Source organism: Arthrobacter zhangbolii, from assembly GCF_022869865.1.
In the GTDB taxonomy this organism is placed as follows: Bacteria; Actinomycetota; Actinomycetes; order Actinomycetales; family Micrococcaceae; genus Arthrobacter_B; species Arthrobacter_B zhangbolii.
On sequence record NZ_CP094984.1, the window covers coordinates 1 to 112956 of the forward strand.

Consider the following 112956-nt stretch of genomic DNA (forward strand, 5'->3'; position numbering starts at 1 on the left):
GCATGTGTGAGTACAGATAGCAGACACAAAGGACTACTCAACGTTAGGTGACACCCGGGCACCAGTCAAACCGGCGGTCCACCGGCTGTGCACGCGTATTTTTCAACACCTGTGGACAACTGCTGTGGGTATCCTGCCGCACAGTCGCCTGTGAGAGAGCCGACAGCCCCTTGATCCGGCGGATTTCCAGCTACCACGACGGTAAATCATCCTTTAGGCTTGGCGACGGGTACTTTATCCACCAACTGTGTATAACTCTGTGGATGAAGTGCCATGGGTCCCCGCCGGGATCCCTGGTTTTCTTAGACAGCCGCGAGGCGTCATGAGAGGTTTTTGTGGGTACGGACGAAATCAACGATGTTGGCAGCTCCTGGCGCAAGGTCATTCGGACCCTGGAGACGGATGACCGGGTCACCCCGCGACAGCGTGGATTCGTTGTGCTTGCCCAGGCCCAGGGCCTGATTGGGACCACCCTGCTGGTAGCTGTTCCCAATGAGCTCACCCGGGAAGTACTGCAGACCCAGCTGAAGAACATCCTTGACGAAGTACTGCGCGGGGTCTTCCAGGCGGACATCCAGTGTGCCTTCGTTATTGACGCCGATCTCACACCGGTCGCGGAACCGGAGCCCGAACCGGAAGAACAGCCCGCCGCTCCGAGCCCCGTGCCGTCCGGGGAAAGCGCGCCGTCGCCCACTCCGCCCAGCACGAGCCAGGAATTCGGCCGGCTGAACCCCAAGTACATCTTTGAGACGTTCGTCATCGGTTCCTCCAACCGCTTCGCCCACGCCGCGGCCGTAGCCGTGGCCGAAGCTCCGGCCAAGGCCTACAACCCGCTGTTTATCTACGGTGACTCAGGGCTGGGCAAGACCCACCTGCTACATGCCATCGGCCACTATGCCCGGCACCTCTACACCGGTATCCGGGTCCGGTACGTCAATTCGGAGGAGTTCACCAACGACTTCATCAACTCCATCCGGTATGACGAAGGCGCCAGTTTCAAGCAGCTCTACCGCAACGTGGACATCCTGCTCATTGATGACATCCAGTTCCTGGCCAACAAAGATGCCACCCAGGAAGAGTTCTTCCACACCTTCAACGCACTGCACAACCACAACAAGCAGGTGGTTATCACCTCCGACCTTCCGCCCAAGCAGCTCTCCGGGTTTGAGGAACGGATGCGGTCCCGGTTCGAATGGGGCCTGCTGACCGATGTGCAGCCGCCGGAACTGGAAACGCGCATCGCCATCCTGCGGAAAAAGGCCATTGGGGACAGCCTCAGCGCGCCGGACGACGTACTTGAGTACATAGCCTCGAAAATTTCCACCAACATCCGCGAACTCGAGGGTGCCCTGATCCGCGTGACGGCGTTCGCCAGCCTGAACCGCCAGCAGGTGGACGTCGGACTTGCCGAGATTGTGCTTAAGGACCTGATTACCGACGACGGCGCGCAGGAGATCACTGCCGCGTCGATCCTGGGACAGACGGCTGCCTACTTCCAGATCAGCCTGGAAGAGCTTTGCAGCAAGTCGCGGACGCGCACCCTGGTGACCGCACGCCAGATCGCCATGTACCTGTGCCGGGAGCTGACGGATATGTCGCTTCCGAAAATCGGCCAGGAGCTGGGCGGGCGCGACCACACCACGGTTATCCACGCCGACCGGAAGATCCGCGAACTGATGGCTGAGCGCCGCGCCATCTACAACCAGGTCACGGAGCTGACCAACCGCATCAAGCAGCAGCAGCGCGAGGCCTGAACCACGGGGAAGGAGAGCCCCGCAGGGGCTCAAAATTAACATTTGTGGACAAGGGTGTGGATAACTCGGTGGACAACCCGTGGTTACCCACACTTCCCTGTGGATACGCGGAATCCCAAAAAAGTTTCCAACAGCCCCGCGGACAGCCCGTGCGGCGGATCCACAGGTTATCAACAGGCATAAACAGCCGGGACGCGGCGCTGAGGCAGGTTATCCACAGTATCCACAGGAGTTATTAACACTACGGATCTTAAGAAATTCGGTTCCACCAAATAACAACTAAGCTCAAGCACCCCTCGGACCAACCGACACGCACACCAAAAAACGCCTGGACGGGACAGACCCCTTTGTTCCGCAGGTCCACCTGCTGCAGGTAGAGGAACTCCGGTGCGGTCCGGCACCGGACCGGGCTAAGCTGTCACAGAGTATGGTTGTCATTCGCATGCACCTCGGTACGGCTCTTACCCGCCGCACCGCATCGCGGATGCTGCCCCAAGTACCACCCACCACAGCTCAAGATGAGCTGGAGACACATTCAGTTGTACTGAGAAGTACGTTGCGAAAGGCGGCACCCTTCAGTGAAGTTCAGAGTTGAGCGGGATGTCCTGGCTGAGGCCGTTACGTGGACAGCACGTTCCCTGTCCCCGCGTCCGCCGGTTCCGGTCCTTTCGGGGCTGCTGATCAAGGCTGAAAACGGTTCACTGAGCCTTGCAAGCTTCGACTACGAAATCTCAGCGCGTCTGCAGATCCCTGCGGATGTGGCCGAAGAAGGCACCATCCTGGTGTCCGGGCGCCTGCTCGCCGAAATCTGCCGCAGCCTTCCCTCCGCTCCCGTTGAGGTGGAAACCGACGGTGCAAAGGTGACGCTGACCTGCCGCAACAGCCGGTTCAATTTGGCTACCATGCCTGAGGCCGAGTACCCCGAACTGCCGGCGCTGCCTGATGTCAGCGGCGTAGTCGACGGCGATGCGTTCGCACAGGCTGTCTCCCAGGTGATCATCGCTGCCAGCCGCGATGACACCCTGCCGATCCTCACCGGCGTCCGGATGGAAATCGAAGACGATCTGATTACCTTCCTGGCCACTGACCGATACCGGCTGGCACTTCGCGAACTGGCCTGGAAACCCACCACACCGGGCATTTCCACCAGTGCCTTGGTCAAGGCAAAAACCCTGAACGAGGTAGCCAAGACCCTTGGCGGTGCAGGCGACCTGAACATTGCCCTCTCCGAAGACAGCGAGCTGATCGGCTTCGAAAGCGGGGGCCGGCGGACAACGTCTCTGCTGGTGGACGGTGACTACCCGAAGATCCGTTCCCTTTTCCCGGAGAACACACCCATCCACGCAACGGTGGAAACCCATGCCCTGGTGGAAGCTGTCCGCCGTGTTTCCCTCGTAGCCGAACGCAATACGCCGGTACGGCTGGCCTTTACCGACGGTCAGCTCACTCTTGATGCGGGTACCGGTGAAGACGCCCAGGCTTCGGAAGCCCTGGAAGCAGCACTGGTGGGCGACGACATCACCGTGGCCTTCAACCCGCACTACCTGAGCGAGGGTCTGGGTGCGTTCCCGAGCAAATACGTTCGTTTTTCCTTCACGACACCTCCCAAGCCGGCGGTCATTTCGGCGCAGGAAGAACTCACTGGTGATGACCAGGCTGACTACCGTTACCTGCTGATGCCGGTGCGCCTGCCAAACCAGTAGTCCGCCGCGGCGCATAACCGCAGTCCCGGGAGCCAAACAGAGAGAAGCTGACATGCATATCGGCCTCATTGGACTCGGGAAAATGGGCTTCGGCATGCGCGAGAGATTGCGACGTAACAATGTCGACGTAACAGGATTTGACAGGGACCCGGTCCATAGTGACGTTTCCTCGCTGACGGAACTGGTGGATGAGCTCCCTGTCCCGCGGATTGTCTGGGTGATGGTTCCGGCCGGGGATTCGACCGCCGGCACCATCACCGCGTTATCCGAGGTCCTGAGCCCGGGGGACCTGGTGATTGACGGGGGCAACTCCAGATTCACCGACGACAGCGAGAGCGCCCGGATACTTGGAAACCGGGGCATACGCTTCCTTGACTGCGGCGTCTCCGGAGGCATTCGGGGCCGGGACGAGGGCTATGCGCTGATGGTGGGCGGTGCTGCCGATGATGTACAGCGGGCAATGCCGCTCTTTGACGCGCTGCGGCCGGACGGCGAACGCGGGGACAGCTTTGTCCACGCCGGGAAAACCGGTGCCGGGCACTACGCCAAAATGGTTCATAACGGGATCGAATACGGTCTGATGCAGTCCTACGCCGAGGGATACGAACTCCTGGCAGGACAGGATGTGGTTGATGATGTTCCCGGGATCCTGGCCGCCTGGCAGCACGGCACCGTAGTGAGGTCCTGGCTGCTGGAACTTGCCGTCCAGGCCCTGCAGGAGGATCCGGATCTGGCCGGCGTCGGCGGACACATTGAGGATTCGGGGGAGGGCCGCTGGGCCGTGGAGGAAGCCGTTGCCCGCGGCATTCCCGCACCGGCCATAACGGCCGCCCTCTATGCACGGTTTGCCTCCCGCCAGCAGGACGCGCCGGCCCTTCGCATGGTCGCCGCGCTGCGCCGCCAGTTCGGCGGACATGAGGTGCGCCGCCCGGAGCACGGCGGGCCGGACGCGGGATAAGCAGTCCGCGTACAGTGGAAAGGGAGCCTGCACAGGCCACGGGGACGGGAAAGGACGAAAGAAGCACAGATGTATGTTGACCACCTGTCCCTGACCGGATACCGGAGTTATCCCCAGCTGGACGTCCGGCTTGAGCCCGGAGTGACCGTGTTCGTCGGGCCCAACGGCACCGGCAAAACGAACATTGTTGAAGCGATCGGCTATTTGGCCGGGCTTTCCTCGCACCGTGTCAGCAGTGACGCGCCGCTGGTCAATTTCGATGCAGCGCAGGCACTGATCCGGGCGCGGCTGGTCCGCGGATCCCAGGCCACCGGCGTCGAACTGGAAATCAACCCCGGACGCAGCAACCGCGCCCGCATCAACCGGGCCAATCCCGTTCGTGCCCGGGACATTCTGGGTCTGTGCAAAACGGTGCTGTTTGCCCCGGAGGACCTTGCCCTGGTCAAGGGCGATCCAGGGAGCCGACGGCGGTTCCTTGATGAGCTGATCGTTTCCCTGGTCCCCCGCCACGCCGCAACCCGTTCGGACTATGAACGGGTCCTTAAACAGCGCAACGCCCTGCTGAAATCGGCACGGGCCGCCGGCCGTTTCACCTCTGCCCATGAGGCAACGCTCGAAGTCTGGGATCAGCACATGGCAGTTGCCGGCGCCCAGCTGGTGGCGGCACGGCTGGAGGCACTGCAGCGTCTGCAGCCGCACCTGTCAGACGCGTACCGGGATCTGACGGACGGCTCGAAAACTGCCCGGGCGGTCTACCGGTCCACGCTGCAGGGTTCGGTCAATGACGACGGCGCCGTGGAAGGCGAACAGGATCCGGACGAGCTGTACGGCCTGGACGTGCCCGCCCTGACCGAGCGGTTCCTGGCTGCCTTCACCGCAAACCGGCGGCGCGAACTTGACCGGGGCATCTCCCTGGTGGGTCCCCACCGTGACGAGCTGGAACTGATCCTGGGCCAGGCGCCGGCGAAGGGCTATGCCTCGCACGGGGAAACCTGGTCCTTCGCCCTCGCTCTGCGGCTGGGCTCGTATTACCTGCTCACCAGTGACGATCCCACTCCGGGCGCAGGCCCCATCCTGATCCTGGACGATGTTTTCGCCGAGCTGGACGTGCAGAGACGGCGCAGGCTTGCCGGAATCGTCGCCGGCGCCGAACAGGTCCTGGTCACTGCTGCCGTGGGAGATGACATCCCCGAAGCACTGGCCGGCCGGATCATCACTGTGGTTCCCGGAGGCATCAGTGTGCCCGTTGCCTGAGGCTGATCCGCCGCTGCCCCCGTCAGGGGCGGGCGGTTCCCGGTTTGAGGACGCCGATGACCGGCCGGACGCCGCGCGGGAACAGCTGAACCGGATGCGCCAGGCCGCCCAGGCGCGCGGAAACCAGCGCACCCCGGCGACGCGGCGCAAGACCGGCCGCCGCCAGCAGATGCCTTTTGTCCCCGGCGAATACGTTGGACGGGACCCGCAGGGCCTGGGCAAGGTCTTCACGCGTTTTGTCAGCGAACGCGGCTGGAACTCCCCCGTGGCGGTGGGATCGGTCATCTCCCGCTGGGAGGAACTCGTGGGCAGCGAGGTCAGTGCCCACTGCACGCCTGAATCGTTCTCCGACACCACCGTGCAGGTCCGCTGCGATTCCACCGCCTGGGCCACCCAGCTGCGGCTGTTGCGGGACACCCTGATTGCCCGGTTCGATGCGGAACTCGGTCCCGGCGTCGTCACGAAAATAGACGTGATTGGCCCGGCCGCGCCAAACTGGCGCAAGGGCCTGCGCAGCGTCAAGGGCCGCGGTCCACGGGACACCTACGGATAAACCTGCGGATAAGCAGGAACAGCTTCCGTGCACCTGGCGCAGTCCGGCGGGCCGAAATCAGTGCCCGGACAGGAGCCGCCTGGGGGCCGGGAAACCCCCTGGAGCGTATCCGGCCCTATCCAGGGCGCTCCAATTCGCTGCAAAGCGTCATTATTGGCTTGTCAGAGGGTGTTTTGGACATGTTTGCTGCCTCTGGCGCGGTAGAATTGAGAGTGGAGATGCCTGTCCGCTGGGGAGGCTCAATTCTGACGAACACAAGAGGAGTCGACAGCACCTGTGGCTAACGACAATGAGATGGACAACTCAGAGGTAATACCAGAGGACCATAGCGCCCCGGAAAAGGCCACCCCCGTGGAATACGGCGCTAATGAAATTACGGTCCTTGAAGGCCTTGAAGCCGTCCGTAAGCGCCCCGGCATGTACATCGGTTCCACCGGCCCGCGCGGCCTGCACCACCTGGTCTATGAAGTGGTGGACAACTCGGTGGACGAGGCGCTGGCGGGCTACTGCGACCACATCGAGGTTGTTCTGCAGGCCGACGGCGGCGTGCGCGTCACGGACAACGGCCGCGGCATTCCCGTAGATATGCACCCCACCGAGGGAATTCCCACGGTGCAGGTGGTCATGACCATCCTGCACGCGGGCGGCAAGTTCGGCGGCGGCGGCTACGCTGTGTCCGGCGGCCTGCACGGCGTTGGCATCTCCGTGGTCAACGCCCTCTCCGCCCGGGTGGAGACTGAAGTGCGCCGGCAGGGCTTCGTCTGGCGCCAGAGCTTCGCCAACGGCGGGCATCCCGTGGGCGAGCTGCGCAAGGGCGAGCAGACCGAGGAAACCGGCACCACCCAGACGTTCTACCCGGACCCGGAGATCTTCGAGACCACCGAGTTCGACTTTGAAACCCTGCGCGCGCGTTTCCAGCAGATGGCCTTCCTGAACAAGGGCCTGCGGATCCGGCTGACCGATGAGCGCACGCTGGAAGAGGAAGCCGAAGAGATCACGGATGCTTCCGAGACGGCCGAAGATGCTGCGCCGAAGCACCGCAGCGTGGATTACCTCTACGCCGACGGTCTGCTGGACTACGTCAAGCACCTGAACTCCTCCAAGAAGGTCGAGGTTGTACACAACGACGTCATTGCCTTCGAAACCGAGGATTCGGATAAGAAGATGGCCGTGGAAATGGCCATGCAGTGGACCACCGCGTACTCCGAGAGCGTCCACACCTACGCGAACACGATCAACACCCATGAAGGCGGAACCCACGAAGAGGGTTTCCGCGCCGCCATGACGTCCCTGATCAACCGGTATGCGCGCGAGAAAAACATCATCAAGGAAAAGGATGACAACCTCACCGGTGACGACATCCGTGAGGGCCTGACCGCCGTTATCTCGGTCAAGCTTGCCGAACCGCAGTTCGAGGGCCAGACCAAGACCAAGCTGGGCAACTCCGAGGTCAAGGGCTTTGTGCAGCGCGTGGTCACCGACCAGCTCGGTGACTGGCTGGAGCGCAACCCGGGTCCGGCCCGCGACGTCATCCGCAAGTCCATCCAGGCCTCCCAGGCCCGGCTCGCGGCCCGCAAGGCGCGCGAATCCACCCGCCGCAAGGGGCTGCTGGAATCCGGCGGCATGCCGGGCAAGCTCAAGGACTGCTCCTCAAAGGACCCCTCGAAGTCCGAAATCTACATTGTGGAGGGTGACTCGGCCGGCGGTTCCGCCGTTCGCGGCCGCAACCCCGAAACCCAGGCCATCCTGCCGCTGCGCGGCAAGATCCTGAACGTGGAACGCGCCCGTCTGGACCGCGCGCTCAGCAACGCCGAAGTCCAGGCCATGATCACCGCCTTCGGCGCGGGAATCGGCGAGGACTTTGACGTGGAGAAGGCCCGCTACCACAAGATCGTGCTGATGGCCGATGCCGACGTTGACGGCCAGCACATCACCACGCTGCTGCTCACGCTGCTGTTCCGCTACATGCGCCCGTTGATTGAAAACGGTTACGTGTACCTGGCCCAGCCGCCGCTGTACCGCATCAAGTGGTCCAACCACGCCCACGACTACGTCTACAGCGACCGGGAGCGGGACGAGGTTATTGCCCGCGGCCTGGCCAACAACCAGCGCCTGCCCAAGGACAACGGCATCCAGCGTTACAAGGGCCTGGGCGAGATGGACTACACCGAGCTCTGGGACACCACCATGGACCCGGATCACCGCACGCTGCTGCAGGTCACCATGGATGACGCGGCCGCCGTCGACCAGGTCTTCTCGGTCCTGATGGGCGAAGACGTGGAGTCCCGCCGCAGCTTTATCCAGCAGAACGCCAAGGACGTGCGCTTCCTGGACATCTAGCAGTACCGGGAACCGGCCCCGCAGCCGGTGGGCAAGGACTTAGCGAACTTAGAACGGAAGCAGAACCAATGAGTGATGAGACTCCCGAGGTAACCGGGGACGAGACTCCCCTGGCCGGGACCGCACTGACTGACCGGGTCGAGCAGATTGACCTGCAGACCGAGATGCAGCGCTCCTACCTTGACTACGCCATGGCGGTCATCGTCGGCCGCGCCCTGCCGGACGTAAGGGACGGCCTGAAGCCCGTGCACCGCCGCGTGCTCTACGCGATGTTCGACGGCGGCTACCGCCCGGACCGCTCCTTCAACAAGTGCGCCCGCGTGGTCGGCGAAGTCATGGGCCAGTACCACCCGCACGGCGACTCGGCGATTTACGATGCCCTGGTCCGCCTGATCCAGGACTGGACCATGCGCTACCCGCTGGCGCTGGGCCAGGGAAACTTCGGTTCCCCCGGTAACGACGGCGCAGCCGCCCCGCGGTACACGGAAACCAAGATGGCCCCGCTGGCCATGGAAATGGTCCGGGACATCGACGAGGAAACCGTCGACTTCCAGGACAACTACGACGGCCGCAACCAGGAACCGACCATCCTGCCCTCCAGGTTCCCGAACCTGCTGGTCAACGGTTCTTCCGGTATTGCCGTGGGCATGGCCACCAACATTCCCCCGCACAACCTGCGGGAGGTGGCCGACGGCGTGCAGTGGTACCTGCAGAACCCGGACGCCCCGAATGACGTCCTGCTTGAGGAACTGATCCGCCGCGTCAAGGGTCCCGACTTCCCCACCGGCGCCACGATCCTGGGCCACAAGGGCATTGAAGACGCCTACCGCACCGGCCGCGGCTCCATCACCATGCGCGCCGTGGTCAACGTGGAGGAACTCCAGGGCCGTACCTGCCTGGTGGTCACCGAGCTCCCCTACCAGGCCAACCCGGACAACCTTGCAGTCAAGATTGCCGAACTGGTCAAGGACGGCAAGATCACCGGCATCGCCGACATGCGCGATGAAACCTCCGGCCGCACCGGCCAGCGCCTGGTAATTGTGCTCAAGCGCGACGCCGTGGCCAAGGTGGTGCTGAACAACCTCTACAAGCACACCCAGCTGCAGGAAAACTTCGGCGCCAACATGCTGGCCATTGTGGACGGCGTGCCCCGCACCCTGTCCCTGGACGCCTTCATCCGCCACTGGGTCACCCACCAGCTCGAGGTCATTGTCCGGCGCACCCGCTACCGGCTGCGCAAGGCCGAGGAAGCAGCACACATCCTGCGCGGCCTGCTCAAGGCCCTGGACGCCCTGGACGAGGTCATCGCCCTGATCCGCCGCTCCTCCACCGTGGAGGATGCCCGCACCGGCCTGATGGGCCTGCTGGAGATCGACGAGATCCAGTCCCAGGCCATCCTGGACATGCAGCTGCGCCGCCTGGCCGCACTGGAACGCCAGAAGATCCAGGACCAGCACGCCAAGCTCGAAGCCGAAATCGCCGAATACAACGTCATCCTGGCCTCCGAGGAGCGCCAGCGGGCGATTGTCAGCGAGGAACTGCAGGAAATCTCCGACAAGTACGGCGATGACCGGCGCACCAAGATCCTCATGGGCTACGACGGCGACATGAGCATGGAAGACCTCATTCCCGAAGAGGAAATGGTGGTCACCATTACCCGCGGCGGTTACGTAAAGCGGACCCGCAGCGACAATTACCGCCAGCAGGCCCGCGGCGGCAAGGGCATCCGCGGAGCCCAGCTGCGCGGCGACGACGTCGTTGAGCACTTCTTCGTCACCACCACCCACCACTGGCTGCTGTTCTTCACCAACCTGGGCCGCGTTTACCGGGCCAAGGCCTACGAACTGGCCGAGGGCGGCCGCGACGCCAAGGGGCAGCACGTAGCCAACCTGCTGGCCTTCCAGCCGGATGAGCACATTGCCCAGGTCCTCGCCCTGCCGGACTATGACACCGCCCCGTACCTGGTGCTGGCCACCAAGCGCGGCCTGGTGAAGAAGACCCGCCTGGCGGACTATGACACCAACCGCTCCGCCGGCGTCATCGCCATCAACCTGCGTGACGGCGACGAACTGGTCTCCGCCCAGCTGGTCTCCGAAACCGATGACCTCATGCTCGTTTCAAAAATGGGCCAGTCACTGCGCTTCACCGCCACCGATGAGGCGCTGCGGCCGATGGGCCGGGCAACCTCCGGCGTCACCGGCATGAAGTTCCGCGAGGATGACGAACTCCTGGCGGCCGACGTCGTCACCGAGGACTCCTTCGTCTTCACCGTGACCGAAGGCGGCTACGCCAAGCGCACCAGTGCGGATGAATACCGGGTCCAGGGCCGTGGCGGTCTCGGCATCAAGGTCGGCAAGCTGGCCGAGGACCGCGGACACCTGGTCGGTGCCATGGTGGTACAGGAAGAGGACGAAGTCCTGGTGGTGATGCAGGGCGGCAAGGTGGTCCGCTCCTCCGTGACCGGTGTGCCTGCCAAGGGCCGCGACACCATGGGAGTTATCTTCGCCAAGCCGGATAAGAATGACCGCATTATCGCAGTTGCCCGGAACTCCGAGCGGGACCTGGCGGTAGTGGAGGACGAGGACGGCGAGGGCGTAACTTCCGAGCCGGCTCCGACATCCGAGGGTGTGGAACCTGTAGCCCCCTCGGGCGATGAAGTACCGTTGTCTACAGACAAAACGGCTGAGCCAGATGCACAGCCGGAACAAGATGGAGGTAACGAGTGAGCTCGACCAACTCAAGCCCTAGGTCGTCCTCGGGCGGCGGACCGCGGGTGAAAACCCCCGCCCGTCCCGCCCAGCGTCCTGGAGGCGGTCAGAGCGCCTCGGCCAACCGCCAGCCGCTGGTAAAGCCCGTTCCGAAGGCCAAGGCCCGCAAGGCGCGCCTGCTGGTCAGCAAGATCGATCCCTGGTCTGTCCTGAAGATGGCGTTCCTGCTGTCCGTGGCCCTCGGCGTCGTTACCGTGGTGGCAGCCATTGTCCTGTGGACCGTCCTGGACCTGACCGGGATCTTTGACCGCGTCAATACCCTGTTGGGTGAGATTGCCGGCAGCGAATCCGGCGGATTCGACCTGCGTGACTTCGCTTCCCTGGGTCAGGTGGTCTCCTTTGCAACCATCATTGCGGTGGTCAACGTTCTGCTGCTGACGGCCCTGTCCATGCTCGCTGCAGTGCTGTACAACATCGCCTCCACTCTCGTGGGCGGCATTGGCGTCACCCTGACGGACGACTGATTGTGCCGGTTCCGGACGGGCTGTGACAGCCCGTCCGGAACCGAAAAACACCTCGATTTGGCGCCGCGCGGAAGGTGCGGTAAAGTCATATCTCGGCCCGAAGAGGTTCGGGGCGTATAGCTCAGGCGGTTAGAGCGCTTCGCTGATAACGAAGAGGTCCCAGGTTCAAGTCCTGGTACGCCCACGGAACACCTTGAAAAAGGTGGACCACAACGGTAAGGAGAATTCCGTGAAAAAGTTGCTCGCACTAGCGGCGGCAGCGGCCGCGGGAATCTTCGCTTTCAAGAAGTGGCAGGAAACTGCCGCAGAGAAGACCGTATGGAAGGAATCGACCGACAAGGTCGAATAACTTCGAAGAATTATCTGGCACACAGACCGGAAACGGTAGGTTATACTGGATAAGTTCTCATTTCGGGGGCATGGCGCAATTGGTAGCGCACCTGCTTTGCAAGCAGGGGGTTCGGGGTTCGAGTCCCCGTGCCTCCACCGAAACAGAAGGTCCCTGCTCTCCGGAGCGGGGACCTTCTGCGTTAACCGGCAGACCCGGAATCCCGGCCCCGGCAACGCGCTGCACTGCACTACTGTTGGCCTGTGAATATTTTCCTCGCCCTGGTGGGCGTGCTGGGTGTCTCAGCATCCGGGCCCATCATGGCGGCTACCGCCGCACCGGCCCTGGCCATCGCTTTCTGGCGCAACGCCATCGGCGCCGTATTGATGGGTGCCCCTGCGGCAGTTGTCCACCGGCGGGCCTTCCGGGCGCTTACCGGGCGGGACTACAAATGGACGGCCGTGGCAGCCATTGCCCTGGCCCTGCACTTCGCCTGCTTTATCACTGCCCTGCAGATGACCTCTGTGGCTGCGGCAACGGCACTGGTGTGCCTGCAGGCAGGGTGGATCGCCCTGTTCAACGTGCTGCGCGGCATCCGGGTGGCGCCCGTGGTGCTGCTGGGGCTGGCAGCGGCCTTCGCCGGCGTCGTCGTCATTTCCGGATTCGACCTGGGACTATCCCGTGAAGCGCTGATCGGTGACCTGCTCGCCGTTGCCGGCGGCGCCCTGGCCGGTGTCTACACGATCGCCGGGGGCAAAGCCCGCGAAACGATGGCTACGGGGACGTACACCACGCTTTGCTACGGAGCCTGCGCCGTACTCCTGCTGGGCCTCTGTGCGGCCTTCAGGCAGCCGATAATCGGTTTTCCGCCGGCAGCATGGCTGGGGATCCTGGCCGTCACGCTGGTAGCCCAGATTCTGGGGCACACCGTGTTCAACCACCTGCTGGCGGTGATCAGCCCGCTGGTGGTGTCAATGATCATCCTGCTGGAAATCCCGGGGGCTGCCATCCTGGCGGCAGTGTTCCTCCACGAGCAGCTGCCGGCAGGCACCTATGCGGGGCTGGCCCTGATTCTGGCCGGTCTTGCCGTGGTGGTGGCCGGACAGGGTCGCAACCGCAGGCGCGCCGCCGCTGCTGCCCCCGCGGTTCCCCCGGCGCCGCCGGCCCTGGGCGGAGAGCTCTAGGGCGGGGGCTGCAGACGCAGAAGGAGGGCCCCGCAGGCGGGACCCTCCTTCTCTGTGTCTGCAGTTACCGTGTCTGCAGTTACCGGCGAACCGGCAAGCTGCGGACTACTTCTTGCCGGTGTTGTTCTCCGAGTGCGCACCGGAAGGCTTTACAGCTTCCTTGGCTTCGCTGGCAGCTTCCTTGGTGTGCTTGCCGGCTTCGGAGACCTTGTCGCCGGAGCGGGAAGCAGCGCGCTCGGCTGCTTCCTTGATGCTCGCAACGGTTTCCTTGGTCTCGGAACCTGCGGTCTTGAGGTTCTCTGAAGCCTTGTCGGCTGCCTTGTCAGCGGGCGCGGAGGCGGGCTTCGGCTTGGGTACCTCAACGGGGGCCGGAGCAACCGGCTCGGCGGGCTTGGGCGCGGTAGCCGCCGGGCTGGAGGCGGGGGAAGTGCGGGCCGGCTGGGGAGCCGGAGTCTTCCACGGGTCCTCGACCGGACGGGAGGCACGCCAGGCGGCAACGCCGGCTGTGAGGGCTGCGGCGATGATGCCGAAGATCAGCCAGCCCTTTCCACCCTTCTGGTTCTTCCGTGCCTTCTTGGCAGCCTCGGCGGCGGCCTTCTGTGCGCGCTTCACGGCCTTCTTGTTACCGGTCACCTTGGCGACGGCGGTCTGTACCGGCACGTTTGCGGCCGTGAGGCTGCGCGAGACGTTGTCGGCAGTTTCACCGATGCGGGTGGACAGGGTCGGAAGGAAATCATCCACCACACGGTCCTTGGCGGTGTTCAGCGCCGGAGTTGCCCGGTCCAGAGTGCTCTGGATCCGAGGGGTGGCTTCGTCCACGGCATGGCTGATGCGCGGGCCTACCTTCTCCAGTCCGCCCTGAATACGGGGTGTGACGGTGGCAACGCCGTGGGCAATCTCGTCAGCGGCGCGCTTGATGCCGTCCTGGATTTTGGGAGAAGCAGTCTCTATCCCCTTCTCGATGCGCGGAACGGCCCAGCCTTTGGCTGCCTCGACCTTGGGCGTTGCCCAGTCCCGTGCGGTGCCAAGGCCTGCGGCGACGTTGGCTTCCAGATCATGCGTGATGCGGTCCTTCTTCAAAACTACCTCCCGGGATAGTGTCGTTTCAGCCTTAGCCTACGTGTTCCCGCGACTCTCTGCTATTGACAGCCCCAGCGAGGCCCGGTTTTCACTGTGCGCTGAACAATGCCGTTTCCGCCCATGTAAACAGGCGTCGTGGAAGAATGTCCTTATGACTGCTATTCCTACAGCAAAAGCAACCATCCACACGTCCATGGGTGACATCCGTGTCAACCTGTTCGGCAACCACGCGCCCAAGACGGTCAAGAACTTCGTCGGCCTGGCCACCGGTGAAATCGAGTGGACCGATCCGGCGACGGGCGAGAAGACCAGCCGTCCGCTCTACGACGGAACGATCTTCCACCGGATCATCAAGGACTTTATGATCCAGGGCGGCGATCCCCTCGGCCGCGGCACCGGCGGTCCCGGTTACCAGTTCGACGACGAAATCAATCCTGATCTGGACTTCTCCGCGCCGTACAAGCTGGCCATGGCCAACGCCGGAGTACAGATGGGCCGGGGCACCAACGGTTCCCAGTTCTTCATCACCTCCGTGCCCACCACCTGGCTGCAGGGCAAGCACACCATCTTCGGTGAAGTGGCCGACGACGAGTCCCGCGCCCTGGTGGACCAGCTCAACGCAGTAGCCACCGACGGCCGCGACAAGCCGACCGAAGACGTGGTCATCAACAGCATCACCGTCGAGCAGCTCTAGCCTGTCCGGCGCTGCCCCGGCCGGATTCTCCGGCCGGGGCATTTCCTCTATCCGGGAGTTCTGAGCAATGTCATATGGTGTGCCGGCCGAGGTGCCGGCGTCGAAGGTACCTGTATGCCCCCGCCATCCGGATCGGGTCAGCTATATCCGCTGCCAGCGCTGCGGGCGTCCGGCCTGCCCGGAATGCCAGCACAATGCCGCAGTAGGCGTCCAGTGTGTGGACTGCTTCAATGCGCAGAAAAAAGACCAGCCGGTCTACCGCACCCCGTATGGAGGACAGGTAGCCCGGAACGGAAAACCCGTTGTCACCATCACCATCATGGCGGTCTGTGCAGCCGTATTCCTGCTGCAGCAGGTGGTGCCGTCCTTTACCTCCGCCTTCCAGTACGTTCCCTGGGCGACTGATGCCGAGCCGTGGCGGATGCTTACATCCGCGTTCCTGCACTCCCAGACCGGGATAGTCCACATCGCGTTCAACCTGTATGCGCTCTGGTTCCTGGGCCGCAGCCTGGAACCGCTCTTCGGCCGGACCAGGTTCGCGCTGCTGTACCTGATCTCGGCCTTCGGCGGTTCCGTGGGCGTGATGTACCTGGCCGCGGCAAACGTGGCCGTGGTGGGAGCTTCCGGGGCTGTCTTCGGGCTCTTCGGCGCGCTCTTTGTGGTAATCCGCCAGCGCCGCGGTGAACTTCGCTCTCTGCTGATCCTGCTGGGACTGAACCTGGTCATAGGTTTTGTTTTCCCCGGAATTGCCTGGCAGGCCCACGTGGGCGGCCTCCTTACCGGCGCAGCCTGTGCCGCCGTGCTGGCCTACGCACCCAAAGGCAAACACCGGACCGCGATCCAGTTTGCCGGGCTGGCAGCCCTTGCGCTGGTGCTGGTGGCCGCTGCCGTGCTGTGGGCACCGCCGCTCTGGATTTCACCGGTCTGAACCGCCGTACGGTCCCCGCTGTGCCCGCCGGTCAATCCGGCGGGCACAGCTGTTTAAGCCGAGGGAAGCCCGCAAAAGTTATCCACAGGGATACCCACAGTGTTAATAACTAACAGTGGTGTAGTTCTGGTTCGGTGGAGACCATCCACAGGGTTATCCATAGCCTGTGAAGACTTACACACATGTAATTCCACAGGTGTGGATAACCTCGATCCCTTTATTTGCAAGGAAGTTGGCAAAGTAACCCACAGAGTTTCCCACACCTGTGGATAACTCCGTGCACAAGCTGTGAACAACGTGGTTTAAGGGGATAGTGCGTGCCTGAGGCACAAAAAAACTCCCCGACGCCCGTTAGGGCACCGGGGAGCAGGGGTCCGCGAAGGGCTATCGCCAGCGGGTTGTCATAAGGAACCCGACGATGGCGATGCCGAATCCGACCAGAATGTTGCTGGCGCCCAGCGCCGGGATCGGGAACTGTCCCTGGGTGATGTAGTAGGTGATGATCCACAGCAGGCCGACGATCATCAGGCCGAACATGACGGGTTTGTACCAGACAGGGTTCGGCTTGGGCGCTGACGGTGCAGCAGCGGGGGCAGCAGCGGCCTTGGCGGACTTCTTGCGGGATTTGGACTCAGGCACGGATCCTCCTGGGGAACCGGCTTACACAAATGCCGGTGGTTTTGTAGTCGCGGACTGGGACGGGGCCGGTGCGCAGCGAGGCATTGTTGGTCAACACTGTCTGCGATGCGGCCTGCTCGGATGCTCCCCTTCCTGCCATCCTAGCGAATTCCCGGCGCAGAGTATCCTTGGTTCGTCGGACGGTGCCAGCTGTCCGAAACTAAGGAGAGTCCTTGGCCGAGTCCCCAGCCACCGAACAGGCCCGTCGCGGTGCCCGCAGCACACCTCCCCGGTACCGCAGGCAGTCCGGGGGCAAAGTGCGCATGGCCGTTCAGGTGGCCGGCGAACTGCTGATTACGGCAGGACTTATCCTTGTCCTCTTTGTGGCCTGGCAGCTGTGGTGGACGAACATTGAGTCCGGCCGTGCCCAGCAGGACGCCATCCGGGACCTGGTGCAGGATTTCGAGCTGCCAGCGGACGATCCGGCACCGGCCGGCCAGGACTACGGTGATCCGGTGGTTCTTGCTCCGGTGGATACCGAGGGCGACACTTTTGCCATTGTTTACGTTCCCCGGTTCGGTTCTGACTATGCCGTGCCGGTCAGCAGCGGGGTGGGCACAGCGGTCCTGGACCGGCTGGGACTGGGACACTACCCCTCCACGGCCATGCCCGGAGGCATAGGCAACTTTGCGGTGGCCGGCCACCGGCAGACCCACGGTAAATCCCTTGACGCCATCCACACCCTGGTGCCCGGCGACCGGGTTTATGTTCAGACCCGGGACGGGTATTACACCTACGTCTACCGCAATACCCAGGTGGTGCTGCCCAACCGGGTGGATGTGATCGCGCCCGTCCCCACGGATCCTGCCGCCGTACCCACCGAACGGTTCCTTACCCTGACCAGCTGCAACCCGCGCTTCGGTTCCCAGGAACGCATCATCGCCTATGCGGCGATGGACTCCTGGCTGCCGCTCTCCGCCGGTCCCCCGGCCGAGATAGCCGACACGGTTGCCGCCAACACCACCGGAGGTCGCTAAAATGTATGGATGGATCTTCCGGCACCTTCCGGGTCCGCTGTGGGTCCGGATTCTCCTGTCCGCGGTGCTGATAGCAGCGGCCGTGCTGGCGCTCATGGAATATGTCTTTCCATGGCTCGCGGAGAACAGCTTCTTTCCCTCCTCTGAGGACTCAACGATTGGCGGTTCCTAGCACTATGAGCACCCGTATCCTGGTGATCGATAATTACGACAGTTTTGTCTATACCCTGGTGGGCTACCTTCAGGAGCTGGGCGCCGACACCACTGTTGTCCGCAACGATGACCTCAGCATCGGGGACGCGGTGAAGCTCGCTGCCGAACACGACGGTGTGTTGGTCTCCCCCGGGCCGGGTACACCTGCGGAGGCCGGCGTCAGCGTGGAGCTGATCCGCTGGTGCGGGGACACGGGAACACCCATGCTGGGGATTTGTCTGGGGCACCAGGCACTGGCAGAGGCCTACGGCGGGACGGTCACCCATGCCCCGGAACTGATGCACGGGAAAACCTCCCGGGTGGAACACGGCGGCCGGGATGTGTTTGCCGGACTGCCCAGTCCCCTGACCGCCACCCGGTACCACTCACTGGCTGCCGTGGCGGACAGTATTCCCGCTGATTTGGAAGTAACCGCACGCACCGCCAGCGGAATCATCATGGGCCTGCGGCACGCGGCGGCCCCCCTGTCCGGCGTGCAGTTCCACCCCGAATCAGTCCTGACCGAAGGCGGGTACCAGATGCTGGGCAACTGGCTCGAATCCGCCGGCCTCAGCGGGGCAGCGGCCCATGCCGCCACCCTCAGCCCGCTCATTTCAACCACCGCAGCGTCGGCGTAGGAGAAATCCCTGCGGCCGCCGCCGTCGGTTGGCGGCGGCCCCGCCAGCTTCAATTAGCGGCGGCGACCCTGGGATGCGCTGGTGGACGCCGGCGTGCTGGAAGCTGACGGCGACGGGCTGGGGCTTTCCTCCGGAGCAGGTGCCTTCGCCACTGACAGGAAGACCGTGCTGCTGGGCGCTATCTTGGTGCCCGGCGCAACGCTCTGTTCTATGACCGTGCCGGGTTCAGCATCTGCGGACTCAACCTCGGTGAGCTTGGGGGTAAGCAGGAAATCCGGGCCCAGCAGGGTTTCTTCCGCCTGCTCCGCCGGCATTCCGAGCACATCGGGAACGCTGACCAGACCGTTGGAAAGCACAATATCCACTTCCGATCCAACCGGTACCGAGGTGCCGGCCGCCGGCTCGGTTCCCAGGACCCGTCCGTCCGGCACGGTGGAGCTGTCAGCTTCGGTGGTTGTTCCGCCCTTGAGGTTGAGGCTGCGCAGGGCATCCCGCGCCGCTGATTCGGTCATGCCGGCAAGGTTTTCCGGGATCACGGCGCTGGAGGGCCCCTTGGACACGAAGAGAGTGACGCTCTCCTCCAATGGAACCTTGGCACCTGCTGCCGGGGACGTGCGGATGGCCAGTCCCGAGGCCACGTCGCCGCTGTATTCCTCAGTGATGGTGGGCGGGCCGAAACCGGCTTCAATGATGGCGTTCATCGCGTCGGTCTGGGATTTCTCCTCCACAGCCGGCATCACCGCGGTGGGCGGTGCCGGAGGCTCGGCATTCAAGGTGTTCCAGCCGACGAATCCGACGACGCCGAGAACCAGCACCAGCAGGACAACAAAGACCGTGGTCCACGCCGTGCGCCGGGCTTTCTGCTGCGGATCACGGTCGCCGGTGGAACCGATGGCGAGGGCGGGGTGGTCCTCCCCGTCGGAATCGTCGTGGTTGCCGTCTGCGGTCAGCGAACCACCGGCAAGGACCTTCGCCATGGCCCGGGTGCGGGGTTCCTCCACCGGTTCGGAGGAAACGGCTTCGGTAACCGGCCCGGTGCTGCCGGCCTGCCCTTCACCGCCCGAGCGGTCCCCCGCCGGAACACTGATGGCCTGTGTGGCCGCTGTGGCGGGCCCGCCGTCACGGACGGCCAGCAGGGCCTCACGGAATTCACGGGCCGTCTGGTAGCGGTGGTTACGGTCCTTTGCCAGACCGCGCTCCAGGATGCTGTCCAGGGCGGCGGGAACCTCCGGATTCAGGCTGCTGGCGGCAACCGGCTGTTCGCGCACGTGCTGGTAGGCAACCGAGACGGGACTCTCGCCCACAAAGGGCGGCCGTCCGGTCAGCAGCTCAAAAAAGAGACACGCAGCAGAATACAGGTCACTGCGGGCATCAACGGTTTCACCGCGAGCCTGCTCGGGAGAAAGGTACTGGGCGGTGCCGATGACGGCCTGCGTCTGGGTCATGGTGGCAGCCGAATCTGCCATGGCACGGGCGATGCCGAAATCCATGACCTTGACCCCGCCGTCGGTCGTAACCATCACATTGGCGGGCTTGATATCGCGGTGCACAATCCCCGAGCGGTGGCTGTAATCCAGGGCTGCAAGCACACCCAGGACGTACTCTACCGAGCGGTCGATGGTTAGCTCGCCGCCCTTGATCAGGTCCCGCAGGGTCCGGCCCGGCACGTACTCCATCACGATGTACGGCAGCCGGACATCGTCCCGGGTGGCCGGTGACTCCTGATCGCCGGTGTCATATACCGAAACCACTGAGGGATGGTTTAGGCCCGCTACGGCCTGGGCCTCGCGGCGGAACCGGGACTGGAACAGCGGGTCCCTGGCCAGATCCGGACGCAGCACTTTGATGGCAACCGTCCGACCCAGCCGGATGTCCCGGCCGAGGTAGACGTCCGCCATGCCTCCGCGCCCAATCAATTCACCAACCTCGTAACGTCCGTTCAGGACGTTGTCGGTGTTGAGGGTGGGCTGCCCTCGAAGGAAGTCTGCGCTCATATTCGTTAGTTGCCGATGGTCGAGTTGACGGAAGGCAGGGACTGCGTGGAGAAGTTTGAACTTCCAATGCTGGCACCGCCGTTGCTATCCGGGGTTTCCGCCGTCGTCGGCGAGGGCTGAGGCGTCTGGGTAGGCGCCGGAGCCGCTTCCGCAGCAATGTAGTACGTGACGTTGGAACCCTGCGGAACGGCGGTCCCCTCAGTGGGATTCACGGCAACAACCGTGCCGGGCCGCTCATCGGAGGGCTGGGTACCCCCGTTGACCGGGACCAGCCCGGCGTCCACAATCCGCTGCCGGGCCGCGGCCTCGGTCTGGCCCTGCAGCGAGGGCACGGAAACCATTTCCGGTCCGGAGGAGTACACCACCGTCACGGCATCCCCTCGGCTAAGCAGGCCGGAGGGGTTGACCTCAATGACGAGTCCCTCGGGAATGTTCGCGTCGGAGACGGGGAGGCGGTTCACCTGCAGGCCCAGGTTGCTGAGCTCGTTTGCCACCTCGTTTACGGGACGCCCCTCGTAGGAGGCTGAATCGATGCTGATTTCCTCGTCACTGGGACTCGGCGTCTCGGACGGGGTCTGTGACGGCGAGGCGGTTCGCGACGGACTGGGGGCAGAGGAGGAAGTAGCCGGGGCAGGGTCCTCCGCCTCGTCATCGGACCCGCTAAGCACAAAGAACGTCACGACGCCGGCCAGGATCAGCACCAGCAGGGCGATCAGCGGGATGGTCCACGGACTGCGGCCCCGCTTCTCCTCAACGTCATCCGGAGTGTCGCCGTCGTAGTCAACGTCGTCCTCATCAGACCAGTCACGGGAGGCCTCGAGCTGGCCCGTCCGGGCGTCGTCAGCTGCCACTGAGGCGCCGGCGACGGTCGGCAGGGCGGAGGTGGACGGAGAAGTGTCCACTACCCGGGTGGCAGCGGTTCCGGCAGTAGGCACCGCTTCGGTGGCCGCCGAAGCGGACGTGCCGAAGAGCAGCATGCCAGGCACTGCCTGCTGCGCCGCTTTGATGTCTCCGCGGCGGATGGCAGCCACGGCCACGGCCAGGGCTTCGGCATCAGCCGGACGGTCAGCCGGATCCTTAGCCAGCATGGACATGATGAGCGCGCGGACCGGTTCCGGAATGGATTCCGGCAGCGGCGGCGGCGTGTCATTGACCTGTGCCAGGGCAATCGCGATCTGGGATTCGCCCGAGAACGGACGGCGCCCGGCCAGCAGTTCGTACCCGATGACGCCGAGCGCGTAGATATCGCTGGACCCCGTGGCCTGCTGCCCGGTGGCCTGCTCCGGCGCCAGGTACTGCGCGGTTCCCATCACCTGGCCGGTGGCGGTCAGGGGAACCTGGTCCGCCAGGCGGGCAATGCCGAAGTCGGTGATCTTAACCTTGCCGTCGGGCAGCATCAGCAGGTTGCCGGGTTTGACGTCCCGGTGGACCAGGCCCTGGTTGTGAGCAACGGCCAGGGCGGTGGCAGTCTGGCCGATGATGGACAGGGTCCGGTCCGGGGAGAGCACCTTGTCACGTTCAATGATGGTGGACAGCGGCTGGCCGGGGACCAGCTCCATCACCAGGTAGGCGGAGCCCTCTTCCTCGCCGTAGTCAAAGACATTGGCAATCCCCGGGTGGTTCAGCAGTGCCGTGTGCCGTGCTTCGGCCCGGAACCGGTTCAGGAACCCCGGATCGCCGGTGTACTCCTCCTTGAGGATTTTAATGGCGACAATGCGGCCCAGGACCAGGTCCCGTGCCTTCCAGACTTCACCCATACCGCCAATGGCAATACGATCGGTGAGCTGGAACCTGCCGCCTAAGGTGATACCCGATGTAGGCCTCACTTATTCAACACCGCCTCTAGGAGTTTCTGCGCGCTTGGAGTGGTTAATTGGGCACCGGTGGTCAGGTCCACGTCTTCCATGACGACGGAAATGACAACCTGGGGATCGTCGGCCGGTGCGAAGCCGGTGAACCAGGCATTGTCGCCCCGGCCCTCGACTTCCGCGGTTCCGGTCTTGCCGGCCACTTCGACGCCCGGAATCCGGGCGGCACTTGCCGTGCCGTTCTCGACGACGCCGACCATCCATTCAGTGAGCTGACGCGCAGTCTCGGGGCTGACGGACTTGTTTAGTTCGGTGGGCTTCGGCTCGTCGATCACGGACAGATCCGGGGCGCGGACGCTGCGGATCAGATTGGGGGTCATCTGCACGCCGTTGTTGGCGATGGCAGCGGAAATCATGGCCACTTCCAGAGGAGTGGCGGTCACGCTTCCCTGGCCGATGGATGCCAGGGCCAGCTGTGCCTGGTCCTCGTTCTCGGGGAAGTGGCTGGCAACCACCTCGGTGGGGATGGACAGCGGTGTATCAAACCCGAACTTTTCCGCCTGTTCGGCCAGCGCGTCCTGGCCCAGGTCCAGGGCCACCTGCGCGAACACCGTGTTGCACGACTGGGCGAGGGCGAAGGCGAAGTCAGCCTCGGACCGGGCCGAGCAGGCACCCGTGGTGAAGTTCGGGAGCGAAATGTTCGTCCCGGGCAGCGGGAACGCTGCCGGGTTGGGAATTACGGAATCGGCGTTGTACTTGCCGGTTTCCAGTGCAGCGGCGGTGTCCACGAGCTTGAAGACGGATCCGGGGGCCAGCAGGGACTGGGTGGCCGGATTGGTGTAGGGGGACAGGCCGGGAACCGACGTGAGTTCTTCCATGGTGGCACCCAGCACCGCGGTGTCATGGACGGCCAGGGCATTGGTGTCATAGGTCGGCTTGGAAACCATGGCCAGGATGTCGCCGGTTTTGGGATCCATCATGACGATTGAACCCTTTTGGCCGTCCGGAATCAGGTCATAGGCCAGTTGCTGCAGTTCCGGGTCAATGGTGAGTTCCACCGAGGCGCCCTGGCTCTGGGCACCCGAGAAGACCTGGACCAGCCGGTCGTAGAACTGGCGGTCGCTGTTGCCCGAAAGCTCCTCGTTCATGGCCATTTCCAGCTGGCTGGTTCCGTTCAGGTTGAAGAACCCGGTCAGGTGGGAATACAGCTGGGGGTTGTTGTAGACCCGCTGGAAGTTGAACTGGTCATCCGAGGGAACGGACTCGGCAATCGCCTTCCCGTCTACCAGGATGGAGCCGCGGGGCTCGCCGAAATCCCGGTAGAGTGCCCGGCTGTTGTTCGGGTTTTCATTGAGTTCTTCGGCGGCGAAGAACTGGACATACGTGAGCGAGCCAAGGATGAGCACGAACATTGCCAGGGCTACCACCCAGCTGTTACGGATTGCCTGGTTCATTCGACTCCTTCCTTCACGTTACGGCGGTTGCGGGCCGGGGCCCCGATGGGGGATTCCGACATGGCAGGAACCATGTCGGTTGAGACCGGCCCGGAGGCAATGGGACGCCGGGAGGCGTCCGAAATCAGCAGCAGCAGCGCAACGATGATCCAGTTGGCCAGCAGCGAGGAACCGCCGGCGGACATAAACGGGGTGGTAAGGCCGGTAAGCGGGATCAGCCGCGTAACACCGCCGATCACCACAAAACACTGCAGGGCAATGGTGAAGGACAGTCCGCATGCCAGCAGCTTGCCGAAACCGTCCTTGGTGCCGAGCGCCGCGCGGAAACCGCGGGACACCAGGAGCACGTACATCAGCACAATGGCGAAGATGCCGATCAGGCCCAGTTCCTCACCCAGGGCGGCAATAATCATGTCGCTGTTGGCAAAGGTCACCAGATCAGGCCGGCCCTGGCCCAGGCCGGTTCCCACCAGCCCTCCGCTCGCCAGGCCGAAGAGTCCCTGGACCACCTGGTAACTGCCGCCGAGCCCGTTGTAGACCTCCGGATCGAAGGCGTTGAGCCAGCCATAAATACGCTGCTCCACGTGGCTGAACAGCTGGAGGGCAACAAACCCGCCGGCGGCAAGCAGCCCGACGCCGATGAGCACCCAGCTCACGCGGCTGGTGGCCACGTAGATCATGGCCATGAACAGCCCGAAGAAGAGGATGGACGAGCCAAGATCGCGCTGGAACACCAGGACCCCGATGCTGACCAGCCATGCCACGATCATGGGACCCATGTCCTGCATCCGGGGGAACTGGAGCGGACCGACCTTCCGGCCGGCCAGGAGGATCAGGTCCCGGTTAGTTGATAGATACCCGGCGAAGAATATGGCCAGGGTAATCTTGGCGACCTCGCCGGGCTGGAAGGTGCCAACCCCGACGTTGATCCAGATCCGTGCACCGTTGATGGTGGTACCCAGAGGAGTCAGGGGCAGCAGCAGGAGGATTGCACTGACGATCAGCGAGATATAGGTGTAGCGGCGCAGGATCCGGTGGTCCTTGATGAGGAACAGCACACCGATGCCCGCGGCCACCGCTACGGTGCTCCACAGCAGCTGCCGGTCGGCAGCAGTTTCCCCGGTGGTGATATCCAGCCGGTGGATCATGGCCAGGCCAATACCGTTCAGCGCGGTCACAATGGGAAGTATTACCGGATCGGCATATTTAGCCCGGAAGCGCAGGACAATGTGGAAAAGCACCACGAGGCCCATCAGCGTGCCGGCCTGGACCCAGAAGTCGGAGTCAAAGGCGCGGTCCTCGTCGAGGCCCACGATCATATTGGCGCCGACTCCAACAAGAAGGGCCACCAGCAGCAGCAGGGCTTCAATGTTCCGGCGGGGTTTGGCAACCGTGGGGACGTCCGACATTACTGCTCACCTCCACAGGCGTTGTTCCCCGGCGGCTGGGCCGAGGCAGTGGCTGAGCCTGCATCCGGTGCCGGGTCCGCCGGCGGGCAGAGGACGGCCTTGGCGGTATCCCGGAGCTCGTTCACAATCTCGCCCGCATGTTCCAGGTCCCGTGCCGGAAGGGTCTCCTCCACCCGGTTGCGGTGGTATTCGGAGAGGCTGTCCACCGGAATGTCCGAAATGTCCGTGACATGGGACAGCTGGATGGGTCCCACGGTCTGCGAAACGCCGTTGTAGATGGCCACACGGTTGTCATAGGAACCCACGTAGTAGCGGGTCTGCGTCCAGGTGTAACCCAGCCACACGACGGCGGCCAGCAGCAGGGCGAGCACGGTGAGGAAGGTTGGCAGCAGCCAGCGCCGCCAGCGGGGCTGCGCGTCCTGGTCCGGCTGCGGATCCTGTGGGTCCTCGTTCTCCGCTTTGTGCGTGAGCATGCGTGCGGCACGGCGTTCGGCGGAGCGCTGGGTCACGATCGGAATCTGGCCGGTTTCGGTGGCCAGGGAGGCGGCTCCCACCAGGACGTGGGGACGGGAGGACAGATCCTGCCGGATCAGTGCCGCGCGTTCCCGCTCATCCGCATCCGGGTCGGTGTCGGTGCTTTCCTGGTCAGCGGAACCCGCGGTGGAGGAATCCGGAGCGGTGGCCGATGCCGCGGCGGTTGTCCGGGGCAGGGCGGCTACGGAGGTGGTGCGCGGTGGTTCCCCGGCTGCGGACGGTTCGGTGTCGAGGTCGGCATCCTCGTCGATCTGGATGACCGCCACGGTGACGTTATCCGGCGACCCGCCGGCAAGCGTCAGTTCCACAAGGGTGTCAACGCACTCCTGCAGGTCGGGGGTACCCCGGAGAATGCCTTCAATGTCTGAATCCCGCAGCACGGCGGTGAGGCCGTCGGAGCACAGCAGCCAGCGTTCCCCCGGTTCCACTTCGAAAGTGGCCAGATCCAGTTCCGGGCTGGCGTCAACGTCGCCCAGGACGCGCATCAGTACGTTTTTGTGCGGGTGGACCTCGGCTTCTTCAGGCCGGAGGCGGCCTTCATCAATCAGCCGCTGCACAAAGGTGTGGTCAATGCTGATCTGTTCGAATCGGTCATTCTTCAGCCGGTAGGCACGCGAATCACCGATATGGGCCAGTGCGAGGCGCCGGTCATGGAGCAGCAGGGCAGTGACCGTGGTGCCCATGCCGGAGAGCTGCGGGCTGGTGGTGACAAGTTCGGACAGCAGGGAGTTGGCTGCCTGGATCTCGTCCGCCAGGACGGTCAGGGGCTCATCGTCATGGACCTGGCTGTCCAGATGGACGAGGTCGAGCACGGTGGAAGCGGAGGCAACGTTGCCACCGGCGTGGCCGCCCATGCCGTCTGCAACGACGGCGAGGTAGCGTCCAACGTAGGCGGAATCGTCGTTTTTGAAACGAACCATTCCAACGTCAGAGCGTGCTGCGTAGCGGAGGACCAAAGCCACGGTCAGGGCCTCAATTCGATGACCGTCTTACCGATGCGGATGGGTACACCGGGTTCGACGGGCAACGCCCGGGTGAGCTGGCTTCCGCCAAGGTAGGTTCCGTTGGTGGAGCCGAGGTCTTCGATGAACCACCGGCTGCCCTGCGGAAAGAGACGTGCGTGGCGCCCGGAGGCATAGTCGTCTTCCAGGACCAGGGTGGCTTCCTGGGCGCGGCCCAGCAGGATGGGGCTGGCGGCCAGATCCAGAGTGGTTCCGCGCAGCGGCCCTTCGGTGACCACGAGTTCCTTCGGGGTGACCTTGGCGGGTGCCGGTGCGCGCTTTTCCAGCTCCGGATTTTTCCGGATCTGGCGCGCAGTAGGGGTGCCGGTCCGGTTGCGGGTTCCGACGGCGAGATCGCGGCGGATGGCTCCGACCACACTGACCACCATGATCCACAGGAGGACCAGGAAACCGTATCGCAGGAGTGTTTCGCTTAGAACGCTGAGCACTAACGTCCTCCGGTCCGGACGGGGAGTAACCGGAACACAATCCTGGTGCGTCCCATGGCAATGGTGGATCCATCGGTTAGCACTGCTTCACCCTGAACTTTCTGGCCGTTGACGAAGCTGCCGTTGGTGGAACCCAGGTCAACGGCACGGCTTGTTCCGTTCTCCGTACGTATTTCCAGGTGCCTGCGGGAGACACCCGTGTCGTCGACGAGGATATCCGCCTCGGAGGACCTCCCCAGTACGACTGACGGTGCGTTGAGTGAATACCGCTGACCGTCAATGTCCAAAACGGGCTGCATACGGGCCGAAGGTCCCTGCCGGGGTGCCGGCGGAGAGGGCATACGCGGCGTGGACCGGGGAGCGGGTGACTTCTCGGTGGAGGAGTCCACCTCCAGCACGCCTGCCTTCAGGGAAGCGTCGCGGGTAAAGGAAACCCGGACTGCGCCCTGCAGGGTGTAGGACTGGCTGCGCGCGTGCTTGATCACCACGTCGCAGAGTTCCTCCGCCAGCGGAGCGCCCCACTGCTGGGCCTGGGCGAAGTCCGACGTGGAGAGGCGCACCGTAAAGACATTGGGTGCGAGGGTTCGTCCCTGGCCGAGGACCATTGAACGCTCATCCAGTTCCCGGCGGAGGGCAATGGCGAGTTCCAGAGGTTCAACGCGGCCGGATGAACCGGACGCGAAAGCACCGCGGACCATCTTTTCGATGCCGCGTTCGACATTGTCGAGCAAGCCCATGTCCGTCTCCTCCCGCGTCCTGTCCAGTGAATTCCTATGGCTGCATTGCCTGCCCTCCTGCACATCGGTGCGGGCGGAATGGTGCACCGGGACTGGGCTTGGGACCGGTTCCGGTGGTTCACAGGTACATACGTCCACTTCGATACTACTGGCGCACGCTGAAAAATGTCTTACCGCAGCCCCGGCAGCGGCGGCCCGTCAAGCCCCGGGGGTGGTTTTCGTACCCCGCACCGCCAATGTGTTCCCCCGCCTTCACCGGCAGGCCGAACGTGCTCTTTTCGCGGAACGACGGGGTTTTTGGCGGCTTCACCAGGCCGTTTAGGTGTTTCGGCAAATTGCCGGTATGCTTGATTCTGCTGTTCCCGAGGAAACGCGACGGGGATGTCTTAGATCATCTGAGATTGTCCGCACACCGTTGCCTTGGGAAACCATTTATGCGCGAGTGGCGGAACGGCAGACGCGCTGGCTTCAGGTGCCAGTGTCCGAAAGGGCGTGGGGGTTCAAATCCCCCCTCGCGCACAAGTACTAAAGAATGACCCCGGCTTAGCGGCCGGGGTCATTTTTTATGTCCTGACACGACCGGCCGCAGCCGGCCGCAGACGCGCATCCCGACCGCAGGCACAGGATCCGGCCACAGCCCGGCAATAGACATTGGACCCCGGCGGGATCACCCCGGCGGGATCACCCCGGAGGGCCCGCGGTTCAGGCGGGCCCTCCTCGATCCGGGGCGCGAAACGGGCCGGGACGGCGGCCGCAGGAGTCCTGCGGAGCCGGCGGACGACTAGGCTTCGTCGGCCTGGGCAGTGCGGGGGGCTTTCTTTGCCTGGGCTTCCTTGACCCGCTGTGCCTCGGCGCGGACGGCGGCGAAACTCGCGCGCTCCTCCACCAGCCAGGCCGGGGGCTCAGCCAGCAGTGCCTTGATTTCCTCGGTGGTCAGCGGCTCGGTAATCCCGGAGCGGGTCAGGCCGCCGATGGAGATGTTCAGCTTCTGGGCAACCACCGGGCGCGGGTGCGGGCCGGTACGGCGGAGTTCAGTGAGCCATTCGGGCGGATTGGACTGCAGTTCATCAAACCGGGCCCGTGAAATAGGCCCGTCCTGGAAGTCCTGCGGCGCTGCGGGCAGGTAGATGCCCAGTTTCTTGGCTGCCGTGGCAGGTTTCATGGATTGGGAGGATTTCTCGGAGGTCATATTCCAAGGGTATCCGCCGCCGGAGGCAGGGCCGGTGGGCTAAGGTGTTCTGATGCCCACAGACACTTCAGCTCCCCATGACGGGCCGGCCCCGCGGCCGCTGACCGTGGCCTACGTTCCGGGTGTCACGCCGGGCAAATGGATTACCCGCTGGCGTGAACGCCACGAGACCGAACTGCGGACCTTCCAATGCGAGGAGGGAGCCGCTCTCGAGGAACTGGCGTCCGGGCGTGCTGATCTGGCATTTGTCCGGCTCGCCCCGGAGGGGTTCGTCCGTCCGGACGGAATGAACCTGATTCCCCTATATGAGGAGCAGCCGGTGGCTGCGGCGTCGAAGGATCACCCGATCGCGGCGTTTGATGAGATTGACCTCGCGGACCTGGACGGCGAAGCCCTCCTGGACGCGGATGAAATGGGCGGCGCCGCCGTCGCACTGGAAGTAGCGGGATCCGGCGCCGGCGTGGTTCTGCTGCCCATGTCCGTGGCCAGGCTGTATTCACGCAAGGATGTAGTGGCCCGGCCGGTAAGCGGCGTGCCGGCAACCCGAATCGGTATCGCCTGGCTTCAGGACCGGGACGGCGCCGACGTCGAAGAGTTCATTGGAGTGGTCCGCGGCCGCACCGCCAACAGCTCCCGCCAGCCCTCGGTCCTCGCGGAGCAGAAGTCCACCGCCCGGCAGCGGACCAAGGCCCGCCAGTCCCGCAGCGAGGCAAAGCCGGCGGCCCGGTCCGGCGGCGCGGGCAAAGCGAAGGGGTCCGGCAAGGCAGCCGGCAAGGGCAGCGGCAGGAACGGCAAGCCCCGCCGCAGCCGGTGAGTTGCGGCGGCGATTCCCGCTGTGCTGACGGCTCCGGGTTTCAGGGGTAGTCTTTCGCGATGCGTATCAAGATGAGCAGTATCCATGTGCTGGACCCGGAGCGGGCCTATGAGTTCTATACCGGGACGCTGGGCTTGGAACCGCTGATGGCCATGCCGGAGTACAACCTGTTCATTGTGTGCTCGGCGGAGGAGCCCGGCGGACCGGGTCTCCTGCTTGAACCCAGCGACAACCCCGTGGCCGAGGCATACCGGTCCGGGCTTTATGCCCAGCAACTCCCGGTCCTTGTGCTCGGCGTTCCCGATGTACGGGCGGAATATGACCGGTTGAAGGCGCTGGGGGTCGAATTCCTGGGCGAGCCCACCATCGATGCGATGGGATCCCAGGCTGTTTTCGACGACGGCTGCGGCAACTATATCCAGCTGCACCAGGACTGAACGGCCCGGTCCTGCCGGAAACCGGCGCCTAGGCGTAGGGGGACCACCCTGTGAGCGCGGTGAGCGCTGCGACAGTTACGCCGAAAATGGCATACACGGTGACCGGCACCATCAGTGCCCATTCCCGCCAGGAGCCGGCCGCACCGATCAGCGGAATCGAAAAGCAGCCGCTGCTGCGCCAGAGCTTGTTGACCACGGGGAAGCGTGCCAGGGACCGCGGACGCTTGATGTGGATGGGCCACAACACCATCACGCCCTGATGTGTCAGGAGGTCCCCCAGGATATGGACGCCGACGCCGAGGCCCACCGCCACGGGCAGCCAATCATTGTTCTCGGGTGCGTAAATGGCGATAAACGCCGAAAACACCAGGGCCAGGAACCAGCTTCGACCCGGCCCGCCGGCAATCTTCAGGGCCTTGAAAGCGAATCCCATCAGGAGTACTGACAGAATTCCGGCACCCACGGCGACGGAACCGAAGACGGGTACCTCGGCAGTGAAGGTTCCCAGGGCAGTGGCCAGCACCACGAAGACGGCCAGTCCGAGGAGAGAATGTGTGCCCCGGCGGTGCCCGCCGCTGACCGTCTCCGTGATGCGCGCCAGGATCCTGGTCACCGGCGGAAGGGAATGGGCGATGGTGCCGCTGTGATGGTCCAGATCCGGCAGCAGTGCTGCTCCGGCAGTCAGCAGGGCACCGGTAACAACGCCCAGCGGTGTGACCGGGTACCAGCCCAGGGCGTGCGGTGCGGTGGAGGCTACAGCAACCCAGGCCGCGGCGCCGCTAGCGGCGTGGTGACCACCCATCATGGTGTGAGAATTCCTTCCAAAGGGCGGCGCCGGCGCCGAATATCTTTTAAGCAGCTATCCATTTTTCCATGGAAAGCGGCGCAGTCCGTCCAACGGTGAGGGGCTGGGCGGGTAGCCTTCAGGCGGGCTGGAATCCCAGGTGCTGCAGCACGGCGTTCACAATTTCCCCGGGGGCGGAGCTGATATCCAGGCGAAGACCGTCTTCATCCGATGAAAGGGGTTCCAGGGTGCTTAACTGCGAGGGCAGGAGGGAGGGCGGCATGAAGTGACCGCTGCGGGTTTTCATCCGCTCTGCCAGCAGATCACCGGAGCCGTCGAGGTGGACGAAGGTGACCCGGCCCGGGGCCTGCGCCAAGATGTTGCGGTAACTGCGCTTGAGCGCCGAACAGGTGACAATGGTGCAGCGTCCGTTACCGGCCTGGGTGCCCATCCAGTCACGGATCGCGTAGAGCCACGGCCAGCGGTCATCATCATCCAGGGGCGTGCCCGAGGACATTTTTGCAATGTTGACGGCGGGGTGAAACTCGTCAGCTTCCGCGGCAATCCAGCCCAGCCGTTTGGAGAGCATATTGGCAATGGTGGTTTTGCCGGAACCGGAAACACCCATAATGACGAGATGCTGATCAATGGAGGACATTTCCATCTCCTTGAAGGACGCCGTTGTCACAGGTCCGGCGTAATGGCCGAAAAATAATTAGACACAAAGGTATCACCAAAGGCATCATGAATTGCGCGCCATAAGTACGGGAAAAGAGGGACATGGTCGAGGTCGATGCCGCGGATATCGGTCCGCCCGCCGCTGTCCTGAATGAACGGATTACCGAGACGCTGGGACAGGACATTGCCTCCGGCCTGCTTCGGCCGGGGGACCGGCTGACCTTGGATGGACTGCAGCAGGAATTCGGTGTTTCCCGCACCGTGGTGCGGGACTGCATGCGGACCCTCGAATCGATGAACCTCGTATATTCCAAACGGCGTATAGGAATTGTGGTGCAGGAACCGGAGCGGTGGAATGTTTTCGACCCGCGCATCATCCGGTGGCGCCTTGCCGGTCCGGGCAGAAACACGCAGTTCCGTACGCTGACCGAATTGAGGGTGGGCGTGGAGCCCGTGGCCGCGGCGGGTGCGGCGCGCCATGCGGGCACAGCTGAGCGGGCCCGCATCGTAGAGCTGGCCGGTCGGATGCGGAGACAGGGTGAAGCAGGGGAGCTGGAAGCATTCCTGCAGACGGATATAGAATTCCACAACCTGCTGCTTCGGGTCTGCGGAAACGATATGTTCGCCTCACTGCAGGATGTGGTGGCGGCGGTGCTGACCGGTCGCACCAGGCAGGGGCTGATGCCAACATGTCCCCGGAAGGAAGCCCTGGAGGGACACGAGCTGGTGGCAGCCGCAGTGGCTGCCGGGGACAGCGGTGCCGCACTGGCGCATATGAGCGCCCTGCTGGAAGAAGTCCGTCGGGCCGTCACCAACTGAGCGCCGCACGGCCGGCGTGCTTCGGAAAGCGGACGCCGGCCGTGAACGGAAGCTGCTGCTAGCGGGTGGCTTCCTGATTGCTGTCTTCGGGGTTGACCACGTCCGCGGTGGCGGAAATGTTTTCTGCATCCACCATCCACGCGTACTGCTCAAGCTTGGCAATAAAGCCGTGCAGGATGTCAGCGGTGGTGGGATCTTCCTCATCCACCTGGTCATGGACCTTGCGCATGGTCCCGACTACGCCTTCCAGCATGGCCACCACATGGGTGACGGTGTCGCGGGTGTCCACCAGTCCGGCAGGGAAGGGCGGAAGGCTGGTGCCTTCGGCAACGGCCACGCTGCGGCCGTCAGGAACAGCCCGCAGCGCACGCATCCGCTCGGCCAGTTCATCAGCGAAAAGCCGTGCATCGTCAATAATCTCGTCAAGCTGCAGATGCAGGTCGCGGAAATTCTTGCCTACCACGTTCCAGTGCGCCTGCTTGCCCTGCAGATGCAGTTCAATCATGTCCACAAGCACAGCCTGCAGGTTGGTGGCCAGTTCTTCTGATGCCTTCATGTTTTCCTCCAAGGTTGACGAAAAATGAGAACCCGATAAACCGTCCGAAAGCAGGGTGTCAGGCGTTCCCTTCACCCGCCGACGGGCGGCTTTCCTCCTTCAGCGTATCCCCGGTCCGATGTCCGGACCACACAGAAACGGTTCCGGCCGGTATCACTGTAAGCAACCTTACTTCCGGTTGATCCGGGTTGTCCTCCTGTGTACGGTGAGGACATCAGGGCCGGTGGTAAACGGCCCGTCCAGATGCAGGATTCGCACTATCGGAGGGACAGTATGACCACCGTAGAAGAGTCAATTGATGTAGCAGTTCCGGTGACAACGGCTTATAACCAGTGGACGCAGTTCGAATCATTTCCGCATTTTATGAGCGGCGTCGTCTCGATTGCCCAGCTCACGGATACCACCAACCACTGGGTGACGAAGGTCGGTGGAGTCGAGCGGGAGTTCGACACCGAAATCACTGAGCAGCATCCGGATGAGCGGGTGGCCTGGAAGAGCACCGATGGCACCACCCACGCCGGCGTCGTGACCTTCCACCGGCTGTCCGAAACGGACACTCGGGTGACGGTGCAGCTGGACTGGGCCCCGGAGACCTTCGTGGAGAAAATCGGTTCCGTTGTAGGTGCCGATGACCGACAGGTGAAGGCGGACCTGAAGCGGTTCAAGGAGTTTATGGAAAGCCGCGGCTCCGAGACCGGTTCCTGGCGCGGGGATGTCGACGCGCCGGGCAACGCCGCCACCGGCGCGGGCGGCAGCACACCCACGTCCACAAGCACCGCAGGGCTGGCAGCAGCCCCGGCAGCGGACCCGGCAATGGATGATCCGGAATCCGGCGGACCGCGGGCCGGTTTGTAGCCTGGACCGCTTGTAGCGCGGACTGCCGCAAAAGTACCTGCGCAAACGGAACTGCGGATGCCTTCGGGCATCCGCAGTTCCGTTTTAACCGGCGCAGCGCCGACTGCGGACCGGGCGCAGCCTAGGCCCGGTCAAGGTCCTTGACGGCCGGCCCTTCCAGCAGCGAGCCGGTGGCGGAGAAGCGCGAGCCGTGGAGCGGACAGTCCCAGGACTGCTCGGCATCGTTCCAGTTCAGGACACCCTTCAGGTGCGGGCAGATGGCAGATACCCGGCTGGTGGTGCCGTTGACTGTGCACGTGCCCACCGGTTTGCCGTTTTCCCTGGATACCACGCCCTGCCCTTCCGGCGGGGCTTCCTCAGTGCTCCGGGCCAGGCCTGACGCCCAGCCGGTGAGCATCTCCAGGCCCACCTCCGCGTTATCCCGCAGCGTCGAGGCAGCATCGAGGGGAGCCACCCGAGGCTTGTACAGTTCGCGGGCCCAGGGGTTCTCGCCGCCGAGGATTTCGGCGCTCAGCGCCAGGGCGGCGGCGACACCGTTGGTCATGCCCCACTTGTTGTAGCCGGTGGCAGCGTAGATGTTGGTTCCCAACAGGGGCAGCTGCCCCACATAGGGAAGGCTGCCGGCCGGTGCATAATCCTGGGCGGACCAGGCAAAACTGGCGGCAGTGCCCACCTCAAAGTTGTCCACGGTCCAGCCGACCAGGTCATCCACCAGTTCCTGCGTGTGTTTTTTCCGTCCCACGGTGTGCCCGTTGCCGCCGGCCAGCAGGTATGAAATGCCGTCCGCCTCGGCGGTGCGCAGGGACCGGGTCGGTGAATCCACGGACAGGTACATGCCCTGCGGCACGTCACCGGTCACGGGCAGGGCCGCAGCATAGGACCTTTCAGGCTTCAGTACCGAAAAGTACCCGCCGCGGTCCAGGATGGGGATGCCGGTGGCCAGTACCAGGTTTCGTGCGGATACCTCCCCGTCACCGGTCAGGACCTTGATGCCCAAGCCGTCCTCGTGGCGGGCTCCGGTCACGCGCACTCCTTCGGCCAGGATGCCGCCATGGTCCCGGAAGTCCTTCGCCAGTCCGGCCAGCACCGTCAGGGGGTGGAGCTGTGCCTGATCACGCAGTCTCAGGGCGCCCGTGACGGGGAACGGCAGTTCTGTTTCCGTGCTGAATTCGACGTCCAGCCCGGCAGCGGTGGCCGCCTCCTGCTCCTTGCGCAGGCTCCTGAGTCCCTGGGCGGTGGTGGCATAGCTGTAGGCGTCGCGGACCTCGTAGCTGATCCCGTTTTCGTCGCAGAAGCGAAGCAGCCAGCTTTGGCCCTGCCGGTTGGCCTCGACGTACTGCCGCGCAATCCCGGCATTGTGGTGGGAGGTAATGCTGGAAAGCTGCGTCCCCTGCAGCAGTGAAAGCTTGGCGGTGGTATTGCCCGTGGTGACGGCCCCCACGGACCGTGCTTCCAGCACGGCCACCCGTTGTCCGCTGCGGGCCAGCAGCGCAGCGGTGGTGAGTCCGGTCAGGCCGGCACCCACGACCACTGAGTCATAGGATGCGCCGGGTTCGAAGGAGTCGCTGGGGATATGGGGTGCACTACTGAGCCAAAGAGACAACACGTCAGCCTTCCCGCCGGATGGATGCGGCGATACGGGCGCCGGAACGGACAAAGATCCTGTCGCTGATGAACCTGCTCCGGCCGGAATCGGAACCGGCACCTGCGGCCGGTATCGGGCTAAAACTCATTCGTTCCCCCTCAGGGTCCTTGGAAAGTCAGTATGCTTCCCACCTTGCCCCAATTGTGCAAGAGTTTAAAGTCCCTGATCACCTAATCCTCCCGGCCCGGCCTCCGGTTCCGCGGAGCAGAGGAGTCATCATGGCCTACCCCAGTTACAGTTCTTCAGGCGGCCTTTCCGCCCGTCGGACCAGCGCCCAGATAGCCGCAATGGTTTTCGGAATTGTTTTCCTGCTCATTGGCGTCCTGGGGTTCATCCCCGGGATCACAGCGAATTACAACGCACTATATTTCTCCGGCTATGAATCCGAAGCGGTTCTGCTGGGCGTCTTCCAGGTCTCAGTGCTGCACAACGTGGTCCACATGCTGCTGGGCTTTGCCGGCCTGGCCATGGCCAGGACCAATTCCTCCGCCCGCCTTTACCTGGTTGGTGCGGGCATCCTGTACGCCGTCCTCTTCATTTACGGTCTGCTGATTCCGCTGGATTCAAGTGCGAACTTCGTCCCGTTCAACACGGCCGATAACTGGCTCCACGTGGTTCTGGCCGTCGTAATGATCCTGCTCGGGCTCATTCTTGGGCGGGACACCGAACGGCGTCCCTCGGCTGGCGGGGGACCCTCACGCAGCAGCGGAAACCCCGGGGAGGGATCCATCCCGAACTAGGGCCGGCTGCACCTTGTATTTGACCGCCGGTGCCTCAGTGCTGGCACACTGGGTTCCCTAACTCTGTCCAGCCCGGACAGTCCGTGAAGGAAGGAACCCGGTTGTGTCAGCCGCACTGATGGTCATTGACATGCAGAACGCCTATTTCGAAAGCCCCGCTCTGCAACAGCATCAGGAACGCCTGGTGGAGAAGACCAACGAGCTGATCCGCGAGGCCAAAGCCGCCGGAGTTCCGGTGCTGATGGTGTGCACCGAACATGAACGGGACAAGTCCACCTGGACGCTCAGCATGCTCGACGACGATCAGGGATTCATCTTCAGCGGCAGTAAGCAGGCGGACTTCGTTCCCGGCCTGGAGTGGAATGACCTGCCCCGGCTGGTGAAGACCAGGGACAGCGCATTCATCGGTACCGATGTACTGCTGCGGCTGAGGAACTGGAACGTTGAAACCCTGATCCTGGCCGGCGTTGCGACGCACAACTGTGTTGCCCAGACAGCCGCAGACGCGTTCGCGAACAACTTCCGCGTCCGGTTTGCGCGCGAGGCGCTGGCCTCGACCGACAGCGAGTACGAGGAGACCATTCTCAGAATGCTTTCGGATGAATACCGCCAGCCGGTGCAGAGCTCGGCCGAACTCAAGGACTTTCTGCACAGCTGCAGCTCGCAGGGATGACCTTCCGCCGTGCCGGGTGCTGGTAACCCCGGTCCGGCACGGTTAACGTTGGGGGCATGGACGCACAGGACATTCAGCACCGGATCCAGGAACTCGTTACGCAGGAGCAATCCCTGCGGGATACGGACCCGGCAGCTGCACCGGAAAAACATGCGGAAGAGCTGCGCCGGGTTGAGGAACAGCTGGACCAGTGCTGGGATCTGCTGAGGCAGCGCCGGGCCAAGCTGGATGCCGGGCAGAATCCTGATGAGGCACAGCCCCGGCCGATCAGCGAAGTCGAAGGCTACCGCCAGTAGCCGGCCGGGCTAAGCACTCGCCGCCCTCCCCTGGGCTGACTTCACTCCGTTCTCCGGCCTGGCCGTGATTTGGCTCAGCAGCGTTGCTGCACCGATGCTGCGCCGGAATCCGCTTTCACCGCGGAAGGTTTCGCCCAGGGCCCACAGCAGCAGGCAGGCCTTGCTGAGCGTCTTCAGCTGGTCCGCACGCCGCGGTGTCAACGCCATCATGGACGCGAGGCCGAAGACACCCCAGCCGATGATGGGCGCATTGGGCACCTCGATAACCGTCTGCCTGCCGAACTGATCCGTGAAGAAGTTGCGTGATGCCATAGGGCTCAGGCGCCTTTCCTGGTTTTGGCGGTGCTCTTGGAACTGGCTGTTTTGGACTTGGCCGGAGCCTTTTTGGTGCTCCCGCCCTTGGAACCGGCCGACTTTGAGTCCGCACCGCTCTTTTTGTCCCGGTTTTTCTCCACACTGCGCCGCAGTGCTTCCATCAGGTCCAGGACCTTCCCGCCCTCGTCTTCGGATTCCGCACCGAATGTCTCTTCGGTATCCAGAGATTCGCCCTGTTCAAGCTTGGCGTCGATGAGCGTCTTGAGCTGTTCCTGATAGTTGTCAGTGAACTCAGAGGGATCAAAGTCCGAGCTGAAGGAATCCACGAGTGCCGAGGACATCTCCAGTTCCTTGGCGGAAATCCGTACTTTTTCATCCAGCGACGGGAAGGACGCTTCCCGCACTTCGTCCTCCCAGAGCAGGGTCTGCAGGGTCAGGACGTCCCCGCGCACGCGCAGGGCGCCCAGCCGGCTCTTCTGCCGCAGCGAGAACTGCACAATGGCGGTGCGGTCGGTGTCCTCCAGGGTCCGGCGCAGCAGCACATAGGACTTGGTGGATTTCGAATCAGGTTCCAGATAATACGTACGGTCGAACAGGATCGGGTCCACCTGGTCGCTGGGAACGAATTCCACGACGTCGATCTCCCGGCTTCGTTCAACCGGCAGGGAAGCCAGGTCCTCATCCGTGAGGACCACCGTCTGCTCGCCGTCGTCGTACGCCTTGGCTATGTCCTTGTACTCAACGACTTCGCCGCAGATCTCGCACCGGCGCTGATAGCGGATGCGCCCGCCGTCCTTGCCGTGCACCTGGTGAAGGCTGACGTCGTGGTCCTCGGTGGCGGAATAAACCTTGACCGGTACGTTAACCAGCCCAAAGGCAATAGCGCCTTTCCAGATCGCTCTCATGTAGACCAGTGAACACTAAACTCCGGTGCCGTTGCCAGAGCCCGGTTTCCCTGATTCCGTCTCCTGCAGGTGTTCCCAGAGGAGCCGGTAAACCCTCGGGTCGGAAAAATATGCCTGGTGCGACTCGGGAAACGGCTTACCCGACTGCACCTCGCTGTCGGTGATCCTGCCCATCCGCCCGGCGAAAACACGTTCGGCGCAGAAAGCGAACAGGTCACGCTCGTCCCAGAAGTTCAGCCAGGGTGCTGCGGGAGCGTTGCCCCCGCGTCCCGGCCCAAGGTATGCGAGGGCATCAAGCTGGTAGAACCATGGTGCAGGTGAACCGAGCGTGACCAGCAGGTCCACCCGGCTGCCGGTGAAGTCCGGCGAACTCAGCAGATCAACGGCCGCCACGGACCCCAGACTGTGCGCGAACAGGACCACCGGGGCATCCTGGTCGGTACTGCCCAGGGCATCCGCCAGGACGGTGCGGGCGCCCTCTCCCTGCCGCAGGTAATAGGCGACCTTGCTGAAGAAGTCTCCGGCTGCGTCGGTCAGGCGGATCCGATGCCGGACGGCGGCGTCTGTCACCACACCCAGGACCAGATCCTGCAGCGTCTCGCCCAGCCGCGCGGCCTCCGGCACGGACGGGACGGCCCCGGCCACGGAGGCCTGGCGAACCGGGTCCGCGGTGCTGACATCGGCCCCGAACAGGGCCAGGGCCAAAGATGCGTCCGAAAGGGCAGGCGGGTCCTCCGCCGAGTACCGTTCCGGCAGGGCGGGAACACCGCTCACGTTCTCGGCCGCGGCAGCGGCCCACTCAATGGTTTGGACCGACCAGCCGGAGAGCCCGGGAACTGTGTTCACCTGTTCCCGGACCTGGTCTGAGAGCGCCGGGTTGGGCCGGCCGGTACCCGGCAGGAAGAGTAGTGTTCCGGGTTTCTCCTGCGGGCCGAGCGGTACACCTTCCATCGGGGCCTCCTCTGCGCTCCGGCGCGGCCGGGGAAAATCACTACGGACACTTTCACACGCCCGCACGCTGACCGCCAGTACCTACGACGACGGCGGTTTACGCCCGGGCGTCCGGGGGCCGGGGCGCCCGCGGAATGCGCCCGCGGGATAATGGGGTGCAGCGAGGGAAGGGGCAGGTGTGGATACCAGAGCAGCAGGGACACCGTCCGGCGGCCCGGAGCCTAGGGGAACGTCGCCTGAGCAGAGGGATCACGGCGACCACGGCGAGGCGGCGACTGATGAGCTGACGGCCGGGCGCTCGGAGCTGTCAGTGGGGCAGGTAGCGCAGCGCAGCGGTGTCAGCGTCTCCGCGCTGCATTTCTATGAGCGTCAGGGCCTGCTTTCCAGCCGCCGGACCCAGGGAAACCAGCGCCGGTTTGACCGCTCCGTGCTGCGGCGGGTCGCTGTGATCCGCGCAGCGCAACAGGCAGGCATCCCGCTGGCCGTCATCAGCCGCGCCTTTGGCGAACTGCCGCCGGACGGAGTGCCGGACCAGGCCGACTGGCAGCGCCTCTCCGCAGCATGGCGGCAGGAACTGGATTCCCGTATCCGGCACCTGCAGGCGCTGCGTGACCGTCTGGGCGGCTGTATCGGGTGCGGCTGCCTGTCACTGGCCGAATGCCGGTTTGTGAATCCCGATGACGCCTCGGCGGATTCCGGCACCGGTGCACGTGCCTTTGACGTCTAATCGCGGATTTGACCTCAACAATGGTTGAGGTTTTACCGTTGGAACATACCCTCAACGGGCTGGTCTGCGGAAGGACTCATTAATGGCGCACAATACTGCTCTGTGCGAGCGGGATGTAACGGAAGCATTCAAGGACGCCTTCCGGGCACATCCTGCGGGGGTGGCAATCATCACGGCCAACGGCAGCAGTGGACCGGTGGGCCTGACGGCGTCCTCGGTCTCCTCGGTATCGGCTGAACCGCCCATTCTTTCCTTCTCCCTGGCCTCCATGCACGGAACGGCAGGTGCCATCGCCGGCGCCGGAACCGTAGTAGTGCACCTGCTGGGTGCGGACAATGCCGAGCTGGCCGGGATCTTCGCCCGGCAGGGCGCTGACCGGTTCGGTTCCGCGAGGATCCGGACGCTTCCCGGCGGAGAACCCCTGCTCGAAGACGCGCCCGTGGCGCTGCTCTGCCGGATCGACGGCCGGGTGCCCGTGGGCGGATCCATTCTGATTGCCGCATCCGTCCTGTCGATTCTCCCGGGCAGCACGGGACAGGACCCGCTGGTTTACCACAACCGCACCTTCCACCGGCTGGGCGAGCACTCGGCACTGGGCTAAGGTTCTCCAGCCCGGACCCGCGCCGCCCTCCGGCTGCGAAAACAGGGGATAATCGGGGGAGAACCGGTGGCAGGAAGCCGTCCGGCGACGGACCCGAAAGAGGACGCAGCAATGGCCAAAAAGAAGTTCAAGGACCTGAGCACGGGACAAAAGAGGGGACTCGGAGTCCTGACAGGCCTGCAGTTCCTGCTTGCCGGCGCTGCCCTCCGGGATATCCGGCGGCGGCCCGCCACCCTGATCCGCGGCAGCCGCACGCTGTGGATGCTGGCCTGCGGCATCAACTTTGCCGGTCCCATTGCCTATTTCCTCTTCGGCCGGCGCACGGCCTAGGCATGGCGCGCAGACCCTCAGGAGCCGGAACCAAAACGCCGGTGCTGGATCCGGTACGCCTGCCTGAACTCGCGAGCGGCACCGGTGTTCCTGTGAGCGGCCATCAGGAGGCCGTGGCGTATGCCGATGAATCATTTGCCGGCCTGGAACTGCGCGGTGCGGTTTTTTCCGAATGCAGCCTCACCGGGGTTTCACTGGATGGTGCGGACCTCGCGGCTGCCCGTTTCCTGGAATCCCGGCTGGAAAACCTTTACGCTCCGGTATTCCATGCCTCCCGGACCACCTACCGTGATGTGGAAATCATCAATCCCCGGCTTGGATCTGCCGAGCTTTATGGCGGGACCTGGAACTCCGTCCGGGTGGACGGCGGCAAAATCGACTTCCTGAATCTGCGCGGATGCACGCTTAACAACGTGCTTTTCACCAACACCATCATCGGTGAACTGGACCTGGACGGGGCACGGCTGAACCGGGTGGCCTTCCGCGACTGCCGGATCGATTCCCTGCTGCTGGGCGCAGGAGGCTCGGCGGTGGACGCTGACCTGCGCGGAACTGAATTCCGCAGCATTACCGGCCTTCCCGCGCTCAAGGGCTTCACCATCGACGAGGAGCAGTTGCTGCTCCTTGCCCCCTTATTGGCTGCCCAGCTGGGACTGCGGGTGCAGTCCTAGGGCTGTCCGGCGTACTGGTCCCACGGGACGTTCCAGTCACCGAAGCCGTCATCCACGGAAACCGGTCCGGCTTCGGTGTTCAGCACCTGCACCACGTCGCCCGGCTCGAAGGTGTCATAGAAGTACTTGGCGCCCTCAGCAGACATACCAACGCAACCATGGGACACATTGATCCGGCCCAGGGCGCCCACTGCACCGTCGAGGGCCTGATGGACAAACACGCCGCTGTTGGTCAGCCGGCTGGCCCAGGAAGCATCGAAGGGCTCGTAGTAATCCGGATCACCGGGCTTCAACCCGATGCTTTCGGCCCGGAAAGGCAGCTTCTCATGCTGGCTCACCACTACCTGGTATCCGGAAGGGGAAGGCCAGGTGGGTTCGCCGAGCGTCACGGGGAACGTCCGCACCAGCTGCCCGTCAATGAAAACCTGCATGGTCTTGGTGGCATTATCAACCACGGCCAGACGGGTGTTGTGGGTATTGAACGTCCGGGTCTCGTTGAAGTTGCCGATCATTCCGTTGCCAAAGTCCACCCCGAAAAGCTGCATATCCACCGTGATGGCACTATTCGGTGCCCAGAAGGCCTCCGGACGGTACCGGACCTTGTTGTCGGTGATCCAGTGGAAGGCTCCGGTCTGTCCGGAGGTGCTGGTGATCTTGATAGCCTGCTCCACCGCGTCCTTGTTGGTGACCGGCTCGCTGAAATTGATTTCGATCGGCTGGCCAACGCCTACTACTGAGGCGTTCTGCGGGTACATAAACGCGTTGGCTTCATTGGCAGGTTTCACCGTTTCGAAGGTCTGTGACCGGGTGCTTTCCTTGCCGGCCTGGTCGATCAGCACCACGTCCATGGCGTATTTGGCGTTGAAAACCAGCGGTTCATCGGCGGTCCAGGTGGCCGCATCAGCGGAGAGGACACCGTCCACGGTTTCTCCGCCGGTCTCGGGCTTCAGACTGACCTTCTTGATGGTGGCGTTGGTTGCCGTCACGGTGGGCATGGACGCCGGGTTCACTTCCACGGCTCCGTCTGCGGGCGTGGTGGTGATGGATACCGGGGCCGCGGAAACGGACGGAGTGGCCGAGGCCGTGGCCGTGGCGGGCTGATCGCCGGCTGAGGGCCCGACCATCCCGGTGGCGAACGCCGCACCTATGCCGCCGCCCACCACGAGTACACCCGCAACAACGGCGGCGATGATCCACTTACGGCTCTTTTTGTCCTGGCCTGCGTTGTCCTGCACTGCGACGGTCCCCTCAAAGTACAAGCCGTCAGCACCTTCGAAATCCCTCTTCGAAAACCGGCGGCGTCATCCAGGCTGTACCAGCTGTACCGGCGCCCTCTGTCCTACCCGATGATATTCGATCCCCGGGCAGCGGTGTGCGGCGTTACCGAACTGCGGCCCGGGCCGCAGGCCTTTGTTTACGCGGGCTCCGTCATACGGGCTGCCTGGCGGGTGATGTTCCTCGCCATGGACGGAAAGATGAGGCCGTGGAACGGGGCAATCAGCCACCAGTACAGGCGTCCGGCCAGTCCCTTGGGGAAGTAAATGGCCCGCTGCCGGTACAGGCTGCCGCCCTCACCGTCCGGCTCCACGCGCATTTCCAGCCAGGCTTTGCCCGGCACCCGCATCTCGGCCCGCAGCCGCAGCAGTGTTCCGCGCTCCAGCAGTTCCACCCGCCACCAGTCGACCACATCGCCGGTGAACAGCGTGGTGGGATTGCGCCGGCCGCGGGTCAGCCCGGCACCGCCCACTGTTTTGTCCAGTACCCCGCGGATGGCCCAGGCCATGGGCAGGGAGTACCAGCCGTTGCGGCCGCCCACGCCTTCAATAACCTTCCAGACGGCGGCCGGGTCCACGGCGGAGCGGCGCTGCCGGGAATCCACATATACGGTCTGGCCGGCCCAATCGGGGTCGCTGGGCAACGGGTCCGATGCCAGGTCCGAGGACGCCGAGGCATTTGCCCAGGTGGTTTCCACCTCGCCTCGCTTTTCCTTGCCCAGGGCTCGCCGGACGGCGTCGTGATAATCCGTGAGGCCGCCTTCCGGAAGCGGCACATACCGGTCAATGTCGTGTTCCTTGGCAACGGCGTCGTGCTGCAGGGATTCCACCAGCGGCAGGGACATGGAGCGTGGAATCGGCGTCACCAGGGCCACCCAGTGCCCGGCCAGCCGCGGCGCCGGGAGCGGCAGCGCATAGATCCGCCGCCGGGGCAGCCCGGCCTCCTCGGCATATCCGTTCATCAGCTCGGCGTAGGTAAGCACTTCCCGGGACCCGAGGTCGAAGGTGCGGTTGACCTCGGCGGGGATATCCACGGCACGGACCAGATAGTGCAGCACATCGCGGACGGCAATCGGCTCGATGCGGCGGCGCACCCAGCTCGGTGCCGGCATCACCGGCAGTGTTTCCGTCAGGTGACGGATCATCTCAAAGGACGCGGATCCGGAACCGATGACGACGCCGGCCTGGTAAACCACCGCGGGCACCTCGCCTTCGAGCAGGATCCGCCCCACCTCGGTGCGGGACTTCATATGCGGGGACAGCTCGCCCTCTTCCGGATGCAGTCCGCCGAGATAGACAATCCTTTTCACACCGGCCTGGGCCGCGGCGTCGGCCACAATATGCGCGATGGCGGATTCCTGGTCGCTGAACCCCTTGCCGGAGGCCATGGAATGCACCAGGAAATAGAGGGTGTCGATCCCGGAGAAGGCCTCCACTGCGGATTCCTTCTCGGAAAGATCGCCCTTGACCACCTCCACGTCCGAGGCCCAGGGCACGTCGGAGAGCTTTTCCGGAGAGCGGGCGAGGACGCGCACATCATGCCCGTCTTCGAGCAGCAGGGGAACAAGGCGTCCGCCGATGTAGCCGGTGGCGCCGGTGACCAGGACATGCTGGCGTTCTGTCATTTTCCCAACATACACACGGGGTGTCGCCATTGGTCAGGGAAGCGGAACGCTCTGCGCGAAACTCCCCGAAACGGGGATCAGGGATTATCAGCCCCCTGACGAAATACTGGCGTTTGCCCCGTATCCCGGTAAGACTAGGGGACATGGCGACAGGCGGAGGGAAAACGCAGGAAACCGTCAGCGTGGAGGGACACCGGCTCCGCCTGACCAATCTCGACAAGGTGCTGTACCCCGAAACGGGAACCACCAAAGCCGACGTCATTTCCTATTACGCCGCCGTGGCGGATTACATGCTTCCGCATTCACGCAACCGTGCGGCCACCCGCAAACGGTGGGTGCACGGCGTCGGTACACCGGAGGAGCCGGGACAGGTGTTCTTTCAGAAGAACATCGAGGACTCCGCGCCGTCGTGGGTGAAACGGTTCCCCATTGAGCACAAAACCTCGACCAACTATTACCCGGTGGTCAATGACCTGGCCACCCTCACCTGGCTGGCCCAGTCAGCGGCCCTGGAGATCCACGTGCCGCAGTGGCAGTTCGGCCCGCGGGGCAAAATCGGCGCTGCGGACCGGATGGTGCTGGACCTGGATCCCGGAGATGGCGTCGGGCTGGCTGAGTGCGCCGAAGTAGCCCGGCTGGCCCGGTCCATCCTCTCGGATATGGGCCTGGATGCCCGGCCGGTCACCAGCGGGTCCAAGGGAATCCACCTGTACGCAGCGCTGGACGGCAGCCAGACCTCGGATGAGGTCAATGCGGTGGCCCACGAGCTGGCCCGGGCGCTGGAGGCGGATAACCCTGACCTGGTGGTCAGTGATATGAAGAAGTCACTGCGCCGGGGCAAGGTACTGGTGGACTGGAGCCAGAACAACGGCAACAAAACCACCATCTGCCCCTATTCGCTGCGTGGGCGCTTCCAGCCGACCGTGGCTGCTCCCCGGACCTGGGCGGAGCTCGAGGATCCCGGCCTGGCTCAACTGGATTACGAGCAGGTGCTGGAACGCCTCGATGATCCGGACCCGCTGGCCGGGATGGCGGACGGAACCTTTGCGGAGAAAGCATTGGAAGAGGCGGTTGAAGAGGAAGCGGGCGGCAGCCGGTCCGCGGACCGGCTGGGGAAATACCGGAGCATGCGTGACGCGGCCAAAACCCCGGAGCCGGTCCCGGAAGAGCCGTCCACCCCCACGGAGGGGAACAGCTTCGTTATCCAGGAGCACCACGCCCGCCGCCTGCACTGGGATTTCCGGCTGGAACACGACGGCGTGCTGGTTTCCTGGGCGCTGCCCAAAGGACCGCCGTCCACCACCGGCAAAAACAATCTGGCGGTGCAGACCGAGGATCATCCGCTGGATTACGGAACCTTCGAAGGACATATTCCCAAGGGGGAATATGGCGGAGGAGACGTCAAAATCTGGGATCACGGCACCTACGAGCGGGAAAAATGGCGGGACGGCAAGGAAGTCATTGCCGTTCTGCACGGCCAGCCCGACGGCGGCCTGGCGGGACAGGGTGCGGCGGACCGGCGTTTTGCCCTGATCCACACCGGCTCGGGCGGTGATAAGGCAAACAACAACTGGCTCATTCACCTCATGAAGGATCAGCCAAAGCCCGGTGAAAAAGGCAGGGATGACGAGTCCGACGGCGGCGTGAAGGTAAAGCCGGAGGCGGGGAGGCCCCGGCCCGCGACGCCTCAGGCCGCCGTCGCAGCGGCGGCGGAGGCTGATACCGGTCCTGCACCGACCGTGCCGGAGGAAGGAACGGATGACTCCGTCCCGGTGATCGAACCGATGCTGGCGACGGCGGGCAGCCGTGCCGAAATCAACAACGATGACGAATGGGCCTTCGAGATGAAATGGGACGGCGTGCGCGCCGTCGTGACCGTAACCCCGGAAGGGACCCGCCTGATCAGCCGCAACGGCAAGGATATGACCGCCGCCTATCCGGAACTGGCAGATCTCAGCGGGCACCTGAACGGGGAGCGGGCCGTACTGGATGCGGAAATAGTGACGCTTAACAAGGCCGGCCGCCCGGACTTCGGGTTGCTGCAGCCGCGGATGCATCTGAGTAAGCCGCGGGAAATAGCCGCCGCGGCGCAGCGGACGCCGGCGCACCTGATGGTCTTCGACCTGCTGTGGCTGGACGGCAAGTCCCTGGAGGAGCTGGGCTACGAACAGCGCCGGGAAATCCTCGAATCCGCGGTGGAAGCCACCCCGGACGGACACCTGCAGGTGCCCCCGGCGCTGGACATGGGCATGGATGAAGCCGTCGCCGCCAGCAAGGAACTCGGGCTGGAAGGAGTGATGGCCAAACGGCGCACCAGCACCTACAGCCCGGGCCGGCGCTCGAAAAACTGGCTGAAGCTGAAGAACCAGTTCACCCAGGAAGTGGTGGTGGTGGGCTGGCGGCCGGGCCAGGGCAACCGGCAGAACAAGGTGGGCTCCCTGCTGGTGGCCATTCCCGACGGTGTGGACCTGAAATACATCGGCCGGGTCGGCTCAGGACTGAGTGAAAAGGACCTGGCACTGATCGGTCCAAGGCTGAAGAAAATGTCCCGCAAAACCCCGCCGCTGGACGATGTGCCCGGAGCCGACGCTTCGGATGCCCAATGGGTACGTCCGGCACTGGTGGGGGAAGTGACGTTCTCCGAGCGCACCGGCAGCGGAAAACTGCGCCACCCCGTTTGGCGCGGCCTGCGCCCGGATAAAAAACCCTCCGACGTCGTGGTGGAGCCGGCCTAGCCGCGCGTCCGCCGGATCCCGTGAAAGGACCCCGAACATGACCGAGAGCAGCACCGCAGGAACCGGACACCTTCCCGCCGACGAACGCATCCCCGGCACCGAGCCGCACCACGACGGCGAGCTCGCCGGCGTGGACGCGTGGTGGCGGGCGGCCAACTATCTGTCTGCGGGCCAGATCTACCTGCGGGACAATCCGTTGCTGCGCCGGCCGTTGGAGGCCTCCGACGTCAAGGCGCGGCTGCTGGGCCACTGGGGCACCACGCCGGGACTGAACTTCATCTATGCCCACCTAAACCGGCTGATCCGCGAACAGCAGCGGAAGGTCCTGTTCATCACCGGGCCCGGGCACGGCGGACCGGCCAACGTGGCCAACGCGTGGCTGGAGGGCACCTACTCGGAGATCTACAGCCACGTTGGCCGCGATGAGGACGGGCTGCGCACCCTGTTCCGGCAGTTCTCCTACCCCGGCGGGGTGCCCAGCCACGCCGCCCCGGAAACCCCGGGATCCATCCACGAAGGCGGCGAACTGGGCTATTCCCTCGCCCATGCCTACGGTGCCGTCTTCGACAATCCGGATCTGATTGCGGCCACCGTCATTGGCGACGGCGAAGCGGAAACCGGCCCCCTGGCTGCCAGCTGGCATTCCAACAGTTTCCTGGACCCGGCCGTGGACGGCGCGGTACTGCCCATCCTGCACCTGAACGGCTACAAGATTGCCAACCCCACCATCCTGTCCCGGATGCCCGAGGAACAGCTGCTCAAACTGCTGGAGGGCTACGGATACCGGCCCTACGTGGTGACCGTGGAGGACCCGGCGGCGGTTGGGCAGGCGCACGAGGACTTCTCCGCCGTGCTGGAAACCTGCCTTGCCGAAATCACCGCCATCCAGGCGCCCTACCGCACGGGGGAGCGCACCGCGGTGCCGGCGGACGTGCCCGCCGCGGAAACCGACGAGGTGCATGCCCCGCGCTGGCCGATGATTGTGTTCCGCTCACCCAAGGGCTGGACCGGCCCCGGAATGGTGGACGGACTTCCGGTGGAGGGGACCTGGCGGGCGCACCAGGTGCCGCTGTCCGAAATCCATGACAACCCCGAGCACCTGGCCCAACTGCAGGAATGGATGCTCTCCTACCGGCCGGCGGAACTGTTCGACGCCGAGGGCAGGCTGGTGGCGGAGATCGCCGCGCTGGCCCCGCCCGGGGAGCTGCGGATGAGCGCCACCCCCTACGCCAACGGCGGACGGCTGCTGCAGGACCTGCGCCTGCCCGGGTACGCGGACCATGCGGTGAAGATCGATCATCCCGGATCGGAACGGGTGAGCCCGATGTTTAACCTGGGCGGCTACCTCCGCGAGGTGATTCGGCAAAACCCGTCTAACTTCCGGATCTTCGGTCCGGACGAGACGGCATCCAACCGCCTGCAGTCCGTCTACGACGTCACTCACAAGGCCTGGCAGCAGCGCATCGATGAACTGGATGAGCATCTGGCCCGCAGCGGGCGGGTGGCCGAGGTGCTCTCCGAACACCTCTGCGAGGGCTGGCTGGAAGGCTATCTGCTGACCGGCCGGCACGGGGTCTTCAACTGCTACGAAGCCTTTGTGCACATTGTCGATTCCATGTTCAACCAGCACGCCAAGTGGCTGAAGGTCAGCCGCTCCCTGTCCTGGCGCCAGCCCATCGCCTCGCTGAACTACCTGCTCTCCAGCCATGTGTGGCAGCAGGACCACAACGGGTTCTCGCATCAGGACCCCGGCTTCATTGACCACGTGGTGAACAAAAAGGCGGAGGTCATCCGGGTGTACCTGCCGCCGGATGCCAACACGCTGCTGGCCGTGGCCGGACACATCCTGGCCAGCCGGGACCGGGTGAACGTAGTGGTCTCCGGCAAGCAGCCGGCGCCGGTCTGGCTTAATCCGGAACAGGCGCTGCTGCATGTGGAGCGCGGCGTGGGCATCTGGGACTTCGCCGGCAGCGAAGACACCGGCCCTGGCGGGAAGACCGAGCCCGACGTCGTGATGGCCTGCGCCGGTGACGTGCCCACCCTGGAAACCGTGGCCGCCGCGGCACTGTTGAAGGAGCAGCTGCCCGAGCTGAAAATCCGGGTGGTCAATGTGGTGGACCTGATGGCGCTGCAGGATCCGCGCGAGCATCCCAGCGGCCTGCCGGACCGGGATTTCGACACCCTTTTCACTACGGGCAAGCCGGTGATTTTCGCCTATCACGGCTACCCGTGGCTGATTCACCGGCTGACCTACCGGCGCACCAACCATGAAAACCTGCACGTGCGCGGCTACAAGGAGGAAGGCACCACCACCACGCCGTTCGACATGGCCATGCTGAACCAGATTGACCGCTTCCAATTGGCCATCGACGTGCTGGACCGGGTAGCGTCGCTGAGATCGACGCAGGCGTCCTTCCGGCAGTATCTGCAGGACGAACGGGCACGTGCCCGGCAGTACACCCGCGACGAGGGGCAGGATCCGCCGTACATCACCGGCTGGAACCTGCAGGAAGCAGAGCAGGACACGCCCGGCTGAGGTTTGGCCAGGCGCGGTACGCACAGGCTTCGGCGCCGGCCCACCGGCCGGCCGCCGTGGAAAAAGTACTATCCATCCATCGAAGGAGAGTTCATTGACCACTGATCAGACGAGCGTTGTAGTTTCCCGGGTCATCGATGCCTCGGCCGCAGACATCTTCAACCTGTTGTCCAACCCCGAGCGCCACCACGAGCTGGACGGTTCCGGCATGGTGGTCTCGGATGAGAAGACCGACCGCATTACGGCTTCCGGCCAGGTTTTCACCATGAACATGCACAACGAAAAAATGGGCGACTACCAGACGGATAACCACGTCACGGGGTACGACCACAACAAGATCCTGGCCTGGCAGACCGCCCCGGCCGGCACCGAACCCAAGGGCTGGCAGTGGGTCTGGGAACTCCAGCCCGACGGCGCGGACTCCACCGAGGTCACGCTGACCTATGACTGGTCCCACGTCACCGACAAGGACACGCTGAAGCAGGTCTCCTTCCCGATGGTGTCCAAGGACGACCTGGAGGAATCGCTGAACAAGCTCGCGGCAGCGGTTTCCGGAGCGTAGCGGCTTTCCACAACATACGACGGCGGCCGGTTCCCTTTCATAAGGGGACCGGCCGCCGTCGTTATGCCGGGACAGCCGAACTCCGTCGAACCGAACTCCGTCGAACCGAACTCAGTCGAACCGAACTACAACCTTGTCCGCAGCGCCAGGCGTCTTCGCCAGCTCAAGCGCTTCCAGGGACCGGTCGAACGGCAGGACATCGCTGATGATCAGGGCGTATTTCTGCCAGTTCTCGATGATGTCGTCGGTGACCTCGAAGATCTCGGTGGGGTAGCCCATCGCGAAGACAATGGTCAGTTCCGTGGTGAGGATGGAACCGAAGTCCAGCTCCACGGGGTTCTTGTGCACGGCAACCACACCCAGCACTGCACCGGATTTCGCCACGTCACCGACCGTCTTGGGAATCACGGGCGCACCAGCGGCGTCGAGGAAGATATCCGTGCCGGAGCGGGTGCCGCGGACAAGCATTGTGGCGCCGTCTCCGTGCAGCTCGACCAGCCGGGCTGCTACGTCCTCCTCCGCGGAGTTGATGACCGCGTCTGCACCGATCTGCAGGGCTTTCTCCAGACGGGACTCAATGATGTCCACAACAACGATGTGTGAGGCGCCACGGCGGCGGTAGCCCAATACGGCACCCAAACCGATGGGACCCGCGCCGAAAACCACTACCTTGTCGCCGGGCTTGGGGTTGGTGCGGTTCACGGCGTGGTAGGCCACGGCCATGGGTTCGTTGAGCGCAGCGACCTCCCACGGTATTTCAGTGGGAATTACGCGGAGTTGGCGGCCGGGAACGGCGTCCTTGACCAGTACATATTCGGACAGTCCGCCTTGCGCACCGCCGCTGCCCAGCAGCCCGTCGGTAAAGGCCATGGTGTCGATAACCACGTGGTCCCCTACAGAGAATCCCTCGACCTCGGCGCCGACTTCCGCCACTTCGGCAGCCGGTTCATGCCCCAGCGGGGTAGCCCCCTGGCGCGGCGGAATCCCGCCGACGTGGCTGTAGAACGCATCGGAACCACAGATTCCGCAGGCTTTCATTTTCAGGAGGACGTCGCGGGGGCCGGGGGCCGGCCGGTCCACCTCCACCCATTCATTGGTGTCCGGACCGGTGACGTGGACGGATTTCATGGTGTTCTCCCTGATGGTGATGGTGATGGTGGTCGTGATGGTGGGTGCGGGATAGAGCGACGGCGGCCGGTCCCTTCCCTCGGGAAAGTGCCGGCCGCCGTCGTTTTGGGTGCGGTTGTTAGACCGCGGACCAGCCGCCGTCGGAAGGCAGGATGGCGCCGTTGATGTTGACGCCGTCGTCGCTGAGCAGGAACGTGATGGACGCCGCCAGGTCCTCGGCCGAGGCGAGGCCCGGGATGTTGACCCGGGCGGGGGAAAGGCGGGCCTCACCGTACTCGCTGGTCTTGCCGCCCATCGGAATGCCGGTGGCGACGCCGCCCGGAGCAACCGCATTTACACGTATGCCTTCACGGGCATACATAAACGCGGTGCTGCGGGTAATGCCCACCACGGCGTGCTTGGAAGCGGTGTAGGCCACACCGGAGGCGGAGCCGCGCAGGCCCGCTTCGGAGGTGATGTTCACAATGGAGCCCTTGCCGGCTTCGAGCATGGTCGGCAGTACGGCGCGGGTGAGGCGCATCAGGCCGTCCACGTTCACGGCGAAGATCTTCTGCCACATGGCGTCGGAGACCTCGTGCAGCGGGGAGAAGTCGTCATTGATGCCTGCCACGTTGGCCAGACCGTCGATCTGTCCGCCGGCAGCGGCAATGATGCGCTCCACGGCGGCGGCGTCGGTGAGGTCCGCAGCGACCGGGACAATGGCTTCGCCGGTCTGCTCCGCGAGCTCGGTGATCTTTGCCTCTGCCATGTCTACGGCGATCACGCGGCCGCCTTCACGGGCAATTCGGGAGGCGGTGGCGCGGCCGATGCCGGAGCCGGCGCCGGTAACGATCACGGTCTTGCCATCGAAGCGGCCGGCGACCGTGGGCAGCACTGCTGCTTCGGTTTCGGGCATAACGCCGCCGTTGGCCGCCTTCACGAGTTCATCCACGGCGGCCTGCGGGAACTGGCCCTGGCTCAGGTCCACCAGCTGCTGCAGCTTCAGGGTCAGCGCCGGGCCCAGGCTGGACTCGTCGCTGCCTGCCTGGGCAAGCATGCCGCGGATGGCGGGGCCGCCTGCCGGGTGGTCGAGCCACTGCTGGACGGTGTTCTGGGCGGTGATGGGCTGGTTAGCCATGGACCGGTCCTTTCCAATCGGGGGCGGCCGTGGTTTGGTGCGACCGCAGGTTGCGAGGCAGTCTACCCGTGCCGGTGGATTCGTCACTTACACGTGTAAGTTGCCTGTAATGTCAGACTACCGGAGAAATCCGACGGGCATAAGACGGAAAGGACGGCCGTGGAACGCAGGGCCACCTCGAGCGATGTAGCGAAGACGGCGGGCGTGTCCCGCGCCACAGTCAGCTATGTGCTGAACGGCCGGACAGGCCAAAGTATCTCCGCTGCCACCCGGAACCGGGTTCTCGCAGCAGCCCGGGAACTCGGCTACACGCCCTCCACTGCTGCACGCACGTTGCGCCGCGGACGCAGCGACTTGGTATTGATGCTGCTCCCGCCCGAACCCCTGGGCCGTGCCCTGGCCATGATTATCGACGCCGCGTCCGAACAAGTGGAACGGAACGGGCTGCGCCTGGTGGCCCACCGGGTACCGTCCCGGGGCGGGGCGGTACCCCTGGTGCAGTCCCTGGCACCCGCAGCGCTGATTTTGATTGCCCCGCTTCCGGACGCTGAGATCGCCGCCGTCCAGGCTGCCGGGATTACGGTTGTTTCGCTGCCGCAGACGGCGGGGGACCCGCTGGCTCCTGATCTGGGCATTGGCGCGATGCAGGTGAAGCACCTGGTGGAATCCGGGCACGAGCGGATCGGTGTGGCCGTGCCGCCGGAATCCGGGTACGCCTGGCGGGTGAAGGTCAGGCTGGCCGCGATCCGGGATGCCTGTGCCAGGTACGGCCTGCCCGCACCCGCCGTCGAGCGTCTCGGGCTGGAAGCAGCAGAGGCGGCGGCCGCCGTCGAGCGCTGGCTGGAGGGGGAACAGCGCGTCAGCGCGGTCTGCGCGTTCGATGACGACCACGCCTTCGCAGTGCTCTCCGGGCTGTCGGTCCACGGGCTGCAGGCACCCCGGGACCTGGCGGTGATCGGTGCCGAAGACATTCCGCTGGCCGGGCTGGCCGTGCCGCCGCTGACCACCGTCAGCGTGGATGCCCGCCGGCTGGGGGAGCATTTTGCCCAGGCCGCGCTGGCGTCCGCCTCCGGAGCAGGCGAGGACGGTGCGGCGCTGGCAGTGGCGGGACCGCCCGCCGTCAGCCTGATACTGCGCGCCTCGGCCTGAAACCGGGCACGCTCAGCCGGCGAGCTGCCGGAGGATGTACCGGTGCTATCCGTGCTACCCGTGCGGCCATGCCGCCACGGCCTTCTCCACAGCCCGCCGGGCGTTGGCTTTCAGCTGTTCCACGAGGTTGATCACCGGTTCGGCCGCCCGTTTGCCCCGGGGCGGCCGCCAGGTGCCCACCACCGTGCCGTCGAAAAGGACGGCCGGCCGGAAGATGCCGTTTTTGCCGGGCACCACCGCCTGCAGGGCGGCCGGCCCGGCCACCAGGGAGCGGTCCGCATACCCGAGGATCCACTCGTCGAAGCCCGGTACCAGTGTTGCGCCGGAGGGCTCCGGCTCCGATGCCTCCCCGATCAGCCACGCCGGGCGTCCCTGCACCAGCACTTCCTGAAGATCCGCCACCCCCGCAGCGGCGCGGCGCACCACGGTTTTGGGCAGCTTGGTCCACCAGGCCAGATCGGCCTCGGAGACGGGACCGCGGGCCAGCACGAAGCCTCGGACAAGTGCGCTGAGGTCCCCGCCGCCTGCGCCGTCGTGCTCCGTGAGGGTGGCAAGCTGTTCGGTGCCGGAAGGCGTAAACCGGCCCCAATGGAACAACCCGTCCACGGCCAAATGCATCAGCAGGTGGTATCCGCGTCCGTCGCCCGTCCGGATCCCGGCGGCGGCCCAGAGATCCATGACCTCGGCCCGCCGCAGCGGACGCTCCTGCAGCGCCTCCCGCAGGGAGTCCCGGCCACGGCGAAGCACCGACTCCTCCAGGCCCAGTTCCGTCCGTCGCCGGGCCGTCGCGGTGTGGGTGCGCTCCGCCGTGAAATGAAGCAAAGCAGCCAGATGCCCCGGCGTGGTGGCGAACAGGGTGCCGCGCATGGGCCATCCCCGCACCAGATCGCCGCTGTCAAAGGCATCCCGGACATCCTGCACGGTGGTGCCGGGCCGTGACCGGATGGCGATGGCGCGTAGGACGGCGGGCAAATCCTGTCCCTGCAGGCCCACGGCCCGCCGCACCGCTTCGGCGGGTGCAAGGTCTGATCCGGTCAGCAGGTGGGACCGCAGGCGGAGTCTCCGCGCCTGCGCATCCGTGAGGTTCTGGGCCACGGTGCCCAGCCTGACCTACCCTGGCGGTACTGGCAAGGAGTCAAAGCCCGCCCCGCTGCCGGGACCGGAGCGGAAAACGCCCGGAACGCGTGCGCAGCAGTGGTCAGGGCTGCTGGTCCTCTTCCCTGGCGCGGAAAATCTGCATCTGCCGGTAACGGCGGCCCAGGGACTCGCGCCGTGGCTTCGCCGGGGCGTCTTCCGGCTCTGCAGTGAGGTCAATGTGCTTTTTGCCGAAGCGCCACAGGAGCAGGTCATCGAGCAGGCGGTCCGGGCCCGGGGAATACCGGTGGTCCAGTGCGGCACGTACCTTGGTGATGGCATCGGCTTGCAGCAGCCCGGCCAGGTCCATGGTGGTCTTCATGCCGTGGGCGGCCAGCAGTTCCGCCGCCCAGCCCCAGTCATCCCCGGATTTGCGGTTCACATGCGGCAGCAGGGTCAGCCAGACGTCGCGGATCCGGTTCGGGGTCAGCGGCGCGCTGCCCTCACCGTCTTCATCCCAGAAACCGGTCACCGTCTCATACCGTTCATGCAGCTCGGCAAAAGCGGTCTCCACGGTTTCCAGCATGGCGGCCGTGGCGGTGAACTGGCGGTCAAAGTACGGGCTCCAGGCCCGCGGGTCGCCGGCCTTGAAGCGGATGTCATGCTCAATCTCGGACCAGGCATGTGCCAGCACGGTGCGGATCTGCACTTCGAACAGGTAGCTGCCGTTGGGGCGCTGGTCCGGTTCCAGCAGTTTGTGGAACTGCCGTACGGTCTCGTTCTGGATGGTCCGCAGGATCAGGTGGCGGCTGGAGTAGCCGTAGGTCCCGGATTCGATGGACCCGATGTCCTTCTCCCGGTCGCCGCGGCAGTCGAATTCCGCCCGCTGGCGCTTGATCAGGTTGGCCGCTTCATCCACTTCGTGCGGCAGGGTCATAATGACGCGCAGACCCACCAGGTCCGTGAGGTTGCGCATCGGATCGGGAAACAGGAGCGAGGGCAGCTCACCGGGGTTTTCCGGCGGCAGCATCCGCGAGGCCTTGTCCCGGAAGGACTCCACGGACTTGGTGCGGGAGGCGACGAAGAGCGGCTTCACCGGGCTGTCCGCGAAAACGCTGCGCAGATTCGCTTCCATCTCAGCGGTCACTGCCTCCAGCCCGGGGCGTACCCGGGCATATTCGTCAGTACTTGCCTGGACCACCGGCCGCAGCCGCTCATCCAATGTGTCCCACGCGCTCAAAACGAAATCCCTTTCCCCTGCCTGCCACCAGCCTATGGCACGGCCCTGACCAAACCGCCGGGGATACCTGGCGGTAGGCTCCCTATCAGATTAAGCCCCCGCCGGAAGGATCCCCATGTCAGCACCGCCCCGACGGATTGCCTACGGCCCCGGCCCGGAGCAGTACGCCGAGCTGACGCTGCCGTCCGGCGGCTCACCCTCCCGGGGCACCGTGGTCATCATCCACGGCGGATACTGGCGTGCGCCGTACACCGCCGAGCTGGGCAGTCCGCTGGCCCGGGACCTGGCTGACCGCGGTTTTGCCTGCTGGAACCTGGAATACCGGCGGGCGGGAAACGGCGGCGGATGGCCGGTTACCTTCTCCGATATCCGTGCAGGCATCGACGCGCTGGCTGACGCGGCCGGCAGCTTCGACATTGACCTGTCCACGATCACCCTCCTGGGCCATTCCGCCGGCGGCCATCTGGCCGTCCTCGCCGCGGCACAGGCGGGCTCCCGCGTTGCCGTCAGCGGCGTCGTCAGCCAGTCCGGTGTGCTGAACCTGGCCGAAGCACATGAGCTGGGCCTGAGCGACGGTGCCGTGCAGAACTTCCTTGGCTGCAGCCCGGAGGAGGATCCGCAGCGCTACCGCGAGGCCGACCCGATGTTTGCGCTGCCCCTGCACGTACCGGCATGGGTGCTGCACGGGGAGGATGACACCACGGTGCCGTTCACCCAGTCCGCCGGCTGGGCCGAGGCCGCCGCGGCGGCCGGCGGCCGGGTCCACCTGCGCCGCATTCCCGGCGACCATTTCGCCATGATCACACCCGGCACACCGGCCTGGGACGCCGTCGTCCGCGCGGTCGGCGAGGCTGCCGGAATCACCGGCACATAAGGCAACCCGGGAGCTGCTCTGTTAGGTTGAAAGTGTGCTTACAGTCATAGGTGAAGCCCTTGTTGATGAGGTGGTCAGCGATACCGCGCCGCGCCGCTCCCACCCCGGCGGCAGTCCGCTGAACGTTGCCGTGGGCGTGGCCCGGCTGGGGCGCCCGGTGCAGTTTGTGGGCCGCTTCGGTTCCGACGCCAACGGCGCCCTGATTGCCGAACACCTGCGGGCAAATTCGGTCCTGACCGCATTCGCTGCAGATGATCTGCCCACCAGCGTGGCCACCGCCGTCCTGGACCCGGCCGGCGGTGCCCGCTACACCTTTGACCTTGAGTGGCAGCTGCCGGACCTGGCCGCGAACCTGCCGGCCCTGCTGGACGGGACCACCATGCTGCATACCGGGTCCATCGCCGCCATGCTCGCGCCCGGAGCCGGGCACGTCTTCCGTGCCGTGGAACGTGCCCGCGCCTCGGCAACCATCAGCTACGACCCGAACTGCCGGCCGTCCATCATCACTGACGTGTCCTATGCCCGGGAACAGGCCGAGAAGTTCGTGGCGCTGGCCGACGTCGTCAAAGCCTCCGACGAAGACCTGCAGTGGCTCTACCCGGACGAATCCCCGGAAAGCTCGGCTCGGCGCTGGCTTGCGGCGGGACCGTCCCTGGTGGTGGTAACCCGGGGGTCGCGCGGCCCGTGGGCGGTAGCCGCTGCGGGTGACTGCGCCGTCGCGGCACCGACCGTAACAGTCACGGACACCGTGGGGGCAGGCGACTCCTTTATGTCCGCCCTGCTGGTGGGGCTGATGGACCGCGAACTGGACGGCGGCGCCCGGCGCAGCAACCTGGCCCGCATCGGCCTCCGTGACCTGGAAGAGCTGCTTTTCTTCGCTGCGCGTGCCGCCGCCATCACAGTCTCCCGCGCCGGAGCCAACCCGCCGTACCGCAGCGAACTTTCCTAGACCGCGCCGACGCGCCATCGCGCCGAGGCGTCCCCAGGCCCTGCCCTGCAGCGGCCGTCCGTATCCGCCCCGAAGAACCAGGAGAAACAGTGGAAAACAGAGACCCATACGCGAACCTGCCACAGGTGCCGGAGTTCACCGTCGACAGTGAGGAAGTGACCGACGGCGGCACACTTGCGCCGGCACAGTACAGCGGCAGGATGGGGGTTCCCGGGGGCAAGGACGCCTCACCGCAGCTCACCTGGTCCGGGTTCCCGGAGGGGACCCGCAGCTTCGCGGTGACCATGTACGATCCGGATGCGCCGACAGCCAGCGGTTTCTGGCACTGGGCCGCCTTTAACATTCCCGCCTCGGTCACGGGACTTGCAGCGGACGCGGCCAACTCGGCACTGATGCCCGAAGGCACCGTGCAACTGGTCAACGACGCCGGTTTTGCCGGCTTTGTCGGTGCCGCCCCGCCACCCGGCCACGGCCGGCACCGCTACTTTGTAGTGGTCCACGCCGTGGACACCGAAAAGCTGGACGTTGCCCCTGATGCCAGTCCGGCCGCCCTGGGCTTTGCCCTGTTCACGCACACCCTGGGCCGCGGCAGGATTGTTGCCGGGGCCGAAATCCCGGCGGCCGAAATCCCGGCGGCCGAGGCCCCGGAGGCCTGAGCCCCGGAAAGCCGTCGCGGCACGGCAGCACCCGGCCCGGGCCGTGCCCGGGCCGGGTCCGCCAGTAAGCTGGATGGCATGCAGGAACGGACGGGGCCGGTACGGCTGGTAGCGAGCGACATGGACGGCACCATTGTGGGTGCGGACAACAGCATCAGCGACCGCACCGTGCGGGCCTTTCGCGCCTGCCTGGCTGCGGGCATCGACGTGGTGTTCGTGACCGGACGCCCGCCGCGCTGGCTGGATCCGCTCCGTGAACGGATAGGCCATGAGGGAACCGTGATCTGCTCCAACGGAGCCATTACCTATGACCTGGCACAGGACCGGGTGCTCTCCACCTCGCTGCTGCCCCTTGAGCAGATGTTCTCCGCAGCGGAAGTGATCCGCGGGCTTTTCCCGGCGGTGCGTTTCGCCGCTGAAACAGTGGACGGAATCCACCTGGAACCCGGATTCGCCGACACCGGCTCGGCCGAGATCCTCGGTTCCATAGTGCCCCGCCCGCTGCAGGATTCCCTGGCCGGCCAGACCGGAGTGGCAAAGTTCCTGGCCCGTACCCATGACATTTCCCCCGACGAGTTTCTGCACCGGGTAGCTCCCGCAGTGGCGGACCTGGTCACCACCACCCACTCCGCGCCCTCGGCGCCGCTGCTGGAAATGTCCCGGCCCGGGCTGAACAAGGCCGTCACCCTGGCCGGGTATGCGGCCGCCAGGGGTATTGCGGCGGCGGAGTCCGTGGCATTCGGGGATATGCCCAATGACATCCAGATGCTCAACTGGGCCGGCCGCGGCTACGCCATGGCCTCCGGACATCCGGCCGCCCGTGCAGCCGCCGACTACACCGCCCCCGCGTTCAGGGACGACGGGGTTGCGGTGGTTCTTGAACGGCTGCTCGACGCCCGGCCAGCAGCCTCAGAAGCTGGTGCGCGGTAATCACCACTGCCAGCCACGCAGCACCCAGGGTCCAGGCCACCAGGACATCCGTCAGCCAGTGATGGCCCAGATAGACGCGGCTCAGGCCGACGGCGAGGGTGAAGGCAGCGGCTGCCGTGACGGCCGCAACCTTGGCCGCTCGGTTCCGCGCATACAGGATCACCAGATAGGCAAGAATCCCGGCAATAACTATTGAGTTCAGGGTATGCCCGCTCGGAAATGACGCTGAGGACTCATACGGCGGCACCGCGTCGGCCAGGTCCGGGCGGCTCCGCCCGATCAGTGCCTTGCCGGCAACGGTCATCAGCAGGGACCCCGCTGCAGCTGCGGCGGTAAGGACCAGCGGCGTCCAGGACCGCCAGAGCCGGCACATCACCAGGACGGCGAGTCCTGCCAGGATCGGCATCCCCACGGTGCCGGCCAGGTTGGTGAAGCCGGTGACGGCCGCATCCACCCCGGGGGAACGCAGCTGCAAAGCCAGTTCCAGCGCCGGTTTATCCAGCCCCGCCACGCCGTCCGCATCGGTCACCGATTCGTAGACCTCGGCCGAGGCGAGGGTCAGTGCCAGGGCGGGGAGCAAACCCACGGCCAGCACCAGCAGAAGTGCCACATGGGGAGAGGAGGCACTGCTGATCCAATGCAGCAGCCGGCCCACCCGGTCCAGGACCCCGGTACCGTCGGAACGCTGTGCAGGCTCGGGTGTCATGGCTCCAGTATGCCAAGCCGGGTACACACCCAGTCCAGATTCTGCTGCAATCCGGCCTTCCACACCTGCCACGAATGCCCGCCCGGCAGCTGCTGGAGCTGGACGTCGGCACCGGCGGCCCTGGCGGCGTCGTACACCGTCCGGCCCTCGGGCGCGTAGACCTTATCGTCCCGGCCGACGACGATGATCCCCGCGGTATCCGGGTACCGGGCGGCCTTAAACCGGTCCACTGCGTTCTGTTCCCGGAACGAGTCTTCATTCCCGTCGAAATAGATCTCCAGCAGGTCCTCATGCCCGCTCGCGACGGTGGGCTCATTCTCTCCGGCGATATCCAGGAACGTGGGGTAAACCTGCGGATAGTTGGCCGCGAGCTGGGCGGCGCAGGTTCCACCGAAGGAATATCCGCCCACTGCCCACTGCTGCGGCCCTGCCGTGCCGGCCCCCAGCTCCTGCTGCACCCAGGCTGGCAGGTCCTTGGCGAGATAGGTGGCCGAGTTGCTGACTGTGGTGTCCATGCACAGCGGCCAGTTGCTGTTCCCGGCGTTGCTGAGGTCCGGCATCACCACCACGGGTGCCAGTCCCTGGTGCCGGGCGGCAAACGAGTTCATCATCTCCGTCAGCCCGCCGCTGATCAGCCAGTCCGCCGGGGCGCCGGGCTGTCCGTGGATCAGCACCAGGACCGGCAGGTTCACCGCCCCGGGATCCGCGAGGTACGCGGGCGGCAGGTAGACCAGGGCCGGGTTGGAGGCATACCCGGACACCGGTCCGGGGATCTGCTGGCGGTAGACCTTGCCCTGCGACGGCATGTCCGGCGGGGGCGTCCAGTTCTGCTCCGATGCTGCCGGCAGGTCGCTCCGGGGAGCGGATGGAAGGGGCAGCGGGTCATCTTCCGGGGACGGCGGACTGAACAACGAGGCGAGCGTTGGGTATTGGGCGTAGGCAATGTTCACTGTGCAGGCCAGTGCGAGCACCACCACCAGTGCCGCGACCACGCCGGCTGCCCGCCGGTGCACCCGGGTGCCGGAGGTGGTCACCTGGGGCAGGGCGAGCTGCACTCCGAGGATCGCCAGGGCGCAGAAAAGGTAGAGCAACCGGGGCAGGGACGCGTTCCACCAGTGGAACACCATTTCAGCCAGCAGGTAGAGCAGCCCGGTCAGCAGGCATGAGACCACAACAGAGACCAGGAACCGGCTCCAGCCCAGTTTCCGGCTGGCGAAGCCGAGCCAGGCCAGTGCCAGCACCCCGGCAATCAGGACAGCCGCGGGCAGCACTCCGGCGATCAGGGACATGGTCAGGTCCGGTCCACAATCCGCCGGGCGAGGACCAGCCCCTGACCGAGGGAAAGGTCCGGGACGTAGGCCCTGGTCACGGCGTTGGCGATGGCAGGCAGCGCGGCCGGATCGGGGTAGGTCATGTATAGCGGCACATACTCCGGGGCGAACTTGGCTTTGAACGCCAGCAGGGAGCGGAACCCGTAGACCGGTTCCAGGGTGGCGCCCAACCGGTCCAGCAGCCGGTCCATCACCGGCGAGCCTGCATCGTCTCCGCCGTTCCCGCCGTCGTCGCCGTGTCTGGCGTCGGAGCGGGCCAGCGGTGCGCCCGAAAGGCTCAGGAAAGCGCACCCTTCCTCCTGCAGGGACAGGGCAGCGGAGGCGATAAGGAAGTCCATGCCCAGCCGGAAGCCGGTGCCCCGCCTGCGCATAAAGTCCAGGGTCCAGCCGATCACCCGTCCGTCCCGGTACACCGGCAGCCAGGAGGTCACCGCGTGCACAGTGCCGTCGGCGTCAACGGCCAGCAGGCAGCGCACTTCCGGGTCTTCGAGCTGCTCCAGCCCGCCCAGGGTGAATCCCATTTCCGGCATCCGCTTATCCGCCACCCACTCCTCGGAGATGGCGCGGATCTGGTCCGTGAGTGCCAGCGGCGCGGTGGGGAAACTGATCCAGCGGGCCTGGATGCCCTGTTTGCGGGCAGCGTTGAATGCGGTGCGGATGTCCTGGAATTTTTTGCCCTTGAAAGCCAGCGACCCCAGCGGCAGCACGGTCTCCTCGGCCACCTGAAGAGAGAAAAAACCCAGCTCAGCACAAATGCTGCGCACCCGTTCATCCACGGAGTAAAAACAGGCGGTGGTCCCGTTGGCGGTGCAGAAGGCGGCAAATCCCGCCACGGTCCGGGGCATTTCGGCAGCCGGTCCCACGGGTTCGCCCACCGTAAGGGCAACCCCGCTGTCCGCCCGGTAGGCAACATATGAGTTGCCGCTGGGGGAAAACCAATAGGTGTTCCCGGCCCAGAGCGTCATCCATGCCATGGTGCTTCCGCCGTGGGCCTTCAACAGTTCCCGTGCCCGTTCCTCATCGGCGATGGCCGGAGTGCGGGGCGGGATCAGGAAGGAGCGGAGCAGCAGGACACAGGCCAAAAGCCAGAACACCAGGCCCACCCCTTCATAGGCGAGGACCGCGGGCAGGCTCACCGGAACCAGGACGGGGCCACGGCTGGTCACCTCCAAAATGGGCAGGAACCTGTCCGGCAGGTCAGCCACAGCCAGCGCCGGAGTTGCCTGCGGGGAGAACCCGTCGCGGTCCAGCAGGGCCACGCCCAGATAGACCGCTGCCAGGATGAGCGCGGCCGCAGCAACCGTGAGGGCCAGCCGCCGGTAGGTTCCAACGGGTGCGCGCACGGGGAACAGCCCGCGTGTCATGAGCAGCAGGGCAAACACCGCCAGGGGAACCACCATGGGCAGAACCAGTTTGACGGAGCTGCCCGCCCCGGGAGGCAGCAGCCGGGCCTGGTCACCGGTGAGTACCACTCCAATCCGGACGGCGGCGAGCAGGGTCATGGTCCCCTGCAGCAGCACGGCGGCCAGCCAGGCGAAACGCCTTCCGCGGCGCAGGCCGTCGGAGAACGTTGCCAGCAGGACCTGGGGCAGGACGGCGAGGAAGAATGCGGCCGGCCCGGCACGGAGCTGGAGGCGGGCCACGGCGCATTCACGGGCGGAGGCGCCGCCGTTGCACAGTTCGGCCAGCTCTGCGGGAGTGGTCACGTCAGCGCTGGTGAAGAGGTAGCGCAGCACAGCAAGGGGGCCCACGGCGGCGTCGCTGAGTGCGGCAATAACCGGTCCCGCAGCTGAGGCCAGCACCACCAGCGCCACCAGGACACGCGCCTCGCGGCGGCTGGTCACCAGGCGGTGGGGGAGGCTCGGCCGCCGACCGTCCAGGAGGGGCCCGGCAAAGGCGCCCGCCGTGGCGGCGCCCAGCAGCATCAGGTCGGATAAGCTCCCGGCGTACAGGGCAAGCAGGACCAGGAGGGTGAACAGGGTAAGCCGCAGCCGCCGGCGCCACAGGGTGGACATCCGGGCGCTGGCCGCCGCTGCCACCGCAGCAAGGAACGCCATCGGACCCACATAGGATTCGCTGACCAGGGCACGTGACCAGTCGCCGATCGAGGCACTGGTGAGGAAGGCGAAACCTATGGCCAGCAATGCCCCGGCCACCTGGCCGGTAAAGCCCGCCAGCAGGAACCTGCCGGAACCCAGCAGCCGCTCACAGGGGAGACCGAGAAGGAGCACCGCCAGCGTCCCGCCCACATATCCACCGGGGCCGCTGGCCCAGAAGCTGCAGAGGAGGAGGGCTGCGGGGTTGGTGCCCAGGCTGTCTGCGGAGACGGCCACCCGGTTCAGCAGCTCCCCTTCCGGCCCGGTGGCGAGAGAGGAGGTGAGCGCGCCCAGCAGCCAGAAAACGGCAATATAGGTCAGTGTGGCAGGCGATTTCCGGGCGCTGCCCCGCAGGAACGCGACCGGCCGGGAAAGGGAGCGTCCAAAGCGGTACAGCGCATTGGGGGGTGGGTCAGGCACGGTTACCTCCACGATCCTGCGGGATGCTGCCGGTCGGGGTCCTGCCATTCTAGGCGCGCAGTATCGTGAACCGCCCGCTCCGGAACGCAGACCGGCGCGATGGTTGGGTAAAGTACGAGCGTGACGCCAACATATCCGTACTTCCTGGCTCCCGGGGACGCCCCTTCCCGTTCGCCGCTGCCCATCGCATTGGCGCACCGGGGGTTCTCGCCCGACGGATACGAAAACACGCTCTCCGCCTTTCGTGCCGCCGTGGACCTTGGGATGACCCACCTGGAAACGGATGTACGCACCAGCAGCGACGGCGTGCTGATGGCCTTCCATGATGAAACCGTGGACCGGATCTCCGGGGGAACAGCAGGGAAGATCGGCGGGCTCACCCGCGCCCAGTTGAAGGACGTGCTGGTGGGAGGAAAGGAGCAGATCCCCACCTTCGAGGAGCTGCTCACCCAATGGCCCGAAATCCGCCTCAATGTGGATGTGAAGGACGCAGCCGGCGCTGCCCTCCTGGCTCAGCTGGTCAATAAGCACCAGGCCCATGACCGGGTGCTGGTGGCGTCCTTCTCCGATATCCGGCGGCTGCGCACACTCCGGCGCCTGGACCGGCCCGCCGCGAGTTCAGCCGGCAGCACCCTGACGGCGGCACTGCGCCTGCTGGCACCCCTGGGGGTGGCGCGGATACTTTCCCGCCTGGGCAGGTTCCAGTGCGTCCAGGTGCCGGTAAGTTTCGGCCGATTCCCGGTGGTCACGCCGGCCTTTGTCCGCAGCTGCCACCGTGCCGGGCTGCAGGTGCACGTCTGGACAGTCAATGACGCAGACACCATGAACCGGCTGCTGGACCTGGGCGTGGACGGTATTGTCTCGGACCGCGCCGACATCCTTAAGGATGTCCTCAAGGGTCGGGGGCAGTGGCGCTGAAGCGTTACGCTGCCGGATGTCGGCGGCAGCTGACAGGATGAAGGCATGCGTGTAGTTATTGCTCCGGACAAATTCAAGGGATCACTTTCCGCGGCGGAGGCCGCAGCTGCCATGGCGGAGGGGGTTCTGGCCGTGTACCCGGATGCCGATGTGGTTTCCGTTCCGGTAGCTGACGGAGGCGAAGGCACCCTCGATGCCGCCCTCGCGGCCGGCGCCGAAGCCCGCACAGCCCGCGTCCGCGGACCGTTGGGCCGGGACGTCACGGCAGTTTGGGCCCTGAACGGGGACACCGCCCTGATAGAAACTGCCCGGGCTTCGGGACTGACCCTGCTGGAACCTTCCCCCGCCACGGCCCTGGCGGCCACCAGCTACGGCAGCGGCCAGCTGATCGCCGAGGCACTGGACGCCGGAGCCAAAACCATCATCCTGGGCATAGGCGGTTCAGCCATGACGGACGGCGGGTCAGGCGCACTGGCTGCCCTGGGCCTGCGGATCCTGGACGACGGCGGCGCCCCCGTGCCGCCCGGCGGTGCCGGCCTGCTGCAGGCCGCGGCTGTGGACGCAGCAGAACTGGATCCCCGGTTGGCCGGGGTCCGGCTGCGGATTGCCGCCGATGTCCGCAACCCGCTGCTGGGATACGAAGGCACGGCAGCGATCTTCAGCGAACAAAAAGGCGCTGATCCGGCGGCCCGGGACCGGCTCGAAGAAGCCATGGGCATCTGGACGCGCCTGCTGAAGGAAGCCACCGGCGTCGACGTCGATGTTCCCGGGGCGGGCGCGGCAGGCGGTTTCCCGTCCGGTTTCCTGGCATACACCGGCGCCACCCTGCACCCGGGCTTTGAACTGCTGTCCTCATTCACCGGACTGCAGGCGGCACTGACCCGCTGCGATTTGGTGCTCACCGGGGAAGGGTCGCTGGACGAGCAGTCCCGCTACGGAAAGGCCCCGCTGGAAGTGGCGCTGCTTGCCCGGGACGCCGGCATCCCGGTAGTTGCCGTGGCAGGGCAAATCACCCTCACCCCGGACCAGCTCGAGGCCTACGGGATTGTTGCCGCCGTCAGCCTGCTGGACGTGGTGCAGCGGCCGCAGGATGCCATGGCCCAGGCGGAGAAGTACGTTGCCTGGGCCACCCGTCAGGTCCTCGAAGGAGCCTGACGACGGCGGGGACGGCCCAGCCGCCAGCCGGCCGAGTCAGCCCAGCCGGCTCGGAGTGGCCCCGGCGTCCTCACTCGGCTCGTCCGGGTCGGTGCCCCGCCAGCGCGCGATGGCCTGCATGCCGTGGTAGGCGATCAGGGCTGCTCCGGTGCCCAGGGCAATACCGCCGAAGGTCAGGTCGCCGATCACCCAGGTGAAGTCGGCGATTGCAACAATCAGGCCCAGCCCGGCGGCGGAAAGGTTGATCGGGTTGGAGAAGTTCACCCGGTTATCCACCCAGATCCGCACGCCCAGAATGCCGATCATGCCGTAGAGGACGACGCCGGCACCGCCCAGAACACCGGGCGGAACGGTGGCGATCAGCGCACCGAACTTCGGGAACAGGCTGAGCAGGACCGCCACAATGCCGGCCACCCAGTACGCCGCGGTGGAGTACACCCGGGACGCGGCCATAACGCCGATATTCTCCGCGTAGGTGGTGGTGGCCGAACCGCCGCCGGAACCGGCCAGCATGGTGGCCAGCCCGTCCGCCATCAGGGCGCGGCCGGCGTACGGGTCCAGGTCACGGCCGGTCATGGCCGCCACGGACTTCACATGGCCGATATTCTCCGCCACGAGTACCAGCACCACCGGTACGAAAAGCCCGATCACATTGAAGTGGAAGGTGGGGGAATGGAATTCGGGCAGGCCGAACCAGGGCGCGGCGCTGATGGCGGCGAAATCCACTTCGCCGCGCAGCATTGCCACCCCGTAACCCGCCAGCACGCCGATGAGGATGGAAAGCCTGCCGATGAAGCCGCGGAACAGGACGGTTGCCAGAAGGATCACCGCTACGGTCACCGCTGCCGTGACGGCGCCCTGCTCAAAGTTTGTCCGGGCGGAACCGGCCAGGTTCAGGCCGATCAGCGCCACAATGGTGCCGGTGACCACGGGCGGCATCAGGACCTGGATCCAGCGGGTGCCGGCCAGCTGCGCGGCGAGGCCGATCAGGAACAGGGCAAAGCCGGCCATGATGATGCCGCCCAGCGCGCCGCCCGGTCCGTGCTGGTTGGTCGCGGCCGTGATCGGGGCGATGAAGGCGAAGGAGGAACCCAGGTAGCTGGGAACTTTGCCGGCGGTGATGATCAGGAACAGGATGGTGCCGATACCGGAGAACAGCAGCGTGGTGGCCGGCGGGAAACCGGTCAGCAGGGGCACCAGGAACGTGGCGCCGAACATGGCAACCACATGCTGGGAGCCGATGCCAATGGTCCGTGGCCAGCTTAGGCGTTCCTCGGGAGCTACATAGGAACCCGGTTTGATGGTTTTGCCGTCTCCGTGGAGTGTCCAGGCTGTACCGAATCTGGTCATGGTGGTGCCTTCCGAAGACAGGGGGTTTTAATCAAGATTCTAACTCTCCCCGATTGCGGGGATGTTACGTTGCATAAGCGTGCAGTGCGCGCAGCGGTACAGGCCTTTCACATTAGACCGATCGGACAATGGAGCAGCATGAGCATTTCAGTTTCAGGACGCGTAGTTCTCATTACTGGCGCAGCAATGGGCATGGGCCGGCTGTACGCCGAACGTGCCGTCCGCGAAGGCGCCGGGGCAGTGGTGCTGTGGGACCTCAATGCCGACGCCTTGGAGAAGACCGCCGCAGAGCTGCGGGAAATGGGCGCGTCCGCCATCTACCCCTACGCGGTGGATGTGAGCTCGCTGCCGGACATTGAAACCACGGCGGAACAGGTGATCCATGAGGCAGGAGTGCCGGACATCCTGATCAACAACGCGGGAATCGTGCGCGGAAAGTACTTCTGGGAGCACGCCCCGGAAGCGGACATTGACGCCGTGATGCAGGTGAACACCCTGGCTCCCATGCAGGTCACCCGCGCTTTCCTGCCGGGCATGATCGAACGCCGCACCCCGGCACGCATCCTCAACGTGGCCTCTGCCTCGGGGACCCTCTCCGTCCCGAAAATGAGTGTGTACACCGCGTCCAAGTGGGCCGTGATCGGCTGGAGCGACTCAATGCGCCTGGAACTGAACGAATCCGGCAACGGGCACGTGGCAGTCACCACGCTGATTCCGAGTTACATCAAGACCGGAATGTTCGAAGGTGCACGGGGTCCCCTGATGACGCCGTTGATGGAACCGCAGTACGTGGTGGACAAGGCCTGGGCAGCACTGCTGGCGGGCAAGGCGCGGATCCAGCTGCCCTGGACCGTTGCGCTGGGCAGTGCCCTGCGCAATGTGCTGCCGCAGCCGGCCTGGGACGTAGTGGCCGGACGTGTTTTCAAGGTCTACCAGTCCATGGACCACTTCACCGGGCGGAAACCGGCAGCCGGTAGCGCCGGCGAACGGAAGGAAACGAGCAGGGCATGAGTGAACTCGTATCTGCTTTTACTGACGCAGCCGCCGCGGGGTCCCCGGCGGACGGTACACCTGCCGCCGTGCCGCCGGTCCTGGACCGGCTGCGGAAAACCCACGCCTCCGGGCGCACCCGGCCGCTCGAGTGGCGGCGGGAGCAGCTCGAGGGGCTCGTGCGCCTGTTGCGCGAACGTGAGCAGGAGTTCGCTGCCGCCCTGTCCTCGGACCTGGGCAAGAACCCGCTGGAAAGCTACGTGACGGAACTGTCACTGGTCCGCGCCGAGGCAGAGCACGCGCTGAAGCACCTTGAGCAATGGACCCGCAGCCGCCGGGTTCCGGTGCCGCTCGGCCTGGCCCCCGCGTCGGCACGGACCCAGCCGCAGCCGCTGGGCGTGGTACTGATCATCGGGCCGTGGAACTATCCCGTGCAGCTGGTGCTGGCACCCCTGGTGGGCGCACTGGCTGCCGGCAACGCTGCCGTGCTCAAGCCCAGCGAACTGGCCCCGGCAACGTCCGCCATGCTGGCTGACCTGGTGCCGCACTACCTGGATTCCGACGCCGTCGCGGTGGTCCAGGGCGGCCCCGATGTGAGCACCGCTCTGCTGAAGGAACGCTTTGACTCCATCTTCTTCACCGGCGGGGAACGTGTGGGGCGCATTGTCCTGCAGGCCGCGGCCGAGCACCTGACACCGGTCACCCTGGAGCTGGGCGGCAAATCCCCTGCCGTGGTGCTGGACGGGAACTGGGCCGCCGTCGCCCGCAGGCTGGTCTTCGGCAAGCTCCTCAATGCCGGACAGACCTGCGTGGCGCCGGACTATGTGCTGGTTACGGAAGAGGCCGCGCCGGTGCTGCAGAAACACCTGGTGAAGGCCGTGGCCGAACTGTTCGGCAAGGATCCCGCCAAGAGCCGCGACTACGGCCGGATAGTCAATGAACAGCACTGGGAACGGCTGGTCGGGCTCCTGGACAGCGGTACGGTGCTGACCGGCGGGCGGAGCGATCGGGACACCCGGTACCTGGAACCGACCATCCTTACGGACGTGGATCCGGAGTCACCGGTGATGCAGGAGGAAATCTTCGGGCCGATCCTGCCGGTGCTGACGGTGAAAAACCTGGCCGAAGCCATGGAATTCATCAATGCCCGTCCGGTGCCGCTCTCGGCCTACCTGTACACCGAATCGGCGGCCGCCCGCACCGAATTCGAGGAAGGCGTGCGGGCAGGCAGCATCAACCACAACGCCAGCACCGTGCAGCTGGCCGTACCCGGACTGCCCTTCGGCGGCGCCGGGGCCAGCGGTACCGGCGCGTACCACGGCAAGTACTCCTTCGACACGTTCAGCCAGCTGCGCCCGGTCTTCACCAAGGGCACCCTCCTGGACACGCTGCGCTTCGCGTACCCGCCCTACACGGGGCTGAAGAAACGGATCCTGCGCCGACTGCTCTAAGCCCGGGGCGTTAAACAGGGAAGGGGTGCACCCGCAGGTGAACTGGTCCCCGAAAGTTGGACTGGCCAAATAAAAGTCTAGGCCGCGAGGGCCTGAGCACGGTATTGCACCGGGCTCAGGCCCTCGAGCTTTGTCGAGATACGTTCAGTGTTGTACCAGCGGATGTACTCATCCAGCTGGGCCCTCAGGGCATCGGTGTTCAGGAACCGGACCCGGTGGAAGAGTTCCTCCTTGAGGTGTCCGAAGAAGTTCTCCATCACCGCGTTGTCGTAGCAGTTGCCCTTGCGGGACATCGATTGGACCGCTCCGGCGTTCTTCAGCAGCGTCCGCCACGAGACGTGCTGATACTGGAATCCCTGATCCGAATGCACGAGCGGCTGCGCCCCGGGCTCGAGACCGGTGAGGGCTTCACGCAGCGAGGAGTTAGTGAGCTCCAGATTCGGGGATAACCCGATCGAGTACGAGATGATCTGCCGGTTGAAGAGGTCCATCACCGGGGAGAGGTAGAGCTTGCGGTCACCGACGCTGAACTCGGTCACGTCGGTCACCCACTTCTGGTTCGGTGCAGCAGCTTCGAACTCCCGGTTCAGCAGATTCGGTGCCACCACGCCCTGTTCACCGCGGTAGGAGACGTAACGCTTCCTTCGCCGTACTTTGCAGACCAGCCGCAGCGAACGCATCAGCTTCAACACGGTCTTTTTCGCCACCGTCCACCCGTGCTTGAGCAGCTCAGTATGAATGCGGCGGTGCCCGTACCGGCCGTGGTTCTTCTCGAAGATCTCCCTCACGGCAGCCTTAATCTCAGCTTGCGGGTCTGGGCGCTGGAAGCGGGCCTGATGATAGAAAAACGTCGAACGGGCCAGGCCCGCGACGTCCAGGAGCACGTCCAGCCGGTGTTCGGCCTTGAGAGCGATGACAGCGCGGACCTTTACGGCCGTTCCTCGTCCCTCAAGGCCTGCACTTTTCCCAGGAACGCGACCTCTGCCCGCAGACGCTCGTTCTCGCGGCGCAATCGTTGTATCTCTGACTCTGGCTGCGTCGATGCCTCAGGATTTGTCTTCGGGCGGCCCTTGGGCTTCGCGCGCAGTCCGTCTTCGCCTTCCGCCCGGTACTGACGTGCCCACTTCTCGATCAGCTGCGGAGAGGACAGCTGGAGCTCTTTAGCCAGGGCGACTTTGCTCTCTCCAGCTTGAAATCGGCGCACGGCATCGAGTTTGAACTCGAAGGAGAACAAGCGTTTGGTTGGCTTGGCCACTAGCGTCGAACCTCCGCGAACTCTCCACCGGTCGTATAGCCGGCGGATTGCTTTCACGCGCACCCCGAGCCTTGTTGCTACGGAGTTGGGACCCCAACCGGTCTCGAACAACGCTACCGCGGCCTTGCGTTGTTCCTCGGATAACGAACTGCTCTTCTGCAAAAACTGCTCCCCGAAAGTCAGAACTGATTTCTCAGTCCAACTTTCGGGGAGCAGTTCACAGGTGCACCCCTTCCCTGTTTACGCACGCACGGCGCGGGAACAGCTAGGAAATCACGCCGTCCACAATGGCCTTGGCCTCGGCCTGCACCTGGTGCAGGTGTTCCTCGCCCTTAAAGGATTCGGCGTAGATCTTGTAGACATCTTCGGTACCGGAGGGACGCGCGGCAAACCAGGCGTTCTCAGTGGTCACCTTCAACCCGCCGATGGGCGCACCGTTGCCGGGGGCCTCGGTCAGCCGGGCAGTGATGTCCTCGCCCGCCAGGGCGGTGGCGGTGACGTCCGACGGCGAGAGTTTGGCCAGCGCCGCCTTCTGTTCCCGTGTGGCGGGGGCATCGACGCGTGCGTACTCCGGATCCCCGAACCTGCTCGTCAGCTCGCGGTAGCGCTGGGTCGGGGTCTTGCCGGTGACGGCCGTCATTTCCGAGGCCAGCAGGGCCAAAAGGATGCCGTCCTTGTCCGTGCTCCAGGGGCTGCCGTCCAGGCGGAGGAAGGACGCGCCGGCGGATTCCTCGCCGCCGAAGGCCGTCTCACCGGAGAGCAGGCCGGGCACAAACCACTTGAAGCCCACCGGTACCTCCATCAGGACCCGGCCCAGGTCAGCCGTGACGCGGTCGATCATGGAGGAGGACACCAGGGTTTTACCCACCACGGCATCGCTGCTCCAGCCGGAGCGGTTGCGGTACAGGTAATCAATGGCCGTGGCGAGGTAGTGGTTGGGGTTCATCAGCCCGCCGTCGGGGGTCACAATCCCGTGCCTGTCGGCGTCGGCGTCGTTGCCGGTGGCAATGTCGTACTGGTCCGCACGGGCAATCAGGGACGCCATGGCGTAGGGGGAGGAGCAGTCCATGCGGATCTTCTCGTCCCAGTCCAGGGTCATAAACGCCCACTGCGGATCCACATTGGGATTAACCACGCTCAGGTTCAGCTGGTGCGCTTCGGCAATGGCGCCCCAGTAATCCACTGACGCACCGCCCAGGGGGTCGGCACCGATATGCAGCCCGGCACTGCGGATGGCATCCAGGTTCAGCACCGAGGGGAGGTCCTGGACGTAGTTCTGCAGGAAGTCGTAGGTCCCCACGGAGTCGGCCAGACGGGCCTCGCCCAGCGGAATGCGCTTCACGCCCTCCAGACCGGCTTCAAGCAGCTGGTTGGCACGGTCCGCCACCCAGTTGGTGATGTCCGATCCGGCCGGACCGCCCGTGGGCGGGTTGTACTTGAAACCGCCGTCTGCGGGCGGATTGTGGGACGGAGTGACCACAATGCCGTCCGCCTGGTCGGTCCGCGAAGCGTTGTACTTCAGGATGGCGTGGCTGACGGCCGGGGTGGGAGTGAAGCCGTTCCGTGCATCAATAAGCACGTTCACGCCGTTGGCGGCGAGGACTTCCAGGGCGGTGTTCTGTGCCGGCTCGGAGAGGGCATGGGTGTCCTTGCCCATAAACAGCGGCCCGGTGATGCCTGCCGAGGTGCGGTACTCCACAATCGCCTGCGTGATGGCAGCAATGTGCCGTTCATTAAAAGCGCCGTTCAGGGAGGAACCCCGGTGGCCGGAGGTACCAAACGCCACCCGCTGGGCGATGTTCGATGGGTCCGGCGCGACGTCGTAATAGGCGTCCAACAGCGCGGTGAGGTCTACAAGGTCGGAAGGTTCGGCACGGTTGCCTGCACGATTAGACATACCCCTAAGCATGCCAAAGAAACACCGGGGGCGGCAGACGGGCTGCTACGCGTGTATCGCCCGCCGCCGCCGTATGCTCTTATCCACACAGCGGCGGGACCGGTGGGGAAGGCGGACAGGCATGAGCATGCAGGGCAGTGCAGCCCCCGGACGCGTCCGCGCCCGTGCCGTGCGCCCCGGCACCGTCGCGGCCGCGGTTTTCCTCAACGCGGCCTACGTCTGTGCAACGCCGGTGTTCTGGTTCTCCTGGACCCAGCGGAGTGCATTTGCCCTGCCACGCTGGGCCTCGGATACCGCCGGGTTTGCCGGCGGCATCCTGCCGGTCCTGGCTTTCGCAGCATCCTGGGCGGCCGCCGCCGTCCTGGCTGCCCGGGGCCGTCGGCAGGAGGGCTGGACGGTGTTTAACACCGTCTGCGCGCTGGGTCTCCTGTCCGCAGCCGCCGGGATGCTGGCCCTGACCAGCGCCGGCCTGGGCAGTTAGCGCGCATTTCCACAGGCCTTTAAGCAAAGGACTGCGGCACGCGGAGTACTCTCCCGCGTGCCGCAGTCGGATGAACCGGGCTAGCGGTCCTTGTGTTTCGCCGTGAAATTCGAGTTATCGGCGTTCAGGCCCTGGGCCAGGTTCGAATGGACCTCGGTGCGCGGATCGGACCGGTCCTGGCTGCCGCTGCCGTCCGGCACCTCTTCGCCCAGGTTCTGCATGAGGTTGTCGGCGGCGTTCTCGATTGGATTGGTCGGTTCGGGTCCGGGATCCTTCGCATTGGTGTCAGCCATGATGCCCTCCTCTGCCTTCGACTATCAGCAACCTTACGATCGCAACTTTAGCTACCAGAGGCGGCTGCTGGCCAGCCGTGCGCCTTCCCCCAGCGCCTCAAGCTTGGCCTGGGCAATCTGCGGATGCACCCGACCGCCCAGACCGCAGTCCGTGGAAGCGATGACGTTCTCCCGGCCCACCAGCCGGGCAAAGCGTTCAATCCGGTCCGCCACCAGCTCCGGATGTTCCACCACGTTGGTGGCATGGGAGACGACGGCCGGGATAATCACCTTGCCCGCCGGCAGCTTGGTGTCCTCCCAGACCCGCCATTCATGTTCGTGGCGCACATTGCCCGCCTCGAAGCTGTAGCCCCCGGCATTGATCGTCAGCAGCGTGTCCACCAGATGCCGGAACTCGATGTCGGTGGTGTGCGGCCCGTGCCAGGACCCCCAGCACAGGTGGAAGCGAATCCGATCCTCCGGCAGGCCCCGCAGCGCATAGTTCAGTGCTTCCACGCGGATCTGAGTGAAGCGCAGGTAGTCCTGAACCGAAGGCTCCGGGTTGATCTGGTCCCAGTTCTCCGCAATCGACGGATCATCAATCTGCACGATCAGCCCGGCGTCGATAATCGCCTTGTACTCTTCCCGCATGGCATCCGCACACGCGTAGATGAACTCCTCCTCCGTGGCGTAGTACTCGTTGGCAATCCGGGAACAGGAACCGGGGGAAAGCGAGGCCAGGAATCCTTCCGTCAGATCTGCCGCGGCCAGGCCGGCCTTCAGGTTCGCGATATCCCCCGCCACGGCGTCGTGCCCGGTGTACTTCACCGGACCCGTGACCTTCGGGAAGATCTTCTGCGCCCCGGTGGTGATCCCCGAGGACGGGTCGGTGTAGGCCGCAGCGAAGCGCTGCCGGTCGCGGCGGTCCCCGAAGCTCGTCAGGACAACGTTGCCCGGCGAGGAACGGACGGGTTCCATCTCCCAGATGCCCGTCTCGGCCACGCTGAGACCGCTGAGCCTGGCGAAGGAATAGGACCACCAGGCGCCGTAATCCACGGCCGATGACATGGCGTGCCCGTACTCGCCGTCGTTGGGGATGTCGATGCCTGCCTGCTGCTGGCGGCGCACCAGGTCCGTCACGGCGGCCTGCAGGAGCTCCGCGTAGCCCCCGGTATCCGCAGGGTTCGCCTCCCGGGCGGCATTGGCAGCCAGCAGCTCGGGCGTGCGCGGAAGGGAACCGGCATGGGTGGTCAGAATACGGTCAGTGCTTTTACGCATGGGAATCCTCTGGGATTTCGTGCTCTTGCCCGCACCGGATGCCTGTAAAAGGCGGAGCGGGCCGCTTCGTCATCCGAACCACCCGTGAAGCATGGGGTTGGTGCACGGCCAAGTCGGAGCTTGGCGGCCGTGTCTCCTGAAGCTGGTGCCATCCTAACCATGCCGTGCCGCCCGCACCAAGCACATGACGGAACGCAAAAAGGACGGCGGCCCCGGGAAATCCCGGTGCCGCCGTCCATAAGGAGGCGCTGGTGCCGCCGTGCTTGCTAGCGCACGCCGCTCATCAGCTTCTTGATGGCCGGTGTGCCCGCTGCCAGGGCGATGCCCAGGACAATGGCGGTTCCGCCGCTGAACAGGAAGTAGCTGACCTCGGTCTCGGGGTTGTAGAACTGTGCCAGCCAGCCCGCGAGGGTGGTGCCCAGGGAAACCGAGAGGAAGAACAGTGCAACCATCTGGGTCCGGAAGACCTCCGGTGCCAGTTTGGTGGCCACGGACAGGCCGATCGGGGAGATGAAGAGTTCCGCGAAGGTGAACAGCAGCAGGATCCCGACCAGTGCCATCAGCGGGGTGCTGTTGGGTCCGCCGCCGGAGAACGGAATGAAGGCGAGGAACGCCAGGCCCATGACGGCAAGCCCCAGTGCGAACTTCAGCGGCGAGGACGGCTGCCGGTCGCCCAGCTTGGTCCAGACCGCAGCGAAAACGGCCGCGAAGATGATGATGAAGATCGGGTTGATCGACTGCACCCAGCTCGGCGGCATGGTCCAGCCGAAGATGGTCCGGTTCAGGGAGGTGTCGGCGTACAGCGCCACCACGGTGAACTGCTGCTGGAACAGGGCCCAGAAGGCGGCGCTGGCAATGAACAGCGGCATAAAGGAGTACACCCGGCGCCGTTCCAGCTTGTTGACCTTCTTGCTGCCAAGGATGATGACGAAGTAGGCAACCGCGGCCAGGATGGCCACTGCGGCCATCACCACGGCCAGGTTGCCGGCGCTCAGGATGCCGAACACTACGGCCAGGACAATCGCGACGACGGCGGCCGCCGCGTAGATCCCTACCTTGAGGTACTGCTGCTTAGGCAGCGGATTGGCCACTTCGTGGGCGGTCTCGGGCAGGTACTTGCGGGTCATGCCGTACTGGACCAGGCCGATGGCCATGCCGACGGCGGCGAGGCCGAAGCCGTAGTGGAAGCCGAGTTCCACCTGGGCAAGGCCGGTCAGGAGGGGGCCCACCAGGGCGCCAAGGTTGATGCCCATGTAGAAGATGGAGAACCCGGCGTCACGCCGTTCATCCTTCTCCGCGTACAGGGTGCCCACCAGGGAGGTGGCGTTGGCTTTGACGCCGCCGGAACCGAGGGCAATCATGATCAGGCCCGCTGCCAGCCCGGGAGTGCCCGGCAGGACGGCCAGGGCAATGTGGCCGAGCATAACGACGGCGGCAGAGTAGAAGAGCACGCGCTCGGACCCGAGGACGCGGTCCGCCAGCCAGGCAGCAAGAATGGTGGAGAGGTAGACACCGCCGCCGTAGGCGCCGACCAGAGAGGTTGCAACAGCAATATCGATGCCGAGGCCGCCGTCAGTGACCGAGTAGTACATGTAGTACAGCAGGATGCCCTGCATGCCGTAGAACGAGAATCGTTCCCACAGCTCGACACTGAAGAGATTGGCCAACATCCGGGGATGGCCGAAGAAGGTTTTACGCGCTTCTTGGACGCCTGGGTTACTGGGGGTATGGCTCACCCGTTAATGGTCCCACTCCCGAAGCGGGTGAGCGCCCCCCAATCCCGGGGAATCCGCCCGGGGCCGGGGAGGTTCTTTGTGAAGGTGTGCGTAAGCTCACCCGTTTTCGGCTCGATTTTGGCGAGATTACGTGCTTACCTCCCCCCGTTACGCCCGGATTTGGTGTCCGGACACTGATTTGCCTACAAGTGTGCCGGAATTCCCCGGCCGGGCCCGGGGTTGGCACCGGTATGGCTTCCCTGAATATCCCCGTCTCCATCCTTGACCGGGCCAACTCCCGGGAGGGAGACACCGAGGCCGAAGCACTGCAGGCGGTGGCAGAACGGGCCGAGTCGGCCGAAAAACTGGGGTTCCGCCGCTTCTGGGTGGCTGAACACCATGCCGTGGCCGGTATTGCCGGCTCGGCGCCTGCCGTCCTGATGGCAGCCCTGGCTGCCCGCACCCGAAGCATCCGCATCGGATCCGGCGGCATGATGCTGCCCAACCACCAACCGCTGGTGGTGGCGGAACAGGCCGCAACCCTCAATGCCCTCTATCCGGGCCGCATTGACCTGGGTGTGGGACGCTCGGTCGGTTTCACGTCGGCCGTTCGCCGGGCGCTGCATGCGGGGAAAGCCGAAGCCGAACAGTTCGAGGAACATCTGGCCGAATTGCTGGCCTACCTGGACGGGACAGCCGCAATTACCGCCAGGCCGCAGGACCATGGCCAGACGCCCGTATTTGTGCTGGCCACCGGTACCGGCGCCGATATAGCGGCACGGGCCGGGCTCGGGCTGGTTTTGGGCGGGCCGGCACTTTTCCGCAGCTCCCCGGAATCCGCGCTGGAACGGTACCGGAATGGGTTCCGGCCTTCCCGCCGGTTCCCGCGGCCCTACGTGCTGGCAGCGGTGAACGTTGCCGTTGCCGCCACCGAAAGTGCCGCAACCCGCCTGCTGCTGCCCGAAGCCAATGCCCTGGCGGATTCCCGGACCCGGGGTGTGTTTCCAGCGCTGGCCGCAACCGACGGGACCGTGACGGGCCCGGAACGCCGGCAGGAACTGGTCCGCGGTTTCCTGGCGGATGCAATCTGCGGCACCCCGCCCGAGGTGCGCCGCCGCCTGGCGGAACTGCTGGACGCAACCGGCGCCGACGAGGTGCTGGCCACCGGCGGGGCCTACGACATCGCCGGTCAGCGCGAATCCGACCGGCTGCTCGCGGAGCTGGCCGCATCCTGAGCCGGCAGCACGCCGTGCCGGGAAGCCGGTGGCGTCGCCGGATGCCTTTCAGACCGGTCTGTCGTCTGCGGGCCTAATGCCCGAGCTGGGCGGCGACGGCCAGCAGATCGGCTTCCGCCCCCGGCCGGCCGATCAGCTGGATGCCCATCGGCAGCCCGTCCTGCGTGTCCAGGACTGGAATGGAGATGGCGGGAAGCCCGCAGACATTAACCATCGAGGTGAAGGGCGAGTACCTGCACTGACGCGCGTAGTCCTCGTCTGCACCGGCGTCGGTGTACCAGCCGACCGGCCTCGGCGTCATGCCCAGGGCAGGGGTCAGGATCATGTCATAGGCGCTGTACTGGCGGATGGTGTCGGTTTCGAAGGTGCGCAGGACATCGATGGCGGACACCAGGTCCGCGGCACTGCGGGAAAGCGCCCGTCGGCGCATGGTGGCTGCCAGCTCCGTCAGTTCAGCCTCGCGGCCGGGAGCCAGCCCGGCCGTGGCCAGTGACGCCGTCCAGACCACTTCGAACGCATCCGGATACCGCTCGTCGTAATGCAGGTCCGTTTCCACCAGATCGTGACCGGCCGCAGTCAGTGCCGCCACACCGGCGTCGAGCGCCTGCAGCGCTTCGTCATCCAGGCTGATGTCCAGCCGGGATTCGAACGGTGAACGGGTGCTAACGCCAATCCGGAAGCTGCCCTCGGCACGCAGGGCTGCGGTGAGGAAGGGGTTCGCGGACGGGGCGGCGCTCGTGGCGCGGTGGTTGGGTTCGCCGACCATGGCATCCAGGAGCAGGCCTGCGTCCGCAGCCGTACGGGCGATTGGGCCGGCCACGACAAACTGGCCCAGGTCCTGCTGGCCCGAACCCGACGGGATCCTTCCGCGGTTCGGCTTCAGGCCCACGAGGCCGGTGGCGGCTGCCGGAATACGCACCGATCCGCCGCCGTCGGTTCCGGGCGCGAAGGGAATCAGCCCGGCGGCCACCGCTGCGGCACTGCCGCCCGATGAGCCGCCGGGGCTGAGCCGGAGGTCCCGCGGGTTGCGGGCAGGGGGCCCCACCCGGTTCTCGCTGTAGCTGCTCAACCCGAACTCGGGAACCTGGGTTTTGCCCAGGCTGATGGCGCCTGCACGACGCAGGACCGCGGGCAGCGGCGCGTCTGCCTCGGCGACCCACGGGGTAAGGGCGGCGCTGCCCATGGTGGTGCGCACCCCCGCGACGTCGGTCAGGTCCTTATGCGCCAGCGGCATGCCGTGCAGCATCGGCAGTGTGCCGCCGCGGGCGCGCAACGTGTCAGCGGCCCGGGCCTCGGTGAGGGCAAGCTCCGGGGTTGGGGTCAGGAAGGCGCCCAGCGCCGGATTCAGCTCCTCAATGCGCCTCAGGAAGTGCGAAGTTACCTCCTCGGCACCGAGCTCCCCGGAGGCCAGGGCGTTCCGCAGGTCGACGGCGGTCAGGTCGTGGGGAGCGGGCATTGCAAACCTCCGGTGCGTGCTGATCTGGTCTTTGTTCTCTCGGACCGCGTCCCACTATAGGCTGGAGAAAACCGCCCGCTGCGGGCAGCCGTGGTTTATCCGGCTTTCACAGCGGCGACGGCCGGTACCGGTCCGGGAGAATCGAGAGTTAGGACAGCAATGAGCGAAATGCAGAGCGTATCCGTAGACAGCATCCCCGAGGGCGCGAAGATCCTTGACGTCCGCGAAGACTACGAATGGGAAGCCGGGCACGTTGACGGTGCCCTCCACATTCCGCTGGACCGGCTGCCCGACAGCCTCGAGGACCTTGATCCGGACCAGGACCTGGCCGTCATCTGCCGCACCGGCGGCCGCAGCGCCCGCGCGACCGCGTGGCTGGACGCGCACGGCTACTCGGCCGTCAACGTCAACGGCGGCATGGGGGCCTGGCTCGAAGCCGGCAAGCCCATGGTTTCGGACAACGGGCAGGAACCGACCGTTAAATGACGCACGCTGCTGACACTGCGGCCGCCCCGCACCATTCGGGTCCGCAGGGGGAAACGGTGGTCTACACCTACCTGGGACCGGAGGGGACGTTCACCGAAGCGGCGCTGCTGCGGATTCCCGGTGCATCGGATGCGGTGCGGATCCCCGCACCCAGCGTGAACTCCGCGCTGGAAATGGTGCGCTCCGGCCAGGCCAATGCGGCCGTGGTGCCCATCGAGAATTCCGTGGAAGGCGGCGTCAGCGCCACCCTCGACGCCCTGTCCGCCGGAACCTCGCTGCGGATCCTGCATGAGATCCTCGTGCCGATCACCTTTGTGCTGGCCGTGCGTCCCGGTATCGGCCTGGCGGATATCCGCACCGTGTCCACGCATACCCATGCCTGGGCACAGTGCAGGGAATGGGCGGCAGCGAATATTCCCTCTGCGGAATATCTTCCTGCTTCCTCCACGGCGGCTGCAGCGGTGGAGCTGGCCCGGCAGGAGCCGGCTTTTGACGCGGCCATCTGCGCCCCGCTGGTGGCCGAGCGGCTTGGGTTGGAGGTGCTGCGTGAGGATATCGGTGATGTCCGCGATGCGGTGACGCGGTTCGTGATGATCAGCCTGCCCGGCCTGCTTCCGGAACCGACGGGGGCGGATAAAACCACCCTGGTAATACCGCTGCCTGAAGACCATCCGGGTGCGCTGATGGACATCCTGGAACAGTTCTCCACCCGCGGGGTCAACCTGAGCCGGATTGAGTCCCGGCCCACGGGGATGTTCCTGGGTGACTACTTCTTCAGCATCGATGCCGACGGCCACGTGGCGGACGCCCGAATGGCCGATGCCCTGAAGGGCCTGCACCGGATCAGCCCCGGCCTGCGGTTCCTGGGCTCCTACCCCCGGGCGGACCGGCGCGAGCCTGAAGTGTCACGGCACACCAGTGACGAAGCGTTCCGGGACGCCGACATTTGGCTCCAATCCCTGCTGAACGGATACTAAAGCCAAACAAACGCGGCACTCCAGCCGCCTCAGGGAGGGGGATGCGCCATGGCCAGGCTGCGTCGAAGCAACTGCGAACATCCCGGGTACTCCCGCAGGCGGTGGGGCAAGGGGTTCAGCTACCGGGATCTCCGCGGCGAGACCATCACGGACCGGCAGGTTCTTGCTCGGATCCGGAACCTCGCCATTCCGCCGGCCTGGACGGAGGTCTGGATCAGTCCCTATCCCAACGGGCACATTCAGGCCACCGGGACGGATGGTGCCGGCCGCAAGCAGTACATTTACCACCCGCACTGGCGCGAGATGAAGGACCGGGAAAAGTTTGACCGTGCCCTGGCCTTTGCCCAGTCACTGCCTCCCGCCCGCCGGCTGATCACCAAGCATCTGAGGGCCGGAGGCAGCGGGGCGGAGCGGGCCCTGGCAGCAGCGCTGCGCATTGTCGACGCGGGAGCGCTGCGCGTGGGCGGCGCCAGGTACGCCGAGACCAACGGCTCCTATGGCACCACCACCCTGCGTATTGAACACGTCCGCCTGGACGGGGATGAAGTGCGGTTCGATTTCCCGGGCAAGAGCGGCCAGGAATGGCATACCTCCATCAGGGACGCCGACCTGGCGGCAGCGCTGGAACCGATGCTGCGGCGCCCGGACGCGGACACGGCGCTGGCCTATATCGGAGCGGACGGTGCATGGCACAGCGTGGATGCCGCCCAGCTGAACGCGTTCCTCAAGGAAGTGACCGGCGGGGATTTCACTGCCAAGGATTTCCGCACCTGGCAGGCTACAGTCGTGGCTGCCATGTCCCTGGCCCGGCTGGCACCGGACGCCGGCACCAAGCGCGCCCGGCAGCAGGCGGTGGCCGCCACTGCCCGCGACGTTGCCGACCATCTGGGCAATACCCCGGCCATCGCCCGGAAGTCGTATATCGACCCACGCGTGGTGGACCGGTTTTTCGACGGTGAGGTGATCCCGGTTGCCGGGTTCTCAGCGTCGGAGACAGCCGTCCGCCTGATGCTCGAGGAGTAGCCGGGTTTCCGTCTCCGGTGGCAGTAAGTATGCTGATGGAAGGCGCGCGCAGTATTGGCGCACTGGACAACCACCCCAAGAAGGAAGGTGCCGGCATGAGCGAGTACCCCAAAGAAGAAGAACAGCTCAAGGACCCGAAGCCCAGCGGTGTATCCACGAATGACGACAACTACCGCGGCGACGTGGGAGACCAGGGGAACGACATCCGGTTCGCCGAGGAGGAAGCGTTGATCCGCGAGCAGTCCTCCAAGTCCTCCCTGTCCGATGACGAGGGCAAGTACACCGACGCTGACGGTGCCCGGACGGACAGGGACCGCGAAGGCGGCTACACCGACTCCGAGGGCACCCAGGACGGCAAGTAGGTCCTTCCCTCAAACGGCGCTGCACCCGAGGGTGCAGCGCCGTTTTGTATTTTCCTACCGTCTCGCGGGTTGTACCGGCGACGGCGGTACCCGCACCGGCAGGGCACCTGGATCCACCTGGAACGTGACCGAGGTGGCGGTGCCGGTAAGGTCGCCGTCCAGCTGTGTCTGTGTGGGTTCACCCACCGTGACCGTCACCTTGCGGGCCCGGTGATGACGGATGACCGGCAGGTCCTTGGGATAACGGGTCATCACCTTCCCTGCCACCCAGGCCCAGCCCAGCACGCTTCGCGGACTCATGATGATGATGTCCAGCAGCCCGTCATCCACCACTGCGTCCGGAATGAAATCAATCCCGGCGGGGAGCCTGCCGGTGTTCGCCACCAGGACGCTGTGTACCTTCAGGGATTCGGCCGGAGCGTCATCAATGCTGACGGCCATCCGGGTCCGCCGCCCGGGCAGCAGCCGGACGCCGGCCTCGCTGTACGCCAGCCAGCCCACGCGTTTTTTCAACTCGTCCCGGGTGGCGGCAATGACCTCGGCGTCCAGGCCGATTCCACCCATGACCAGGAAGGCATTACGGGAGGATTCGCCGGTGGTTACATCTGCCAGCCGGATGGTGGCCATGTCGATCCGGCGCACGTCCCCGTGCAGGGCATTGCGGATATTCCCGCTGAGGTCCGCCACGGAGATGTCCAGGTTCCGGGCGAGGAGGTTGCCGGTGCCCAGGGGGATCAGGCCCAGCGACGCCCCCGAGTGCGCCACGGCCCGGGCAACTTCCCGCACCGTCCCGTCGCCGCCGGCAGCCAGCACCACATCGGCGCCGGACTGCAGCGCCTGTACGGCCTGCAGGTAACCGGGCGAGTCAACGGTGGTTTCCAGAATGAGGGGCGGGTCCCAGCCGGCCAGGTCGCACGCTGACTCCAGCAGGGACCGGGCCTCGGGAGCCAGCGTCTTTACCGGATTAATGACCATGGCAACTCGCTGGTGCGCAGGACCCCGCGGGGCAAAGATCGCCGTGTCCCTTGCTGTCCGGCGCCTGATCCTGACGCCCACAATTATCCAGGTTGCCGCCGAGGCCAGCAGGGCGGCGGCAAGGACCAGGAGCAGGGTAATTTCTATGGGCATGGTGCTTCCCAGAATAGCCGCCGCCCGCGGAACCAATGCCCGGACGTGTTTTCGGTACTCTTGAGACGTGATCGATGTAAATGAGCTCCGCGAAAACCCTGAAAAATTCCGAGCCTCGCAGCGCGCCCGGCTGGCCGACGAGAGCATTGTGGACGCGATCATCTCCGCTGACGCCGCCCGCCGCGATGCCCGGACCCGTTACGAGACCCTCCGTGCCGAGCAGAATGCCTTCGGCAAGCGGGTGGCACAGGCCAAGGGCGAGGAAAAGCAGGCCCTGCTGGCCGAGGTCAAGGAACTGGCCGCCGCGGTCAAGGCCGCCGGCGCCGAAGCCGACGCCATCCAGGCTGAATCCGACGCACTGCTGCGCCGGATCCCCAACCTGGTCTCCGACGGCGTCCCCGTGGGCGGTGAGGATGACTTTGAGGTCGTGAAGACCGTCGGAACCCCCCGCGACTTCGAAGCCGAGGGATTCACCCCCCGCGATCACCTGGAACTGGGTGAGATGCTCGGCGCCATTGACATGGAGCGTGGTGCCAAGGTTTCCGGTTCGCGCTTCTACTTCCTGCGCGGCGTCGGCGCCCGGCTGGAACTGGCCCTGCTGAACATGGCCATGGACCAGGCCGTGAAGGCCGGCTTTGTTCCCATGATCACCCCCACCCTGGTCCGTCCGGAGACGATGCAGGGCACCGGCTTCGATGTGGCCCACGACGCCGAGATCTACCGCCTGGCCGAGGACGACCTCTACCTGGTGGGCACCTCCGAGGTACCGCTGGCCGGTTACCACGCCGATGAGATCCTCGAGCTCGACGGCGGCCCGGTCCGCTACGCCGGCTGGTCCTCCTGCTACCGCCGCGAAGCCGGATCCCACGGCAAGGACACCCGAGGCATCATCCGCGTCCACCAGTTCAACAAAGTGGAAATGTTCGTCTACACCCGCCCCGAGGACGCCGCTGAGGAACACCGGCGCCTGCTGGCATGGGAAGAGGAAATGCTGGCCAAGGTTGAACTGCCCTACCGGGTCATTGATACCGCTGCGGGTGACCTGGGCATGTCCGCGGCACGGAAGTTCGACTGTGAAGCCTGGGTTCCCACCCAGAACGCCTACCGCGAACTGACGTCCACTTCCAACTGCACCACCTTCCAGGCCCGCCGGCTGAACATCCGCGAACGCCAGGGCGAAGGCAAGGGCACCCGTGCCGTGGCCACCCTGAACGGCACCCTCGCCACCACCCGCTGGATTGTCGCCATCCTGGAACACCACCAGAACCCCGACGGCTCCGTCAACGTGCCGGCTGCCCTGCAGCCGTACCTGGGCGGCCTGGAAGTGCTTCCGGTTCTCTAGTCCGGCCGCACCCGCAGCAGGGGGATCCCGGGACGCCCGGGGTCCCTCTCCTGCGTTGTGTCGTCCGCGCCTTTGTGCGTGACGGTGCTCCTACCCCGTTGCCAACCGATCTGTTTAGATAAAACGATGACAACTTTGAGTACAGCTGGCATCGAAGACCAGCAGACGACGGATAAAAGACACTTAGTAGCCCTGGACGTGGACGGAACCCTGGTGGACCACGACGGGCACATGTCCCCGGGGGTCCGCGAAGCTGCCCGGGCGGCAGCCGATGCCGGACATCATCTGGTTATCGCCACCGGCCGTTCCTATGGGGCGGCGCTGCCCATTCTCCAGCTGCTGGGCCTGACCGAGGGGTACTGTGTGTGCTCCAACGGCGCGGTCACGCTCCGGCTGGACCCGTCACTGGCTGACGGTTACGAAGTGATGGACCGGGTGGTTTTCGATCCCAAGCCGGCACTGGCAGCCCTGCGGCAGAGGCTGCCCACCGCCAAGTTTGCCCTTGAGGACAGCTCCGGCCGGTTCCTTTCCACTGAACGTTTCCAGGATGCCAGCTTCGGTGCCGAGGCCCATGCGGTGGGATTCGATGAACTGCTCGACGCCGAGGCGGTGCGGGTGGTGGTTTTCAGCACCGACAGCACGGCAGAGGAGTTCGGCTCAGCAGTAAAGTCCATCGGCCTGCACGGGGTCACCTACTCCGTGGGCTGGACGGCGTGGCTGGACATCGCAGCCGCCGGAGTGACCAAGGCCAGCGCGCTGGAGCAGGTCCGGGGACACCTGAATGTTGATCCCGCGCTCACCGTGGCGCTGGGAGACGGCCGGAATGACATTGAAATGCTGTCCTGGGCAGGACGCGGCGTGGCCATGGGCCAGGCACCTGATGAAGTGCTGGCCGTGGTCTCCGAGGTGACCGGAACGGTGTACGAGGACGGCGCTGCGAGCGTACTGGGCAGCCTGCTCCACTAACCGCACGGGCGGCCGGCCCAAGGCAACGCGTCGGCGCCCCGAGCCTGTGCCCGAAGACGGTGCCCGAAGACGGTGACCGAGACGGCTCAGACGCCGTAGGGCAGGGCTGCCGGAGGCAGGGACGCCGGGCCGTACACCAGACCCAGCAGTCTGGCGGCGGCCGGCCGGGTGGCCCATTCCTCGGTCCAATGCGAGCGGACTACCGCCTTACTGACCGCCTGGGCAGTGATTCCCAGTTCCTGGGCAACGAATTTCTGCTGCCCGCGGGCACCGGGAGTCATCAGGTCCAGCACCTTCCATTCGGCACCGGTGCGCGCGGCCACAATCAGTCCGAGCAGCCGCAGGACCGCCTCCGCCTCGCTCGCCAGCTCTGCGTCCGGGCCCTCGACCGCCAGCGGAATCCGGTCACCGCTGCGCTGGGCTCGTTCCACGGCCCTGCGCGAATAGACCAGCCCGAAGCCCCTCGCGTCACGGATATCAGCGGGCAACGGCACCGCCAGCTCGCCTACTCCGATACCCACGTGCCAGCGGCGTTCCCGCACGGCAGTGAGGGCAGCGTCAACAGCCGTGGCCGCGTCGGTCAGCACCCCCTGGGCTTCATCGCCCACGGTGCGTTGGAACGGAACCGCTGCCGGCAAGTGCCGCAGCGTGCGGATCAGGTCCGGGACCAGGTCCCCGACGTCGCGCGAGTCCCGCTGGTTGATGGTGAGCACAAAATGCATGGCATCAGCATGTCAGACCACGCCGCCAAACAACCGAATCCGGTTGCGGCGCGCCTGCCGGCGGGGTCCTGCGGCCAAGCGAACCACCGGCACCATCTGTTCCCGGGCGGGACATCCTGCCCGGGGTAGTAGGGTCGGCGCATGACAACCACACCGCCGTCCGAACCCAGGCGAACCTCGCGGGTACCCCTGCTCTTTGCCGGCGGGGTGATCCTGCTTGGCCTCTGGGCGGCATGGCTCACCTCCAGCTGGGTGGTCCTGGCCGCCGCAGTGGCAGTGGCGCTTGTACCCTCGCGGACCTACGCCTCCGATGTACGTGCCTGGGCACGCCGGCAGGACCGGCGGCGCGGATAACGGGTGAAGGCGTTAAACGCCGACGGCGGCCGCCCCCGGGAAGGGGACAGCCGCCGTCGTACCGGCAGGGCCGGTGCGCCGAAACGCTAGTTGTTGATCGGGTCAGCGTCGACGTCGCGGCCCTGGGCCTCGTCTTCTTCGCTGGCTTCGCCAAGCGCCTCGAAACGGGCGAGGGAGGCGGTGACCTCGGCTTCGGCGGCTTCACGGCCGGCCCAGTCGGCAGCTTCCACCCACTTGCCCGGCTCCAGGTCCTTGTACTTGGTGAAGAAGTGCTTGATCTCATCGAGCAGGAAGTCGGAAACGTCCGAGATGTCCTGGATGTGGTCAAAGCGCGGGTCCACCGGAACGCAGAGGACCTTGGCATCTCCGCCGCCGTCATCCACCATGTTGAACACGCCGATGGGGCGGGATTCCACCAGCACGCCGGGCATCAGGTCGAAGTCCTGCAGCATCACCAGGGCGTCCAGCGGATCGCCGTCCTCGCCCAGGGTGTTCTCGAAGAACCCGTAGTGGGTGGGGTAGGCCATGGACGTGAACAGAACCCGGTCCAGGCGCAGACGGTGGGTTTCGTGGTCAATTTCGTACTTGACCCGGGATCCCTTGGGGATCTCGATGGTTACGTCGAGCTTCATTGCGACTCCTCACTGGCGTGGCCCGCGGAGGAACCACTGGAAAGACTTTGATAACTGATCATGCACCGGCGCGCCCCGCGGAAGCTTCCGCGCTGACGGAAGGTCGGGACGGGCGCCGGCGTCGGTCTAGTCTTAAAGATATATGTCCCGCGCACGGAACTGTGCACGGATGAGGAAAGGCCGGGATAACCGGCGGAGCGAAGGAGTCGGTGAGGGCATGTCTCGGATGTTCTCCGGCACGCTGCTGGCGCTTGCCTTCGCGGTGCTGCTGGTCCCGCTGGCCTTCTACGCGCTCCCGCCAATCACCCAGTCGCTGGCCGGCGGAGGTGCGCAGCGCGCCGAAGTGGTGCCCGGGCACCTGCAGCCCCCTGAGGTCCTGACCGGCAGCGGACCGGTCACCGCCCCTCAGGCGGCGGATCCGCTCCCCAACCCGGAACAGCTGGGCCGGCTCCTCGATGCCGAACTTGCGATTGAGGGCAGCGGATCATTCCACGCGGTGGTTGAGGACGCGCTGACCGGCACCGTGCTGTATGACCGCGGCGGGGCAGCCGGCCTGGCTCCCGCATCCACCCTGAAAATCCTTACAGCCGCCGCCGCCGTGTCTGCCATGGGAGCAGGGACCACCTTCCCGACCTCTGCCCTGGAAGGGGACGAGCCCGGAACCGTCATCCTGCGCGGCGGCGGTGACGTGCTGCTCACGGCAGGCCCTTCGGACCCTGATTCCGTTGCCGGCCGCGCCGGCCTGACCACCCTGGCGGAGCAGACAGCGGCCGCACTTCGGGACACCGGGACGGCCGGCCCGGTCACCGTGCAGGTGGATGATTCCCTGTTCACCGGCGCCGCTCTCTCCGATGCCTGGGGGGAGGCGGATATCGAGGCCGGGGAAATCGCCCCGGTCCATGCCCTCGCCGTCAGCTCGGCGTGGCAGGTGGAGGGCAGCGGCCCCGGACCGCGGGTCGAGGACCCGGCACTGTCCGCAGGCGAGGCCTACCGCGCGGCACTGGAGGAAGCCCTGGACGGCGTCGAGGTCCGGACCACGGTGGAACGCGGCACCGCGCCCGGGGATGCCCGCACCCTGGCCGAGGTCCGCTCCGCCCCGCTGGCCGACCAGGTCGATTACATGCTGCTGACCTCGGACAACTACCTGGCCGAGGTTTTGGGCCGGCTCACGGCAGAGGCAACGGACCGCGAACCCTCCTTCTCGGGAGGCATCGAGGCGGTCCGGGCCGAGGTAGGTGCCCTCGGCGTGGATACCGGTTCCCTGGTGCTGGGGGACACCAGCGGCCTCTCTGCGGAAACTTCCGTTTCCGCCCAGCAGCTGACCGAGCTGATGCGGATCCTGCTCACCTCGCCGGACCCGGACCTGCGCTCGGTCACCGGCGGACTGCCGGTGGCGGCGCTGAGCGGAACGCTTGCCGGTCGCTTTGATGAGGCTGCAGATGCAGGCGCAGCCGGAATTGTGCGTGCCAAGACCGGCACGCTGTTCGCCGTCACTGCACTGACCGGCTACGCCACGGACGCGGACGGGCGGGTACTCGCCTTCACCTTCGTAGCGGACGGCCTGGACGGAAACACCGCAGCCGCCAGGGAGGCCGTGGATTCCGCCGCGGCGGTCCTCGCCGGCTGCGGCTGCCGCTGAGCCTGGCTGCCGCTGAGCCCGCCTGCCGTCCGGGATCGGGGCCGGGTGGTGTCCCTCATTGGGCAATGTGGTCGAATGGAGCAATGGAGCGCAACGAACGAAACCGTCTGAGCCATGACCGCAAGCCGTCTACCGAAAAGTCTCCCTCCCCGGACGCACCGGCACTGGTGAACTGGGATCTGGCCGCCTCCACTGCGGCGGCCATGGTGGCGCCGGGACCGAAGATGTCCGCCCGGGAGATCCGCGAAGCCGTGGCGGACCTGCGTGCCGCAGCGGATACCTCCGTGGCCCACGTGCACCGCATCACCGGCCTCGAAGCTGCGCGTGACCTGCGGGACTCCGACGTACTCGTGGTGGACCGTGCCTCCTGGGCCCGCGCCAACTCGCAGAGCTTCTCCGTGCTGATGGGCCCGGCGCTGCAGCACCTGGCGGAAACCCGTCCCGAGCAGCTCGAAGCAGCCAACACCGCCCTTGGCGGAACCATGACCGGCGCACAGCTGGGCGCCGTGCTGGCCTTCCTCTCCAGCAAGGTCCTGGGCCAGTATGATCCCTTTGCCGCCCTGGGCGGGGTGGGAAAACCCGGTGGGCGGCTGCTGCTGGTGGCGCCGAACATCATCACCCTTGAACGCGAGCTCAACGTGGAACCGGCCGACTTCCGGCTCTGGGTCTGCCTGCATGAGCAGACCCACCGTGTGCAGTTTGCAGCGGCACCGTGGCTGCGGGAGCACATGCTGGAACAGATCAGCCAGCTCTCCAACGGCATGATGGACAAGGCGCAGACCCTTTCCGAGCGCCTGGGTTCCGCCGTGAAGGCGTTGACTGCCAACTCCGCAGGGACGGGCGAGAAGGACAACGACGGCGTGCCGCGCAAGCCGGCAGACCTCCTGTCGCTGCTGCAGGACCCCCAGGACAAGGAACGCCTCTCCCACCTGACGGCCGTGATGTCCCTGCTGGAAGGCCACGCCAACGTGGTGATGGACGCTGTGGACGCAAGCATTGTGCCCAGCGTGAAGACCATCCGGCAGCGGTTCAACAACCGGGGTGCCAAACGCGGCTGGATTGACCGTTTCTTCCGGCAGATCATGGGCCTGGACGCCAAGATGCGCCAGTACAGTGACGGTGCCCGTTTTGTCCGTGCCGTGACCGGCCGCGTGGGGATGGAAGGTTTCAACCGGGTCTGGGAAAAGGCCGAAAACCTTCCCACCGAAGCGGAAATCCACTCAGCTGACCTCTGGATCGCCAGGATGGGACTGTAACCGAACGTGATGCACGAAAACCCCGGTATTTCCGGCACCGCTGCCGTCCGCCCCGCACCACGGGTCCGCAAACGGCTCCTGCCCACCCTTGGGGATGCCCGCAACAGCATCCGGGACGCCCTCCGGGACGCCGGCCTGGCACCGGGCGGGGACCAGCCGCCGCTGATCCTGGTCGCGTGCAGCGGCGGACCGGATTCCCTGGCCCTGGCCGAGGCCGCCTCCTTCTTTTCCCGCCGCGGGGACTACCGGGTGGGTGCGGTGGTAGTGGACCACGGACTGCAGGAAGGCAGCGCCGCGGTGGCGGAACGGACCCGGCAGAAACTGGAGGCCATGGGGCTGGCGCCCGTCCTTGTCCGGCAGGTCACCGTGCCCACGTCCGGTATGGGGCCCGAAGCCGCGGCACGGACCGTCCGCTACGCCGCCCTGGATGCCGCGGTGGAGGAACTCCATGCCGACGCCGTACTGCTAGGCCACACGCTGGATGACCAGGCCGAACAGGTGCTGCTGGGACTGATGCGCGGCTCCGGCACCCGGTCGCTGGCCGGGATGCCGGCGGTACGCGGGAAGTATCTGCGCCCGTTCCTGGGGCTGCGCCGCGAGGCCACCCTGGAAATCTGCGAGCATGCCGGCCTGGATCCCTGGCACGATCCCAGCAACCGGGATTCCGCCTATGCCCGCTCCCGCGTCCGCACCGAGGTGCTGCCGTTCCTCGAGGAGAAACTCGGTCCGGGAATAGCCGAGGCACTGTTCCGTTCCTCACGTATCCTCTCTGCAGACGCCGACTATCTGGATGAAAAGGCCGCCCGCACCTTCGAGAAGCTGCGCCTGGATCCTCCCGCGGGGTCCGGTGCCGAAGGAGCGGAACTGCTGCTGCCCGAAGCGCCGCTAAGGGACCTCCCTGCGGCCCTCCGCCAGCGTGTGCTGGCCCTCGCGGCGCTGGCCCTGGGTGGGGCCCAGCCGAGCTACGAACGCCTGGCAGCGGTTGAATCGCTGCTGCGCCGCACCGGCTCCGCCGGACCCGTCCAGCTGGTCGGCAAAGTCAGCGTGTACCGGCAGCCGCGCGGCAAAGCGGTTCACCACGGCGGCTCAAGCTATGGCAATCTTGTTTTTAGGAAAAAGAGCAGCACCTAACATCCAATAGCATCCAAAGCTGCAACACTTCGCACCCGGGAGTCATTCGTGGATTCACACGACGTCCAGTCAGATCTCAAGCACGTTCTCTACACCAAGGAACAGATCCAAAACCGGGTCAATGAACTGGCGGCCGAAATTGACCGCGACTACGCCGGCCGCGACGTCCTCCTCGTCGGCGTCCTCAAGGGTGCCGTCATGGTGATGGCTGACCTGTCCCGCGCCCTGCACAGCCACGTCACCATGGACTGGATGGCAGTGTCCTCCTACGGGTCCGGCACCCAGTCCTCCGGCGTCGTCCGGATCCTGAAGGATCTGGAAACCGACCTGCTCGGCAAGCACGTGCTGATTGTCGAAGACATTATCGATTCCGGACTGACCCTGTCCTGGCTTCGCACCAACCTGGAGTCCCGCGGCCCGGCCAGCGTGGAAATCTGCACCCTGCTGCGCAAGCCGGATGCCGCCAAGGTGGAAATCGACGTGAAGTATGTCGGCTACGAGATCCCCAACGAATTCGTTGTCGGCTACGGTCTCGACTTTGCCGAGAGGTACCGCAACCTGGACTTCATCGGCACCCTCGCCCCGCACGTATACGAATAAGCCCTGCGGCCTTCGCCCCGTTCCGCGCGATCACCATCACGCCAGAGCGCTACGCCCTGAGGGAACTAAACCCCAACGCCGGCCGTGTTCTTTTGGGGACGGTGTATAGCTAGTAGGTAAATTCCGCGCACACCAGCGTTGTTGATCAGGAGGGACGGGGCTTAGCCCTGACGACGAATGAAATCCAAGAACTTCTTCAAGGGGCCGGTCATATGGATCGCGCTGGCATTGGCCGCTCTTTTGATCATCCTGCCCAGCCTTTCCGGCACCGGCGCTTCCCAAGTGGACACCAAAGAAGGCCTTGAACTTCTTAATGGCGACAAAGTGTCGCAGGCAAAGATTTACGACGGCGACCAGCGCGTTGACCTGACACTGAAGGACCCGCTCGGTGACAAGGGCACCAATGTGCAGTTCTTCTTCAGCTCCGCGCGAGGCGAGGAAGTTGTCGACGCGGTGAATGATTCCGGAGCGAACTTCACCGACCAGCCGGTGCAGACCAACTGGTTCACCAGCTTCCTCGGACTGCTGCTGCCCTTCATCATCATTGGTGTGATCTTCTGGTTCCTGATGAGCCGGATGCAGGGTGGCGGGTCCCAGGTTATGAAGTTCGGCAAGTCCCGGGCCAAGCTGACCAACAAGGACATGCCGCAGGTCACCTTTGACGACGTCGCCGGGGCAGACGAAGCAGTGGAGGAACTGCACGAGATCAAGGAGTTCCTCCAGGATCCGGCCAAGTTCCAGGCCGTGGGCGCCAAGATCCCCAAGGGTGTGCTGCTGTACGGCCCTCCGGGTACCGGTAAGACCCTGCTTGCCCGCGCGGTTGCCGGCGAGGCCGGTGTCCCGTTCTACTCGATTTCCGGTTCCGACTTCGTGGAAATGTTCGTCGGCGTGGGCGCCTCCCGTGTCCGCGACCTGTTCGAGCAGGCGAAGACCAACGCTCCGGCCATCATTTTCGTGGACGAGATTGACGCCGTCGGCCGCCACCGTGGTGCCGGCGTGGGCGGTGGCAATGACGAACGTGAGCAGACCCTGAACCAGCTGCTGGTTGAGATGGACGGCTTTGATGCCAACGCCAACGTCATTCTGATCGCGGCCACCAACCGCCCCGATGTCCTGGACCCCGCGTTGCTGCGTCCGGGCCGCTTCGACCGCCAGATTGGCGTGGAAGCCCCCGATATGCAGGGCCGGCTGCGGATCCTGCAGGTCCATTCCAAGGGCAAGCCGATGGCTGACGGCGTGGATCTTGAGACCGTGGCCCGCAAGACTCCGGGCTTCACCGGCGCCGATCTGGCCAACGTCCTCAACGAGGCGGCACTGCTGACCGCCCGCTCCAACGCGGACCTGATTGATGACCGCGCCCTGGACGAGGCCATTGACCGCGTGATCGCCGGCCCGCAGAAGCGCAGCCGCGTGATGAAGGAACTTGAGCGCAAGATCACCGCCTACCACGAGGGCGGACACGCGCTGGTGGCAGCGGCGCTGCGCAATACCGATCCGGTTACCAAGGTGACCATCCTGCCGCGTGGCCGGGCACTGGGTTACACCATGGTCCTGCCCCAGGATGACAAGTACTCGGTAACCCGCAACGAACTGCTGGACCAGCTCGCCTACGCCATGGGCGGCCGGGTGGCTGAGGAAATCGTCTTCCACGATCCGTCCACCGGCGCATCCAACGACATCGAGAAGGCCACGTCCACGGCCCGCAAGATGGTCACCCAGTACGGCATGAGCGAGCGGATCGGCTCCGTGAAGCTTGGCTCCGGCGGCGGGGAACCCTTCCTGGGCCGGGATATGAGCCAGGAGCGCAACTACTCCGACCAGGTTGCCTACGTGGTGGATGAAGAAGTGCGGCGGCTGCTCGACAACGCGCATGACGAGGCATACCAGATCCTGACGGAGAACCGCGATGTGCTGGACCGGCTGGCCCTGGAGCTGCTGGAACGCGAGACGCTGAACCAGAAGGAAATCGCGGAGATCTTCTCCGATGTCCGCCAGCGTGATGTCCGGGAGGTCTGGCTTTCCAAGCCCACCCGCCCGGTGCACAGCATTCCGCCCGTGGTCTCGCCGCGCGAACGCCGGGAGGCAAAGGAAATCGGTGCGCCGGACCCCGCTTCGGTGGCCCCGCAGGACCAGATTGCCGACGCCGATCTGCCGCAGGACTTTGATGTGTCCTCCAACGGCCTGCCCCAGCCGGAAAACAGCGGGCAGGGCGGGCACTCCGGGCACGGCGGCAGCTCCGGGAGCGGCCAGGCCGGCCAGGGGGCCTAAGGCCCGGGGTCAGTCGGGGGACGTCAGCGGGGGATGAACAGCGTCGGGCCTAAACGCCCGGCACGGTAAGATCGACCAGTGACGGATTTCGATGATGACCTGCTGGCCGCTGACGACACTGCAGCTGCGGCGTCCCCGGTGGACCGGCCAAGGATTGAACGTGCGGTCCGGGAAATCCTCCTCGCCATCGGGGAGGACCCGGACCGTGACGGTTTAAAGGACACTCCCCAAAGGGTGGCCAAGTCCTATACGGAGATCTTTTCCGGACTGCATCAGAATCCCACTGATCTGTTGGCCACAACCTTCGATCTGGACCACGAGGAGATGGTGCTGGTCAAGGACATCGCGTTCTATTCCACCTGCGAACACCACCTCGTGCCCTTCCACGGCACGGCGCACGTGGGGTACATCCCCTCGCACGACGGCAAGGTCACGGGACTGTCCAAACTGGCCAGGCTCGTTGAGGTCTACGCCCGGCGCCCGCAGGTGCAGGAGCGCCTGACCACGCAGATCGTGGATGCCCTGATGACCAATCTTGAACCCCGCGGTGCCATAGTGGTTATTGAATGTGAGCACCTGTGCATGTCCATGCGCGGGGTACGCAAGCCGGGCGCGAAGACAGTAACGTCCGCGGTCCGCGGACAGCTGCGCGAAACCGCGACCCGCGCTGAAGCAATGAGCCTGATACTCGGACGATAAGGACCACCATGGATTCACTCGCCGCCGCACCCGGTACCGGACCGGCAACGACGCCGCTGCCGGTGGTGCGCCCCGCACGCGCTGCCCGCACATTCGACGACCTCCCCGCTGACCGCACCCTGGTGATGGGCATCCTGAATGTCACCCCGGATTCCTTCAGCGACGGCGGCCGCTTCGCGGATACCGACGCCGCCATCCGCGCCGGCCTGAAGATGCACTACGACGGTGCGGACATCATCGACGTCGGCGGTGAGTCCACCCGCCCCGATTCCGTCCGCATTTCCGCTGAGGAAGAGCAGGAACGTGTCCTGCCGGTGATCGAGGCCCTGGTCCGGGCCGGTGCCCTGGTCAGTGTGGACACCATGAATGCCTCCACCGCGGAGAAGGCCATCGGCGCCGGTGCGCTGATCATCAACGATGTTTCCGGGACGGAAACCGATCCGGCCATGGCATCCCTGGTGGCGCGGACGGGCGTTTCCTACATCCTGATGCACAGCCGCGGCAGCGTACGCAGCAATGATCCCAACGCGACCTACGACGACGTCGTCGAAGACGTCGTGGAAGAACTCACCAAGGTCCGGGACCGTTTTTATGCCGCAGGCGTGACGCCGGAGCAGATAATTCTTGACCCCGGACTGGGGTTCACCAAGACAGCCGAGCATGACTGGGCGCTGCTGCGCGGCATCGACCGGATAGGTGCACTGGGCCACCGGGTACTGATTGGCGCCTCCCGCAAGCGGTTCCTCGGCTCCCTGCTCACCAGCTTCGGCAAGGCGGCTCCTCCGCTTGAACGCGACAACGCCACTGCCGCAGTGAGCGCACTGGCCGCCGCTTCGGGCGTCTGGGCAGTGCGGGTACACAACGTGCAGGCCAGCCTCGACGCCGTCAAGGCCGCTGCGGCCTGGAAGGGATAGGCATGCCCGGAACCGCCGGCACCGACCGGCGCGGAACCACGGCACCGGACCGGATCACCCTGACCGGGATATCCGCCACGGGCTACCACGGTGTTTTTCCCGAGGAGCGCCGCGACGGACAGCCCTTCATTGTGGATCTGGTGCTGTTCACCGACCTCGGCCCGGCAGCGGCCACTGATGACCTGACGCTGACGGCACACTACGGTGAGGTGGCCGAGTGCGCAGTGAAGGTCATCACCGGCGAGCCGCTGAACCTGATCGAGGCGCTTGCCGGCCGGATCGCCGACACGGTGCTGGCCGCCTTCCCGGTGCTGGCTGCCGTGGAAGTGACCGTGCACAAACCGAAGGCACCCATCGCCGTTACGTTCGGCGATGTAGCGGTCACAATCCTCCGGGAGCGCGAATGAGCACCGTGCATGCCATCCTTGCCCTGGGCAGCAATCTCGGCGAAAGCCGGGACACCCTGTCAGCGGCGGTGGCAGACCTCGCCGACCACCCGGACATGCGGCTGGCCGCTGTGTCCCCGGTGGTGCGGACCCGGCCCGTGGGCGGCCCGGAGCAGCCCGACTACCTGAACCTGGTGGTGGCGGTGGAAACCGGTTTGGAGCCCCATGCCCTGCTGGCACACTGCCAGGCCGTTGAGGCCCGGCACCACCGCAAACGTGAGGTCCGCTGGGGGCCGCGGACACTCGACGTCGACATCATCACCTACGGTGACCTGCATCTGGATGAACCCGATCTGACCATTCCGCACCCGCGTGCCGCCGGCAGGGCCTTTGTCCTGCAGCCCTGGGCGTGGATGGAACCGGATGCCCGGCTGGACTCGGTACCCGTGGCCGAGCTGGCCGCCCGCGCCGAGGATCTTCCCGGGCTCGAAATCTTCGAAGGAGACTGAGTCCGTGAGTACCATCCGCTACCGCTGGCTGGCCGTGATCGCCGTGGCCGCCGGCGTCGTCGGCTGGGCCGTGAACTCCTTCCTGTCCGAAAACGGCTATCCGGCTCCCGTGCTGAGCCCCGCGGCCCTGCTGGCCATTGTTGTGGTGGTGGCAGTGACTCTGGTGCTCGGACTGCGGGTGCGCCGCTGGCGCAACGGAAGCCGGGACCGGACGCTGAACCCCATTGCCGCCGCACGGACGGTGGTCCTGGCCCAGGCCATTACCTACGCCGGGTCCCTGCTGCTGGGCTGGCATGCTGCCGTGTTTCTGGCGCTGCTGCCGCTGTTGTCCCTGCGGCCCGGTCATGCACCTACGTGGACTGCGCTGGCGGTAGGTATCGGGGGAATGGTTATGATCGCTGCGGGACTGACCGTGGAGCGGTTCTGCAAGCTGCCGCCGGATGACAAGGACGGAACCGGGTCCGCGCCCGGGACCGAAGACGGGGAAGAATATGCCTAGCCAAGCGATTGACCCGCCCGCCGTGGACTGGCAGCACGTCTCGCCCAAGTACCTGCGGGTGCGGCTGCTGGGCTGGGCTGTTGAAACCGTCATCACCATTGCGCTGACCGGTATTCCGCTGGTGCTGCTGCTGACCGGTGTATGGCCCGGCTATCCGGCCTGGCTGGCCTGGGGGCTGCCCGCGTTCTTCGCCGTCACCCTGCTGTGGCGGGGACTTCTGCTTCCCCGCCAGGTCCGCGCCATTGGATACGCCGAACGCAACGAGGACCTGCTGCTGCGCCGCGGCATCTTTTTCCAGCGCACCCTGGTGGTCCCCTACGGGCGGATGCAGTACGTGGACGTGGCAGTGGGACCCCTGGAACGGGCCTTCGGCCTCTGCACCCTGAAGCTCCACACCGCAGCCCCGGGAACCAATGCAGCCATCGCAGGGCTGCCCGCCGAAGAAGGCGCCCGCCTGCGCGAACACCTGTCGGCGCGCGGCGAAGCGCAGCTGGCCGGACTGTGAGCGGCACCGTCCCCGGGCCGGGCCGGGAGCCGGAACCTTCAACGGTGGATGACACCGTTGCCACGGCCAAACAGCAACCGGAGTGGCAGCGGGTGCACCCGGTCTCCCCGATGGTCAGGGGCTGGCTGGCACTGGCGGCACTGGCCTACTTCGTGGGACGTGACCAGCTTGAAGCGGTTTTCGCCGGTGACGGGACACGGCTGCCCGAAGGCCAGGCGCTGTTATGGTCACTGCTCGCAATCGGCGCGGTACTGCTGGTCATTGCCGTTTCCTTCTTCCTTTCCTGGTGGTTCACCCGGTACCAGCTCACCGGCGAACACATCCGCGTGCACTCGGGGGTCCTGTTCCGCCAGCAGCGGCAGGCACGGCTGGACCGGGTCCAGGCCATCGACATTGTCCAGCCTTTGCTGGCCCGCATTTTCGGGCTCGCAGAACTGCGTTTTGAAGTGGCCGACGCCGGGGAGTCCGCCGTGCGGCTGGCCTACCTGCGCCTGGCGGATGCCCAGCAGCTGCGCCAGCGGATCCTGGCCGGCGCGTCGGGTGCAGGCGATGCGCAGCCGGGCAGTACCGACCCCGCCAAGCCGGGCGCCTCCGACACCGTGCCTGGCGAACGGCAGATCCTGGCCCTGTCAGCCGGCCGTGTCATTGCCTCCGCGCTCCTCTCCGGCACCACGGTTTTCCTTGTCCTGGCCATTGCCGGGGTCATTGTGCTGACCGCCGTCACCGGAGAACCGGCGTCCTTCGCGGCCATGGTGCCGATTATTTTCGGGTTCGGCAGTGCGTACTGGCAGATGTTCAGCTCCTCCTTCAACTTCCGCGCCTCGGTTTCACGCGACGGCATCCGGATCCATTCCGGGCTGCTGGACACCCGGGCTCAGTCCGTGCCGCCGGGACGCATCCAGGCACTGGCCGTCCGGCAGTCCCCGCTGTGGCGGATCACCGGGTGGTACTCGGTATCCGTCAACGTGGCCGGCTACGGCGTGGCTGCGGGCGGGGACGGAGCGGCGCGCACCCGTGTGCTGCCCGTGGGTACTGCGCAGGAAGTGTTCCAGATGCTGGCCCTGATCCTGCCGGACCCGGGAACCGGGGATCCGGTCACGGTCTTCACCGCGGGCATGACCGGTAGCGGCACCGATGCAGGGTTCACCGTCTCACCCCGCCGCGCACGCTGGCGCTCACCATTCGCGTGGCGCCGGAACGGCTATCTGGTAACGGAGACGGCCCTGCTGTCCCGGCACGGTTTCTTCTGGCGGGCGCTGGACGTGGTTCCGCACAGCCGGACCCAGTCCCTGGCGCTGGAGCAGGGTCCGGTGCAGCGGTTGCAGCGGCTCGCGGACCTGGTGCTGCACTCCACGCCGGGGCCGGTTTCTCCCAAAGTGGTGGAAATGGATGCCGACGTCGCCGGCCGGCTGCTGGATGACCAGGCACTTCGCGCCCGCTCCGCCCGCCGGCGGGACCTGCCCGAACAATGGCTCCGCCCCGCAGCCTCTCCTCCTGAGCCCGCACCCGTCCCGCAGCCCCAGCCCCAACCCGCCCCGCAGCCGGAACCCGCACCCGCACCGGAACCCGCACCCGCACCGGAACCCGCACCCGCACCGGAGCCCGCCCCGCAGCCGGAACCCGGCCCCGCCCCCGTCCCACAGGAGAACCCGCCCCATGAACACCGCTGATTCCGCCGAAGAACGCCGCCGCCGCGGCCGCCTGGGGGTCGGCGTCATCGGCGCCGGCCGGGTCGGTGCTGTCCTGGGCGCTGCCCTGCGCGCAGCTGAACACGCGATCGTCGGTGTCTCCGCAGTCTCCGAGGCCAGCCGCGAGCGGGCGGAAAACCTCCTTCCCGGGGTCCCCGTCCTTGAGATCCCGGACATTGTTGAACGTTCCGAACTGGTGTTGCTGGCCGTCCCGGACGATGCCCTGGGCCCGCTGGTCTCCGGGCTGGCGAAGACCGGTGCCTGGCAGGCCGGACAGCTTGTGGCACATACCTCCGGCCGGTTCGGGACCGAGATCCTCGCCCCGGCGCGTGCTGCCGGAGCCATTCCACTTGCCCTGCACCCGGCCATGACATTCACCGGCATGAGCCTGGACCTGACCCGTCTGACGGACGCCTCGTTCGGGGTCACCGCCCCTGCCGCGGTTTTGCCCATCGCCCAGGCGCTGGTGGTGGAGATGGGTGCCGAACCCGTGGTCATCAATGAAGCGGACCGGGTGCTCTATCACGCAGCACTGGCCCATGCCTCCAACCACCTGGTCACGCTCGCCTCGCAATCCACCCAGCTGCTGGCCGGCATCGACGTCGAGCACCCGGACCGCCTGCTGGGACCGCTGATGCGCGCCTCCCTGGAAAACGCGCTGGCCTCCGGGGAAGGTGCCCTCACAGGGCCGGTGGCACGCGGCGACGTCGGGACCGTATCCGCCCACACGGACGCGCTGGCCGTCGCCGGCACCGAAGATCTCCGCTCCGCCTACCAGGCGCTCTCCGCCGCCACCGCCGTCAGGGCCGTGGCCCGCGGACTGCTCACCGCCGAACAGGGTGAGGCCATCCTCAAGGCGCTGCAGCCGGACCGGGACACCACTTCCACCAATGACACAGATACAGATACAGAAGGACAGCGTTGAACACCCCCCGCCTCGTCACCACAGCCGCCGAACTGCGTTCGGCCACCGAAGAACTGCTGCAGAAGGCGGCGGCCGCCGATCCCGCCCGGCGGCCTTCCCTCGCCCTGGTCCCCACCATGGGTGCACTGCATGAGGGGCACGCCGCCCTGATGGCCGCCGCCCGGGCGGAGAACGACGTCGTCACCGCCTCGGTGTTCGTGAACCCGCTGCAGTTTGATGACCCCGCCGATCTGGAGCGCTACCCCCGCACCCTGGATGCTGATCTCGAACTGCTCGGACGTGCCGGCGTGGACCTGGTCTTCGCCCCCGCCGAAGAAGAGGTGTACCCCGGCGGCGCTCCGCTGGTGCGTTTGAGCGCCGGCACCATGGGCACCCGGTGGGAAGGGGCCTCCCGGCCCGGGCACTTCGACGGGGTGCTGACGGTGGTCGGCAAGCTCTTCCACTATGCTGCCCCGCCCGTCCCGGCACGTTTCCGTGCCTACTTCGGGCAGAAGGACGCCCAGCAGGTGGCGCTGATCCGCCGGATGGTCGCGGACCTGAACTTCCCGGTGGAAATCACCGCGGTGCCGATAGTGCGCGCGGCGGACGGCCTGGCCGAATCCAGCCGCAACCGCTTCCTCGACGCCGGCCAGCGGCAGGCCGCCCTCATCCTGTCAACGGCGCTGCGGCAGCTCAGGGAACGGGCAGCCGCGGGTCAGCCGCTGGACCTGGCAGCCGCCGTCGAACTGATCAGGTCACAGCCGGGCGTGGACCTGGACTACTTCGAGGTAGTGGATCCCCGGACCCTTGAACCGCTGGAGACCTCCGCACCGCTGGAGGGTGAAGCCCTCGCCCTGCTGGCTGCACGGGTTGGCCCGGTTCGGCTGATCGACAACGAGGTACTGCGCTAGCACTTCCCTTCCCCGGCCCGTGCCCGCCGCCGGGCACACGGCCGGGGACCGGGAGCGCCGCTATGCTCTGTAAACTTAATAACCGTGACCACATCTAACTCCGTTCCCGAAGCCGCAGACACCTCCGAACAGATGCGCATCCGCGCCGAGAAGAGGTCGCGGCTGCTCGACCGCGGAGACGAGGCCTACCCGGTAGGCGTGGAGCGCACCGCCTCCCTGAAGGAAGTACGCGACAAGTTCGGCCACCTCGAGGCAGACCAGGCCAGCGGCGAAATTGTGGGCGTTACCGGACGCGTCGTTTTTATCCGCAACACCGGAAAGCTCTGCTTCGCCACCCTGCAGGAAGGCGATGGCACCCGGCTCCAGGCCATGCTCAGCCTCGGCGTCGTCGGCGAGGAATCCCTGGCGGACTGGAAGTCCCTCGTGGACCTGGGCGACATCGTCTTTATCCGCGGCGAAGTCATCTCTTCGCGCCGCGGCGAACTCTCCGTGATGGCACAGTCCTGGTCCATGGCCTCCAAGGCGCTGCGCCCGCTGCCGGTTCTGCACGCCGGACTGAATGAGGAAACCCGGGTGCGCCAGCGCTACGTGGACCTGATGGTGCGCGAGGAAGCCCGGGACATGGTCTACAAGCGTGCAGCAGTGATCCGCGGCGTCCGCGACACCCTGCACGGCCACGGCTACGTGGAGGTGGAAACACCCATGCTGCAGCTGGTCCACGGCGGTGCAGCCGCCCGGCCGTTCGAAACGCACCTGAATGCCTTCGACCAGAAAATGACCCTGCGCATTGCCACCGAGCTCTACCTCAAGCGCGCCGTCGTCGGCGGAATCGAGCGGGTCTTCGAGATCGGCCGGATCTTCCGCAACGAGGGTGTGGACTCCACCCATTCCCCCGAGTTCACCACGCTGGAATGCTACGAGGCCTACGCCGACCAGTACGTGATGGCGGAGCGGATGAAGGAAATCATCCTGCACTGCGCCGATCTGCTGGGCAGCCGGCAGATTGAAACAGCCGCCGGAACCATTGACCTGGACGGCGAGTGGCGGTGGCTGAGTGTCTACCCGGGCCTCTCCGAAGCCGTCGGCACCGAGATCACCCCGGATACCGACGCGGATACCCTGCGCACCATTGCCGAACGGCACAACGTGAAGGTGGACCCGAAGTGGGATGCGGAAAAGCTGGTGATTGAACTCTTCGGCGAAATTGTGGAGCCGACCCTGCTGCAGCCCACCTTTGTCTACGACTACCCGCCCTCCGCCCAGCCGCTCGCCCGGCCGAACCGGAATGACCCGCGGCTTATCGAAGCATGGGACCTGATTATCGGCGGCATGGAGCGCGGAACCGCGTTCTCCGAGCTGATTGACCCGGTGATCCAGCGCGAACGGCTCACTGCCCAGTCCCGTCTCGCGGCCGACGGCGACGACGAGGCCATGGCCCTCGATGAAGACTTCCTGCGGGCGCTGGAATACGGCGCACCCCCCATGGGCGGCATCGGTCTCGGAATAGACCGCCTTGTGATGCTTTTCACGAATGCAGGAATCAGGGAAACAATTTTGTTTCCGCTCCTAAAGCCGGAATTGGGTTAGACATGGAATATGTAGAAGTACTCTTGCCATCCGTATGTGTTGCGGCTCTCTTTTATTTCGTGATGAAGGCCCTGCTTAACTCGGATCGGTCGGAGCGCCAGGCCCTTGCCGAGGCCGAACGGGAAGCGGAACAGAGTGTACTCGAGAAAGATCGGGAAAAACCGGGAGAAGAACAAAATAAATAGCCGGGTACTTTGACGGGGCTTTACCAATTGCGTCATACTCTAAGTGGTCTCATAAAATCTTCCCGTTTATAGCTGCTTAGGAGCCTGTCATGGCGCAAAAGGTAAAAATTATTCTGGTTGACGACCTGGACGGCGGAAGTGCGGATGAGACCGTGCGGTTCGCCCTGGATGGGTCACAGTACGAGATTGATCTGTCAAAGGACAATGCGAAAAACCTGCGTGATGCCCTTAAGGCATACGTAGACGCCGGCCGGAAGGTTGGCGGCCGCACGGGCCGTCCGCGCAGCTCCGGCTCAAACCGCAGCAACGAAGCAGCGCAGATCCGTGAATGGGCCCGCAAGAACGGCTACACAGTCTCCGAACGGGGCCGCGTCAACAGCGAGATCATCGACGCCTACCGGGCCGCGCAAGGCTAGAACCGTCCGGGCTCTCACGCCGACGGCGAACAAGCCCCAAATGCACCCTTCAGGCACGTAGCATCGAATTACGCGTTAGCTAGGAGTGTGCCTCATGTTTGAAAGATTTACCGACCGTGCCCGTCGCGTTGTCGTGCTTGCCCAAGAAGAGGCCCGCATGCTCAACCACAACTACATCGGCACCGAGCACATTTTGCTTGGGCTCATTCATGAGGGTGAAGGTGTCGCAGCTAAGGCCCTTGAATCCCTGGGCATCTCGCTTGGTGCTGTCCGCGAGCAGGTGCAGGAGATCATCGGTCAGGGCCAGCAGGCCCCGACCGGTCATATCCCCTTCACCCCGCGGGCCAAGAAGGTGCTGGAGCTTTCACTCCGTGAAGCCCTGCAGCTCGGCCATAACTACATCGGCACCGAACACATTCTGCTCGGCCTGATCCGTGAAGGTGAAGGCGTGGCCGCACAGGTCCTGGTCAAGCTTGGTGCTGACCTGAACCGTGTGCGCCAGCAGGTCATCCAGCTGCTTTCGGGCTACCAGGGCAAGGAGCCCGTCTCCACCGGTGGCCAGCAGCAGGAAGGCCAGCCGGCCGGATCCGTGGTGCTGGACCAGTTTGGCCGCAACCTCACGCAGGCCGCGCGCGAAGCCAAGCTCGACCCCGTCATTGGGCGCGAGCATGAAATGGAACGCGTGATGCAGGTGCTGTCGCGGCGGACCAAGAACAACCCCGTCCTCATCGGCGAACCCGGCGTTGGCAAGACCGCAGTTGTCGAGGGCCTGGCCCAGGCGATCGTCCGCGGCGACGTCCCGGAGACGCTGAAGGACAAGCAGCTTTACACCCTTGACCTCGGGTCCCTCGTTGCCGGTTCCCGGTACCGCGGCGACTTCGAGGAGCGGCTGAAGAAGGTCCTCAAGGAAATCCGCACCCGCGGCGACATCATCCTGTTCATCGACGAAATCCACACTCTCGTTGGTGCAGGTGCCGCCGAAGGCGCCATTGATGCTGCCTCGATCCTGAAGCCGATGCTGGCCCGGGGCGAGCTGCAGACCATCGGTGCCACCACGCTGGATGAGTACCGGAAGCACATCGAGAAGGATGCTGCCCTGGAACGCCGCTTCCAGCCGATCCAGGTTGCCGAGCCGTCGGTGGCGCACGCCATTGAGATCCTCAAGGGCCTGCGTGACCGCTACGAAGCACACCACCGGGTGTCCATCACTGATGCCGCACTGGCCTCCGCCGCAACCCTCGCGGAGCGCTACATCAGCGACCGGTTCCTCCCGGACAAGGCTATTGACCTGATCGACGAAGCCGGCGCACGCCTGCGGATCCGCCGGATGACGGCCCCGCCGGAGCTGAAGGAAATCGACGAGCGGATCTCCGCACTGAAGATGGAGAAGGAGTCGGCAATCGACTCCCAGGACTTCGAAGGTGCGGCCTCCCTGCGCGATAAGGAGCAGAAGCTCCAGGATCAGCGTGCGGAGAAGGAACGCCAGTGGAAGTCCGGCGGCCTGGATGACATTGCCGAGGTGGATGAGGAACTCATCGCCGAAGTACTCGCCAACTCCACCGGCATCCCCGTGGTGAAGCTGAACGAGGAAGAATCCACCCGCCTGCTGCGGATGGAAGACGAACTGCACAAGCGCGTGATCGGCCAGGACCAGGCCATCAAGTCCATCTCGCAGGCCATGCGCCGTACGCGTGCCGGACTGAAGGACCCGAAGCGTCCGGGCGGCTCGTTCATCTTCGCCGGCCCCACCGGCGTCGGCAAGACCGAACTGGCCAAGGCCCTCGCCGAGTTCCTGTTCGGCGACGAGGATGCCCTGATCACCCTGGACATGTCCGAGTACGCCGAGAAGCATACGGTCTCGCGCCTGTTCGGTGCTCCCCCCGGATACGTGGGCTACGAAGAGGGCGGCCAGCTGACCGAAAAGGTCCGCCGGAAGCCGTTCTCCGTGGTGCTGTTCGACGAGGTGGAGAAGGCCCACTCGGACCTCTTCAACTCGCTCCTGCAGATCCTCGAAGACGGACGCCTGACGGATGCGCAGGGCCGGATGGTGGACTTCAAGAACACCATCATCATCATGACGACCAACCTTGGTACCAAGGACATCTCCAAGGGTGTTATGACCGGCTTCCAGTCCGGCACGGACACCAAGACCGGCTACGACCGGATGCGGGCCCGGGTCACGGAGGAGCTGCGCCAGCACTTCCGCCCCGAGTTCCTCAACCGTGTTGATGACACCGTGGTCTTCCCGCAGCTGACCCAGGAAGAGATTGTCCAGATTGTGGACCTGTTCCTGGACCGCCTGGGCAAGCGCCTGGCAGACAAGGGCATGACCCTGGAGCTCACGCCGGCTGCCAAGGTGCTGCTGGCGACCCGCGGCTACGATCCCGCCATGGGTGCCCGGCCGCTGCGCCGGACCATCCAGCGCGAAATCGAGGACCAGCTCTCCGAGAAGATCCTCTTTGGAGAGATCAAGCCCGGCGAGCTCATCTCGGTGGATGTGGAAGGGGAGGGTGACGAAGCAAAGTTCACCTTCCACGGCCACGGCGTGCCGAAGGCCATCGAAGAGGCCAATCCGGCCATTGAAGCCGGAGTCGGCGAGTAAGCGCAGGCATCCCGCATAAAAGAAGGAGCCCCGGATTTTCCGGGGCTCCTTTTTGTCTGCCCGTCCGGAAGCCGTGCTGCGGGTCCGGGCCCGCCGTCGGGCTTTCCCCGTGTTACGGACTCCCTGAGCCGGGCAGGCGGGAAGGCCTAGACTGGACCGATGATGTCCGCGTCCCAGATCACCGTCCGCCGTGCCCGAACCGCCGATGTCCATGACATCCGCCGGCTGGTGGCCCCGCTGGCGCGGGAGCGGGTCCTGATTGCCAAGGAAGCGGTGGCCTACTACGAGGGGCTGCAGGAATTCCGGATTGCTGAAGACGGTGACGGCGCCGTGATTGGCTGCGGTGCCTTGCACGTGATGTGGGAAGACCTGGCGGAGGTACGCACGCTGGCCACCGACCCGTCCTGGCGGGGCCGCGGAGTGGGGCATGCCCTGCTGGAAACCCTCCTGGGTGATGCGCTGGACATAGGCGTGGCCCGGGTTTTCTGCCTCACCTTTGAAGTGGACTTCTTCGAACGGCATGGCTTCAAGATCATGGAGAACCAGAATGCAGTGGATCCCGTGGTGTACTCGGAGCTGCTGCGTTCCCATGATGAAGGTGTCGCGGAGTTCCTGGATCTGGCCCGGGTGAAGCCGAATACGCTCGGCAATACCCGGATGATCCGCTGGCTCTAGGGCCTTCAGCGGCTCCTCCGGACTCCTCTGCAAGTCCTCCGGCGGTCCGGCCCCGCCCACCCGGACGGCGCGCGCGTTCCGTCTCAGGTGGCGGGCCCCGTCGCGGCACGATAAGCTAAGGATACTTAGCATCAAACGATGCCGACGGAACGGCCGGGCGGATGTCCGGTAGGCAGCCCGGTGGGTTGCACGGTCCGGAAGCCGATCAGAAAGCGAGTTCAGTAATGGGCGCAGATGACAAGATGCAGAACAAGGCCGAAAACCTTGGCGGCAAGGTGAAGGAAGGCCTCGGCAAGGCCACCGGCAACGAGCAGATGGAAGCCGAAGGTCACGGCGACCAGGCGAAGTCCAGCGTCAAGGACGCCGGCGAGAACATCAAGGACGCTTTCAAGGGCAAGTAACCCTCAAAGAGTGTGACGCGCCGTATCGGCGCCGGAAAGCGGGAGGGGTCACCCTCCCGCTTTTTTGTTGCCCGGATACCGGGCCGCCGCCGGACTGCCGACCCTGTTGCGCGGCGCACCGCGCAGGTAGTGTCGAGACGGGGGGACACGGGATTGTTCTGTGCAACGAAGGAGTTCCAGCGCCATGAAAAAACTCATCAATAATCCCCGATCCGTGGTGGCGGAATCACTGCAGGGATTCGAAATTGCCCACCGCGACCTGGTGAAGGTGCATCTGGATCCGGATTACGTGATCCGCCGCGATGCCCCGGTGCGGGGGAAGGTGGCGCTGGTATCCGGCGGCGGCAGCGGACATGAGCCGCTGCACAGCGGGTATGTCGGCGCGGGCATGCTGACCGCAGCCGTTCCAGGCGCGGTTTTCACCTCGCCCACGCCGGACCAGATCCTTCCGGCGATTGTCGAAAGCGATTCAGGCTCCGGTGTCCTGCTCATCGTCAAGAACTACACGGGCGACATCCTCAACTTTGAGACGGCCGCCGAACTTGCCGGGGTTGAGGGCATCGATATCCGCACGGTGGTGGTCAACGACGACGTCGCCGTGGAGGACTCGACCTACACCGCCGGGCGCCGTGGCGTGGCGGGCACCGTGCTGGTGGAAAAGATCGCCGGAGGCTCCGCGGAACGCGGGGACGACTTGGCCAAGGTGACGGAGGTCGCCGAGCGGGTGAACGCGAATGTGCGGTCCATGGGCGTGGCTCTGGCCCCCTGCACCGTTCCCCATGCCGGTGAGCCGAGCTTTACCCTCGCCGACGATGAGATTGAAATGGGTGTTGGCATCCACGGCGAGCCCGGGCGGCACCGGGTTCCCATGACCAACGCGGACTCCATCACTGACCAGCTGATGGAACCGGTGCTCAGCGATCTGGGGATCACCTCCTCGGACAAGGTGCTGCTGTTCGTCAACGGCATGGGCGGGACCCCGCTGAGTGAGCTCTACATTGTCTACCGGCGTGCAGCACAGATCCTGGCGGAACGTGGTGTGAGCGTGGAGCGGTCCCTGGTGGGGAACTACATCACTGCCCTGGAAATGGAAGGCGCGTCGGTCACTGTGCTGCGCCTCGACGATGAACTGACACAACTGTGGGACTCACCGGTGAAGACACCGGCGCTGCGGTGGGGGGAGTAGGCATGGAACTGGATGCAGCATGGGCTGACCGGTGGATGCACGACAGTGCCAGGGTCATCGCTGAAAACCGGCAGCGCCTGACCACATTGGACCGTGAAATCGGCGATGCCGACCACGGCGAGAACATGGAACGCGGCTTTAGCGCCATCGTGGAGAAACTGGACACGGACGGCACGCCGGACACGCCCGGGGCCGTGTTCAAAACTGCGGCAATGACCCTGATGTCCAAGGTGGGCGGCGCTGCGGGTCCCCTGTACGGGACGGCTTTCCTGCGTGCCGCGACGGCGGCGGGAGATTCGGGGGCCCTGGGACCCGCGGAGCTAGTTGCCGTGCTCACTGCCGCCCGTGACGGGATTGTGGCACGCGGCAAGGCGGAGGTGGGGGATAAAACCATGATTGACGCGTGGACTCCGGCTGTGGACGCCGCGGCCACCGCGCAGGCCGCCGACTCCACCCCTGCCGGGATCCTGATTGCCGCCGCCAACGCTGCCGAGGCCGGTCTGGCGGGAACGGAACCGCTGGTGGCCCGCAAGGGCAGGGCCAGCTATCTGGGTGAGCGGAGCGCCGGCCATCTGGACCCCGGAGCTGCCTCCACCGCGCTGATCCTGCAGTCGGCAGTCCGGGCCGCGGAGGCAGCAGCATGAGCGTGGGGCTGGTGATTGTCTCGCACAGCGCGAAACTCGCTGAGGGAGTTTGTGAGCTGGCGGCGCAAATGGCTGCCGACGTGCGGCTGGCTGCGGCCGGAGGGACCGACGACGGCGGTATCGGTACCAGCCTCGAGAAAATCCAGGCCGGAATAGCCGAAACGGATCAGGGCGACGGCGCGGTGCTCCTCACGGACCTCGGATCCGCGGTGATGACCGCTGAAATGGCCATGGAGTTCCTGGACCCGGAGCAGCAGGAGCGGGTGCGGATGGCTAATGCGCCCCTGGTGGAAGGTGCAGTGGCCGCTGCGGTCTCCGCACAGACGGGCAAAAGCCTGGCGGAGGTGCTCTCAGCTGCAGAATCCGCCGGTGCATCCTACGCCGGCGGAGGCGCCCCCACAGAGGACAGGAGCGCCGCCGCCGGCGGGGCTGACGCCGGGACTGCATCCGGTGCTGCGGCTGCGACGGAGGAAGTCTCGGGCGCCTGGACACTGGTAAATCCGATGGGCCTGCATGCACGTCCCGCCGCCGCCGTCGCCCAGCTCCTGGCGGATCTGGATGCGGAAATCACGGTAAACGGTGTGGACGGCAAGTCCGTGATGATGCTGATGACCCTGGGACTCAAGCCGGGTGAGACGCTCAGCGCCACCGCATCCGGGCCGGACGCTGCGCGTGCCATTGAACTGCTGGGGACCGAGGTCCGGAACGGCTTCGGCGAAATCTAGGGAAGCGAGACCCCGCGGGCGTCCTCGGCCGCCAGCCGGTCTGCGATCAGCCCTGCCAGGGCACGTTCCATCTGCTCCTGCGGAGCAGCCAGGCGGTGCAGGGCGGCCAGCGGGTCGAGTTCGCCGGCCGCGGGGGAGGGGACCAGATTCACCGGAGGGTGCAGCAGCAGGGCCCGCTGCACCGGGGCCTGAGCGTTCCGCAGCACAGCCATCATGGCGCCGCGCACCTGCCGGTCGGTGCCCGCCCACGCCTGGCCTTTGGGAACGTAGTGCGGGTCCGGCCTGCCCGCGGACACCCAGGCACACTGCTCCAGCACGGGGCACTGGCTGCACTTGGGGTTCCGGGCCGTGCAGATCAGGGCGCCCAGCTCCATCACGGCAGCATTCCAGGCCACCGATTCGGACACGCCGTCGGGCATCAGTTCACGCGCCAGGCGCATCTCCGCGGCGGTCAGGGCCGGTGAGGGAAGGGCATTGCCGGTGACTGCCCGGGCGTGGACCCTGCGGATGTTCGTGTCCACCACCGTTTCCCGCCGCCCGAAGGCAAAGGCTGCCACCGCCGCGGCGGTGTAGTCCCCGACGCCGGGCAGGCTGAGCAGGGCGGCGTGGGTGGAGGGGACCTCGCCGCCGAAGTCCTCCGTGATCGCTGCGGCGGCTGCGTGCAGCCGGAGCGCACGGCGGGGATAACCCAGCCTTCCCCAGGCACGGACCGCCTCACCGCTCGATTCGGAGGCCAGTGCCGCCGGTGAAGGCCAGCGGTGCATCCATTCCTGCCAAACGGGCAGGACACGGACTACCGGGGTCTGCTGCAGCATGATTTCGCTGACCAGCACACCCCAGGCTGTACAGTCGGGTTCCCGCCAGGGCAACTTGCGCGCATGCACGGCGAACCAGCCGGTGATGCTGGTGTGCAGCTCCCGCACCTGTTGATTCATGGGCACTCCCTCGCTTATGACCAGCAATACTCTACTGACCGGCGTGGTGCGCCCAGTAATCGTACGGAGAATACCTAGCCTTGAAACATGGATGGCAAGGGAAGACAGCAGCCGGCAGGATCGCGTCCCGGTGGTGCTCCCCGCAGGCCCAGTCCGGCCGTCTACCGGCGCCGGCGGCTAGTTGCCGGCGTCCTGGCGCTCCTGATCCTGGTGGGACTGGGATTCGCCGTGGCAGCCGGAGTCCGGGCTTTCTCCGGCGGGAAACAGGCCGCTTCCGCGGAATCCACGGTCCCGGTACCCATGCTCACCACCCCGGCAGCAGCGCCGGCCGGTGAGGCTCCGGCGCCTGGCAAGGAACAAAAGACCGGCGCAGCCGCGGAGGAAACCCCCGGATCCCTGTGTCCGGCTGAAAGCGTCAGGGTTGCCGCGGCCACCGATGCGGAGGTGTACCCCGCCGGAGCCACGCCTGTCCTGACGCTGACAGTCACCAATGCGGGGGAAACGGCCTGCGAAATCAACGTCGGCACCTCGCAGATGGAGTTCCTGGTGACCAGCGGATCAGACCGCATCTTCTCATCGGTGGACTGCCAGGACGGTGCAAAGGACCTGGTGAAAAAGGTGGAGCCCGGCGCCTCCGAAACAGCGAACTTCCCGTGGAACCGGAACCGGTCCGCCCCGGGGTGCGCCGCAGTGGCCTCCAACCCCAATCCGGGCTACTACATCTTCACCGCCCGGCTGGGGGAGAGTAGCAGCGAAAAGGCCGTTTTCCAGCTCGAGTAGGCGGGCTACATAAACCGGTCGAGCAGGCTGGTTTCCGCGATCCGGGACAGTCCCTCACGCACGGTCCGGGCACGTTGTTCGCCGATGCCGTCAACGGTCATCAGGTCATCGATGTTCGCAGCCATCAGGTTCTGCAGACCGCCGAAGTGGTCCACCAGCCGGTTGGATACCGCCGGCGGAACGGATTTGATGTTGCTGAGCAGCCGGTAACCACGCGGCTGAACCACAGCCTCGAGGGAGTCCTGACCGGGCTGGAAGCCCACAACGGAGGCGATCTTGCCCAGGTCCACCATTTCCGAGGAGCTCATGTTCTGCAGCGTGGCGATCTGCTCCTCGAGGTTCCGCTGCCCGTCATTCAGGTCCGCGTAGTCCCGCAGGATCATTTCGCTGCCCGGGCCGAGCCCGGTGGTCAGTTCCTCAAGCTGCAGGGACAGCAGCCGGCCGTCGACGCCGAGTTCAAGGACGTACTGGGAGATTTCCTCCGAGATGCGGCGGACCATTTCCTGGCGCTGCAGGGTCACGGCAACATCGCGGACCGTCACCATGGCCTCGATTTCCAGGGCGGAGAGGGAGTTGGTGACCTGGTCCAGCCGGGCGCGGTAACGCTCAAGGGTGGCCAGTGCCTGGTTGGCGCGGGCCAGCACGGGTTCGGAACCCTCCAGCACGTGGCGCAGTCCGCCGATATACAGCTGGATGATCTGCATTGACTGGCTGACCGAAATCACCGGGAAGCCGGTCTGGATGGCGACGCGTTCGGCCGTCCGGTGGCGGGTGCCCGACTCATGGGTTTCGATGGTGTGGTCCGGGACCAGCTGCACGGCGGCGCGCAGGATGTTCCTGGCATCGCGGTCGCAGACAATGGCGCCGTCCATCTTCGCCAGCTCCCGCAGCCTGGTCGGGGAGAACTCAATGCCGATATCAAACCCGCCGGAACAGATGGAATCCACCGTCCGGTCGATACCAAGCACAATCAGGGCACCGGTGCGGCCGCGGAGGATGCGTTCGAGACCGTCGCGGAGTTCGGTTCCGGGAGCAACCCGGGCCAGAGTGGCCTTCAATGCGTCTTCCGGGCTGCGGGCCATGGTCACTTCCTTCCGGCCCGTGGGCCCTGAGCTTTCCGGGCAAGACTTGCCCGTCCCTATACTAGTGTGCGATTCCCGTACACTGCCCCCACGCCGGCCGCACCGGCACGTCCCTCC

Annotated in this window: 109 protein-coding genes, 3 tRNA genes, 1 pseudogene and 1 riboswitch; of the genes and pseudogenes, 73 read left to right on the top strand and 40 right to left on the bottom strand. The window is 65.5% G+C overall.

From position 1 onward, the window contains the following. Positions 1-335 precede the first annotated feature (335 nt). From dnaA to MUK71_RS00060, 12 genes are all read left to right on the top strand, one after another. Positions 336-1754, top strand: coding sequence for a chromosomal replication initiator protein DnaA (dnaA, locus tag MUK71_RS00005; protein WP_227903121.1), 1419 nt, complete (start codon positions 336-338; stop codon positions 1752-1754). Positions 1755-2332: 578 nt separating this feature from the next. Further along, a complete protein-coding gene (gene dnaN, locus MUK71_RS00010) occupies positions 2333-3457 on the top strand; it encodes a DNA polymerase III subunit beta (protein ID WP_227903122.1) in 1125 nt (374 codons plus the stop codon). 52 nt (positions 3458-3509) lie between these two features. Continuing rightward, positions 3510-4415: a phosphogluconate dehydrogenase (NAD(+)-dependent, decarboxylating) gene (gene gnd, locus MUK71_RS00015; RefSeq protein WP_227928129.1), complete on the top strand. Its 906-nt coding sequence runs from the start codon at positions 3510-3512 to the stop codon at positions 4413-4415. A gap of 69 nt (positions 4416-4484) precedes the next feature. Further along, the gene (gene recF / locus MUK71_RS00020; RefSeq protein ID WP_227928127.1) at positions 4485-5669 is read left to right on the top strand and encodes a DNA replication/repair protein RecF; all 1185 of its coding nucleotides are present in this window, start codon (positions 4485-4487) and stop codon (positions 5667-5669) included. Next, positions 5653-6222, top strand: a complete 570-nt coding sequence (locus tag MUK71_RS00025) for a DciA family protein (protein ID WP_423724602.1) — start codon at positions 5653-5655, stop codon at positions 6220-6222. Before recF ends, MUK71_RS00025 begins: the two co-directional genes overlap by 17 nt. Positions 6223-6516: 294 nt before the next feature. Next, a complete protein-coding gene (gyrB, locus tag MUK71_RS00030) occupies positions 6517-8562 on the top strand; it encodes a DNA topoisomerase (ATP-hydrolyzing) subunit B (protein WP_227928183.1) in 2046 nt (681 codons plus the stop codon). 68 nt (positions 8563-8630) lie between these two features. Next, the gene (gyrA, locus tag MUK71_RS00035) at positions 8631-11288 is read left to right on the top strand and encodes a DNA gyrase subunit A (RefSeq protein WP_227903125.1); all 2658 of its coding nucleotides are present in this window, start codon (positions 8631-8633) and stop codon (positions 11286-11288) included. Then, positions 11285-11794, top strand: a complete 510-nt coding sequence (locus MUK71_RS00040; RefSeq protein WP_227903126.1) for a DUF3566 domain-containing protein — start codon at positions 11285-11287, stop codon at positions 11792-11794. Before gyrA ends, MUK71_RS00040 begins: the two co-directional genes overlap by 4 nt. Before the next feature lie 110 nt (positions 11795-11904). Continuing rightward, positions 11905-11978 (top strand) — tRNA-Ile (locus MUK71_RS00045). A 45-nt stretch (positions 11979-12023) separates the two neighbouring features. Next, the gene (locus MUK71_RS00050; RefSeq protein ID WP_227903127.1) at positions 12024-12143 is read left to right on the top strand and encodes a DLW-39 family protein; all 120 of its coding nucleotides are present in this window, start codon (positions 12024-12026) and stop codon (positions 12141-12143) included. A 64-nt stretch (positions 12144-12207) separates the two neighbouring features. After that, a tRNA-Ala gene (locus MUK71_RS00055) sits at positions 12208-12280 on the top strand. Between the two features lie 105 nt (positions 12281-12385). Next, positions 12386-13306 carry a DMT family transporter gene (locus tag MUK71_RS00060; protein WP_227928125.1) on the top strand — a complete coding sequence of 307 codons (921 nt, stop codon included), beginning with the start codon at positions 12386-12388 and terminating at the stop codon, positions 13304-13306. A gap of 105 nt (positions 13307-13411) precedes the next feature. Here MUK71_RS00060 and MUK71_RS00065 read toward each other — a convergent pair whose 3' ends face one another. Beyond that, positions 13412-14386, bottom strand: coding sequence for a hypothetical protein (locus MUK71_RS00065; protein WP_227928124.1), 975 nt, complete (start codon positions 14384-14386; stop codon positions 13412-13414). 151 nt (positions 14387-14537) lie between these two features. Between MUK71_RS00065 and MUK71_RS00070 the strand changes: the two genes are divergently transcribed. Further along, positions 14538-15080: a peptidylprolyl isomerase gene (locus tag MUK71_RS00070; RefSeq protein WP_227903130.1), complete on the top strand. Its 543-nt coding sequence runs from the start codon at positions 14538-14540 to the stop codon at positions 15078-15080. 217 nt (positions 15081-15297) lie between these two features. Next, positions 15298-16008: a rhomboid family intramembrane serine protease gene (locus MUK71_RS00075; protein ID WP_341482022.1), complete on the top strand. Its 711-nt coding sequence runs from the start codon at positions 15298-15300 to the stop codon at positions 16006-16008. A 384-nt stretch (positions 16009-16392) separates the two neighbouring features. Here MUK71_RS00075 and MUK71_RS00080 read toward each other — a convergent pair whose 3' ends face one another. Next, a complete protein-coding gene (locus MUK71_RS00080) occupies positions 16393-16647 on the bottom strand; it encodes a cell division protein CrgA (protein WP_227903132.1) in 255 nt (84 codons plus the stop codon). A 302-nt stretch (positions 16648-16949) separates the two neighbouring features. Between MUK71_RS00080 and MUK71_RS00085 the strand changes: the two genes are divergently transcribed. From MUK71_RS00085 to MUK71_RS00095, 3 genes are read left to right on the top strand one after another with little or no spacing between them, the layout of a single operon-like run. Next, a complete protein-coding gene (locus MUK71_RS00085) occupies positions 16950-17663 on the top strand; it encodes a class E sortase (RefSeq protein WP_227903258.1) in 714 nt (237 codons plus the stop codon). Position 17664: 1 nt separating this feature from the next. After that, complete coding sequence (locus MUK71_RS00090; protein ID WP_227903133.1) at positions 17665-17835, top strand: hypothetical protein; 171 nt, start codon at positions 17665-17667, stop codon at positions 17833-17835. A 4-nt stretch (positions 17836-17839) separates the two neighbouring features. After that, entirely contained in the window at positions 17840-18493 is a 654-nt protein-coding gene (locus MUK71_RS00095) for an aminodeoxychorismate/anthranilate synthase component II (RefSeq protein WP_227903134.1), read from the top strand. Between the two features lie 53 nt (positions 18494-18546). Here the strand turns inward: MUK71_RS00095 and pknB are convergent, their stop codons facing one another. From pknB to MUK71_RS00130, 7 genes are read right to left on the bottom strand one after another with little or no spacing between them, the layout of a single operon-like run. Continuing rightward, the gene (gene pknB / locus MUK71_RS00100) at positions 18547-20487 is read right to left on the bottom strand and encodes a Stk1 family PASTA domain-containing Ser/Thr kinase (protein WP_227903135.1); all 1941 of its coding nucleotides are present in this window, start codon (positions 20485-20487) and stop codon (positions 18547-18549) included. A gap of 5 nt (positions 20488-20492) precedes the next feature. Next, entirely contained in the window at positions 20493-22313 is a 1821-nt protein-coding gene (locus MUK71_RS00105) for a protein kinase domain-containing protein (protein WP_227928119.1), read from the bottom strand. After that, positions 22310-23749, bottom strand: a complete 1440-nt coding sequence (locus MUK71_RS00110; RefSeq protein WP_227903137.1) for a peptidoglycan D,D-transpeptidase FtsI family protein — start codon at positions 23747-23749, stop codon at positions 22310-22312. The genes MUK71_RS00105 and MUK71_RS00110 overlap by 4 nt, the downstream gene beginning before the upstream one ends. Beyond that, positions 23746-25158: an FtsW/RodA/SpoVE family cell cycle protein gene (locus MUK71_RS00115; protein WP_227903138.1), complete on the bottom strand. Its 1413-nt coding sequence runs from the start codon at positions 25156-25158 to the stop codon at positions 23746-23748. Before MUK71_RS00115 ends, MUK71_RS00110 begins: the two co-directional genes overlap by 4 nt. After that, positions 25158-26612 carry a PP2C family protein-serine/threonine phosphatase gene (locus MUK71_RS00120; protein WP_227928181.1) on the bottom strand — a complete coding sequence of 485 codons (1455 nt, stop codon included), beginning with the start codon at positions 26610-26612 and terminating at the stop codon, positions 25158-25160. Before MUK71_RS00120 ends, MUK71_RS00115 begins: the two co-directional genes overlap by 1 nt. 44 nt (positions 26613-26656) lie before the next feature. Next, positions 26657-27142, bottom strand: coding sequence for an FHA domain-containing protein FhaB/FipA (locus tag MUK71_RS00125; protein ID WP_423724600.1), 486 nt, complete (start codon positions 27140-27142; stop codon positions 26657-26659). Further along, positions 27142-27879, bottom strand: a complete 738-nt coding sequence (locus MUK71_RS00130; protein ID WP_227903139.1) for an FHA domain-containing protein — start codon at positions 27877-27879, stop codon at positions 27142-27144. Before MUK71_RS00130 ends, MUK71_RS00125 begins: the two co-directional genes overlap by 1 nt. A 436-nt stretch (positions 27880-28315) precedes the next feature. Between MUK71_RS00130 and MUK71_RS00135 the strand changes: the two genes are divergently transcribed. Next, a tRNA-Leu gene (locus tag MUK71_RS00135) sits at positions 28316-28398 on the top strand. Positions 28399-28660: 262 nt separating this feature from the next. Here MUK71_RS00135 and MUK71_RS00140 read toward each other — a convergent pair. Next, a complete protein-coding gene (locus MUK71_RS00140; RefSeq protein WP_227903140.1) occupies positions 28661-29068 on the bottom strand; it encodes a DUF5997 family protein in 408 nt (135 codons plus the stop codon). 52 nt (positions 29069-29120) lie between these two features. Here MUK71_RS00140 and MUK71_RS00145 point away from each other — a divergent pair, with 52 nt between their 5' ends. Further along, positions 29121-29882, top strand: coding sequence for a LysR family transcriptional regulator substrate-binding protein (locus MUK71_RS00145; RefSeq protein ID WP_227903141.1), 762 nt, complete (start codon positions 29121-29123; stop codon positions 29880-29882). Positions 29883-29941: 59 nt separating this feature from the next. Next, a complete protein-coding gene (locus MUK71_RS00150; RefSeq protein ID WP_227903142.1) occupies positions 29942-30319 on the top strand; it encodes a VOC family protein in 378 nt (125 codons plus the stop codon). Between the two features lie 28 nt (positions 30320-30347). Here MUK71_RS00150 and MUK71_RS00155 read toward each other — a convergent pair whose 3' ends face one another. After that, the gene (locus tag MUK71_RS00155) at positions 30348-31124 is read right to left on the bottom strand and encodes a metal-dependent hydrolase (RefSeq protein WP_227903143.1); all 777 of its coding nucleotides are present in this window, start codon (positions 31122-31124) and stop codon (positions 30348-30350) included. 118 nt (positions 31125-31242) lie between these two features. After that, positions 31243-31761 (bottom strand): gluconokinase, encoded by a 519-nt coding sequence (locus MUK71_RS00160; RefSeq protein WP_227903144.1) that lies wholly within the window; start codon positions 31759-31761, stop codon positions 31243-31245. 122 nt (positions 31762-31883) lie between these two features. Between MUK71_RS00160 and MUK71_RS00165 the strand changes: the two genes are divergently transcribed. Continuing rightward, positions 31884-32600, top strand: coding sequence for a FadR/GntR family transcriptional regulator (locus MUK71_RS00165; RefSeq protein ID WP_227928117.1), 717 nt, complete (start codon positions 31884-31886; stop codon positions 32598-32600). A gap of 58 nt (positions 32601-32658) precedes the next feature. Here the strand turns inward: MUK71_RS00165 and MUK71_RS00170 are convergent, their stop codons facing one another. Further along, entirely contained in the window at positions 32659-33156 is a 498-nt protein-coding gene (locus MUK71_RS00170) for a Dps family protein (RefSeq protein ID WP_227903146.1), read from the bottom strand. Positions 33157-33429: 273 nt separating this feature from the next. Between MUK71_RS00170 and MUK71_RS00175 the strand changes: the two are divergent. Further along, a pseudogene (locus tag MUK71_RS00175) lies at positions 33430-33876 on the top strand (SRPBCC family protein); the annotation flags it as partial. Between the two features lie 256 nt (positions 33877-34132). On the opposite strand, the gene MUK71_RS00180 reads toward MUK71_RS00175, so the two are convergent. Both MUK71_RS00180 and MUK71_RS16210 read right to left on the bottom strand, forming a co-directional pair. After that, the gene (locus MUK71_RS00180) at positions 34133-35617 is read right to left on the bottom strand and encodes an FAD-dependent oxidoreductase (protein WP_227928115.1); all 1485 of its coding nucleotides are present in this window, start codon (positions 35615-35617) and stop codon (positions 34133-34135) included. A 1-nt stretch (position 35618) separates the two neighbouring features. After that, on the bottom strand, positions 35619-35744 hold the full coding sequence (locus MUK71_RS16210; protein ID WP_269437505.1) for a hypothetical protein: 126 nt from the start codon (positions 35742-35744) through the stop codon (positions 35619-35621). A gap of 130 nt (positions 35745-35874) precedes the next feature. On the opposite strand from MUK71_RS16210, the gene MUK71_RS00185 reads away from it, so the two are divergent. The 3 genes from MUK71_RS00185 (at position 35875) to MUK71_RS00195 (ending at position 37365) form a co-directional block, all read left to right on the top strand. Next, positions 35875-36396: a DUF4383 domain-containing protein gene (locus MUK71_RS00185; RefSeq protein WP_423723743.1), complete on the top strand. Its 522-nt coding sequence runs from the start codon at positions 35875-35877 to the stop codon at positions 36394-36396. A gap of 103 nt (positions 36397-36499) precedes the next feature. Next, entirely contained in the window at positions 36500-37069 is a 570-nt protein-coding gene (locus MUK71_RS00190; RefSeq protein ID WP_227928113.1) for a cysteine hydrolase family protein, read from the top strand. 56 nt (positions 37070-37125) lie between these two features. Beyond that, positions 37126-37365 (top strand): DUF2630 family protein, encoded by a 240-nt coding sequence (locus MUK71_RS00195; RefSeq protein WP_227928111.1) that lies wholly within the window; start codon positions 37126-37128, stop codon positions 37363-37365. Between the two features lie 9 nt (positions 37366-37374). On the opposite strand, the gene MUK71_RS00200 is transcribed toward MUK71_RS00195, so the two are convergent. From MUK71_RS00200 to MUK71_RS00210, 3 genes are read right to left on the bottom strand one after another with little or no spacing between them, the layout of a single operon-like run. Continuing rightward, a complete protein-coding gene (locus tag MUK71_RS00200) occupies positions 37375-37677 on the bottom strand; it encodes a hypothetical protein (RefSeq protein WP_227928110.1) in 303 nt (100 codons plus the stop codon). Positions 37678-37682: 5 nt separating this feature from the next. Further along, entirely contained in the window at positions 37683-38585 is a 903-nt protein-coding gene (gene ku, locus MUK71_RS00205) for a non-homologous end joining protein Ku (protein WP_227928108.1), read from the bottom strand. Between the two features lie 15 nt (positions 38586-38600). After that, a complete protein-coding gene (locus MUK71_RS00210) occupies positions 38601-39536 on the bottom strand; it encodes a hypothetical protein (protein ID WP_227903152.1) in 936 nt (311 codons plus the stop codon). Positions 39537-39714: 178 nt separating this feature from the next. Between MUK71_RS00210 and soxR the strand changes: the two genes are divergently transcribed. The 4 genes from soxR (at position 39715) to MUK71_RS00230 (ending at position 41865) form a co-directional block, all read left to right on the top strand. Next, positions 39715-40263, top strand: a complete 549-nt coding sequence (gene soxR, locus MUK71_RS00215) for a redox-sensitive transcriptional activator SoxR (protein ID WP_279326967.1) — start codon at positions 39715-39717, stop codon at positions 40261-40263. 82 nt (positions 40264-40345) lie between these two features. After that, positions 40346-40864: a flavin reductase family protein gene (locus MUK71_RS00220; protein WP_227903153.1), complete on the top strand. Its 519-nt coding sequence runs from the start codon at positions 40346-40348 to the stop codon at positions 40862-40864. A gap of 111 nt (positions 40865-40975) precedes the next feature. Then, positions 40976-41194: a PLDc N-terminal domain-containing protein gene (locus tag MUK71_RS00225; protein ID WP_227903154.1), complete on the top strand. Its 219-nt coding sequence runs from the start codon at positions 40976-40978 to the stop codon at positions 41192-41194. A 2-nt stretch (positions 41195-41196) separates the two neighbouring features. Beyond that, positions 41197-41865: a pentapeptide repeat-containing protein gene (locus MUK71_RS00230; protein ID WP_227928107.1), complete on the top strand. Its 669-nt coding sequence runs from the start codon at positions 41197-41199 to the stop codon at positions 41863-41865. Here MUK71_RS00230 and MUK71_RS00235 read toward each other — a convergent pair. Continuing rightward, complete coding sequence (locus MUK71_RS00235; RefSeq protein ID WP_227928106.1) at positions 41862-43124, bottom strand: L,D-transpeptidase; 1263 nt, start codon at positions 43122-43124, stop codon at positions 41862-41864. The genes MUK71_RS00230 and MUK71_RS00235 overlap by 4 nt on opposite strands. A gap of 155 nt (positions 43125-43279) precedes the next feature. Continuing rightward, entirely contained in the window at positions 43280-44764 is a 1485-nt protein-coding gene (locus MUK71_RS00240; protein WP_227903157.1) for an SDR family oxidoreductase, read from the bottom strand. Positions 44765-44907: 143 nt separating this feature from the next. Between MUK71_RS00240 and MUK71_RS00245 the strand changes: the two genes are divergently transcribed. From MUK71_RS00245 to MUK71_RS00255, 3 genes are all read left to right on the top strand, one after another. Further along, complete coding sequence (locus MUK71_RS00245; RefSeq protein ID WP_227928105.1) at positions 44908-47499, top strand: ATP-dependent DNA ligase; 2592 nt, start codon at positions 44908-44910, stop codon at positions 47497-47499. A gap of 37 nt (positions 47500-47536) precedes the next feature. Further along, positions 47537-50035: a phosphoketolase family protein gene (locus MUK71_RS00250; RefSeq protein ID WP_227928104.1), complete on the top strand. Its 2499-nt coding sequence runs from the start codon at positions 47537-47539 to the stop codon at positions 50033-50035. A 94-nt stretch (positions 50036-50129) separates the two neighbouring features. Next, on the top strand, positions 50130-50597 hold the full coding sequence (locus MUK71_RS00255) for an SRPBCC family protein (RefSeq protein WP_227903160.1): 468 nt from the start codon (positions 50130-50132) through the stop codon (positions 50595-50597). A 111-nt stretch (positions 50598-50708) separates the two neighbouring features. Here MUK71_RS00255 and MUK71_RS00260 read toward each other — a convergent pair whose 3' ends face one another. Next, positions 50709-51725: a zinc-dependent alcohol dehydrogenase gene (locus tag MUK71_RS00260; protein ID WP_227903161.1), complete on the bottom strand. Its 1017-nt coding sequence runs from the start codon at positions 51723-51725 to the stop codon at positions 50709-50711. A 118-nt stretch (positions 51726-51843) separates the two neighbouring features. Beyond that, the gene (locus MUK71_RS00265) at positions 51844-52842 is read right to left on the bottom strand and encodes an SDR family NAD(P)-dependent oxidoreductase (protein ID WP_227903162.1); all 999 of its coding nucleotides are present in this window, start codon (positions 52840-52842) and stop codon (positions 51844-51846) included. A 159-nt stretch (positions 52843-53001) separates the two neighbouring features. On the opposite strand from MUK71_RS00265, the gene MUK71_RS00270 reads away from it, so the two are divergent. Then, positions 53002-53991, top strand: coding sequence for a LacI family DNA-binding transcriptional regulator (locus MUK71_RS00270; protein ID WP_227903163.1), 990 nt, complete (start codon positions 53002-53004; stop codon positions 53989-53991). A gap of 54 nt (positions 53992-54045) precedes the next feature. On the opposite strand, the gene MUK71_RS00275 is transcribed toward MUK71_RS00270, so the two are convergent. Both MUK71_RS00275 and MUK71_RS00280 read right to left on the bottom strand, forming a co-directional pair. Beyond that, positions 54046-55086 carry a winged helix DNA-binding domain-containing protein gene (locus MUK71_RS00275; RefSeq protein ID WP_227928103.1) on the bottom strand — a complete coding sequence of 347 codons (1041 nt, stop codon included), beginning with the start codon at positions 55084-55086 and terminating at the stop codon, positions 54046-54048. Between the two features lie 103 nt (positions 55087-55189). Continuing rightward, positions 55190-56305 (bottom strand): GTP pyrophosphokinase, encoded by a 1116-nt coding sequence (locus MUK71_RS00280; protein ID WP_227928101.1) that lies wholly within the window; start codon positions 56303-56305, stop codon positions 55190-55192. Positions 56306-56420: 115 nt separating this feature from the next. On the opposite strand from MUK71_RS00280, the gene MUK71_RS00285 reads away from it, so the two are divergent. The 4 genes from MUK71_RS00285 (at position 56421) to MUK71_RS00300 (ending at position 59714) form a co-directional block, all read left to right on the top strand. Further along, the gene (locus MUK71_RS00285; protein ID WP_227928100.1) at positions 56421-57179 is read left to right on the top strand and encodes an alpha/beta hydrolase family protein; all 759 of its coding nucleotides are present in this window, start codon (positions 56421-56423) and stop codon (positions 57177-57179) included. A 34-nt stretch (positions 57180-57213) separates the two neighbouring features. Then, positions 57214-58128, top strand: a complete 915-nt coding sequence (locus MUK71_RS00290) for a carbohydrate kinase family protein (protein ID WP_227903167.1) — start codon at positions 57214-57216, stop codon at positions 58126-58128. Positions 58129-58217: 89 nt separating this feature from the next. After that, entirely contained in the window at positions 58218-58784 is a 567-nt protein-coding gene (locus tag MUK71_RS00295) for a YbhB/YbcL family Raf kinase inhibitor-like protein (protein WP_227928099.1), read from the top strand. Between the two features lie 78 nt (positions 58785-58862). Then, complete coding sequence (locus tag MUK71_RS00300) at positions 58863-59714, top strand: HAD family hydrolase (RefSeq protein ID WP_227903169.1); 852 nt, start codon at positions 58863-58865, stop codon at positions 59712-59714. Here MUK71_RS00300 and MUK71_RS00305 read toward each other — a convergent pair. Genes MUK71_RS00305 through MUK71_RS00315 form a run of 3 tightly spaced genes read right to left on the bottom strand, consistent with a single transcriptional unit; the run spans position 59635 to position 64267 of the window. Then, the gene (locus MUK71_RS00305; RefSeq protein WP_227928098.1) at positions 59635-60420 is read right to left on the bottom strand and encodes a phosphatase PAP2 family protein; all 786 of its coding nucleotides are present in this window, start codon (positions 60418-60420) and stop codon (positions 59635-59637) included. The genes MUK71_RS00300 and MUK71_RS00305 overlap by 80 nt on opposite strands. Further along, positions 60417-61709: an alpha/beta hydrolase gene (locus MUK71_RS00310; protein WP_227928097.1), complete on the bottom strand. Its 1293-nt coding sequence runs from the start codon at positions 61707-61709 to the stop codon at positions 60417-60419. Before MUK71_RS00310 ends, MUK71_RS00305 begins: the two co-directional genes overlap by 4 nt. 2 nt (positions 61710-61711) lie before the next feature. Further along, the gene (locus tag MUK71_RS00315) at positions 61712-64267 is read right to left on the bottom strand and encodes a bifunctional lysylphosphatidylglycerol flippase/synthetase MprF (protein WP_227928096.1); all 2556 of its coding nucleotides are present in this window, start codon (positions 64265-64267) and stop codon (positions 61712-61714) included. A gap of 120 nt (positions 64268-64387) precedes the next feature. Here MUK71_RS00315 and MUK71_RS00320 point away from each other — a divergent pair, with 120 nt between their 5' ends. Continuing rightward, a complete protein-coding gene (locus tag MUK71_RS00320) occupies positions 64388-65185 on the top strand; it encodes a glycerophosphodiester phosphodiesterase family protein (RefSeq protein ID WP_227928095.1) in 798 nt (265 codons plus the stop codon). Positions 65186-65230: 45 nt separating this feature from the next. After that, positions 65231-66340 (top strand): glycerate kinase, encoded by a 1110-nt coding sequence (locus MUK71_RS00325; protein ID WP_227928094.1) that lies wholly within the window; start codon positions 65231-65233, stop codon positions 66338-66340. A 36-nt stretch (positions 66341-66376) separates the two neighbouring features. Here MUK71_RS00325 and MUK71_RS00330 read toward each other — a convergent pair whose 3' ends face one another. Continuing rightward, entirely contained in the window at positions 66377-67690 is a 1314-nt protein-coding gene (locus tag MUK71_RS00330) for a uracil-xanthine permease family protein (RefSeq protein ID WP_227903175.1), read from the bottom strand. A 138-nt stretch (positions 67691-67828) separates the two neighbouring features. Between MUK71_RS00330 and MUK71_RS00335 the strand changes: the two genes are divergently transcribed. Further along, positions 67829-68701, top strand: coding sequence for an SDR family NAD(P)-dependent oxidoreductase (locus tag MUK71_RS00335; protein ID WP_227903176.1), 873 nt, complete (start codon positions 67829-67831; stop codon positions 68699-68701). After that, positions 68698-70131: an aldehyde dehydrogenase family protein gene (locus MUK71_RS00340; protein WP_227903177.1), complete on the top strand. Its 1434-nt coding sequence runs from the start codon at positions 68698-68700 to the stop codon at positions 70129-70131. Before MUK71_RS00335 ends, MUK71_RS00340 begins: the two co-directional genes overlap by 4 nt. Before the next feature lie 77 nt (positions 70132-70208). Here MUK71_RS00340 and MUK71_RS00345 read toward each other — a convergent pair whose 3' ends face one another. The 3 genes from MUK71_RS00345 to pgm form a co-directional block, all read right to left on the bottom strand. Then, positions 70209-71015: an IS3 family transposase gene (locus tag MUK71_RS00345; protein WP_244802774.1), complete on the bottom strand. Its 807-nt coding sequence runs from the start codon at positions 71013-71015 to the stop codon at positions 70209-70211. A 44-nt stretch (positions 71016-71059) separates the two neighbouring features. Beyond that, on the bottom strand, positions 71060-71386 hold the full coding sequence (locus tag MUK71_RS00350) for a helix-turn-helix domain-containing protein (RefSeq protein ID WP_244802772.1): 327 nt from the start codon (positions 71384-71386) through the stop codon (positions 71060-71062). 265 nt (positions 71387-71651) lie between these two features. Then, positions 71652-73283 (bottom strand): phosphoglucomutase (alpha-D-glucose-1,6-bisphosphate-dependent), encoded by a 1632-nt coding sequence (gene pgm, locus MUK71_RS00355; RefSeq protein WP_227929657.1) that lies wholly within the window; start codon positions 73281-73283, stop codon positions 71652-71654. A gap of 121 nt (positions 73284-73404) precedes the next feature. On the opposite strand from pgm, the gene MUK71_RS00360 reads away from it, so the two are divergent. Then, on the top strand, positions 73405-73764 hold the full coding sequence (locus MUK71_RS00360) for a hypothetical protein (RefSeq protein WP_227929658.1): 360 nt from the start codon (positions 73405-73407) through the stop codon (positions 73762-73764). Positions 73765-73844: 80 nt separating this feature from the next. Here MUK71_RS00360 and MUK71_RS00365 read toward each other — a convergent pair whose 3' ends face one another. The 3 genes from MUK71_RS00365 to MUK71_RS00375 all read right to left on the bottom strand — a co-directional run bounded on the left by MUK71_RS00365 (position 73845) and on the right by MUK71_RS00375 (position 76984). After that, complete coding sequence (locus tag MUK71_RS00365; protein WP_227903180.1) at positions 73845-74057, bottom strand: hypothetical protein; 213 nt, start codon at positions 74055-74057, stop codon at positions 73845-73847. 51 nt (positions 74058-74108) lie between these two features. Then, entirely contained in the window at positions 74109-75314 is a 1206-nt protein-coding gene (locus MUK71_RS00370) for a cobalamin-independent methionine synthase II family protein (protein WP_227929659.1), read from the bottom strand. A 16-nt stretch (positions 75315-75330) separates the two neighbouring features. Continuing rightward, a riboswitch (SAM riboswitch) is annotated at positions 75331-75456 on the bottom strand. 124 nt (positions 75457-75580) lie between these two features. Beyond that, positions 75581-76984, bottom strand: a complete 1404-nt coding sequence (locus tag MUK71_RS00375) for a peptide MFS transporter (RefSeq protein ID WP_231710199.1) — start codon at positions 76982-76984, stop codon at positions 75581-75583. A 296-nt stretch (positions 76985-77280) separates the two neighbouring features. Between MUK71_RS00375 and MUK71_RS00380 the strand changes: the two genes are divergently transcribed. Further along, positions 77281-78264 (top strand): MsnO8 family LLM class oxidoreductase, encoded by a 984-nt coding sequence (locus tag MUK71_RS00380; RefSeq protein WP_227929661.1) that lies wholly within the window; start codon positions 77281-77283, stop codon positions 78262-78264. 73 nt (positions 78265-78337) lie between these two features. Here the strand turns inward: MUK71_RS00380 and MUK71_RS00385 are convergent, their stop codons facing one another. Continuing rightward, positions 78338-79720 (bottom strand): amidase, encoded by a 1383-nt coding sequence (locus tag MUK71_RS00385; protein WP_227929662.1) that lies wholly within the window; start codon positions 79718-79720, stop codon positions 78338-78340. A 159-nt stretch (positions 79721-79879) separates the two neighbouring features. On the opposite strand from MUK71_RS00385, the gene MUK71_RS00390 reads away from it, so the two are divergent. From MUK71_RS00390 to MUK71_RS00405, 4 genes are read left to right on the top strand one after another with little or no spacing between them, the layout of a single operon-like run. Then, entirely contained in the window at positions 79880-80206 is a 327-nt protein-coding gene (locus MUK71_RS00390; protein WP_227903185.1) for a rhodanese-like domain-containing protein, read from the top strand. Beyond that, a complete protein-coding gene (pheA, locus tag MUK71_RS00395; protein ID WP_227929663.1) occupies positions 80203-81183 on the top strand; it encodes a prephenate dehydratase in 981 nt (326 codons plus the stop codon). Before MUK71_RS00390 ends, pheA begins: the two co-directional genes overlap by 4 nt. A gap of 48 nt (positions 81184-81231) precedes the next feature. Next, on the top strand, positions 81232-82206 hold the full coding sequence (locus tag MUK71_RS00400) for a DNA topoisomerase IB (protein WP_227929664.1): 975 nt from the start codon (positions 81232-81234) through the stop codon (positions 82204-82206). A 35-nt stretch (positions 82207-82241) separates the two neighbouring features. Further along, on the top strand, positions 82242-82568 hold the full coding sequence (locus MUK71_RS00405; RefSeq protein WP_227929665.1) for a hypothetical protein: 327 nt from the start codon (positions 82242-82244) through the stop codon (positions 82566-82568). Between the two features lie 54 nt (positions 82569-82622). On the opposite strand, the gene MUK71_RS00410 is transcribed toward MUK71_RS00405, so the two are convergent. Next, the gene (locus MUK71_RS00410; protein ID WP_227929666.1) at positions 82623-83696 is read right to left on the bottom strand and encodes a diacylglycerol/lipid kinase family protein; all 1074 of its coding nucleotides are present in this window, start codon (positions 83694-83696) and stop codon (positions 82623-82625) included. A 67-nt stretch (positions 83697-83763) separates the two neighbouring features. Here MUK71_RS00410 and serS point away from each other — a divergent pair, with 67 nt between their 5' ends. Beyond that, entirely contained in the window at positions 83764-85038 is a 1275-nt protein-coding gene (serS, locus tag MUK71_RS00415) for a serine--tRNA ligase (protein ID WP_227903190.1), read from the top strand. 126 nt (positions 85039-85164) lie between these two features. Then, positions 85165-86004: an HAD family hydrolase gene (locus MUK71_RS00420; protein ID WP_227929667.1), complete on the top strand. Its 840-nt coding sequence runs from the start codon at positions 85165-85167 to the stop codon at positions 86002-86004. Between the two features lie 86 nt (positions 86005-86090). Here MUK71_RS00420 and MUK71_RS00425 read toward each other — a convergent pair whose 3' ends face one another. Continuing rightward, on the bottom strand, positions 86091-86726 hold the full coding sequence (locus MUK71_RS00425) for a hypothetical protein (RefSeq protein ID WP_227903192.1): 636 nt from the start codon (positions 86724-86726) through the stop codon (positions 86091-86093). A gap of 141 nt (positions 86727-86867) precedes the next feature. On the opposite strand from MUK71_RS00425, the gene MUK71_RS00430 reads away from it, so the two are divergent. Next, positions 86868-87080, top strand: a complete 213-nt coding sequence (locus tag MUK71_RS00430; protein WP_227929668.1) for a hypothetical protein — start codon at positions 86868-86870, stop codon at positions 87078-87080. Between the two features lie 86 nt (positions 87081-87166). Here MUK71_RS00430 and MUK71_RS00435 read toward each other — a convergent pair whose 3' ends face one another. Beyond that, positions 87167-87712, bottom strand: coding sequence for an inorganic diphosphatase (locus tag MUK71_RS00435; protein WP_227903194.1), 546 nt, complete (start codon positions 87710-87712; stop codon positions 87167-87169). 217 nt (positions 87713-87929) lie between these two features. Between MUK71_RS00435 and dacB the strand changes: the two genes are divergently transcribed. The 22 genes from dacB (at position 87930) to dhaM (ending at position 110042) form a co-directional block, all read left to right on the top strand. Then, on the top strand, positions 87930-89351 hold the full coding sequence (gene dacB / locus MUK71_RS00440; protein ID WP_227929669.1) for a D-alanyl-D-alanine carboxypeptidase/D-alanyl-D-alanine endopeptidase: 1422 nt from the start codon (positions 87930-87932) through the stop codon (positions 89349-89351). Positions 89352-89434: 83 nt separating this feature from the next. Continuing rightward, entirely contained in the window at positions 89435-90607 is a 1173-nt protein-coding gene (locus tag MUK71_RS00445; RefSeq protein WP_227903196.1) for a zinc-dependent metalloprotease, read from the top strand. Between the two features lie 9 nt (positions 90608-90616). After that, complete coding sequence (gene tilS / locus MUK71_RS00450) at positions 90617-91738, top strand: tRNA lysidine(34) synthetase TilS (RefSeq protein ID WP_227929670.1); 1122 nt, start codon at positions 90617-90619, stop codon at positions 91736-91738. Between the two features lie 48 nt (positions 91739-91786). Continuing rightward, entirely contained in the window at positions 91787-92338 is a 552-nt protein-coding gene (hpt, locus tag MUK71_RS00455; RefSeq protein WP_227903198.1) for a hypoxanthine phosphoribosyltransferase, read from the top strand. A 177-nt stretch (positions 92339-92515) separates the two neighbouring features. Continuing rightward, positions 92516-94606, top strand: a complete 2091-nt coding sequence (gene ftsH / locus MUK71_RS00460; protein ID WP_227903199.1) for an ATP-dependent zinc metalloprotease FtsH — start codon at positions 92516-92518, stop codon at positions 94604-94606. A 78-nt stretch (positions 94607-94684) separates the two neighbouring features. Then, on the top strand, positions 94685-95305 hold the full coding sequence (gene folE / locus MUK71_RS00465; RefSeq protein ID WP_227903200.1) for a GTP cyclohydrolase I FolE: 621 nt from the start codon (positions 94685-94687) through the stop codon (positions 95303-95305). 8 nt (positions 95306-95313) lie between these two features. Next, positions 95314-96219: a dihydropteroate synthase gene (gene folP, locus MUK71_RS00470; protein WP_227929671.1), complete on the top strand. Its 906-nt coding sequence runs from the start codon at positions 95314-95316 to the stop codon at positions 96217-96219. A gap of 2 nt (positions 96220-96221) precedes the next feature. Then, entirely contained in the window at positions 96222-96626 is a 405-nt protein-coding gene (folB, locus tag MUK71_RS00475; protein WP_227903202.1) for a dihydroneopterin aldolase, read from the top strand. After that, positions 96623-97114 (top strand): 2-amino-4-hydroxy-6-hydroxymethyldihydropteridine diphosphokinase, encoded by a 492-nt coding sequence (folK, locus tag MUK71_RS00480; RefSeq protein WP_227903203.1) that lies wholly within the window; start codon positions 96623-96625, stop codon positions 97112-97114. Before folB ends, folK begins: the two co-directional genes overlap by 4 nt. A 4-nt stretch (positions 97115-97118) precedes the next feature. Next, a complete protein-coding gene (locus MUK71_RS00485) occupies positions 97119-97613 on the top strand; it encodes a DUF3180 domain-containing protein (RefSeq protein ID WP_227903204.1) in 495 nt (164 codons plus the stop codon). After that, positions 97606-98118 carry a PH domain-containing protein gene (locus MUK71_RS00490; RefSeq protein ID WP_227903205.1) on the top strand — a complete coding sequence of 171 codons (513 nt, stop codon included), beginning with the start codon at positions 97606-97608 and terminating at the stop codon, positions 98116-98118. Before MUK71_RS00485 ends, MUK71_RS00490 begins: the two co-directional genes overlap by 8 nt. A gap of 44 nt (positions 98119-98162) precedes the next feature. Beyond that, the gene (locus tag MUK71_RS00495) at positions 98163-99788 is read left to right on the top strand and encodes a PH domain-containing protein (protein ID WP_244802805.1); all 1626 of its coding nucleotides are present in this window, start codon (positions 98163-98165) and stop codon (positions 99786-99788) included. Further along, positions 99775-100731: a Rossmann-like and DUF2520 domain-containing protein gene (locus MUK71_RS00500; protein ID WP_227929673.1), complete on the top strand. Its 957-nt coding sequence runs from the start codon at positions 99775-99777 to the stop codon at positions 100729-100731. The genes MUK71_RS00495 and MUK71_RS00500 overlap by 14 nt, the downstream gene beginning before the upstream one ends. Continuing rightward, positions 100728-101621, top strand: coding sequence for a pantoate--beta-alanine ligase (gene panC, locus MUK71_RS00505; RefSeq protein WP_227929674.1), 894 nt, complete (start codon positions 100728-100730; stop codon positions 101619-101621). Before MUK71_RS00500 ends, panC begins: the two co-directional genes overlap by 4 nt. 132 nt (positions 101622-101753) lie before the next feature. After that, the gene (gene lysS / locus MUK71_RS00510; RefSeq protein ID WP_227929694.1) at positions 101754-103208 is read left to right on the top strand and encodes a lysine--tRNA ligase; all 1455 of its coding nucleotides are present in this window, start codon (positions 101754-101756) and stop codon (positions 103206-103208) included. Between the two features lie 274 nt (positions 103209-103482). After that, entirely contained in the window at positions 103483-103809 is a 327-nt protein-coding gene (locus tag MUK71_RS00520; RefSeq protein ID WP_227903210.1) for a histone-like nucleoid-structuring protein Lsr2, read from the top strand. 94 nt (positions 103810-103903) lie between these two features. Beyond that, positions 103904-106411 (top strand): ATP-dependent Clp protease ATP-binding subunit, encoded by a 2508-nt coding sequence (locus MUK71_RS00525; RefSeq protein ID WP_227903211.1) that lies wholly within the window; start codon positions 103904-103906, stop codon positions 106409-106411. 159 nt (positions 106412-106570) lie between these two features. Beyond that, positions 106571-107086 (top strand): amino-acid N-acetyltransferase, encoded by a 516-nt coding sequence (locus MUK71_RS00530; protein ID WP_227903212.1) that lies wholly within the window; start codon positions 106571-106573, stop codon positions 107084-107086. Positions 107087-107310: 224 nt separating this feature from the next. Continuing rightward, the gene (locus MUK71_RS00535) at positions 107311-107487 is read left to right on the top strand and encodes a CsbD family protein (protein ID WP_227903213.1); all 177 of its coding nucleotides are present in this window, start codon (positions 107311-107313) and stop codon (positions 107485-107487) included. Between the two features lie 184 nt (positions 107488-107671). Further along, positions 107672-108673: a dihydroxyacetone kinase subunit DhaK gene (gene dhaK / locus MUK71_RS00540; RefSeq protein ID WP_227929676.1), complete on the top strand. Its 1002-nt coding sequence runs from the start codon at positions 107672-107674 to the stop codon at positions 108671-108673. Positions 108674-108675: 2 nt separating this feature from the next. After that, a complete protein-coding gene (gene dhaL / locus MUK71_RS00545) occupies positions 108676-109317 on the top strand; it encodes a dihydroxyacetone kinase subunit DhaL (RefSeq protein WP_227903215.1) in 642 nt (213 codons plus the stop codon). Continuing rightward, positions 109314-110042: a dihydroxyacetone kinase phosphoryl donor subunit DhaM gene (gene dhaM / locus MUK71_RS00550; protein WP_227929677.1), complete on the top strand. Its 729-nt coding sequence runs from the start codon at positions 109314-109316 to the stop codon at positions 110040-110042. The genes dhaL and dhaM overlap by 4 nt, the downstream gene beginning before the upstream one ends. Here the strand turns inward: dhaM and MUK71_RS00555 are convergent. Then, complete coding sequence (locus MUK71_RS00555) at positions 110039-110977, bottom strand: HhH-GPD family protein (RefSeq protein WP_227929678.1); 939 nt, start codon at positions 110975-110977, stop codon at positions 110039-110041. The genes dhaM and MUK71_RS00555 overlap by 4 nt on opposite strands. Before the next feature lie 87 nt (positions 110978-111064). Here MUK71_RS00555 and MUK71_RS00560 point away from each other — a divergent pair, with 87 nt between their 5' ends. Beyond that, a complete protein-coding gene (locus MUK71_RS00560) occupies positions 111065-111757 on the top strand; it encodes a hypothetical protein (protein ID WP_227903218.1) in 693 nt (230 codons plus the stop codon). A gap of 5 nt (positions 111758-111762) precedes the next feature. Here the strand turns inward: MUK71_RS00560 and disA are convergent, their stop codons facing one another. Next, positions 111763-112839 (bottom strand): DNA integrity scanning diadenylate cyclase DisA, encoded by a 1077-nt coding sequence (gene disA / locus MUK71_RS00565; protein ID WP_227903219.1) that lies wholly within the window; start codon positions 112837-112839, stop codon positions 111763-111765. Between the last annotated feature and the right edge of the window lie 117 nt (positions 112840-112956).

What these genes read in the sequence shown, in the direction of transcription:
- gnd (WP_227928129.1), top strand. Translation starts at nt 3,510, where the DNA reads ATGCATATCGGCCTCATTGGACTCGGGAAAATGGGCTTCGGCATGCGC.
- recF (WP_227928127.1), top strand. Translation starts at nt 4,485, where the DNA reads ATGTATGTTGACCACCTGTCCCTGACCGGATACCGGAGTTATCCCCAG.
- gyrB (WP_227928183.1), top strand. Translation starts at nt 6,517, where the DNA reads ATGGACAACTCAGAGGTAATACCAGAGGACCATAGCGCCCCGGAAAAG.
- gyrA (WP_227903125.1), top strand. Translation starts at nt 8,631, where the DNA reads ATGAGTGATGAGACTCCCGAGGTAACCGGGGACGAGACTCCCCTGGCC.
- MUK71_RS00070 (WP_227903130.1), top strand. Translation starts at nt 14,538, where the DNA reads ATGACTGCTATTCCTACAGCAAAAGCAACCATCCACACGTCCATGGGT.
- MUK71_RS00085 (WP_227903258.1), top strand. Translation starts at nt 16,950, where the DNA reads ATGGCCGTTCAGGTGGCCGGCGAACTGCTGATTACGGCAGGACTTATC.
- MUK71_RS00090 (WP_227903133.1), top strand. Translation starts at nt 17,665, where the DNA reads ATGTATGGATGGATCTTCCGGCACCTTCCGGGTCCGCTGTGGGTCCGG.
- MUK71_RS00095 (WP_227903134.1), top strand. Translation starts at nt 17,840, where the DNA reads ATGAGCACCCGTATCCTGGTGATCGATAATTACGACAGTTTTGTCTAT.
- pknB (WP_227903135.1), bottom strand. Translation starts at nt 20,487, where the DNA reads ATGAGCGCAGACTTCCTTCGAGGGCAGCCCACCCTCAACACCGACAAC.
- MUK71_RS00110 (WP_227903137.1), bottom strand. Translation starts at nt 23,749, where the DNA reads ATGAACCAGGCAATCCGTAACAGCTGGGTGGTAGCCCTGGCAATGTTC.
- MUK71_RS00115 (WP_227903138.1), bottom strand. Translation starts at nt 25,158, where the DNA reads ATGTCGGACGTCCCCACGGTTGCCAAACCCCGCCGGAACATTGAAGCC.
- MUK71_RS00120 (WP_227928181.1), bottom strand. Translation starts at nt 26,612, where the DNA reads ATGGTTCGTTTCAAAAACGACGATTCCGCCTACGTTGGACGCTACCTC.
- MUK71_RS00130 (WP_227903139.1), bottom strand. Translation starts at nt 27,879, where the DNA reads ATGGGCTTGCTCGACAATGTCGAACGCGGCATCGAAAAGATGGTCCGC.
- MUK71_RS00140 (WP_227903140.1), bottom strand. Translation starts at nt 29,068, where the DNA reads ATGACCTCCGAGAAATCCTCCCAATCCATGAAACCTGCCACGGCAGCC.
- MUK71_RS00145 (WP_227903141.1), top strand. Translation starts at nt 29,121, where the DNA reads ATGCCCACAGACACTTCAGCTCCCCATGACGGGCCGGCCCCGCGGCCG.
- MUK71_RS00150 (WP_227903142.1), top strand. Translation starts at nt 29,942, where the DNA reads ATGCGTATCAAGATGAGCAGTATCCATGTGCTGGACCCGGAGCGGGCC.
- MUK71_RS00155 (WP_227903143.1), bottom strand. Translation starts at nt 31,124, where the DNA reads ATGATGGGTGGTCACCACGCCGCTAGCGGCGCCGCGGCCTGGGTTGCT.
- MUK71_RS00160 (WP_227903144.1), bottom strand. Translation starts at nt 31,761, where the DNA reads ATGTCCTCCATTGATCAGCATCTCGTCATTATGGGTGTTTCCGGTTCC.
- MUK71_RS00165 (WP_227928117.1), top strand. Translation starts at nt 31,884, where the DNA reads ATGGTCGAGGTCGATGCCGCGGATATCGGTCCGCCCGCCGCTGTCCTG.
- MUK71_RS00170 (WP_227903146.1), bottom strand. Translation starts at nt 33,156, where the DNA reads ATGAAGGCATCAGAAGAACTGGCCACCAACCTGCAGGCTGTGCTTGTG.
- MUK71_RS16210 (WP_269437505.1), bottom strand. Translation starts at nt 35,744, where the DNA reads ATGAGTTTTAGCCCGATACCGGCCGCAGGTGCCGGTTCCGATTCCGGC.
- MUK71_RS00185 (WP_423723743.1), top strand. Translation starts at nt 35,875, where the DNA reads ATGGCCTACCCCAGTTACAGTTCTTCAGGCGGCCTTTCCGCCCGTCGG.
- MUK71_RS00195 (WP_227928111.1), top strand. Translation starts at nt 37,126, where the DNA reads ATGGACGCACAGGACATTCAGCACCGGATCCAGGAACTCGTTACGCAG.
- MUK71_RS00200 (WP_227928110.1), bottom strand. Translation starts at nt 37,677, where the DNA reads ATGGCATCACGCAACTTCTTCACGGATCAGTTCGGCAGGCAGACGGTT.
- ku (WP_227928108.1), bottom strand. Translation starts at nt 38,585, where the DNA reads ATGAGAGCGATCTGGAAAGGCGCTATTGCCTTTGGGCTGGTTAACGTA.
- MUK71_RS00210 (WP_227903152.1), bottom strand. Translation starts at nt 39,536, where the DNA reads ATGGAAGGTGTACCGCTCGGCCCGCAGGAGAAACCCGGAACACTACTC.
- MUK71_RS00220 (WP_227903153.1), top strand. Translation starts at nt 40,346, where the DNA reads ATGGCGCACAATACTGCTCTGTGCGAGCGGGATGTAACGGAAGCATTC.
- MUK71_RS00225 (WP_227903154.1), top strand. Translation starts at nt 40,976, where the DNA reads ATGGCCAAAAAGAAGTTCAAGGACCTGAGCACGGGACAAAAGAGGGGA.
- MUK71_RS00230 (WP_227928107.1), top strand. Translation starts at nt 41,197, where the DNA reads ATGGCGCGCAGACCCTCAGGAGCCGGAACCAAAACGCCGGTGCTGGAT.
- MUK71_RS00240 (WP_227903157.1), bottom strand. Translation starts at nt 44,764, where the DNA reads ATGACAGAACGCCAGCATGTCCTGGTCACCGGCGCCACCGGCTACATC.
- MUK71_RS00245 (WP_227928105.1), top strand. Translation starts at nt 44,908, where the DNA reads ATGGCGACAGGCGGAGGGAAAACGCAGGAAACCGTCAGCGTGGAGGGA.
- MUK71_RS00250 (WP_227928104.1), top strand. Translation starts at nt 47,537, where the DNA reads ATGACCGAGAGCAGCACCGCAGGAACCGGACACCTTCCCGCCGACGAA.
- MUK71_RS00260 (WP_227903161.1), bottom strand. Translation starts at nt 51,725, where the DNA reads ATGAAATCCGTCCACGTCACCGGTCCGGACACCAATGAATGGGTGGAG.
- MUK71_RS00265 (WP_227903162.1), bottom strand. Translation starts at nt 52,842, where the DNA reads ATGGCTAACCAGCCCATCACCGCCCAGAACACCGTCCAGCAGTGGCTC.
- MUK71_RS00285 (WP_227928100.1), top strand. Translation starts at nt 56,421, where the DNA reads ATGTCAGCACCGCCCCGACGGATTGCCTACGGCCCCGGCCCGGAGCAG.
- MUK71_RS00300 (WP_227903169.1), top strand. Translation starts at nt 58,863, where the DNA reads ATGCAGGAACGGACGGGGCCGGTACGGCTGGTAGCGAGCGACATGGAC.
- MUK71_RS00305 (WP_227928098.1), bottom strand. Translation starts at nt 60,420, where the DNA reads ATGACACCCGAGCCTGCACAGCGTTCCGACGGTACCGGGGTCCTGGAC.
- MUK71_RS00310 (WP_227928097.1), bottom strand. Translation starts at nt 61,709, where the DNA reads ATGTCCCTGATCGCCGGAGTGCTGCCCGCGGCTGTCCTGATTGCCGGG.
- MUK71_RS00325 (WP_227928094.1), top strand. Translation starts at nt 65,231, where the DNA reads ATGCGTGTAGTTATTGCTCCGGACAAATTCAAGGGATCACTTTCCGCG.
- MUK71_RS00330 (WP_227903175.1), bottom strand. Translation starts at nt 67,690, where the DNA reads ATGACCAGATTCGGTACAGCCTGGACACTCCACGGAGACGGCAAAACC.
- MUK71_RS00335 (WP_227903176.1), top strand. Translation starts at nt 67,829, where the DNA reads ATGAGCATTTCAGTTTCAGGACGCGTAGTTCTCATTACTGGCGCAGCA.
- MUK71_RS00340 (WP_227903177.1), top strand. Translation starts at nt 68,698, where the DNA reads ATGAGTGAACTCGTATCTGCTTTTACTGACGCAGCCGCCGCGGGGTCC.
- pgm (WP_227929657.1), bottom strand. Translation starts at nt 73,283, where the DNA reads ATGTCTAATCGTGCAGGCAACCGTGCCGAACCTTCCGACCTTGTAGAC.
- MUK71_RS00360 (WP_227929658.1), top strand. Translation starts at nt 73,405, where the DNA reads ATGAGCATGCAGGGCAGTGCAGCCCCCGGACGCGTCCGCGCCCGTGCC.
- MUK71_RS00365 (WP_227903180.1), bottom strand. Translation starts at nt 74,057, where the DNA reads ATGGCTGACACCAATGCGAAGGATCCCGGACCCGAACCGACCAATCCA.
- MUK71_RS00370 (WP_227929659.1), bottom strand. Translation starts at nt 75,314, where the DNA reads ATGCGTAAAAGCACTGACCGTATTCTGACCACCCATGCCGGTTCCCTT.
- MUK71_RS00375 (WP_231710199.1), bottom strand. Translation starts at nt 76,984, where the DNA reads ATGTTGGCCAATCTCTTCAGTGTCGAGCTGTGGGAACGATTCTCGTTC.
- MUK71_RS00380 (WP_227929661.1), top strand. Translation starts at nt 77,281, where the DNA reads ATGGCTTCCCTGAATATCCCCGTCTCCATCCTTGACCGGGCCAACTCC.
- MUK71_RS00385 (WP_227929662.1), bottom strand. Translation starts at nt 79,720, where the DNA reads ATGCCCGCTCCCCACGACCTGACCGCCGTCGACCTGCGGAACGCCCTG.
- MUK71_RS00390 (WP_227903185.1), top strand. Translation starts at nt 79,880, where the DNA reads ATGAGCGAAATGCAGAGCGTATCCGTAGACAGCATCCCCGAGGGCGCG.
- pheA (WP_227929663.1), top strand. Translation starts at nt 80,203, where the DNA reads ATGACGCACGCTGCTGACACTGCGGCCGCCCCGCACCATTCGGGTCCG.
- MUK71_RS00400 (WP_227929664.1), top strand. Translation starts at nt 81,232, where the DNA reads ATGGCCAGGCTGCGTCGAAGCAACTGCGAACATCCCGGGTACTCCCGC.
- MUK71_RS00405 (WP_227929665.1), top strand. Translation starts at nt 82,242, where the DNA reads ATGGAAGGCGCGCGCAGTATTGGCGCACTGGACAACCACCCCAAGAAG.
- MUK71_RS00410 (WP_227929666.1), bottom strand. Translation starts at nt 83,696, where the DNA reads ATGCCCATAGAAATTACCCTGCTCCTGGTCCTTGCCGCCGCCCTGCTG.
- MUK71_RS00420 (WP_227929667.1), top strand. Translation starts at nt 85,165, where the DNA reads ATGACAACTTTGAGTACAGCTGGCATCGAAGACCAGCAGACGACGGAT.
- MUK71_RS00425 (WP_227903192.1), bottom strand. Translation starts at nt 86,726, where the DNA reads ATGCATTTTGTGCTCACCATCAACCAGCGGGACTCGCGCGACGTCGGG.
- MUK71_RS00430 (WP_227929668.1), top strand. Translation starts at nt 86,868, where the DNA reads ATGACAACCACACCGCCGTCCGAACCCAGGCGAACCTCGCGGGTACCC.
- MUK71_RS00435 (WP_227903194.1), bottom strand. Translation starts at nt 87,712, where the DNA reads ATGAAGCTCGACGTAACCATCGAGATCCCCAAGGGATCCCGGGTCAAG.
- dacB (WP_227929669.1), top strand. Translation starts at nt 87,930, where the DNA reads ATGTCTCGGATGTTCTCCGGCACGCTGCTGGCGCTTGCCTTCGCGGTG.
- MUK71_RS00445 (WP_227903196.1), top strand. Translation starts at nt 89,435, where the DNA reads ATGGAGCGCAACGAACGAAACCGTCTGAGCCATGACCGCAAGCCGTCT.
- tilS (WP_227929670.1), top strand. Translation starts at nt 90,617, where the DNA reads ATGCACGAAAACCCCGGTATTTCCGGCACCGCTGCCGTCCGCCCCGCA.
- ftsH (WP_227903199.1), top strand. Translation starts at nt 92,516, where the DNA reads ATGAAATCCAAGAACTTCTTCAAGGGGCCGGTCATATGGATCGCGCTG.
- folP (WP_227929671.1), top strand. Translation starts at nt 95,314, where the DNA reads ATGGATTCACTCGCCGCCGCACCCGGTACCGGACCGGCAACGACGCCG.
- folB (WP_227903202.1), top strand. Translation starts at nt 96,222, where the DNA reads ATGCCCGGAACCGCCGGCACCGACCGGCGCGGAACCACGGCACCGGAC.
- folK (WP_227903203.1), top strand. Translation starts at nt 96,623, where the DNA reads ATGAGCACCGTGCATGCCATCCTTGCCCTGGGCAGCAATCTCGGCGAA.
- MUK71_RS00490 (WP_227903205.1), top strand. Translation starts at nt 97,606, where the DNA reads ATGCCTAGCCAAGCGATTGACCCGCCCGCCGTGGACTGGCAGCACGTC.
- MUK71_RS00500 (WP_227929673.1), top strand. Translation starts at nt 99,775, where the DNA reads ATGAACACCGCTGATTCCGCCGAAGAACGCCGCCGCCGCGGCCGCCTG.
- lysS (WP_227929694.1), top strand. Translation starts at nt 101,754, where the DNA reads ATGCGCATCCGCGCCGAGAAGAGGTCGCGGCTGCTCGACCGCGGAGAC.
- MUK71_RS00520 (WP_227903210.1), top strand. Translation starts at nt 103,483, where the DNA reads ATGGCGCAAAAGGTAAAAATTATTCTGGTTGACGACCTGGACGGCGGA.
- MUK71_RS00525 (WP_227903211.1), top strand. Translation starts at nt 103,904, where the DNA reads ATGTTTGAAAGATTTACCGACCGTGCCCGTCGCGTTGTCGTGCTTGCC.
- MUK71_RS00530 (WP_227903212.1), top strand. Translation starts at nt 106,571, where the DNA reads ATGATGTCCGCGTCCCAGATCACCGTCCGCCGTGCCCGAACCGCCGAT.
- MUK71_RS00535 (WP_227903213.1), top strand. Translation starts at nt 107,311, where the DNA reads ATGGGCGCAGATGACAAGATGCAGAACAAGGCCGAAAACCTTGGCGGC.
- dhaK (WP_227929676.1), top strand. Translation starts at nt 107,672, where the DNA reads ATGAAAAAACTCATCAATAATCCCCGATCCGTGGTGGCGGAATCACTG.
- dhaL (WP_227903215.1), top strand. Translation starts at nt 108,676, where the DNA reads ATGGAACTGGATGCAGCATGGGCTGACCGGTGGATGCACGACAGTGCC.
- dhaM (WP_227929677.1), top strand. Translation starts at nt 109,314, where the DNA reads ATGAGCGTGGGGCTGGTGATTGTCTCGCACAGCGCGAAACTCGCTGAG.
- MUK71_RS00555 (WP_227929678.1), bottom strand. Translation starts at nt 110,977, where the DNA reads ATGAATCAACAGGTGCGGGAGCTGCACACCAGCATCACCGGCTGGTTC.
- MUK71_RS00560 (WP_227903218.1), top strand. Translation starts at nt 111,065, where the DNA reads ATGGATGGCAAGGGAAGACAGCAGCCGGCAGGATCGCGTCCCGGTGGT.
- disA (WP_227903219.1), bottom strand. Translation starts at nt 112,839, where the DNA reads ATGGCCCGCAGCCCGGAAGACGCATTGAAGGCCACTCTGGCCCGGGTT.